General features: G+C 70.2%; 108 protein-coding genes and 3 pseudogenes (2 of these 111 cut by a window edge). 64 read left to right on the plus strand and 47 right to left on the minus strand.

Features of this window, described 5'->3' with window-relative positions; all coding sequences use genetic code 11:
* Positions 1-483: the 5' portion of an alpha/beta fold hydrolase gene (locus tag ACZ5WE_RS19540; RefSeq protein WP_467693869.1), read on the minus strand. 345 nt of this gene lie to the left of the window's left edge; the window shows 483 of its 828 coding nt (coding positions 1-483); it begins with the start codon at positions 481-483; its stop codon lies beyond the left edge, outside the window.
* A 78-nt stretch (positions 484-561) separates the two neighbouring features.
* Between ACZ5WE_RS19540 and ACZ5WE_RS19545 the strand changes: the two genes are divergently transcribed.
* A complete protein-coding gene (locus tag ACZ5WE_RS19545) occupies positions 562-1,176 on the plus strand; it encodes a sigma-70 family RNA polymerase sigma factor (protein ID WP_467693867.1) in 615 nt (204 codons plus the stop codon).
* A 22-nt stretch (positions 1,177-1,198) separates the two neighbouring features.
* On the opposite strand, the gene ACZ5WE_RS19550 is transcribed toward ACZ5WE_RS19545, so the two are convergent.
* Entirely contained in the window at positions 1,199-3,835 is a 2,637-nt protein-coding gene (locus ACZ5WE_RS19550; protein WP_467693866.1) for a tetratricopeptide repeat protein, read from the minus strand.
* Between the two features lie 600 nt (positions 3,836-4,435).
* On the opposite strand from ACZ5WE_RS19550, the gene ACZ5WE_RS19555 reads away from it, so the two are divergent.
* Positions 4,436-6,538, plus strand: a complete 2,103-nt coding sequence (locus ACZ5WE_RS19555; RefSeq protein ID WP_467693864.1) for an RICIN domain-containing protein — start codon at positions 4,436-4,438, stop codon at positions 6,536-6,538.
* 33 nt (positions 6,539-6,571) lie between these two features.
* Here ACZ5WE_RS19555 and ACZ5WE_RS19560 read toward each other — a convergent pair whose 3' ends face one another.
* Positions 6,572-7,273 carry a hypothetical protein gene (locus ACZ5WE_RS19560; RefSeq protein WP_467693863.1) on the minus strand — a complete coding sequence of 234 codons (702 nt, stop codon included), beginning with the start codon at positions 7,271-7,273 and terminating at the stop codon, positions 6,572-6,574.
* A gap of 359 nt (positions 7,274-7,632) precedes the next feature.
* On the opposite strand from ACZ5WE_RS19560, the gene ACZ5WE_RS19565 reads away from it, so the two are divergent.
* The 4 genes from ACZ5WE_RS19565 (at position 7,633) to ACZ5WE_RS19580 (ending at position 11,110) form a co-directional block, all read left to right on the plus strand.
* Entirely contained in the window at positions 7,633-8,160 is a 528-nt protein-coding gene (locus ACZ5WE_RS19565) for a GNAT family N-acetyltransferase (RefSeq protein WP_467693861.1), read from the plus strand.
* Positions 8,161-8,249: 89 nt separating this feature from the next.
* Positions 8,250-9,029, plus strand: coding sequence for an SDR family NAD(P)-dependent oxidoreductase (locus ACZ5WE_RS19570; RefSeq protein WP_467693859.1), 780 nt, complete (start codon positions 8,250-8,252; stop codon positions 9,027-9,029).
* A gap of 62 nt (positions 9,030-9,091) precedes the next feature.
* Positions 9,092-10,237 carry a galactonate dehydratase gene (gene dgoD, locus ACZ5WE_RS19575; protein WP_467693965.1) on the plus strand — a complete coding sequence of 382 codons (1,146 nt, stop codon included), beginning with the start codon at positions 9,092-9,094 and terminating at the stop codon, positions 10,235-10,237.
* 45 nt (positions 10,238-10,282) lie between these two features.
* On the plus strand, positions 10,283-11,110 hold the full coding sequence (locus tag ACZ5WE_RS19580; RefSeq protein ID WP_467693857.1) for a helix-turn-helix domain-containing protein: 828 nt from the start codon (positions 10,283-10,285) through the stop codon (positions 11,108-11,110).
* Between the two features lie 302 nt (positions 11,111-11,412).
* Here ACZ5WE_RS19580 and ACZ5WE_RS19585 read toward each other — a convergent pair whose 3' ends face one another.
* The gene (locus ACZ5WE_RS19585; RefSeq protein WP_467693855.1) at positions 11,413-11,865 is read right to left on the minus strand and encodes an Lrp/AsnC family transcriptional regulator; all 453 of its coding nucleotides are present in this window, start codon (positions 11,863-11,865) and stop codon (positions 11,413-11,415) included.
* Between the two features lie 111 nt (positions 11,866-11,976).
* Here ACZ5WE_RS19585 and ACZ5WE_RS19590 point away from each other — a divergent pair, with 111 nt between their 5' ends.
* Positions 11,977-12,597 carry a LysE family translocator gene (locus tag ACZ5WE_RS19590; protein WP_467693853.1) on the plus strand — a complete coding sequence of 207 codons (621 nt, stop codon included), beginning with the start codon at positions 11,977-11,979 and terminating at the stop codon, positions 12,595-12,597.
* A 33-nt stretch (positions 12,598-12,630) separates the two neighbouring features.
* On the opposite strand, the gene ACZ5WE_RS19595 is transcribed toward ACZ5WE_RS19590, so the two are convergent.
* Positions 12,631-13,188, minus strand: coding sequence for a GNAT family N-acetyltransferase (locus ACZ5WE_RS19595; protein ID WP_467693963.1), 558 nt, complete (start codon positions 13,186-13,188; stop codon positions 12,631-12,633).
* Positions 13,189-13,283: 95 nt separating this feature from the next.
* On the opposite strand from ACZ5WE_RS19595, the gene ACZ5WE_RS19600 reads away from it, so the two are divergent.
* Positions 13,284-13,889, plus strand: coding sequence for a TetR/AcrR family transcriptional regulator (locus ACZ5WE_RS19600; RefSeq protein WP_467693851.1), 606 nt, complete (start codon positions 13,284-13,286; stop codon positions 13,887-13,889).
* A 15-nt stretch (positions 13,890-13,904) separates the two neighbouring features.
* Here ACZ5WE_RS19600 and ACZ5WE_RS19605 read toward each other — a convergent pair whose 3' ends face one another.
* A complete protein-coding gene (locus tag ACZ5WE_RS19605) occupies positions 13,905-14,564 on the minus strand; it encodes a M15 family metallopeptidase (RefSeq protein ID WP_467693850.1) in 660 nt (219 codons plus the stop codon).
* A gap of 86 nt (positions 14,565-14,650) precedes the next feature.
* Here ACZ5WE_RS19605 and ACZ5WE_RS19610 point away from each other — a divergent pair, with 86 nt between their 5' ends.
* The 3 genes from ACZ5WE_RS19610 (at position 14,651) to ACZ5WE_RS19620 (ending at position 17,560) form a co-directional block, all read left to right on the plus strand.
* A complete protein-coding gene (locus ACZ5WE_RS19610) occupies positions 14,651-15,337 on the plus strand; it encodes a response regulator transcription factor (RefSeq protein WP_467693849.1) in 687 nt (228 codons plus the stop codon).
* Complete coding sequence (locus ACZ5WE_RS19615) at positions 15,330-16,454, plus strand: sensor histidine kinase (protein ID WP_467693848.1); 1,125 nt, start codon at positions 15,330-15,332, stop codon at positions 16,452-16,454. The genes ACZ5WE_RS19610 and ACZ5WE_RS19615 overlap by 8 nt, the downstream gene beginning before the upstream one ends.
* Before the next feature lie 119 nt (positions 16,455-16,573).
* A complete protein-coding gene (locus ACZ5WE_RS19620) occupies positions 16,574-17,560 on the plus strand; it encodes an endonuclease/exonuclease/phosphatase family protein (protein WP_467693962.1) in 987 nt (328 codons plus the stop codon).
* Positions 17,561-17,580: 20 nt separating this feature from the next.
* On the opposite strand, the gene ACZ5WE_RS19625 is transcribed toward ACZ5WE_RS19620, so the two are convergent.
* The 3 genes from ACZ5WE_RS19625 to ACZ5WE_RS19635 form a co-directional block, all read right to left on the minus strand.
* A complete protein-coding gene (locus ACZ5WE_RS19625) occupies positions 17,581-18,360 on the minus strand; it encodes an NAD(P)H-dependent oxidoreductase (protein ID WP_467693846.1) in 780 nt (259 codons plus the stop codon).
* 132 nt (positions 18,361-18,492) lie between these two features.
* Entirely contained in the window at positions 18,493-19,074 is a 582-nt protein-coding gene (locus ACZ5WE_RS19630; protein ID WP_467693844.1) for a DUF6817 domain-containing protein, read from the minus strand.
* A gap of 190 nt (positions 19,075-19,264) precedes the next feature.
* Positions 19,265-20,281, minus strand: coding sequence for a LacI family DNA-binding transcriptional regulator (locus ACZ5WE_RS19635; RefSeq protein WP_467693842.1), 1,017 nt, complete (start codon positions 20,279-20,281; stop codon positions 19,265-19,267).
* A 265-nt stretch (positions 20,282-20,546) separates the two neighbouring features.
* On the opposite strand from ACZ5WE_RS19635, the gene ACZ5WE_RS19640 reads away from it, so the two are divergent.
* From ACZ5WE_RS19640 to ACZ5WE_RS19670, 7 genes are all read left to right on the plus strand, one after another.
* Positions 20,547-21,920, plus strand: coding sequence for an extracellular solute-binding protein (locus tag ACZ5WE_RS19640; RefSeq protein ID WP_467693841.1), 1,374 nt, complete (start codon positions 20,547-20,549; stop codon positions 21,918-21,920).
* 125 nt (positions 21,921-22,045) lie between these two features.
* Positions 22,046-22,954: a carbohydrate ABC transporter permease gene (locus ACZ5WE_RS19645; protein ID WP_467693839.1), complete on the plus strand. Its 909-nt coding sequence runs from the start codon at positions 22,046-22,048 to the stop codon at positions 22,952-22,954.
* Positions 22,955-22,956: 2 nt separating this feature from the next.
* Positions 22,957-23,844: a carbohydrate ABC transporter permease gene (locus ACZ5WE_RS19650; protein WP_467693838.1), complete on the plus strand. Its 888-nt coding sequence runs from the start codon at positions 22,957-22,959 to the stop codon at positions 23,842-23,844.
* 48 nt (positions 23,845-23,892) lie between these two features.
* On the plus strand, positions 23,893-25,413 hold the full coding sequence (arfA, locus tag ACZ5WE_RS19655; RefSeq protein WP_467693836.1) for an arabinosylfuranosidase ArfA: 1,521 nt from the start codon (positions 23,893-23,895) through the stop codon (positions 25,411-25,413).
* 60 nt (positions 25,414-25,473) lie between these two features.
* Complete coding sequence (locus ACZ5WE_RS19660) at positions 25,474-26,673, plus strand: sialidase family protein (RefSeq protein ID WP_467693835.1); 1,200 nt, start codon at positions 25,474-25,476, stop codon at positions 26,671-26,673.
* Positions 26,674-26,769: 96 nt separating this feature from the next.
* Positions 26,770-27,201, plus strand: a complete 432-nt coding sequence (locus ACZ5WE_RS19665; protein WP_467693834.1) for a hypothetical protein — start codon at positions 26,770-26,772, stop codon at positions 27,199-27,201.
* Positions 27,202-27,275: 74 nt separating this feature from the next.
* Positions 27,276-27,614: a hypothetical protein gene (locus ACZ5WE_RS19670; RefSeq protein WP_467693832.1), complete on the plus strand. Its 339-nt coding sequence runs from the start codon at positions 27,276-27,278 to the stop codon at positions 27,612-27,614.
* A 97-nt stretch (positions 27,615-27,711) separates the two neighbouring features.
* On the opposite strand, the gene ACZ5WE_RS19675 is transcribed toward ACZ5WE_RS19670, so the two are convergent.
* The 4 genes from ACZ5WE_RS19675 to ACZ5WE_RS19690 form a co-directional block, all read right to left on the minus strand.
* Positions 27,712-28,596: a DUF2382 domain-containing protein gene (locus tag ACZ5WE_RS19675; protein ID WP_467693831.1), complete on the minus strand. Its 885-nt coding sequence runs from the start codon at positions 28,594-28,596 to the stop codon at positions 27,712-27,714.
* A 264-nt stretch (positions 28,597-28,860) separates the two neighbouring features.
* Entirely contained in the window at positions 28,861-29,292 is a 432-nt protein-coding gene (locus tag ACZ5WE_RS19680; RefSeq protein WP_467693830.1) for a hypothetical protein, read from the minus strand.
* Positions 29,293-29,530: 238 nt separating this feature from the next.
* Entirely contained in the window at positions 29,531-30,703 is a 1,173-nt protein-coding gene (locus ACZ5WE_RS19685; RefSeq protein ID WP_467693828.1) for a M20 family metallopeptidase, read from the minus strand.
* A gap of 23 nt (positions 30,704-30,726) precedes the next feature.
* Positions 30,727-32,115, minus strand: coding sequence for an MFS transporter (locus ACZ5WE_RS19690; protein WP_467693827.1), 1,389 nt, complete (start codon positions 32,113-32,115; stop codon positions 30,727-30,729).
* Positions 32,116-32,308: 193 nt separating this feature from the next.
* On the opposite strand from ACZ5WE_RS19690, the gene ACZ5WE_RS19695 reads away from it, so the two are divergent.
* Positions 32,309-33,388, plus strand: coding sequence for an Lrp/AsnC family transcriptional regulator (locus ACZ5WE_RS19695; RefSeq protein WP_467693826.1), 1,080 nt, complete (start codon positions 32,309-32,311; stop codon positions 33,386-33,388).
* Positions 33,389-33,397: 9 nt separating this feature from the next.
* Here the strand turns inward: ACZ5WE_RS19695 and ACZ5WE_RS19700 are convergent, their stop codons facing one another.
* Positions 33,398-34,339, minus strand: a complete 942-nt coding sequence (locus ACZ5WE_RS19700) for a YihY/virulence factor BrkB family protein (RefSeq protein WP_467693824.1) — start codon at positions 34,337-34,339, stop codon at positions 33,398-33,400.
* 296 nt (positions 34,340-34,635) lie between these two features.
* On the opposite strand from ACZ5WE_RS19700, the gene ACZ5WE_RS19705 reads away from it, so the two are divergent.
* From ACZ5WE_RS19705 to ACZ5WE_RS19725, 5 genes and pseudogenes are all read left to right on the plus strand, one after another.
* Entirely contained in the window at positions 34,636-35,241 is a 606-nt protein-coding gene (locus tag ACZ5WE_RS19705; protein WP_467693823.1) for a hypothetical protein, read from the plus strand.
* Positions 35,242-35,465: 224 nt separating this feature from the next.
* Positions 35,466-36,272 (plus strand): ABC transporter ATP-binding protein, encoded by an 807-nt coding sequence (locus ACZ5WE_RS19710; RefSeq protein WP_467693960.1) that lies wholly within the window; start codon positions 35,466-35,468, stop codon positions 36,270-36,272.
* Positions 36,269-37,249 (plus strand): ABC transporter substrate-binding protein, encoded by a 981-nt coding sequence (locus ACZ5WE_RS19715; protein WP_467693822.1) that lies wholly within the window; start codon positions 36,269-36,271, stop codon positions 37,247-37,249. Before ACZ5WE_RS19710 ends, ACZ5WE_RS19715 begins: the two co-directional genes overlap by 4 nt.
* Positions 37,250-37,255: 6 nt before the next feature.
* The gene (locus ACZ5WE_RS19720) at positions 37,256-39,322 is read left to right on the plus strand and encodes an iron ABC transporter permease (protein WP_467693821.1); all 2,067 of its coding nucleotides are present in this window, start codon (positions 37,256-37,258) and stop codon (positions 39,320-39,322) included.
* A gap of 140 nt (positions 39,323-39,462) precedes the next feature.
* Positions 39,463-39,582, plus strand: a pseudogene (locus ACZ5WE_RS19725) (2-hydroxycyclohexanecarboxyl-CoA dehydrogenase); the annotation flags it as partial.
* Positions 39,583-39,893: 311 nt separating this feature from the next.
* Here the strand turns inward: ACZ5WE_RS19725 and ACZ5WE_RS19730 are convergent.
* Together ACZ5WE_RS19730 and ACZ5WE_RS19735 are read right to left on the minus strand one after the other, a co-directional pair.
* Positions 39,894-41,435, minus strand: coding sequence for a SulP family inorganic anion transporter (locus ACZ5WE_RS19730; protein WP_467693820.1), 1,542 nt, complete (start codon positions 41,433-41,435; stop codon positions 39,894-39,896).
* Between the two features lie 54 nt (positions 41,436-41,489).
* Complete coding sequence (locus tag ACZ5WE_RS19735) at positions 41,490-42,167, minus strand: carbonic anhydrase (protein WP_467693818.1); 678 nt, start codon at positions 42,165-42,167, stop codon at positions 41,490-41,492.
* A gap of 379 nt (positions 42,168-42,546) precedes the next feature.
* Here ACZ5WE_RS19735 and ACZ5WE_RS19740 point away from each other — a divergent pair, with 379 nt between their 5' ends.
* Positions 42,547-43,119: a GNAT family N-acetyltransferase gene (locus tag ACZ5WE_RS19740; protein ID WP_467693817.1), complete on the plus strand. Its 573-nt coding sequence runs from the start codon at positions 42,547-42,549 to the stop codon at positions 43,117-43,119.
* Positions 43,120-43,148: 29 nt separating this feature from the next.
* Here ACZ5WE_RS19740 and ACZ5WE_RS19745 read toward each other — a convergent pair whose 3' ends face one another.
* Positions 43,149-43,628 (minus strand): DUF5709 domain-containing protein, encoded by a 480-nt coding sequence (locus ACZ5WE_RS19745; RefSeq protein WP_467693958.1) that lies wholly within the window; start codon positions 43,626-43,628, stop codon positions 43,149-43,151.
* Positions 43,629-43,739: 111 nt separating this feature from the next.
* On the minus strand, positions 43,740-44,984 hold the full coding sequence (locus ACZ5WE_RS19750; protein WP_467693815.1) for a PP2C family protein-serine/threonine phosphatase: 1,245 nt from the start codon (positions 44,982-44,984) through the stop codon (positions 43,740-43,742).
* A 265-nt stretch (positions 44,985-45,249) separates the two neighbouring features.
* Here ACZ5WE_RS19750 and ACZ5WE_RS19755 point away from each other — a divergent pair, with 265 nt between their 5' ends.
* Positions 45,250-45,432, plus strand: a complete 183-nt coding sequence (locus tag ACZ5WE_RS19755) for a hypothetical protein (protein ID WP_467693814.1) — start codon at positions 45,250-45,252, stop codon at positions 45,430-45,432.
* 111 nt (positions 45,433-45,543) lie between these two features.
* On the plus strand, positions 45,544-46,566 hold the full coding sequence (locus ACZ5WE_RS19760; RefSeq protein WP_467693812.1) for a PHP domain-containing protein: 1,023 nt from the start codon (positions 45,544-45,546) through the stop codon (positions 46,564-46,566).
* Between the two features lie 48 nt (positions 46,567-46,614).
* Here the strand turns inward: ACZ5WE_RS19760 and ACZ5WE_RS19765 are convergent, their stop codons facing one another.
* Genes ACZ5WE_RS19765 through ACZ5WE_RS19775 form a run of 3 tightly spaced genes read right to left on the minus strand, consistent with a single transcriptional unit; the run spans position 46,615 to position 50,257 of the window.
* Positions 46,615-48,711: a xanthine dehydrogenase family protein molybdopterin-binding subunit gene (locus ACZ5WE_RS19765; protein WP_467693810.1), complete on the minus strand. Its 2,097-nt coding sequence runs from the start codon at positions 48,709-48,711 to the stop codon at positions 46,615-46,617.
* Between the two features lie 32 nt (positions 48,712-48,743).
* Positions 48,744-49,727 carry an FAD binding domain-containing protein gene (locus ACZ5WE_RS19770; protein ID WP_467693808.1) on the minus strand — a complete coding sequence of 328 codons (984 nt, stop codon included), beginning with the start codon at positions 49,725-49,727 and terminating at the stop codon, positions 48,744-48,746.
* On the minus strand, positions 49,724-50,257 hold the full coding sequence (locus ACZ5WE_RS19775) for a 2Fe-2S iron-sulfur cluster-binding protein (RefSeq protein ID WP_467693806.1): 534 nt from the start codon (positions 50,255-50,257) through the stop codon (positions 49,724-49,726). The genes ACZ5WE_RS19770 and ACZ5WE_RS19775 overlap by 4 nt, the downstream gene beginning before the upstream one ends.
* A 171-nt stretch (positions 50,258-50,428) precedes the next feature.
* On the opposite strand from ACZ5WE_RS19775, the gene ACZ5WE_RS19780 reads away from it, so the two are divergent.
* The gene (locus ACZ5WE_RS19780; protein ID WP_467693805.1) at positions 50,429-50,566 is read left to right on the plus strand and encodes a hypothetical protein; all 138 of its coding nucleotides are present in this window, start codon (positions 50,429-50,431) and stop codon (positions 50,564-50,566) included.
* 90 nt (positions 50,567-50,656) lie between these two features.
* Here ACZ5WE_RS19780 and ACZ5WE_RS19785 read toward each other — a convergent pair whose 3' ends face one another.
* Positions 50,657-51,472: an SAM-dependent methyltransferase gene (locus ACZ5WE_RS19785; RefSeq protein ID WP_467693803.1), complete on the minus strand. Its 816-nt coding sequence runs from the start codon at positions 51,470-51,472 to the stop codon at positions 50,657-50,659.
* Between the two features lie 266 nt (positions 51,473-51,738).
* Between ACZ5WE_RS19785 and ACZ5WE_RS19790 the strand changes: the two genes are divergently transcribed.
* The 3 genes from ACZ5WE_RS19790 (at position 51,739) to ACZ5WE_RS19800 (ending at position 54,221) form a co-directional block, all read left to right on the plus strand.
* Complete coding sequence (locus ACZ5WE_RS19790) at positions 51,739-52,644, plus strand: glycoside hydrolase family 16 protein (protein ID WP_467693801.1); 906 nt, start codon at positions 51,739-51,741, stop codon at positions 52,642-52,644.
* A 70-nt stretch (positions 52,645-52,714) separates the two neighbouring features.
* Entirely contained in the window at positions 52,715-53,680 is a 966-nt protein-coding gene (locus tag ACZ5WE_RS19795) for an LLM class F420-dependent oxidoreductase (protein ID WP_467693799.1), read from the plus strand.
* A 118-nt stretch (positions 53,681-53,798) separates the two neighbouring features.
* Positions 53,799-54,221, plus strand: a complete 423-nt coding sequence (locus tag ACZ5WE_RS19800; protein WP_467693797.1) for a hypothetical protein — start codon at positions 53,799-53,801, stop codon at positions 54,219-54,221.
* 1 nt (position 54,222) lies between these two features.
* Here the strand turns inward: ACZ5WE_RS19800 and ACZ5WE_RS19805 are convergent, their stop codons facing one another.
* The 5 genes from ACZ5WE_RS19805 to ACZ5WE_RS19825 all read right to left on the minus strand — a co-directional run bounded on the left by ACZ5WE_RS19805 (position 54,223) and on the right by ACZ5WE_RS19825 (position 59,296).
* Positions 54,223-55,626 (minus strand): NADP-dependent succinic semialdehyde dehydrogenase, encoded by a 1,404-nt coding sequence (locus ACZ5WE_RS19805; protein ID WP_467693795.1) that lies wholly within the window; start codon positions 55,624-55,626, stop codon positions 54,223-54,225.
* Positions 55,627-55,646: 20 nt separating this feature from the next.
* Positions 55,647-55,835 carry a DUF6479 family protein gene (locus tag ACZ5WE_RS19810; protein ID WP_467693793.1) on the minus strand — a complete coding sequence of 63 codons (189 nt, stop codon included), beginning with the start codon at positions 55,833-55,835 and terminating at the stop codon, positions 55,647-55,649.
* A gap of 143 nt (positions 55,836-55,978) precedes the next feature.
* Complete coding sequence (locus ACZ5WE_RS19815) at positions 55,979-56,812, minus strand: aldo/keto reductase (protein WP_467693956.1); 834 nt, start codon at positions 56,810-56,812, stop codon at positions 55,979-55,981.
* Between the two features lie 82 nt (positions 56,813-56,894).
* Positions 56,895-57,467, minus strand: a complete 573-nt coding sequence (locus ACZ5WE_RS19820; RefSeq protein ID WP_467693791.1) for an HPP family protein — start codon at positions 57,465-57,467, stop codon at positions 56,895-56,897.
* A 230-nt stretch (positions 57,468-57,697) separates the two neighbouring features.
* On the minus strand, positions 57,698-59,296 hold the full coding sequence (locus ACZ5WE_RS19825) for an MFS transporter (RefSeq protein WP_467693790.1): 1,599 nt from the start codon (positions 59,294-59,296) through the stop codon (positions 57,698-57,700).
* Between the two features lie 115 nt (positions 59,297-59,411).
* Here ACZ5WE_RS19825 and ACZ5WE_RS19830 point away from each other — a divergent pair, with 115 nt between their 5' ends.
* Complete coding sequence (locus ACZ5WE_RS19830) at positions 59,412-60,314, plus strand: TetR/AcrR family transcriptional regulator (protein ID WP_467693788.1); 903 nt, start codon at positions 59,412-59,414, stop codon at positions 60,312-60,314.
* Between the two features lie 9 nt (positions 60,315-60,323).
* Here the strand turns inward: ACZ5WE_RS19830 and ACZ5WE_RS19835 are convergent, their stop codons facing one another.
* From ACZ5WE_RS19835 to ACZ5WE_RS19845, 3 genes are read right to left on the minus strand one after another with little or no spacing between them, the layout of a single operon-like run.
* Positions 60,324-61,655: an enolase C-terminal domain-like protein gene (locus ACZ5WE_RS19835; RefSeq protein ID WP_467693786.1), complete on the minus strand. Its 1,332-nt coding sequence runs from the start codon at positions 61,653-61,655 to the stop codon at positions 60,324-60,326.
* A gap of 57 nt (positions 61,656-61,712) precedes the next feature.
* Positions 61,713-63,050: a gluconate:H+ symporter gene (locus ACZ5WE_RS19840; RefSeq protein WP_467693785.1), complete on the minus strand. Its 1,338-nt coding sequence runs from the start codon at positions 63,048-63,050 to the stop codon at positions 61,713-61,715.
* 35 nt (positions 63,051-63,085) lie between these two features.
* A complete protein-coding gene (locus ACZ5WE_RS19845) occupies positions 63,086-64,078 on the minus strand; it encodes a 5-dehydro-4-deoxyglucarate dehydratase (protein WP_467693783.1) in 993 nt (330 codons plus the stop codon).
* A gap of 105 nt (positions 64,079-64,183) precedes the next feature.
* Here ACZ5WE_RS19845 and ACZ5WE_RS19850 point away from each other — a divergent pair, with 105 nt between their 5' ends.
* The 8 genes from ACZ5WE_RS19850 to ACZ5WE_RS19885 all read left to right on the plus strand — a co-directional run bounded on the left by ACZ5WE_RS19850 (position 64,184) and on the right by ACZ5WE_RS19885 (position 70,750).
* Entirely contained in the window at positions 64,184-65,014 is an 831-nt protein-coding gene (locus tag ACZ5WE_RS19850) for an IclR family transcriptional regulator (protein ID WP_467693781.1), read from the plus strand.
* 54 nt (positions 65,015-65,068) lie between these two features.
* Positions 65,069-65,353 carry an ArsR/SmtB family transcription factor gene (locus tag ACZ5WE_RS19855; RefSeq protein ID WP_467693779.1) on the plus strand — a complete coding sequence of 95 codons (285 nt, stop codon included), beginning with the start codon at positions 65,069-65,071 and terminating at the stop codon, positions 65,351-65,353.
* 5 nt (positions 65,354-65,358) lie between these two features.
* Positions 65,359-65,739, plus strand: coding sequence for a VOC family protein (locus ACZ5WE_RS19860; RefSeq protein ID WP_467693777.1), 381 nt, complete (start codon positions 65,359-65,361; stop codon positions 65,737-65,739).
* A 61-nt stretch (positions 65,740-65,800) separates the two neighbouring features.
* On the plus strand, positions 65,801-66,370 hold the full coding sequence (locus tag ACZ5WE_RS19865) for a DinB family protein (protein WP_467693775.1): 570 nt from the start codon (positions 65,801-65,803) through the stop codon (positions 66,368-66,370).
* 310 nt (positions 66,371-66,680) lie between these two features.
* Positions 66,681-67,952: a PP2C family protein-serine/threonine phosphatase gene (locus tag ACZ5WE_RS19870; RefSeq protein WP_467693773.1), complete on the plus strand. Its 1,272-nt coding sequence runs from the start codon at positions 66,681-66,683 to the stop codon at positions 67,950-67,952.
* A gap of 70 nt (positions 67,953-68,022) precedes the next feature.
* Positions 68,023-69,600, plus strand: coding sequence for a sensor histidine kinase (locus ACZ5WE_RS19875; RefSeq protein WP_467693955.1), 1,578 nt, complete (start codon positions 68,023-68,025; stop codon positions 69,598-69,600).
* A complete protein-coding gene (locus ACZ5WE_RS19880; protein WP_467693772.1) occupies positions 69,597-70,046 on the plus strand; it encodes a response regulator in 450 nt (149 codons plus the stop codon). The genes ACZ5WE_RS19875 and ACZ5WE_RS19880 overlap by 4 nt, the downstream gene beginning before the upstream one ends.
* A 65-nt stretch (positions 70,047-70,111) precedes the next feature.
* Positions 70,112-70,750: a class I SAM-dependent DNA methyltransferase gene (locus ACZ5WE_RS19885; RefSeq protein WP_467693771.1), complete on the plus strand. Its 639-nt coding sequence runs from the start codon at positions 70,112-70,114 to the stop codon at positions 70,748-70,750.
* A gap of 1 nt (position 70,751) precedes the next feature.
* On the opposite strand, the gene ACZ5WE_RS19890 is transcribed toward ACZ5WE_RS19885, so the two are convergent.
* Complete coding sequence (locus ACZ5WE_RS19890) at positions 70,752-71,369, minus strand: GNAT family N-acetyltransferase (protein ID WP_467693953.1); 618 nt, start codon at positions 71,367-71,369, stop codon at positions 70,752-70,754.
* 667 nt (positions 71,370-72,036) lie between these two features.
* Between ACZ5WE_RS19890 and ACZ5WE_RS19895 the strand changes: the two genes are divergently transcribed.
* On the plus strand, positions 72,037-72,522 hold the full coding sequence (locus ACZ5WE_RS19895) for a hypothetical protein (RefSeq protein WP_467693769.1): 486 nt from the start codon (positions 72,037-72,039) through the stop codon (positions 72,520-72,522).
* Between the two features lie 78 nt (positions 72,523-72,600).
* Positions 72,601-74,319: an ABC-F family ATP-binding cassette domain-containing protein gene (locus tag ACZ5WE_RS19900; RefSeq protein WP_467693767.1), complete on the plus strand. Its 1,719-nt coding sequence runs from the start codon at positions 72,601-72,603 to the stop codon at positions 74,317-74,319.
* Positions 74,320-74,337: 18 nt separating this feature from the next.
* Here ACZ5WE_RS19900 and ACZ5WE_RS19905 read toward each other — a convergent pair whose 3' ends face one another.
* Entirely contained in the window at positions 74,338-75,048 is a 711-nt protein-coding gene (locus ACZ5WE_RS19905; protein ID WP_467693765.1) for a heparin lyase I family protein, read from the minus strand.
* A gap of 307 nt (positions 75,049-75,355) precedes the next feature.
* Between ACZ5WE_RS19905 and ACZ5WE_RS19910 the strand changes: the two genes are divergently transcribed.
* Positions 75,356-77,107 (plus strand): alpha-L-fucosidase, encoded by a 1,752-nt coding sequence (locus ACZ5WE_RS19910; RefSeq protein ID WP_467693764.1) that lies wholly within the window; start codon positions 75,356-75,358, stop codon positions 77,105-77,107.
* 45 nt (positions 77,108-77,152) lie between these two features.
* On the opposite strand, the gene ACZ5WE_RS19915 is transcribed toward ACZ5WE_RS19910, so the two are convergent.
* Positions 77,153-77,809, minus strand: coding sequence for a maleylpyruvate isomerase N-terminal domain-containing protein (locus ACZ5WE_RS19915; RefSeq protein ID WP_467693762.1), 657 nt, complete (start codon positions 77,807-77,809; stop codon positions 77,153-77,155).
* 120 nt (positions 77,810-77,929) lie between these two features.
* Positions 77,930-78,583, minus strand: a complete 654-nt coding sequence (locus ACZ5WE_RS19920) for a YceI family protein (protein ID WP_467693760.1) — start codon at positions 78,581-78,583, stop codon at positions 77,930-77,932.
* 293 nt (positions 78,584-78,876) lie between these two features.
* Between ACZ5WE_RS19920 and ACZ5WE_RS19925 the strand changes: the two genes are divergently transcribed.
* Both ACZ5WE_RS19925 and ACZ5WE_RS19930 read left to right on the plus strand, forming a co-directional pair.
* Positions 78,877-79,032 carry a DUF6131 family protein gene (locus ACZ5WE_RS19925; RefSeq protein WP_367047933.1) on the plus strand — a complete coding sequence of 52 codons (156 nt, stop codon included), beginning with the start codon at positions 78,877-78,879 and terminating at the stop codon, positions 79,030-79,032.
* Positions 79,033-79,219: 187 nt separating this feature from the next.
* Positions 79,220-80,431, plus strand: coding sequence for an FUSC family protein (locus ACZ5WE_RS19930; RefSeq protein ID WP_467693759.1), 1,212 nt, complete (start codon positions 79,220-79,222; stop codon positions 80,429-80,431).
* 22 nt (positions 80,432-80,453) lie between these two features.
* Here ACZ5WE_RS19930 and ACZ5WE_RS19935 read toward each other — a convergent pair whose 3' ends face one another.
* On the minus strand, positions 80,454-80,582 hold the full coding sequence (locus ACZ5WE_RS19935) for an LPFR motif small protein (RefSeq protein ID WP_351165998.1): 129 nt from the start codon (positions 80,580-80,582) through the stop codon (positions 80,454-80,456).
* 216 nt (positions 80,583-80,798) lie between these two features.
* Here ACZ5WE_RS19935 and ACZ5WE_RS19940 point away from each other — a divergent pair, with 216 nt between their 5' ends.
* Both ACZ5WE_RS19940 and ACZ5WE_RS19945 read left to right on the plus strand, forming a co-directional pair.
* Positions 80,799-81,398, plus strand: coding sequence for a flavodoxin family protein (locus ACZ5WE_RS19940; RefSeq protein WP_467693758.1), 600 nt, complete (start codon positions 80,799-80,801; stop codon positions 81,396-81,398).
* Between the two features lie 86 nt (positions 81,399-81,484).
* Positions 81,485-82,738, plus strand: a complete 1,254-nt coding sequence (locus ACZ5WE_RS19945; RefSeq protein WP_467693756.1) for a cation:proton antiporter — start codon at positions 81,485-81,487, stop codon at positions 82,736-82,738.
* Here ACZ5WE_RS19945 and ACZ5WE_RS19950 read toward each other — a convergent pair.
* A complete protein-coding gene (locus ACZ5WE_RS19950) occupies positions 82,729-83,484 on the minus strand; it encodes a restriction endonuclease (RefSeq protein WP_467693754.1) in 756 nt (251 codons plus the stop codon). The two genes, ACZ5WE_RS19945 and ACZ5WE_RS19950, sit on opposite strands and share 10 nt — an antisense overlap.
* Positions 83,485-83,661: 177 nt before the next feature.
* Between ACZ5WE_RS19950 and ku the strand changes: the two genes are divergently transcribed.
* Positions 83,662-84,648, plus strand: coding sequence for a non-homologous end joining protein Ku (gene ku, locus ACZ5WE_RS19955; protein WP_467693753.1), 987 nt, complete (start codon positions 83,662-83,664; stop codon positions 84,646-84,648).
* Between the two features lie 92 nt (positions 84,649-84,740).
* Here the strand turns inward: ku and ACZ5WE_RS19960 are convergent, their stop codons facing one another.
* Positions 84,741-85,352, minus strand: a complete 612-nt coding sequence (locus tag ACZ5WE_RS19960; RefSeq protein ID WP_467693951.1) for a helix-turn-helix domain-containing protein — start codon at positions 85,350-85,352, stop codon at positions 84,741-84,743.
* A 166-nt stretch (positions 85,353-85,518) separates the two neighbouring features.
* Between ACZ5WE_RS19960 and ACZ5WE_RS19965 the strand changes: the two genes are divergently transcribed.
* Entirely contained in the window at positions 85,519-86,241 is a 723-nt protein-coding gene (locus ACZ5WE_RS19965; protein ID WP_467693751.1) for an SAM-dependent methyltransferase, read from the plus strand.
* A gap of 44 nt (positions 86,242-86,285) precedes the next feature.
* Positions 86,286-86,795 carry a DinB family protein gene (locus tag ACZ5WE_RS19970; protein ID WP_467693749.1) on the plus strand — a complete coding sequence of 170 codons (510 nt, stop codon included), beginning with the start codon at positions 86,286-86,288 and terminating at the stop codon, positions 86,793-86,795.
* Positions 86,796-86,918: 123 nt separating this feature from the next.
* Here ACZ5WE_RS19970 and ACZ5WE_RS19975 read toward each other — a convergent pair whose 3' ends face one another.
* The gene (locus ACZ5WE_RS19975; protein WP_467693949.1) at positions 86,919-88,205 is read right to left on the minus strand and encodes a phosphatase PAP2 family protein; all 1,287 of its coding nucleotides are present in this window, start codon (positions 88,203-88,205) and stop codon (positions 86,919-86,921) included.
* Between the two features lie 183 nt (positions 88,206-88,388).
* The gene (locus tag ACZ5WE_RS19980) at positions 88,389-89,039 is read right to left on the minus strand and encodes a TetR/AcrR family transcriptional regulator (protein ID WP_467693747.1); all 651 of its coding nucleotides are present in this window, start codon (positions 89,037-89,039) and stop codon (positions 88,389-88,391) included.
* Positions 89,040-89,176: 137 nt separating this feature from the next.
* Between ACZ5WE_RS19980 and ACZ5WE_RS19985 the strand changes: the two genes are divergently transcribed.
* The 6 genes from ACZ5WE_RS19985 to ACZ5WE_RS20010 all read left to right on the plus strand — a co-directional run bounded on the left by ACZ5WE_RS19985 (position 89,177) and on the right by ACZ5WE_RS20010 (position 96,109).
* Positions 89,177-90,328 (plus strand): FAD-dependent oxidoreductase, encoded by a 1,152-nt coding sequence (locus ACZ5WE_RS19985; protein WP_467693745.1) that lies wholly within the window; start codon positions 89,177-89,179, stop codon positions 90,326-90,328.
* Between the two features lie 193 nt (positions 90,329-90,521).
* Complete coding sequence (locus ACZ5WE_RS19990; RefSeq protein ID WP_467693744.1) at positions 90,522-91,658, plus strand: PQQ-dependent sugar dehydrogenase; 1,137 nt, start codon at positions 90,522-90,524, stop codon at positions 91,656-91,658.
* A 116-nt stretch (positions 91,659-91,774) separates the two neighbouring features.
* Positions 91,775-92,440 (plus strand): histidine phosphatase family protein, encoded by a 666-nt coding sequence (locus ACZ5WE_RS19995; RefSeq protein WP_467693742.1) that lies wholly within the window; start codon positions 91,775-91,777, stop codon positions 92,438-92,440.
* Positions 92,441-92,737: 297 nt separating this feature from the next.
* A complete protein-coding gene (locus tag ACZ5WE_RS20000) occupies positions 92,738-93,601 on the plus strand; it encodes a class I SAM-dependent methyltransferase (protein WP_467693740.1) in 864 nt (287 codons plus the stop codon).
* Complete coding sequence (locus ACZ5WE_RS20005) at positions 93,598-94,284, plus strand: GNAT family N-acetyltransferase (protein ID WP_467693738.1); 687 nt, start codon at positions 93,598-93,600, stop codon at positions 94,282-94,284. The genes ACZ5WE_RS20000 and ACZ5WE_RS20005 overlap by 4 nt, the downstream gene beginning before the upstream one ends.
* 172 nt (positions 94,285-94,456) lie before the next feature.
* The gene (locus tag ACZ5WE_RS20010; protein WP_467693736.1) at positions 94,457-96,109 is read left to right on the plus strand and encodes a PucR family transcriptional regulator; all 1,653 of its coding nucleotides are present in this window, start codon (positions 94,457-94,459) and stop codon (positions 96,107-96,109) included.
* Between the two features lie 33 nt (positions 96,110-96,142).
* Here the strand turns inward: ACZ5WE_RS20010 and ACZ5WE_RS20015 are convergent, their stop codons facing one another.
* The 4 genes from ACZ5WE_RS20015 to ACZ5WE_RS20030 are packed head-to-tail and all read right to left on the minus strand — an operon-like array spanning position 96,143 to position 99,709.
* Positions 96,143-96,604 (minus strand): VOC family protein, encoded by a 462-nt coding sequence (locus ACZ5WE_RS20015; protein ID WP_467693734.1) that lies wholly within the window; start codon positions 96,602-96,604, stop codon positions 96,143-96,145.
* A 42-nt stretch (positions 96,605-96,646) separates the two neighbouring features.
* Positions 96,647-97,747: an o-succinylbenzoate synthase gene (gene menC / locus ACZ5WE_RS20020; protein ID WP_467693733.1), complete on the minus strand. Its 1,101-nt coding sequence runs from the start codon at positions 97,745-97,747 to the stop codon at positions 96,647-96,649.
* Positions 97,748-97,802: 55 nt separating this feature from the next.
* Positions 97,803-98,621, minus strand: a complete 819-nt coding sequence (locus ACZ5WE_RS20025) for a GNAT family N-acetyltransferase (RefSeq protein ID WP_467693731.1) — start codon at positions 98,619-98,621, stop codon at positions 97,803-97,805.
* Positions 98,618-99,709: a M20 family metallopeptidase gene (locus tag ACZ5WE_RS20030; RefSeq protein ID WP_467693947.1), complete on the minus strand. Its 1,092-nt coding sequence runs from the start codon at positions 99,707-99,709 to the stop codon at positions 98,618-98,620. The genes ACZ5WE_RS20025 and ACZ5WE_RS20030 overlap by 4 nt, the downstream gene beginning before the upstream one ends.
* Before the next feature lie 277 nt (positions 99,710-99,986).
* Here ACZ5WE_RS20030 and ACZ5WE_RS20035 point away from each other — a divergent pair.
* Positions 99,987-100,412, plus strand: a pseudogene (locus ACZ5WE_RS20035) (hypothetical protein); the annotation flags it as partial.
* Here the strand turns inward: ACZ5WE_RS20035 and ACZ5WE_RS20040 are convergent.
* Together ACZ5WE_RS20040 and ACZ5WE_RS20045 are read right to left on the minus strand one after the other, a co-directional pair.
* Positions 100,400-101,362, minus strand: a complete 963-nt coding sequence (locus ACZ5WE_RS20040; protein ID WP_467693729.1) for a poly(ethylene terephthalate) hydrolase family protein — start codon at positions 101,360-101,362, stop codon at positions 100,400-100,402. The pseudogene ACZ5WE_RS20035 and the gene ACZ5WE_RS20040 sit on opposite strands and share 13 nt — an antisense overlap.
* Before the next feature lie 29 nt (positions 101,363-101,391).
* Positions 101,392-102,288: an SGNH/GDSL hydrolase family protein gene (locus ACZ5WE_RS20045; RefSeq protein ID WP_467693728.1), complete on the minus strand. Its 897-nt coding sequence runs from the start codon at positions 102,286-102,288 to the stop codon at positions 101,392-101,394.
* Between the two features lie 125 nt (positions 102,289-102,413).
* Here ACZ5WE_RS20045 and ACZ5WE_RS20050 point away from each other — a divergent pair, with 125 nt between their 5' ends.
* The 3 genes from ACZ5WE_RS20050 (at position 102,414) to ACZ5WE_RS20060 (ending at position 105,793) form a co-directional block, all read left to right on the plus strand.
* Positions 102,414-103,607 (plus strand): PucR family transcriptional regulator, encoded by a 1,194-nt coding sequence (locus ACZ5WE_RS20050; RefSeq protein ID WP_467693726.1) that lies wholly within the window; start codon positions 102,414-102,416, stop codon positions 103,605-103,607.
* 54 nt (positions 103,608-103,661) lie between these two features.
* Positions 103,662-104,825: a winged helix DNA-binding domain-containing protein gene (locus ACZ5WE_RS20055; RefSeq protein WP_467693725.1), complete on the plus strand. Its 1,164-nt coding sequence runs from the start codon at positions 103,662-103,664 to the stop codon at positions 104,823-104,825.
* 794 nt (positions 104,826-105,619) lie between these two features.
* On the plus strand, positions 105,620-105,793 hold the full coding sequence (locus tag ACZ5WE_RS20060; protein WP_467693723.1) for a hypothetical protein: 174 nt from the start codon (positions 105,620-105,622) through the stop codon (positions 105,791-105,793).
* 51 nt (positions 105,794-105,844) lie between these two features.
* Here ACZ5WE_RS20060 and ACZ5WE_RS20065 read toward each other — a convergent pair whose 3' ends face one another.
* On the minus strand, positions 105,845-106,243 hold the full coding sequence (locus tag ACZ5WE_RS20065) for a VOC family protein (RefSeq protein ID WP_467693721.1): 399 nt from the start codon (positions 106,241-106,243) through the stop codon (positions 105,845-105,847).
* Between the two features lie 140 nt (positions 106,244-106,383).
* Here ACZ5WE_RS20065 and ACZ5WE_RS20070 point away from each other — a divergent pair, with 140 nt between their 5' ends.
* The gene (locus tag ACZ5WE_RS20070) at positions 106,384-107,139 is read left to right on the plus strand and encodes a class I SAM-dependent methyltransferase (protein WP_467693720.1); all 756 of its coding nucleotides are present in this window, start codon (positions 106,384-106,386) and stop codon (positions 107,137-107,139) included.
* A gap of 134 nt (positions 107,140-107,273) precedes the next feature.
* Positions 107,274-108,386, plus strand: coding sequence for a hypothetical protein (locus tag ACZ5WE_RS20075; protein ID WP_467693718.1), 1,113 nt, complete (start codon positions 107,274-107,276; stop codon positions 108,384-108,386).
* 31 nt (positions 108,387-108,417) lie between these two features.
* Here ACZ5WE_RS20075 and ACZ5WE_RS20080 read toward each other — a convergent pair whose 3' ends face one another.
* Entirely contained in the window at positions 108,418-108,786 is a 369-nt protein-coding gene (locus tag ACZ5WE_RS20080; protein WP_467693716.1) for an STAS domain-containing protein, read from the minus strand.
* A 253-nt stretch (positions 108,787-109,039) separates the two neighbouring features.
* Between ACZ5WE_RS20080 and ACZ5WE_RS20085 the strand changes: the two are divergent.
* Positions 109,040-109,528 (plus strand): annotated as a pseudogene (locus tag ACZ5WE_RS20085) (alpha/beta hydrolase fold domain-containing protein); the annotation flags it as partial.
* A gap of 74 nt (positions 109,529-109,602) precedes the next feature.
* Positions 109,603-110,386, plus strand: partial view of an NAD(P)-binding domain-containing protein gene (locus tag ACZ5WE_RS20090; protein WP_467693714.1) — the 5' portion only. The gene runs 11 nt beyond the window's last position; only the first 784 of its 795 coding nucleotides appear in the window; its start codon is at positions 109,603-109,605; the stop codon falls past the right edge of the window.

The following is a 110,386-nucleotide window of genomic DNA, read 5'->3' on the forward strand; positions in this document are numbered from 1 at the left end:
CGTGCCCTTCGTGACCGCCTCCAGAGCGGCGAACGCCGCCGGGAACCACGGCTCGTCCTTGCGCGACAGCGCGAGCTCACGTCGCATCTCACCGGGAACGTCGATGCCGACGGCGCGGGTACCGGGGCCGATCAGGGCGATCCTGCTGACGTGGTCGGGGTACTGGGCCACGTAGCGCGCAGCGACGTTCGCACCGCCCGAGTGGCCGAGGAGGTCCATCCGGCGGAGCCCGAGGTGCTCGCGCAGGGCCTCGACGTCCTCGACGAGGCGGTCGCACCGGTAGGAGGAGGGGTCTTCGGGAATCGCGGACCGGCCGGTGCCGCGGGTGTCCAGGACGATGAGCTGCCGGTACGCGGACAGGCCACCGAGGTCGCCGAGACAGCGGGAGCCCGCGGGCCCGCCGGGGATGCAGACGACAGGGGATCCGTCTCCGTGTACGTCGAAGGCGAGCCGGGTTCCGTCAGGCGCGGAGTAGATAGGCATGAGACGGATCCTGGCAGTCATAACCGGGTTGTACAACCCGGTTATGACGGTGCGGGTGCCGAGCTGTATAACCGACCCATGGCAGGTAACGAGGACACTCACGAGGGCTCCGGGTCGCTGACCGGGGCGCTGACCGAAGGGCAGGCCGAGCGGATGCTCGCGGGCATGAACGAGGTCATTCGCGCGGGTGAGGAGATGCGGAAGCTGCGCGCGGAGATGATCAAGCTGTTCGTCGACCTCGGCTGGACGCAGGACAAGATCGCCGAACTCGCGGAGATGAGTCAGCCCGCCGTGTCCAAGCAGGTGACGAGGCACAGGACGGGCGACCGGCTGCCGCCGATGCGGCTCCACATCGCCCAGCGAGATCTCCACTGGCTCGAAGGCCGCCTGTGGGGGCTTGCCGAGGCGATCTCCGAGACCCTGGACGACAGTGCCCACTGCAGCCGCTACGTGCATGCCCTCGGCCGGGGAAGGAAGCGCTTCACGCCCCAGAACGTCGACGAACTCCGACGACTCCTCGAAGAGGACCTGAGAGAGCATCAGGCTCAACTGCCGGGCAGCTACCGGTCCGCGTACGACGAGATCAGCCGCGGCCTCGACACAGCCACGAACTCAGCCGTCACCGGATCGGCCTCCGCGCGTCGGACCCTGGCCCATGCGATCCAGCGCGATCAGCTACCGAACCAGACGTGAGCACGCCGCATCGTGATGTGGGTCAGGCATCCGTTTCCAGGGCGGCCCGGAGTCCGCTCAGGATCGGCGCCAGTCCGTCCTGGTCCACTGGCACGGCCCGCTGAAGGTCAGCCAGGTCGTCCAGGGCCTCCACGACCTGGTGCCGGGAAGGGGTGTGCGCGAGGAAAGTCCGCAGTTGCTCCTCGGCGCGTTCCCAGTCGGGCAGTGCGCACAACAGCACTAGGAGGTTGCTGCGCGCCAAGTCCGCGAAGCCGGGTTCTTCGCGCGAGTGCGCCTGGTAGATGTCCATCGCCCGCTGCCACCGGTCCGCCTCTCGGGGTGATCCGGTGAGTCTCATGACCAGAGCGCTCTGGTAGGGAAACCAGCCGCAGTCGGGGCGGAGTTCGATGGCGCGGTCCAAGTCGGCGAGAGCTTCCTCGTAGCGCCCCAGGGCGCGGTATGTCTCACCTCGCCAGCAGCGTGGCCAGGGAGCGTGCGGGTCCAGGGCGATGGCGTGGTCGAGATCGGAGAGGGCGGATTCATGGCGGCCCAGGGTGAGATGGACGTCCCCACGAGCGGCATACGCCCACGCGTACTCCGGATCGACCGCGACCGCGTCGGTGAAATCCGTGATGGCTTCCTCGTGTTGACGCAGGTGGTGGCGGAGCAGGCCGCGGAAGACCATGGCCCAGGCGTCATGGCGGTTGAGCTCCAGGGCATGGTCGAAGTCCCTGAGGGCCGCTTCGTACTGGCGCAGGTTGTAGTAGAGGGAACCGCGGTTGACGAGATGCCATGACGAACGCGGGTCGACCCGGATGGCGTGGCCGTAGTCCGCCAGAGCTTCCTCGTAGTGGCGCGTGGCTTGGAGGGTGCGACCTCGACCCGTAAGAGCCCGAGGGAGATCCGGGTTCAGGGTCAGTGCGGCCGTGTAGTCGGCCAGCGCCTGAGTGTGCAGGCCGTCAAGCCGGCGCAGGCGGCCGCGGAATGCGTGGGCCAGAGCCCGACCTGCTGAATCCAGCCCGGAAGTAGTGAGCAGGAACGTCAACGCCTCCATGTCGCCGGAGGTCCGCGCCTCCACGTCGCCGGAGCCCCGCCCAGCGCAGTCCAGCAGGCGCTGCCCGGTTCGTACGAGGTCACCGGTGTCGTCGCTGTCCCGCCCCGCCTGGACGAACAACTGGCCCCACCGGCGCAGGGACTCGGTGCTGTGACCGCACGCACGCACCGCGTCGTGCAGGGCTTCGGACAGCGCGACGCGGTCCTGCGCGCAGAGCCGGTGGTACGTCTCGTCGAGCCGATGATCCCGCCAGGCGGCGTCGTCCCAGTAGCCGTCGGGCGACAGCCTTCCCTCCTGCTCGCGGCGCCACGTGCCGAAGACCGAGGCGAGTTGGGTGTGACTCCGGCGCCATTGGACGGGGGAGCGGGAGCGCTGTACTCGCAGCATGGGGGCACGGATGACGTCGTGGTAGCGGTGTCGGCCCGCCTGGTCGGTGAGGAAGGGCAGTCCGCGCAGCCACCGGAACCCGTCGACGGCGGACGTGGTCGCGAGGGCGCGGTAGATGTCCTCGTCGACGCGGAGGGGGAGGGCGCAGGCGAGGATGATGTCGCGGCGGGCGGGGTCCGTCTCCCACTTGAGGAAGCGCTCGACGGCCGTGTCGGAGGGGTCGCCGACGGCATCCACCTGCTGGGGGCGGCTCCTGGCGAGAGCGTCCAGGAGCACCGGCAGCCGGCCGGACAGGCGCAGGATCACGTCCACCACGCGCGCGTCGGTCACAGCGCGGGCGGCGAGCAGCACACGGGCCTCCTCCTCGGAGAACGGCTCGAGCGCAATGTCGGTGACCAGGTCAAGACTGTCGCCCCAGCACGCGGCGTCCAGTGGCCCCTGGCCCGCCAGCACCGCCAGAACGTTGACCGGCACTGCCCCGTACGCCTCACTGACCAGCACGTCCCGCAGCCAGACATCCAGTAGCGGCGCCGTGCGCTCGTAGGTGTCGAAGAACAGGGCCGCCCATGGCCGACGTCCCGCGACGTCACTCAGATCGGCCAGGAACTGGGGTGTGAGCACCTTGAGCGGTGACAGCACCAGGTGTACGTCCTCGTGGCTGCGCAGCCGTGAACTGAGCGCCGAACGCGCCCGGTCGAGGCCGGAGGCCACCTGCTCCGGGCGTATCGCACCGTTCAACGGGCCGAGCCCCGGGACGAGGCCGAGTCCGGCCACCCCGACCTGCGCGGCGAATGTGCTGGAGGACGACGGGCCTGCCCGGTGTGAGGGGGTCGGTCCGTGGCCCGTCTCGCTCATCAGTTGCTCGGCGGAGGCGGCGTCGGCCTCGTGGCACTTCTGCCGGTAGGCGGACAGTTGCTTGTCGAACGACTTCAACGGGCAGCCCTGGCGTGCCAGTTGGTCACTGATCGCCGCCATGGCCTCGACCGCGCTGTGCACGTCGTCCCCGACGACGGCGGTGACCGCTCCTTCCTCCCGTGCGGTCTCCTCCCATCGGCGTATCAGTGTCGATTTGCCCACCCCGGCGAGACCGTGCACATGGAAGAGGAACTGATAGGTGTCGGCGCTGGTCCCTTGCGCGAGGTTTTCCCGGAACACCGCAAGCTCGCGCCGCCGTCCGACGAAACCGCCGCTGCGCCGCCGCCGGATCAGCTCCTGCCGTGACACCGGCCCCTGTGCCATCGCAGCCTCCTCCGCGCCCGGCTTCCAGCATGTCGGATCGTGCGCTGTCGCGTGCGCCAACGGCTGGGACGGGCCGGGCCGGGCCGGGACAGGGTCCGGGAAAGGGGAGGCGTCCGTGCTGGCCGACCGGTGGGCTTCCAGCCGCTTCGCGGGCGTGGCGGTCGCTCTCGTCGCGGGGCTCGACGAGGGCCTCACCGTATCCGCGCCGCTGGACGATTCGCCGTAGATTTCGAAAGCGGGTGCGAGTACCGCAGGTAACGCCAGCGTTCCTCTCTCTTCCCGAATGGAAGTCACTCGAACTTCTTGTTTCCCGTGAGTCGGCTGTGCCAAGGTGAGCTTCCTCGCGCTCAGGCAATGATCAGACCCGCCATTCTTGTTCGAGATTCGTGCCGCCGACCCAAAAGGTCTTCAGGCGGCCGTATCGGACGGTTCCGCGATTTGTTGATCCATTTTTCCGTCTCGGTGAGCCTTAGGTATGCACCAATCAGGCGCCCCTTTTCGGTGGGTGTTGTTTTCCGTGTGCCGTCTTTCGGCTTGGAAGGAAAAGGTTCTGTGCAATCCCCCCACCCCCCACGACCTACCCACCCTCCTCGTGCCGGCGTGAGCCCCGACGAATCCGACATGAGTCTCGCCGCCCGACTGCGAGGCCTGTCGGAGGGCGAGTCGGACCAGCCCGTCGCGCTCCTGCTCGCGCGGCACTGGCAAGCGACGTACGACTACTCGGCCATCTGTCTTGCCTCGTGGTCGAGTTCGGCCTCGATGGTCGCCACGGCGTCCTTCCATCGGGTGCTCGGGCACATGGTGAGCGGTGAGCCGGGTGGGGCCCTGCGTCCGTATCTCCTGGTGACCGTCAGGGAGACCGTCAGAGGATGGACGGTCGATGAGCGCATATCCGCGCTTATGCCGGAACTCCGCAAACCGACCGGTGGCCGCGGTATGCGGGCGGCAACCTCCATGACCCCCGAAAAGCGGCGACTCGCGGCGCGCTCCTTCTGGGCCCTTCCCGGAGTCGCCCAGTGTCTGCTGTGGCACACCGCGGTCGAGGCCGACGACATATCCATACCCGCTGGTTTGTCGGGCTTGAGTGCCGACCTCGCTGCCAACGCCCTCGAGCAGGCGCGTGAGCAATTCCGGGCAGGTATCCTGCGCGGGCACCGGGAACTCGCGCCGACCAAGGAATGCCCCCTCTACAACCGAATCCTCGACGTCACCCTTCGCCGCGGCGGCACCTTGCTGCCCGATGTGCAGCAGCATCTGTCATCGTGCAGGCACTGCTGTGATGTGGCCGACCAACTCAGCTATGTAGAAGGCGAGTTGGGCACACTGCTGGCCGAAGCGGTACTCGGCTGGGGTGCCCGCCGCTACCTGCAGTCGCGGCCGGGGCGCGGGGGCGCCGCGAAGCGTGGCGCGGCAGCTTCCGGGCAGGGCGGCAGGCACTCGGGCGGCGGCGGACGTCATCGTCCGCCGTCCCACATCCCCCTTCCGGGCGGCCCGCTCGCGTCGACGCGCACGCACTCCAGGGCGCTGCGCACCGGAGCGGCGGTGGGGTCCGCGGCCCTGCTCGCGACCGTGCTCGTCATCGCTCTGTCGTCGGGTGACGGCAGCGGCGACGGGGCTGTGCCGCCGACGGGGATGACCGGGATGACCGGAAGCCGTGACGCCCGTCCGAGCGCGGAGCCCGAGCCGCCGTCCGACGGCGCTTCGGCGCCCACGCCCGCGCCCACTTCCGCGGAGTACCCCGGCAGATCCGACCAGGGCAGGCTCCGCAACGCGGCGGCGGATCTCTGCCTCGACATCCGGGGCAAGGCGAAGCCCGGTGCCGAGGTGAAGCTGGCGAAGTGCTCGGCCGCGGCGAGCCAGCAGTGGTCGTACGACAAGAACGGGCTCCTGAGCAGCGATGCTCATCCTCAACTCTGCCTGGATTCCCACCGGGACGACGGTGTCCTCGTCCTCGGCCCCTGCGTGGCGCCTTCGGCCGCGCACGCCGACGAGGTGCGCTACGACCTCACCGTGCTGGGGGAGTTGCTGCCCCGCTGGCACGAGGGTCTCGCGGTTGCGCCCGCCTCGTCGCGCAAGGGTGCGGATGTCGTGGTCAAGGTCCGTGACGGATCTCCGGAGCAGCGATGGATGATCGACTCCTCGACGAGCAGCCCGAATTCCCGGTCGATCAAGGGAAGGGGCAAGCCCACCGTGAAGGGCGTCGAGGGCGTCGAGGGCGTCGAGGGTTTCAAGGGCGCCAAGGGAGCCAAGGGAGCCGATGGCGGCAAGGACGGCCGCCACGCCACTCCGCGAGGGGATGACCGCGTCTGCGCCACCCGCTCGACCTGCGAACCGCCCTCGCCCCGCGAGCGGAGGCGAGGGCCGGCGGAGGACGGGGGGAAGGGCAATGGGGAGAGGGGCAACGGCGCGAAGGGCAAGGGAGGGAAGGGCAGAGGAGGGGCGGGCGCGGGCCGGCAGTCCGCGCCCGACTCGACCCGGGGCGGGGATGGCGCACAGCGGTATGCCGAAGCCGGCTGCTGTGCCGATCCCAAGCCGTTCGGGCCGAAGCCCCCTGCCGAGCGGCACCTGCGTTCTCCCGCAGAACGAACGGGAGTTGTTGATGGAGGGCCATCGGCTGAGGGGCGGCGTGCTGAGCGCTCGGTCAGCGGGACAGCTGGGGTGATCGGTGTTCAAGTTCCTGTGCGCGGACATGATCGCTCGTGAGGCGTACGACCGATACCTGCTGTGTGTACGCCGTCATTCCTGCCCGGCGCCGTACAAGGTGCTGCCCACCTCCCGGGCGAGATGTGCGGTCCACCGGATGGTGTCGTCGCGATCGGCCGTGCCCGCGACTCCTGTGACCGAGACGATGACACCGCCGACGCGGGCGTGAGCGGCGTACTCGGTGCGGACGTCGCCTTCGTACTCGACTTCGTGGAGTTCCAAGTACGCCTCGTCACCGATCCCTTCCAGTGGTTCCACGGAGTATTTCTCGTCGGCCGTGCCCGCCTCCATGTCGGAGGAGAAGGACGGGCAGTGGCGCCTGATGTCCTGCTCGAGGCGCATGTAGCCGCGGGCCGAGGCCAGGGGCAGCGACGCGAGCCACTGCACGGCCACCGCCTCCCCCTCGTTGCCGATGACACGCTGCGTGTGGGCCGCCGCCTCCGTGCCGCGGTAGGTGGCTGCGCCGAGCCAGGCCGGGGCCTCGTCGCCGAGGAGGCAGTACTGCCAGCGTCCACGCCGCTCCTCGCGGGTGCTCTCGAAGGCCATCGTGAACTCGTCGCCGCGCGTCAGATGCCGGCCGAATGCGGAGTCGGGCAGGATCGCCGTCTTCAACTCCTCGCCGGAGAAGACCTGTTGGGGCCCCGCGGTGGCGTCGCGGCCGGGCGCGGTCGCAGGGCCGGTGGGCGGCAGGATCTCAGGGGTGGGGCTCTGCTGCGAAGGCGAAGGCGAAGGCAAGGGTGAGGGTGAGGGTGGGGAGGACTGGTGTGGGGGCGCGGATGGGGGTGTCTCGCTCTTCCCCGCCCGGGTCGTCTCCTCACCGCCGCAGCCCGTCAGCGCCGGGAACACCATCAGGGCTGCCGCCAGCATGGGAACCACTCGTCGTCCGTTCACCGCTTCCCCCCTCCCCGAGCCGGCTGATCATCGGCCGCGCAAACCTAGCCGAGAGCCAGGACGAGAGCCAGGACGAGAGCCAGGGATTTCTACTGGTCAGGCGCCTGGGGCTCGTGTTGTCGTTGCGCAGGAGGACGGGAGGGCGGCCCCTCGCTCGGAATTCGGCGTAGCGGCGAGCACTGCGCCGATGACAGACTGCACCGATGATCGACGTTCTTCCGGGTGGTCTGACGGCACGACATCTTGTCGAGGAAGACCATCCGCAGGTACTCGCGGTGCTGGACACGTGGTGGGGCGGCCTGAAAGGGCCCGCCGGGGCGTTGGAGCGCTCACTGCTCCTGCCCAGGCTGTACTTCCAGCACTTCACCACCACCAGCTTCCTGGTCGAACGCGACGGGGGACAGGTTGGCGGGGGACAGGTCGGCGGAGGGCATGTCGCGGCCTTCCTGGTCGGCTTCCTTTCGCAGACCGAACCCGACGCCGCTTACGTGCACTTCGTCGGTGTCGACCCGCAACTGCACGGCCAGGGCATCGGACGAGCCCTGTACCGAGCCTTCTTCGCTCTCGCCGGCTCACACGGCCGCCGCTACGTGCACTGCATCACCAGCCCGCAGAACACCGCGTCGCAGTCCTTCCACACGCGGCTCGGTTTCACGGCGTCGGCGGTGAAACCGGACTACGACGGCCCTGGACTCGACCGGGTGACCTTCACGATCGACCTTGCTCCATGAGTCATGGCTGGGTCGTCTGACGCCGTGTGCCGGTGCCGGTGCCGGTGCCGGTGCCGGTGCCAGTACCAGTGCGAGAGGCGGGAGTTGCCGTGAGTTCTGAGTCGTCGGGTCCGTTCGGTCGGCGGTTCGTCGACCGCTGCGTGGTCGTCAGTGGGGGAGCCCAGGGGATCGGCGCGGCGACGGCCCGGCGGCTCGCGGCCGAAGGGGCCGGGGTGGTGATCGCCGATGTGGACACCGAGGAGGGCGAGCGCACCACACGCTCCATCCGTGAGGGTGGCGGGCAAGCGGTCTTCGAGGCGTGTGACGTGGCGGAGGAAGAGTCCTGGGCGCGGGTGGTGGCGGCCGCCCGCGCCCGCTTCGGCCCGGTCTCCGGCCTGCTCAGCAATGCCTACACGGTGCGCGGCGGCGCCGCCGACGCGATCGAAACGGCGGACTGGAACCGCCAGTTGTCGGTGATGCTGACCGGTGCGTTCCTCGGCGTACGGGCCTGCCTGGACGACCTGCGCGCCACGCGAGGCGCGGTCGTCCTCGTCTCGTCGGTGCACGCCGTCATGGGGCTGCCCGGACGCCCCGCCTACGCGGCGGCGAAGGCGGGCCTGACCGGCCTGGCACGCCAGCTGGCGGTGGAGTACGCACCCGGCGTGCGGGTCAACGCGCTGCTGCCCGGGCCCATCCTGACCCGTGCCTGGGACGCGGTCGGCGCGGACGACCGGGCGCGCAGTATCGAGCAGACCCCCGCGGGCCGCCTCGGCCGCCCGGACGAGGTCGCGGCGAGCGCGGCGTTCCTGCTGAGCGACGAGGCGTCCTTCGTCACCGGTGCCAGTCTCGTGGTGGACGGTGGATGGAGCGTGTACAAGACCTCCGCCTGAGCCAGTCCATCGGCCGTCCCCCCCATTCGCCATCTGCCGTGCTGCCCATGGAGGTTCACCCCTTGAAGATCGCCCGGATCGAGACGTTCGCAGTCCCGCCCCGCTGGCTTCTGTGCCGCGTGGAGACCGACGAGGGAGTGGTCGGGTGGGGCGAGCCGGTGGTCGAGGGGCGCGCGGCAACGGTGCGTACGGCCGTCGGCGAGCTGGCCGAACTCCTCATCGGCAAGGACCCGTCGGGCATCGAGGACCACTGGCAGGTGATGACGAAAGGCTCCTTCTACCGGGGCGGCCCGGTCCTCTCCAGCGCGGTGGCCGGACTCGACCAGGCTCTGTGGGACATCGCGGGCAAGCGGCTAGGCGTGCCGGTGCACGTACTCCTCGGCGGCCCGGTCCGCGAGCGGGTGCGCGCGTACAGCTGGGTGGGGGGTGACAGCCCCGCCCACATCACGGAGCAGGTGACGGCCCAGGTCGAGGCGGGTTTCACCGCGGTGAAGATGAACGCGAGCGGCCGTATGAACCCGCTGGCCACCGTCGCCGACATCGACGAGATAGTCACCCGTGCCGCCGCGGCCCGCGAAGTCCTGGGCCCCGGAAGGGACTTCGCGCTGGACTTCCACGGCCGCTTCCACGCCGCGAACGCCCGCCAGTTGCTGCCCCACCTGGCCCCGCTCGCGCCCATGTTCGTCGAGGAACCGCTCCTGCCGGAGTACGGTCACCTGCTGCCCGCCCTGGTCGCCTCCTCAGCCGTGCCGATCGCCACCGGCGAGCGCCTGTACTCGCGGCAGGACGTACTGCCCGTCCTGCAGGCAGGCATCGCGGTCCTGCAGCCCGACCTGTCCCACGCGGGCGGCATCTCCGAAGTCCGCCGCATCGCCTCCCTGGCGGAGACCTTCGACACCCTCATCGCCCCGCACTGCCCGCTGGGCCCCGTGTCACTGGCCGCCAGCCTCCAGCTCGCCGTCAGTGTCCCCAACTTCCTCATCCAGGAACAGTCGATCGGCATCCACTACAACACCGGCGCCGACGTCCTGTCCTACCTGGCCGACACCGAAGTCTTCCGCTTCCATCAGGGGCATCTCCTGCGCCCTGCCGGGCCGGGACTCGGCATCGAGATCGATGAGGCGGCAGTGCGTGCGGCCGACGACAGCGAGGCCGACTGGCACAACCCGGTGTGGCGGCACGAGGACGGCTCGTTCGCCGAGTGGTGAGGGCGACGCGGGCGCGGCTGCGGGCTGGCCGGTAACTTTGGAGGCGTGGACTCGGTTCTGCACGAAGGCGACCGCCTGCGCGGGTGGGAGGTCGCGTACCCGCGCCGAGCGCCGCTCGACGGCGTGGTGGTGGCCGGATTCCGTGACAGGGCGGCGGCCGGCCTTGACATGCGGGTCATCCCTCAGCCGCTCGTGACGGTCGTCATCGAACTCGGCGATGACGCCCTGGCCGTCGAGAACACCGGCGGCAGCCGAGCGCTGAGGAGTCTCGCCGCCGGTCTTTCGCCGGGGGAGGCCCGCATCCGCGCGGAGCGCGTGGACTGCGTGGAGGTACGTATGTCCCCGGTGAGCGCCTACTCGCTCCTGGGCGTCTCACCCACCGACATGGACGGCGGCGTGTTCGGTCTGGAGGAGCTGTGGGGGCGCCATGAGCCCCGCCTCCGCGAGCAGTTGACCAGCGCCGGGGAGTGGGGTGACCGCTTCGCGCTGCTGGACGAGTTTCTGATGCGTCGCCTCGCGTCGGCTCCGTCGATGGATCCGGAGGTCGCCGGCAGCTGGCAGCGGATCGTCTCCCGCCGGGGTCAGGTGCGGGTCGGCGATCTGGCGGTGTCGTGCGGGTGGAGCCGCAAGCGGCTGTGGTCGAGGTTCACCGCACAGGTGGGCCTGACGCCCAAGCGCGCCGCGATGCTCGTACGTTTCGACCGAGCAGTCCGAGGCCTTTCGGCGGGCCGCCACCCCGCCGATGTCGCCGTGGCGTGCGGATACGCCGACCAGTCCCACCTGCATCGCGACGTCCTGGCCTTCGCCGGCTGTACACCGGGAGCGCTGGGACCGCCGCCGGACGTCTATGCCGCGGGCGGCAGCCACCCGTGACGGCGAGCGGCAGGGGCCGGCCGAGCAGCGGGGACCAGGCCGGACAGCGGGGATGAGCCGAGTAGCAGGGGAACATTCGTCCAAGACGTGATGCGTTGCCGCCGGTGAGGGTGGAGCCATGAGAAGCCATGTCGAACGCAGCTCGCCGAACGCGCCCTCCCTCATGCTGATTCACGGATATGCCGCCCCAACGGCCTGGTGGAACCCGCTGGTTCTGGTGCTGGCCAAGGCGGCCAAGCCCACCAAGCCCCCCAAGCACCCCAAGCCGCACGGCAACCTCGCTACGCAGCCGTTGTTGGCCTTTACAGGGGCAGGGCGCGTTCGTTCACCACGTGCTTCATGACGAGTGTGGAACTCAGGCGCTGCACGCCGGGCAGCGTGGCGAGCTTGTCGTCGTAGAGGCGCTGGAAGGCGGGCAGGTCCTTGGTGACGATGCGCACGAGATAGTCGGGGTCCCCGAAGAGGCGCTCGGCCTGCAGGATCTCGGGGATCTCGGTGAGGGCGTGCTCGAAGGCGGAGACGGTGTCGCGGTCCTCCTGGCGCATGGTGACGAAGACCAGGGCCTCGAAGCTCAGCCCCACGGCGCGCGCGTCGAGGATCGCGCGGTAGCCGCGGATGGCCCCGCTGCGTTCGAGTTCGCGCAGCCGGCGGTGGCACGGGGAAAGGCTCAGCCGCACGCGGGCCGCCAGTTCCGTGACCGTGAGACGGCCGTCCTCCTGGAGCTCGGCAAGAATCTTCCGGTCCACGTTGTCCATGGGGGAGATTCTTCCACCCCGGTCACCTCACCTGGCAATACTTGGAAACACCTTTGGGCTCTTCGGAACTAATCTCCTACTCAGAACCTGTTTGAGAGGGAGAAGTACGTCGTGGCCGTCAGTTCCATAACCGCCTTCTGGGCGGTCTCAGTCCTGCTCATCCTCGTACCGGGGGCGGACTGGGCCTACGCGATCAACGCCGGGCTCCGCGATCGGTCCGTGGTCCCGGCCGTCAGCGGCCTTCTGCTCGGCTACCTCGCGCTGACGGCCGTGGTGGCCGCCGGGGTGGCGGCGGTGGTGACGCGGACGCCGTCCGTCCTCACCGTCCTGACTGTCCTCGGCGCTCTCTACCTCGTGTGGCTCGGCGCCACGACGCTCGCCCGGCCCGCCGTCGCCGGGACGGAGCCACAGGAGGGAGACAGCGAGGCGGTGGGGGCCCGGGTCCTCAAGGGGGCGGGGATCAGCGGCCTCAACCCCAAGGCGCTCCTGCTCTTCCTGGCGCTGCTGCCGCAGTTCACCGCGCCGCACGGCAGCTGGCCACTGGCGGCCCAGATCGGCACGCTCGGCCTTGTCCACACGCTCAGCTGCGCCGCGATCTACCTGTGCGTGGGCGTACTGGCGCGCACCATCTTGCGGGCACGCCCGAAGGCCGCGCGCGCCGTCACCCGCGTCTCGGGCGCCGCGATGATCCTGATCGGCGTGCTCCTGCTCGCGGAACGCCTCGCGGCCTGAGGCGCGTATGTCACGGGTCCGGTGGCGCGTACGTCACGCGGCGTCCTGCTCACCCCGCCACTCGTGCGCGAGCAGGGACCAGATCTCCATGTCGTGGCGGACGCCCTTGTACAGCGCCTGCTCGCGCAGGGTGCCGTCCAGGTGCATGCCCGCGCGCTGGGCGACAGCTCGACTGCGGGTGTTCCCGGTGCTGTTCCACCACTCGATCCGGTGCATGCCGCGCTCGCCGAACGCGTACGCCATCAAGTGCCGTACCGAGGCGCTGATCAGACCGTGCCCCTCACCCGCGGGCTCGGCCCACACGCCGATCTCGCAGTTTCCCCTCGCGGCGTCGAAATGCACGAACATCACGCCACCGATCAGGACGCCGTCCCGCCAGATCCCGTAGATCCGCCCGGCGTCGGCGGCCTGCTTGTCCGCGAAGCTCTGCAGGGTGGCGCGGGCGGATTCCAGGTCGGTGGAGCGCGAGGCCCAGGGGATCCACGGGTCGGTGTTGGTGCGGGCCCGGTCGATGTGGGCCAGGAACTCGGCGTCCTGCCAGGGCTCCAGCATGCGGAGCTCGGCATTCTCGGTCAGCGATATGGCGTAAATGGCTGGTCCTATGCGGGTGTCCGGCTGGGCGCGCGCGGGTGTCCGGCGTCGCACACCAGGTACGTAACGAACGTTGGGTATGTACTCTAACGGCTATGACGCCGCCCGCCCGTACAGACCATGACGCCCGCAGGACCGAGGTTTCCCAGGCCGTGTGGCGGGTCCTTGCCGCCCATGGCTTCGGCGGCCTCACCTTGCGCGCGGTCGCCGCGGAGATGGGGGCCACCACGGGCCTGCTCACGCACTACTTCCCCAGCAAGCGCGCCCTCCTGAAACACGCCCTCGAGGTACTCGACCGGCACTCGGCCGACCGCCCCCGCCCGGCGGCGGAACGGGCAGGTGAGGCGTCCGGTCTGGTGATGCTGCGGGCGACGCTGCTCGACATCCTCCCGCTGGACGAGGAGAGCGCCGCGAGCAACCGCATCTGGGTGGCCTCCTGGGACGTGGCGCTCGCCGATCCGGAGCTGGCCCGGGAGCACGCCGAGCGCTACCGCCGTGCGCGCGAGCGGATGGCCGGGCACATCGCGCGGGCACAGGAGTTGGGCGAACTGCCGCTCGGCCCACGGACCGAGGACACCGCCGCGGCTGCCCAGAGCTTTGTGCTCGGCCTGGTCGTCCAGGCGCTGTTCGCGCCCCACGAGTTCCCTGCCGAGCGGCAGATCGCGCTGGTCGACGCGTACGTGGCGCGGCTGGGTTCGTAGTGCTGGGGGTGCTCGTCACCGCCGCATCCGCGGGTCCTTCGTGGGGTCGGCATACAGGGGCGGGCAGCCTTGCTCGACAGCTTCGGGGCGCAGTTCGTAGTGCCAGGATTCGTTGCGGTAGATCTGGCACAGTCCGTAGCCGGCACCGTGTTCGGACAGCCACGTCGTGGCATCGGAGTGCCCGATGTCGATGGCGTCCCCCGACACGTGCGGAGAGGTGTCCGCTGTGGCCACCCACCGGGCGGCTTCCTCTTTCGAGCCGTACTTGGAGATGGCCTCGCGAAGCAGCTCATCCTGGTACTCCGGTGAACGCCAGCCACTGTTGACGTAGAAGGTGACCTCGTCGTCCCCGGCGTCCTTCGCGGCCCGGCGGAGGGCATCGACCAGATCGGGATCGAGGTTGGTCACGGCCGGAGTGTTGTCATCGAAGACCGTCACACCGTCGGAGACGACGCCACCTGCCTCGCCCAGCGCACCAGGGTGGTTGCCCCGACGGCCGTCACCGGGCGAGGCGACCGGGGAGGATATCGAGGTCGACGGGGACGAGGATTCCGGTGACTGACAGCTGAGGACGCCCATCAGCGTCGCGCCGCCGACCACCAGGGCGGCGAGGACGGTCGATCGCGTACGGCGGGCCGTTGTCCGTGCCGTTCGTGCTGATTCGATGTAGGTCATGCCCGCAGTCAAGGCAGCGCGGTGTTGCCGGCCCGTATGCGGTTTTCGATATGCCGACGATATGCGCCGACTCGTAGCCTCGGAGCATGCGAGTGCTGATCGTCGAGGACGAGCCCTATATGGCAGAGGCCATCCGTGATGGCCTGCGCCTGGAAGCGATCGCGGCGGATATCGCGGGGGACGGCGACACCGCTCTGGAGCTGTTGAGCCTCAATGCCTACGACATCGCCGTCCTGGACCGGGACATTCCAGGGCCCACCGGGGACGACGTCGCCAGAAGCATTGTCGCCTCCGGCAGCGGAATGCCGATTCTCATGCTCACCGCCGCCGACCGTCTCGACGACAAGGCCACCGGGTTCGAACTCGGCGCGGACGACTACCTCACCAAGCCGTTCGAGCTGCAGGAACTCGTGCTCAGGCTCAGAGCACTCGACCGCAGGCGTGCGTACAACAGGCCGCCTGTGTGGGAGATCTCGGGGCTGCGGCTCGACCCCTTCCGCCGCGAGGTCTACCGCGAGGGCCTCTATGTCGCGCTGACCAGGAAGCAGTTCGCCGTGCTCGAAGTGCTGGTCGCAGCCGAGGGCGGTGTCGTCAGCGCCGAGGAGCTGTTGGAGCGGGCCTGGGATGAGAACGCGGACCCGTTCACCAACGCCGTACGGATCACGGTCTCGGCCCTGCGCAAGCGGCTGGGCGAACCCTGGGTGATCGCCACGGTGCCCGGGGCCGGATATCGCATCGAGACCGGAGGCAGGGAGGGAGGAGACCATGGATAGGGCGCCCGGGTTGAGCGTTCGCTTCAAGCTCACCCTCAGCTACGCCGGATTCCTCATGCTCGCCGGCGGCCTGCTGCTCGCGGCGGTGTGGGTGTTCCTCCTTCGGTACGTCCCCAATCGCGCGATGCTCTATGACCCCGACGACCGCCCACACGGCGTCTTCCCCGTCCGGTCCGCCCTCCTGGACGTCTTCGCTCCGAGGGCGGCCGCTGTCCTGGCGTTCTTGCTGGTGTTCGGCCTCGTGGGCGGGTGGATCCTCGCCGGCCGGATGCTCGCCCCGCTGACCCGCATCACGGACGCCACCGGCATGGCCACGAACGGATCACTCTCCCACCGGATCCGACTCCCCGGCCGCAGCGACGAGTTCCGCGAACTCGCCGACGCCTTCGACACGATGCTCGAACAACTCGAAGCGCACGTCGCCGAACAGCGGAGATTCGCGGCCAACGCCTCGCACGAACTGCGCACACCGCTGGCGATCTCGCAGGCGCTCCTCGACGTGGCCCGCAACGATCCGACACAGGACCTGGGTGAGATCATCGGCCGCCTGCACGCCGTCAATGCCCGGGCGATCGACCTCACCGAGGCGCTGCTCGTGCTCAGCCGCGCCGACCAGAAGTCCTTCACGCCGGAGCCGGTCGACCTGTCCCTGCTCGTGGAAGAGGCCACCGAGACACTGCTCCCGCTCGCCGAGAAGCGGGGCGTCACCATCGAGACCTCCGGTGACATCGCCCCGGCTTACGGCTCCGGTGCGCTCCTGCGGCAACTGACGACGAACCTCGTGCACAACGCGATCGTGCACAACCTGCCCGCGAAGGGCACGGTGCGGGTCGAGACCGGCGCCGGCCCCGAGGCCGTGGTGCTCACGGTCGAGAACAGCGGCGAGAAGCTCTCCGCGCAGTTGGTCTCGACTCTCACTGAGCCGTTCCAGCGCGGCACCGAACGCATTCGCGGCGACCACGCGGGTGTCGGCCTCGGCCTGGCCATCGTCAAGCGGATCACCGAGGTGCACGACGGATCCCTCACCCTCACCCCCCGTCCCGCGGGAGGACTGCGTATCGCCGTTCAACTGCCCGCACCACCAGCACATCTCACCCCTAGGACGTCTGACAAGTGAGCGAAGCGATACGAGAAGTCACGGACGCGCGGCAGCAGGTCGAGACCGAGGAGCCCGCCGTGACCTTCGGCACGGGGGACACCGGGTCGGATGCCCGGGGCTCGCGCCCGCGCCGGGCGATCCGCGCTCTGTCCCGGCCGGGGCCCTGGAAGCGCGGCCTGGTGCTCGCGGCGCTGGCCCTGCTGCTCGGTCTGCTCATGCTGCTGCACGCGCGGATCACGGACAGGGGCGGCCTCGGCAGCCTGGTGGAGACGTTCCTGCCGTGGTTCGGCCTGTTCGTCCCGGTGTTGCTCGCCGGGGCGCTGTGGCGGCGCTCCGCGGCGGCGGTGGTCGCGCTGTTGCTGCCTCTCGTGACGTGGCTGAGCCTCTTCGGCGGGCTGCTCCTCGGCACGTCCAAGGCGGGCGGCGACCTCACTGTGGTCAGCCACAACGTCAACGCCGAGAACTCCGACCCGGTCGGCACCGCGCGCGACCTGGCCGCTTCCGGAGCGGACCTGCTGGCCCTCGAGGAGATGACCCCGCAGGCAACGGTCACGTACGAGAAGGAGCTGGCGAAGGCGTACCCGCACCACACGGTGAAGGGCACGGTCGGGCTGTGGAGCAAGCTGCCGCTGTCGGGCACCCGGACGGTCAACGTCGTGCGGGGCGACGTCGGCCCGCTGGCGAGAACCCGGCCGACCGGTCATCCGGAGGACCCGCCCCGGGCGCTGCGCACCACGGTGGCCACGGACCGGGGGCCACTCGCGGTGTACGTGGTGCACCTGGGTTCCGTGCGGCTGCAGCCGAGAAACGGCTTCTGGACGGACTCGCGCGACTTCGGCGCGGACGCCCTCGCCGAGGCCGTCGCCGCCGAGCGGAACGAGCGGATGGTGGTGCTCGGCGACATGAACGGCACCACGGACGACCGTGCGTTCGACGGCTTCACCTCGCAGCTGAAATCGGCCCAGGAGACGGCCGGCGACGGCTTCGGCTTCACCTGGCCCGCGTCCTTCCCGATGGCGCGCATCGACCAGATCCTGGTCCGCGGCGTGCGACCGGAGAGCTCGTGGGTCCTGCCGGAGACCGGCAGCGATCACCTGCCGGTGGCGGCCGGAATCAGCTGGTGAACACCGCGAGGGCCGCCGCCTCAGCGCCCTGGTGTTCGTGAGCGGTGTGCCGCGACGCCGGTGAGGGTCGGTTCGATTTCCGGGTGCAGTACCAGTGCGTCGTCGTAGTCGCCGCGGTGTTCGTGGCGGTAGGGGAGCGGCTCGGTGACCGGCAGGCTGCGGAGCCGTTCGCGCAGTTCGGCCGCGCGGTCGTCGTAGCCGGCTTCGTCGAGGCGGTCGGCTCCGTAGACGACGTACGGCGGGAGGGCGTCCATCCCCGTGTACCAGAAGGTGCCGTGCAGCACAGGGAACAGCACCTCGTCCAGTTGCCCGTGGATCCCGCGCGGCCCGAAGCCGGACTCCCGCGCGCCGACCGAGGTGATGACCATGGCGCGCTTTCCTGCGAGGCCGCCGTCGCCGTAGCGCAAGGTACGCCCCGAATGGTCCTGGAGGCCGAAGGCGAAGCCCTGCACGAGTACCCGGTCGAACCACCCCTTGAGGATGGCGGGCGGACCGAACCACCACAGCGGGAACTGGAAAACCAGCGTGTCGGCCCAGGCGATCTTCTCCTGCTCGGCGGTGATGTCGTCCGTCAACTCGGCCGCGCTGTAGGCGTGTTCCTGCTCGGCTCCGACCAGGAGCCGGTCGGCCGTATCGCGGTGGAAGTCGCCGGAGTCCACCACCGGTTTCCAGTTCATCGCGTAGAGATCGGACTCGCGGACCTCGTGCCCGAGGTCGCGCAGATCCTGTATCCCGCCGTCCCGCAAGGAGCCGTTGAGGGATTGCGGTTCGGGGTGTGCGAATACCCAAAGAATCTTCATGCCATCGATCCTCCGCCGTGGCCCGGACGGGGGACGAGTGGCCAGATGGTCAGACAGTGCAAGGATCTGGCCAAGAGGGTGGGGCGTTGAAGCGGGGTGGTGCTGTTGGGCGCATCGAGTGACGGCTCACCCTCAGGTCGAGGGTGAGGGTGAGGGTGAGGGTGAGGGTGGTAAGACGGCCTCGCAGTCCCGCCAGGCCGCGGGGCTCAGCAGGGGGCGGAGGCTGGTGAAGAGGTTCAGCAGGCCGGCGCCCCGTCGGACTCGGAAGTCGCTGTCGACGCGCGCGATGTCGAGTTCATTGGCCGCGGTGAGTTCGGCGAGGTCTTCCGCGTCGCGGCGGGCGGGGGTGAAGGTTCGGCCGGTGAAGCGGTCCCGGAAGGACGGGGCCTGACCGGCCAGTGAGGGATAGGTGGCCTTCCGGTCGCAGCTTGCGTAGAAGTACACGAGGTACTCCGCTTCGGGCCCGATGGCGGCGGAGGCCCGCGCGCGCCCGTCGAGCGGCAGCAGTGCTGGGGCGAAGCCGTCGGTGCCGTACAGCGCGTGGCACAGTCCGGCCAGTTGCAGCGTCGGCCGCGCGTTCCAGTGGACGAGCTGTTGGCGTACGCGGTCGAGGTGGGCCAGGAGCGTGCCGCCGGGGTGGTCGAGGGTCTTGGCCCCAAGGTCGAGCAGGAGCTGCCGAGCGGCGCGGGTGGCGTCGATGGGGGCGTCGGGCATGGACTTGGATTCCTCTCCGGGCGGCGGCGGCTCGGGTCGGGGGCCCGCGAAGAGCGTCTCGGGGCCCGCGAAGAGCGTCCCGCCCGCCCGAGACTCAAGTCAATACTCGGGGTTCCTTGCATGCACCCAAGCGTCAGCTTTGATGTCGCGCGTCAGGTTCGATGTCGCGGGCGCGTGGCATCGGGCGGGTTCAGCCGGTCGCGCGTGTGCTCTCCCGCACCATCAGTTCGTATCCCGCGGTGAGCCGTGTGTGCGGGGCCATCGCTCCGGCGTCGATCCTGCGGAGCAGTGCGTCCACGGCCAGTTCCGCGATGCCCCGCTTGTCGGGAGCGATGGTGGTCAGACTCGGCACGCTGTAGCGGGATTCCTCCACGTCGTCGAAGCCGGCCACGGCCAGGTCGTCCGGGACCCGCAGCCCGTGTTCGTGCGCCGCCCGCAGCGCTCCGGAGGCCAGCATGTCGTTGAAGCAGAAGACGGCGTCCGGCGGGTCCGCAAGGCTCAGCAGCGCGCGCATCGCGGCGGCTCCCGCCGCGCGGGTGAACGCCCGTGTGTCCGGCGCGAGTTGAGGGTCGTGCGGGACGCCCGCCGCGTGCAGGGCTGTCAGATAGCCGTGCATGCGCTGGAGAGTCGTCGCGTGGGCGGGGCCCGAGGGCTGTCCGACGACGGCGACGCGGCGACGGCCGAGGGACAGGAGGTGGTCGGTGACCTCGCGCGCCGCCGCCGAGTTGTCGATCAGGACGTGGTCCGCGGGGATCTCGTACGACTGCTCGCCCAGGAGTACGAGCGGCACGCGGCCTTCGCGGGCGGCGAGTACCTGCTCGTCGAGGCGGAGCGGGCTGAGCAGGACGCCGTCGATGAGCGGATCGCTGAGTCCGCAGGCGATACGGAGCTCCTCGTCCGCGTTGCCCCCGGTGTCCTCGATGAGCACGGTGCAGCCGCGCTTCTTCGCGGCCGCGATGACCTGCGCGGCCAGTTCGGCGAAGTACGGTGCGACGAGTTCGGGCACGGCCAGGGCGATGATGCCGCTGCGTCCGGTGCGCAAGTGGCGTGCGGAGGCGTTGGGTTGGTAGTCGAGGTCGGCGATGGCACGCAGGACGCGCTCACGCGTCCGGTCGGCGACTCTGGTCTCGCCGCGGACGACGTTCGACACCGTCTTGATCGATACCCCGGCGCGTTCCGCGACGTCCTTCAGGCGAGTGCCTGCCACGGTGTTCCCCCTCCCCCTGACCTCCCCCGACAGCAGCAGCGTACGTCATGGTCCAACGTTGTAACCGGTTAGGGCGGATGTGGATCCGTCCCGTACGTGAACAGGTAATGCAGGCCCAGGTGTTGACGCCGTATGGCCAGCTGAGTACAACGTTGTAAACGCAGCAGGCGGCCACGAAGTGCGGTTGTCGCCGATGTGCATTCCAACGTTGCACCCCGTATCAGTCTTGTCCGCCTTGCCAGTCTTGTCCGCCGTGGAGGGACGCATGCCCATGCGGGACCGCATACCGACCCCGTCGCCGCCCGCCCCGTCCCGCCGCCGTGTACTGCGCGGAGGGCTCGCGCTCGGCGCGGCCGGCGCCGCCGGGCTCACCGTCGGCGGCTGCGGGAGCACCATCGCGCAGGGGTTCACCGGCGGGGCCCCCTCGTCGTCGCGACTGAACTTCTGGAACCCGTTCACCGGCGGCGACGGCGAGCGGATGCTGGCGATGCAGGACGCCTACCGGGCCGCGCACCGCTCGACCGAGCTGAAATCGGCGACGTTCTTGTGGGGCAACCCGTACTACACGAAGCTCACCCTCGCCACGCTCGGCGACCGCCCACCGCAAGTCGCGGTCGTCCACCTGTCGAAGTTGCCCACGCTCGCCGAGGCCGGCCTGCTCACCGAGCTGCACACCGATGATCTGGCCCGACACGGTCTCACCGAGGACAAGTTCGACGCGCGGCCCTGGCGGAAGTCCCAGTTCGACGGGGCTCCGCACGCCGTGCCGCTCGACACGCACCCCTTCGTGCTCTTCTTCCGCACGGACATCGCCGAGAGGGCCGGACTGCTCGACGGGCAGGGCCAGTTGGTGGACGTCGACGGGCCCGACGCCTTCATCGACGCCATGCGTGCGGCGAAGGAGGTGACCGGCGCCTGGGGCGGTTCGGTCGCCTCGGTGAAGGAGGCCTCGATGCAGTTCCGCCTGTTCTGGTCGCTGTACCGGCAGATCGGCGGCGGGGATCTCGTCGCCGACCAGGGCAAGCGGGTGGTCATCGACACCGCCGCCGCGGCCGAGGCGCTCGCGTACGTCCGGCGCCTCAGCCAGGAGAAGGTGATCCCGGCGAACACCGATGGAAAGGGCGCCATCACGCTGCTGACCACCGGCAAGGCCGGATTCCTGATGGACGGCGTCTGGCAGGCCCTCGCGGTCCAGTCGGCGAAGGTGAAGTTCGACATGCGGCCCCTGCCGCGCGTCTTCAAGGACGCGCCCTACGCCTGCGCCGCCGACTCGCACGCCCTGGTGCTGCCGAAGGCCCCCACCGAGACGGCCGGGCGCCTCGATCTCTCCCTGGGGTTCATCGCCTCGATGCTGCACTCCAGCAAGTTGTGGGCGCAGGGCGGCCATGTGCCGGCCTGGCTGCCGACGCAGCGTTCACGCGCGTACCAGGAACTGGTTCCGCAATCGCACTACGCCACGGCCGCCGACGGAGCGGTCTACGATCCGGCCGCCTGGTACGGCGGCGCGGGAAGCACCCTGCAGAACGTGGTGGGCGACGCCGTGGGCTCCGTCTTCACCGGCGACACCAGCCCCACGGCGGGCGCCGCGCGGCTGCGCCGCGAGCTGCGCGACCTGGCGTCGCGCCCCGCTCCCGTATGACCCGGCCCGTCTCCGGGCCCTTCCCGGTCCGCAGCCCAGCTCCCCTTGAGTCGACTCCGCTTGAGCCAACAGCCCTTGCGCCACCTGCCCCTGGATCCCGTACGCCTTGACCGAAAGGCCGAACCGTGGCCACGACGACCGTCCCCTCCCCGACGTCCAGCAGAGGCGACCGCTGGGCAGGACCGGGGATGCTGCTGCCCTTCGCCCTCTTCTACCTGGTGTTCCTGGTGGGGCCGCTCATCTACACCGTGGTCGCCGGATTCTTCGAGACGAGCCTGCTCAAGAGCGGCCTCGGTGACTTCGCGGGCCTGACGAACTACAAGGAGGTGCTCGGCGACGCGGAGTTCTGGCGGACCCTGCGCAACACACTGTGGTTCACGGTCCTGACGACCGTGCCGCTGGTGCTGCTCAGCCTGGCCCTCGCGGTGCTCGCCGACCGGTTCGTGCGCGGTCGCTGGTTCTTCCGGTTCGCGTTCTTCGCGCCGTTCGTGCTGCCCTCCGCGGTCATCTCACTGCTCTTCATGTTCATCTACGCCGACCAACTCGGCCTGGCCCAGGAGGCGGTGAAGTGGGTCGGCGTCGAGACCCCGCCGTCCTGGCTCGGCGACCCGGACTGGGCGATGATCTCCATCGCGGCGGCCACGGTGTGGTGGACGATCGGCTTCAACTTCGTGCTCTACCTGGCAGGGCTGCAGGACGTGCCGCGCGAGGTGCACGAGGCGGCCGCCATCGACGGCGCCGGGCCCTGGCAGCGCATCCGGCACGTGGTGGTGCCGATGCTGGGCCGTACGACGACGCTGGTGACGGTGTTGCAGATCATCGCCTCGCTCAAGGTCTTCGACCAGATCTACATGATGACCAGCGGCGGCCCCGACGGCAGCACCCGCCCTTCGCTGCAGCTCATCTACGACACCGGGTTCGTCGAGGGCCGCGTGGGCTACGCCTCGACCGTGTCGCTGCTGCTGTTCCTGGTGATCCTGTTCGTCTCCCTCGTCTGGTTCGCCCTCGTACGCCGTGCCGAGAAGGAGAGCTGACCATGACCGCGATCGCCACGCGCCCCGAGACGGAACAGCGCGGTGCCACCGTGCCACCGGCCCGCCACCGCGACTCGGAGCGCCTGTTCAACCGGGTGGCGCTCGGCACGCTCATCGCCCTCGCGCTGCTGTGGCTCGTGCCGCTCGCGTGGGCGCTGGCCACCTCGGTGCGCCCCGCGCAGGAGGTCGTCACCCACCCCACCGGGTGGTTCACCGCGCATCCGACCCTGGACGCGTACGGGGAGATCTTCGACGCGGGCAAGCTGCCCTACTGGTACGCCAACAGCTTCATCACCTCGACCCTCACCACGGTCCTCACGGTGATCATGGCGTCCCTGGCCGCGTTCGCCCTCTCGCAGACCCGTTTCCGGCTGCGTCGGGCCGCGTTCGTGATGCTGCTCGCCGGGATCATGATCCCGGGCCAGGTCCTGATGATCCCGCAGTTCCTCGCGCTCCAGTCGGCGGGCCTGCTGAACACCTACTGGGGTGTCGTGCTGCCCCAAGTACCCAATGTCGTGGCCGTGTTCGTCTTCAAGCAGTTCTTCGACGGGATACCGCGGGAGCTGATCGACGCGGCGCGCGCGGACGGGGCGGGCTGGCTGCGCACCTACTGGCAGATCGTGATGCCGATCTCCCGCCCGGCCGTCTCCGCGGTCACGATCTTCGTGTTCGTCGGCGTCTGGAACAACTTCCTGTGGCCGCTGCTCGTGGTGACCGACCCCGAGATGATGACGCTGCCCGTCGGACTCACCTCTGTCCAGGACGTGTTCGGCGTCCCCTACGCCCAGCTCATGGCGTCCGCCGTGCTCGGCGCGATCCCGCTGCTCGCCGTCTTCGCGCTGTTCCAGCGCCGCATCGTCGAGGGCATCGCAGGCACCGGCCTCAAGTAACCCCCGCCCCCTCGTACATCAACCCACGCAGAAGAGAGGCACCAGAACATGCCGCACACCGCTCGGTTCGTCATCGACCCGGAGTTCAGCGTCGGAGACGTCGACCCGCGCCTGTACGGAACCTTCGTCGAGCACATGGGACGCTGCGTCTACACCGGAATCCACGACCCCGAGCACCCCACCGCCGACGCCGACGGATTCCGTGGCGACGTCGCCGAGCTGGTCCGCGGACTGGGGACAGGTCTCGTGCGCTACCCCGGCGGCAACTTCGTCTCCGGCTACCACTGGGAGGACGGCGTCGGCCCGGTCTCCGAACGCCCCCGCCGCCTTGACCTGGCCTGGCGCTCCATCGAGACCAACCGCGTCGGCACCAACGAGTTCCTCGGCTGGGCCCGCCGGTTGGGCCTCGACCCGATGATGGCCGTGAACCTCGGAACCCGCGGCATCGACGCCGCCCGCGCCCTGGTCGAGTACTGCAACCACCCGAGCGGCACCGCCTGGTCGGACCTGCGCATCAAGCACGGCGTGAGCGAACCGCACGGCGTGAAGCTGTGGTGCCTGGGCAACGAGATGGACGGGCCCTGGCAGACCGGCCACAAGTCGGCCACCGAGTACGGGCGGCTGGCCGCCGAGGCCGGCAAGGCGATGCGCCAGGTCGACCCGTCCATCGAGCTCGTCGCGTGCGGCAGCTCCAACTCGCGGATGCCGACCTTCGGCACGTGGGAGCGCGAGGTACTGGAGCAGACCTACGACGAGGTCGACTACCTCTCCCTGCACGCCTACTACGAGGAGTTCGACGGCGACCGCGCCAGCTTCCTCGCCTCGGGCGCGCACATGGACCAGTACATCCGCGATGTGGTGTCGACCGCCGACCACGTCCGTGCGGTGCGGGGCGCCAAGAAGCACATCAAGCTCTCCTTCGACGAGTGGAACGTCTGGTACGCCGCCCGCTTCCCCGGCGAGCGCAACCTGGAGACCGCCGAGACACCCCGGCTCATCGAGGACACGTACAGCGTGACGGACGCCGCCGTGGTCGGCTCGCTGCTCATCACGCTGCTGCGCAACGCCGACCGGGTGGCCGTGGCCTGCCTCGCGCAGCTGGTCAACGTCATCGCACCCATCCGCACCGAGCCCGGCGGTGCCAGCTGGCGCCAGACCATCTTCCACCCCTTCGCCCAGGCGGCCCGGTTCGCCACCGGACGTGTGCTGCGCACCGACGCCACCGGGCCCCGCATCGACACACCTCAGTACGGTGACGTATCCGCCCTCGACACGGTGGTGACGCACGACGAGGAGACCGGAGCCCTCACGGTCCTCGCCGTCAACCGCGACCAGGAGCAGTCGCTGCGCCTCGAAGCCGCGCTGCGCGGGGTTGCCGCCGGATATCGCGTAGTGGAGCACCTGGTCCTGGCCGACCACGACCCGGACGCGGTCAACACCGAGGCGGAGCCGGACCGGGTGGTGCCGCGCCGCGCACCCGAAACGCACATCGCCACCGGGGGCGCGCTGGCGGCCGAACTGCCGCCGATCTCCTGGAACGTCATCCGGCTCGCCCCCCAACACGACTGACAGCGCACCCGGTCCACCGCTCCACCCAGCCCCCAACCACCGCAGAGTCAGGAGAGGCCCATGTCAGCGCCCGACCCCGCACGACCACGTCTCCTCCGCCCCACCCTCCTGTTCCCGCTGCTGCTCGCCCTCCTGGCAGCGCTGCTCGTCACGCAGTCCGGGGCGTCGGCCGACGCCGCGACCGGCACCTTGCTGCGCGACGGCACCGGCCTCTACCCACGCGCCGTCAGACTCGCCCACAACGGCGACGCGAACGGCCGGATCCTGGCCTCCGTTGTCACGTTCAACGGGAACGACGGGCTCGGCGCCATCCACGAGAGCACGGACGGGGGCGCGTCGTTCCGCGAAGTCGGTACGGTGCGCGACCCCGAGGCAGCGGGTGGACAGGGACTGTGCTGCTCGACGCTGTACGAACTTCCGCAACGCATCGGAGACATGCCCGCGGGGACGCTGCTGTGGGCGGCGTCGATCGGGCAGGACGAGCCGAATCGGCGCATGGCCCTGCGCGTCTTCAAGAGCCGTGACGTGGGCCGCAGCTGGAGCTATCTGTCCACGATCGCCACAGCGTCGAACGACAAGGGGCTGTGGGAGCCTGAGTTCTCCGTCGACGCATCGGGGCAACTCGTGGCGCACTACTCCGACGAGACCGACGCCGCCCACAGCCAGAGGCTGGTGGCCGCCCGCACCGCGAACGGGGTGTCCTGGACCGGCCACCACGACACGGTCGCCAGCACGCTCGCCTCGGACCGACCGGGTATGGCTGTGGTGCGCAAGATGGGCGACGGGACCTACTTCATGTCGTACGAGATCTGCGCGGCCGCTGGGCAGTTCGTGTGCGTCGTGCATTACCGGACCTCGTCCGACGGCTGGAACTGGGGCGCCACCGACTACCTGGGCATCCGCCCGGAGACCGCCGACGGCAAGTACTTCAAGCACGCGCCGAACCTGGCGTGGGCGCCCGAGGCGGGCAACCCGAAGGGCAGGCTCTTCCTCGTCGGGCAGGTCATGTACCACCGCGACGGCAGCCGGGCCGCCGGGAGCGGACGCACCGTCTGGGTCAACAGCGCGGGTGGTGCGGGGAGTTGGCGGGAGATCTCCGCGCCGGTCGCCGTCGAGTCGACGACCGTCGACTACTGCCCCAACTACAGCTCCAGCCTGCTGCCGTCCGCCGACGGCAACAGTCTCCTCGAGATCGCCACGGACTGGTCCGGCTCGGTCTGCAAGCCGTACTTCGCGACCGGGGCGGTGCCCGCCGCCTGAGCGCGTAGGCGTTCGGCAGGGTGATAGTGCAGCCACACGGGGGAGCCCGCAGCGAGCCTTCAACGCCCTGACCTCGGCAGCCGCTACCGAGAGATCATGACCTACGACCCGCTCGACGAGATGTTCCGCCGGATCGACCTGACGCAGGCCATGGAAGAGCAGTTCGGGATCAGTCGGGACTGGCCGCTGCGCCTGCGTGCCGCGCATGCCCAGCTCGAGCAGTTGCGCAGACTGCTCGGCGACGCCCACTACGAGACCTTTACCGTGAGCGCCGTCGAAGCCGTCCGCCGTCGTGCGGAAAGCCAGGGCCCCAGGGACCTGCACAGTCAGTACCTCGGCCGAGAGCTCCACGAGCAGGAACAGATCCTCGGTGAGGACGCCGCGCACGTCGCCTGGGGAATCGCGTGCGGGCTCACGGTCCTGCTCGACGATGAGCTGTACGAGAAGGTCATCGCGACCGCGGCGGCGGCGTGCAGGGCCGGGGCCGGTGCGGGGGCCGCTGCCGGGCCGGCCCAGACCGGTGCCTGACCAAGAGGGATCGGGTGAGTGGTTTCGTGCACTCCTGCCGCCCGTGGCGCGAGACTCGGCGGGACAATGAGCGCATGACCACCCAGGCACAGGCACAGGCACTGCACCCCGGCTCGTGCCGCTGCCGGTGCGGAGCCCACCCCGAGTTCCCCGAATCGTGCACCGGTCACGCCGAACCGGACCTCACCGGTGTCCTCAACTCGCCCCTGTGCCGCAACTGCCACGACATCAACATGGGCCTGGCTCCCCAGCGTGACTCCGACCTGGAAGGGGTCACCGCCACCTGCGCCTGTCACTGCCGGGCCAACCACCCCAGCAGCCCCGGCATTTGCGAGGCCGCCTCCGAGGACGGGGTGACGGTCGACGGCAGGCCTGCCTGCCGCGAGTGCCAGGAAGCGAGCCGCGGCAGCTGACGGTGCCGGCAAGTTGACCAAGAGGAAGGGAGCACCCGGCACGGGTGCTCCCTTCCTCCGCCGTCAGTTGCCCTCGGTCAGGGCGCCCTGAGGGGCGTCAGTGCCGCGGGCCCTGCTTCTTGTCACGCCAGTTCTCGCCCTTCGCGCGGCGCTCGCCCTTGGCGTCGTCGAACTCGATCTGCTCCTTGCGCACGGTGTCGGAGACCTCCTGGGTCTCGGTGACCTTCTCGGTCTCCAGACGGACGCGCTCGACCGGCACGGACTCCTTGCTGACCACCGCCTTCTCGGCGTGCAGGGTCACCTCGGTCTGCTCCTCGCCGATGTTGGCGCCGCGGGTGCGGTCACCCTCGCGGATGGGCTCGCGCACGACGCGAACTTCCTCGTGAGAGATGGGGACGGACGTCTTCACGTTCTCGTCGACGACCACCTTGCGCAGGCGGGCGTGCCCGACCTCCTGCTCTTCCGTTCCGACGCGGAGTCGCTCCTCCGAGCGGATCATCTCGTCCGTCTTGCCCTCGTCGCCCGCGCCGGAGCGCGTCGCGAACTCACGCGCGCCCGCGTTGCGGCCCTCGCCCATGCCCATACCGGCGCCCGCTCCGGCTCCCGCCATGCCCGCGGTACCGGCGCGACCACCTGCCGACGGGGCAGGCGTGCCGCTGGGGCGCGTGAGGCCGTAGTGCGTGTAGAGGTCCTGCTCCTCGCCCGGCTCGAGGTGCTGGTCGGCGTCCACGCGCGGAGCGTCCTTGACGGCCTCCTTCGTGGCCGTCACGTGCAGCTCGTCCTGCTGACGGCGGGCTCCGGCGAGCGGCACGAAGCTCTGCTTCATGCCGAAGAGACCGGTCTTGACGGTCACCCACTCGGGACGCCCAGTTCGGTCGTCGAGATACACCTGCTCGACGCTGCCGATCTTCTCGCCGGTCCGGTCGTAGGCCGTAAGGCCCGCGAGCCCGTCGGCGCTGGTGAAGGCCTCGCCCTGAGTCATGGGTGATCACTCCCTCGCAGCGCGCGACGGGCAGAAATCGAATCTCGCCACGGACGCCGCACGCGTCCCCTCCATCCCGCGCCGGAGCGGGGTGCGACGCAACCAGGAGAGTCACTGAGCGTGCTCGGACGGCTCGGCAGAGGTCCTTCGGCGGGCTGTTTGCAGCGATCGGGGTGACTTGGCGCACTACCACCTCGACTAGCCCGTTCGAGTGACGCGCCCGCACGTCGCCCGTACGTGCCGCGAGGACGGCGGCGGATTCGGCTAGGGCATGGCTGCCCGCACCAGGACCTGTTCCGTCTCTGACGGGAAGAAGCCGGTGATCCCCTGCATCAGGCGCAGCGCCGTGGTCACGCGCCGGGGGAGGGGCCGCGGCAGTCCGGCCGGAGCGAGGACCGCCACGCACGGCTGGGTCCTGGCCCGGTCCAGTTCGTGCTGGGCGCGCTGGTCCTCACCGTTGCGGATGTGGACGAGAGCGCGCCGGACACTGCCCGACGCCTGTTCCGAGACGCTCAGGAGCGCGGTGATGCCGGACGCGGTCGGGTCGGACCCGGTGGTGGGGTCGGCGGTCGGCCGGGCGATGGGCGTCGCGGCTTCGGCGAGCGTGCAGTCGCGGGCGGCCAGCCGGAGGTGGGTGCTTGCCTGGTCCAGGATTTTGACGATCGCGTACAACCGTCCCGTGTCGAACGAGGCCATGGGGTGACTCCTCATCGATACCGCGTGAGCGAACACGCGCACGAGTAGTTCGTCCTTCAGGCGTATCACCGCTGCATGCCGCGCCCGAACCCCTGCGGGGGGAGCGCACGCGGCGCGCAGGGAAGGGCGAACGCGGGCGCACGGTCCGGGATTTCCGCCCGGGGGCGCACGACTCGGGCCTGCCCCGGCCGCTCTCCTCCTGAGTCCTGTTCACAGGTCCCCTCCTCCTCGGCCCCGTTCAGAGATCCCGTCGAGCGACTCCGTCGAGCAGCCTGCGGCGTTGCTCGGCCGAGGTCGCGAGGTCGGTGCCCACGAGAGCCAGAGCCGCCGCGCCGTCCAGTACCGCGCGATCCGCGCCGAAGCTCTTGCCATGGGCCGTGAACTCGGGGGTGTGCTGGTGGGCGCCCCCGGTGTCGTATCCGATGGTCGGGTGGATGGTGGGCACGAGCCGGGAGACGTTGCCCATGTCCGTCGATGCCAGGGCCTGGCCCTGGCGTGACGTGACCGCGCGGCCGAGGCTGCGAGCCGCCCTGACGTACGCCTCGGTCAGGTACTGATCCTGCCGAAGTTCCGCGAAGTCCCGTCCGTGGACGTGTAGTTCCAGCGCTGCCCCGGTAGCGAGGGCGCCCGCCTCGAAACAGGATCGCACCCGGCCGCGTACCTCGCAGAGCAGTTCCAGGGAGGGCGCCCTGATCTCGTAACGTGCGGCGCTGCGGGCGGGGATGACGTTCACGGCCTGGCCGCCGTCCGTGACGATGCCGTGGACCAGCGCGCCGGGCGGCAGTTGCTGGCGCAGCAGTCCGATCGCGGTGTGCGCGAGGGCCATCGCGTCGAGGGCGTTGACGCCTTCCCATGGGGCGATGGCCGCGTGGGAAGGCGTACCCGTGTATGTGACGTCCCAGGCGCCGATGGCCAGCGAGGACGCACCGACGGTGTCGTCGGGGGCAGCGTGCACCATCATCGCCGCGGCGACATCGTCGAAGATCCCGGCCTCCAGGAGCAGCACCTTGCCGCCGATGTCCTCCTCGGCCGGGGTGCCGATCAGCTTGACGGTCAGGCCGAGTTCGTCCGCGGCCGTGGCCAGGCCGATGGCGGCGCCGACCGCGGCCGCGCCGTTGACGTTGTGCCCGCAGGCGTGACCGATGCCGGGCAGGGCGTCGTACTCGGCGCAGAACCCGAGCACCAGTTCTCCGCTGCCGCAGGTGGCGACCAGCGCGGTGGGCAGGTCGCCCACGCCCTGGGCCACCTCGAACCCGGCCTCCGTGAGCAGGCCCGTGATTTTCGCGGCCGAGCGGTGTTCCCGGAGGGCGGTTTCGGGCTCGTCGTGCAGGCTGTGGCTCAGGCCGACGAGTCGGTCGCTCCAGGCGCGCACGGCGGAAGTCACCGCCTCCTGTGCATCGTTGCTGCTCATCACCCGGGTATCAGTCACGCCTGTCATGCCAGTCCTTCTTTCTCCGCCACGCGTTCGGACGGTCGTACGGCTCGGCTGCCCGCCGTCCCCGGCGGGCGATAGCGCAGGGCGAGGGCCGAGCCGGCGACGGCGACGGCCGCACACGCACCCCAGCCCCACAGGTAGCCACCGATCCCGATGTGCCCGGTGCCGCGCGCCACATGCGCGGTGAAGAACGCGCCGATCACGGCGGCGCCGATGGCCGCGCCCAGCGACAGGGCCAGTTCGTTGAGGCCGACGGCGAGTGCGGTCTCGTGGTCCGCGACGACCTCGGCGGACAGCGTGCGCGTGATCGATTCGAAGAGCCCGGTGGCGAACCCGACGACGAGCGCGGCGGCCAGGTACTGCGCGAGGGTGTCGTGGAAGAGCACCATCCCCACGAAGCCGAGCGCGATGAGGCCGCCCCCGGCGGCGAGTACCGCACGGTCGCCCACACGGCGCGCGAGCCGTGGCGTCAGCGTGGACCCCGCGAATCCGGCGATGACCATCGCCAGGGAGACGGTGGCGATGGTCCGCGGGCCCATGTCCATGCCGTAGCCCGTCTCGGCGGGGGAAGCGCCCAGGAAGAGGGCGTTGGCGCCGAGGAAGCCGATCGTGCCGAAGGCGGCGCAGAAGGTGTGGCCGCTGACCACCGCGAGCCGCGGATTGCGCAGCATCCGCACGCTCACCAGCGGATGGGCGGACCGCCGCTCGACGGCCACCCAGGCCGCGAGCAGGAGGAAGGCCGCCGCCGTGAGGCCGAGCGTCAGCGGTGCGGCCCACCCCCAGGAGCTGCCCTGCGCGAGGACCAGGACGAGAGCGACGAGCCCGCCGGTCAGCAGGGCAGCCGCCCCGTAGTGGAAGCGGCCGCCGCGCGGCACGTCGCTGTCGGGCAACGCGGCCCCGGCGAGCAGCGCCAGCGCCGCGACGGGCACTGCCGTCCAGAGCCCGGCCGCCGGGTGCCGCTCACTGAGCGCGCCCGCGACCAGGCCGCCCACCCCGATGGAGATCAGCAGCACGCCGACGAGGAGGGAGATACCGGTGCGGTTCCGCTCCGGGGCCCGGGAGCGCAGGATCCCGACGAGCAGGGGGAAGAAGCCGACCAGCGCGCCCTGCAGCACCACCCCGACGGCGAGCGTGACCGCCGTCGGCCACGCGGCCATCAGCAGGGATCCGCCCGCGACCATGGCGAGCGCGACGCGGAGCATCCGGCGGTGGCCGTAGAGGTCGCCCAGGCGGGACAGCAGGGGGGTCAGTACGGCGAAGGCCAGCTGGGAGAGGAGGTAGATGTTGTTCTGGCCCACACCGCCGATGTGCAGCCGGCGGCCGAGCTCGGGCAGCAGGGGCGTGAGGTAGCCCTGCACGATGCCGCTGAACAGCACGACGACGGCCATGGCCGGGAGCAATCCCGGGCCTGAACCCGCTGGTCGTAGCCGCAGTCCCGATGTACGCGTGGACAAAGACTCACCTCATCTGGTGGCCGGGAACCGGAAGTGGTGGCTACTGTGCGGCCGGAGGCGCGGGTGCCCGCGCAGATCGAAGGATTCGTACGTACGAAGCGCGTTCGATGCGAGAAACGGTCATGTGGTGGAGCGAAACGCGGTGCGGCGAAACGCGGTGCGGCAGGATGTGACGGGGCAGGACGGGATGCGGCAGGAAACGACGGCCAGCGAGCTCGACCTCGCGCTCGTGAACGCCCTCCAGCTGCGTCCGCGTGCCTCCTGGTCCGAGCTGGCTCCCCTCCTGGGTGTCACGGCGAGCACCCTGGCACGCCGCTGGGAGCGGCTCCGCGGTGCCGGACTCGCCTGGGTGTACGCGGTGCCGGGCCGGGAGTTCACCCGCAGCCGCTGTACCGCCTTCGTGCTGCTGCGGTGCGCCCCGGGCACGCGGTCGCGGCTGATCGCCGAGCTCAGAGCGTTCCCGGAGGCCGTCACGATCGAGGTGACCGCGCCCGGGAGCGCCGACCTGTTCCTCGACGTGCTCGCCCCGGACCTCGCCTCGCTCGGCCGCTTCGTGACCGAGACGCTGGACGCTCTGGCGGGCATCACCTCGGTCCGCTGCCTGTTCGCCACATCGCTGTATGTCGAGGGGAGCCGTTGGCGGCTGCGTTCCCTGGACCCCGCCCAGCTCTCAGCACTGGGCAACTCCGCCCCCAGGGCGGCCGAGCAGATCCGTACGCTCGAACTCGATGCCGTCGACCGGGTCCTGCTCGACGCGCTGGTCCGCGACGGCCGTCTCGCGCTGGCCGAGCTCGCCGACCGCACCGCCACCAGCCCCGCCACCGTCCGCCGCAGGCTGCGCCGTCTGACGGACGCGGGCGTGCTGGGCTTCCGCTGCGACCTCGCCGCCCCGCTGGCCGGGCACCCGGTGCCGGTGACCCTGCTCGCCCAGGTCCCGGCGCGGGACATGGGCGCCGTCCACCGCACGCTCGCCGCGCTGCCCGAATGCCGCCTGGTCGCGGGCGTCACGGGCCCCGCCAATGTCCTCGCCACCCTCTGGGTCCACGACATCGCGGACATCCAGCGCCGCGAGACGGCCCTCTGCGCGCGCCTGCCCTCGCTGACCGTCACCGACCGCATCGTCGGCCTGCGTACGGTCAAGCGGATGGGCCATCTCCTGGATGACGGGGGCCGCCGCACGGGGATGGAACCGATCGCGCCCTGGTAGAGCGGTGCCTCAGGACTCGGGCACGGTCTCCGGTGTGCGGGCCATTTCCACCGTGAACTGGGCTCCGGCCAGCAGCGCCAGATTGGACACCCAGAGCCACACCAGGAAGACGACCACTCCGGCCAGTGAGCCGTAGAGCTTGCCGTAAGTGGCGAACCCCGTGGCGTACAGGGTGAACAGGCCCGAGGACAGGAGCCACAGCAGCGCGGCCAGCAGTCCGCCCGGCAGGCTGCGGCGCCAACCGCGCTCCGAGGGCGGCGCGTTACGGAAGAGGACGAGAACGAGCAGGACCACGAGACAGACCAGGGCGGGCCACTTCATGACGTTCCATACGGTCTGGCCCGCGTCGCCGACCCCGACGCGCCGCCCGACGGTCTGGACGAGTGAGCCGCTCAGCACGAGCAGGAGCGCGCTGGCAGCCAGCAGCGCGAGCAGCGCGGCGGCCGTCATCAGCACGCGGTGCGCCTTGCGCCACATGGGCCGGGTGTCCTTCACACCGTGCATCGCGTGCAGCGCCCGCCGGAAGACGGCCGCGTAACTGGAGGCGGACCACAGGGCGCTGACCCCACCGGCGATCACCACCGTGACCGCGGCGGACCGCGCGCGGGCCATCTCGGTGAGCGCCTCGTTCAAGGCGCTGCCCGACTGCGCGGGCGCCCAGTCGGTGACCTCGGCTATGAGCGACTGCGTGGTGTGGGGGCTGACCAGGCTGATCAGGCTGACCGTGACCAGGAGCGCGGGCAGCAGAGCGAGAATCGCGTAGTACGTCAGTGCCGCGGCCCAGTCGGACACGTCGTCGTTCCACATGGCCACCGGGGTGCGGCGCAGCGCGGCGCCCCGACGCGTCCACGGTGAAGGGCCCTCGGCAGGACCGGCGGGAGCGGAGAGCGCGCCCGACCCGCCCGAGACGCCGGCGTGCCCCGCACCCTCAGGCGTCGCGGAACTGGTCATGGGCTACTCCTCGGTGTTTCTGCGGACGGCGCACTGTGCCGTTTTCCCGGCTCGCCCCCTGGGACACGTGCCGCCCGGGTCCGTCATGCGGAAGCGTGCGGAAGGCAATCCTCCCCTTCCCGCCACCCGTGGGTTGAAGCGGGTCCGCGCACGTCGACCGGTAGCGGAAGTAGCCATTCGGTGACATCGCGGACAGGGCTGTGACGGGGGAGGGGGCAACGGGCGCGGGGTGTCGCGGGTCGTATGGGGCGTGGGGGCAGGCAAGCTGACCCTCCGAGAACGGGGAGTTGACGAAGATGAGCGTTCGCACGAGCCGAGGACTGTGTGCACTGGGGGCCGCGGTGGCCGTGGCGGGTGTGGTGGCCGGCACGAGCCCGGCGGCCGCCGCCGGCTCGCCCCGGTTCCTGGCGCCTGCCGAACTGCCGCCGCACGCGTCGTCGGCGTGGATCGCGGGACCGGTGACCGCCGGGCAGCCCGACCCGCTGCCGATGTGCGTGGGGGAGGCCCTGCCGTCGATCTCCGTGCACCGTGCCTACCGCACGGACTACGACACCAGCGCCCTCCAGGTGACGGTGGTCGAGCGCAGCGAGCAGCGTGCCAAGGACTTCGCGGCCCTGCTGCGCAAGAACCTCGACGGCTGCTCGAAGAAGCTGATGCAGGAGAACCCCGACGTCACCGCGACCCAGAAGTACTACGGGAAGCTGAACGTCGAGGAGGGCGCCCACGTCTACGGCGTCCACACCGAGGCCACGACAGGCTCGTCCGACATCAACATGCTGTCGGTCGGCCGGGACGGCACCACGGTGACGCTCGTCAAGTGGGGGCAGATGGGCAACTTCGCCCACGCGCAGGTGGCCGACTTCAAGACCACGACCGTCAAGGCCGTCAACAAGCTGTACTGACGGAACGAGAACGAACCCGGAGCCAGTGCCACCGGTGCCGCCCATCAGCTCGACCGATGGGCGGCACCGGTGCGTAACGGGGTTGCTGTGGAGGCTGCTTGTGTCCGGATAGAACCCTCTACTTCCGGCCAGACTAAGGTTAGGCTAACCTTCACGCCGTGAGATCAGGTGAACGCGCAGGTAGCGCCACACGTCCGCGCGGTCACGAACTGTCCGCCGAGCACATGACTGTGTCGTACGACGGCGTCGACGTCGTCCACGACGCCGCCATCCAGCTCAGGCCCGGCGAAGTGACCGCTCTCGTCGGCCCGAACGGGAGCGGCAAGTCGACGCTGTTGCGCACCATCGCCCGCTTGCAGGGCGCCCGGCGCGGCACCCTGACCCTCGACTCCGGTACGGCCGACGCCGCTGACGGCTTCGACCTCACCGCCCGCCAGTTCGCCCGGCGCGTCGCTCTCCTGACCCAAGGGCGCCCCACGCCCGGAGGGTTGACCGTCCGTGACGTCGTGGACTTCGGGCGCTACCCCTACCGGGGCCGCTGGGGTCAGGCCGATCCCGGGGGCGCCGCCGTGGTGGAGCGCGTGCTCACCATGACCGGCGTCGACGGCCTCGCCGACCGCGCCGTCGACCAGCTCTCCGGCGGACAGCTGCAGCGGGTGTGGCTCGCCGGCTGCCTTGCCCAGGAGACCGGCGTACTGCTCCTCGACGAGCCGACCACCTACCTCGACCTGCGCTACCAGATCGAACTCCTCGACCTGATGCGCGACCTCGCGGACGACGGCGGCATCGCCGTCGGCGTCGTCCTGCACGACCTCGACCAGGCCGCCGCCGTCGCCGACCGGATCGCCCTCCTCGACGCCGGGCGCATCGTCGCCGACGGCGCCCCAGAAGACGTACTGCGGCCGGAGCGCCTTTCCGAGACGTACGGCATCCGCATCGAGGTCGACACAGACCCCCTCACCGGCCGGCTGCGCACCCGCGCGATAGGCCGCCACCACAGCAGAAGTGAAAGGCTCCACACCTCCTCATGAGACGCTCCCTGATCGCCGCGACGGCCGCCACCGCCGCGGCCCTCATCCTGTCCGGTTGCGGCACCTCCGAGCCCGCCGAGGCCAGTTCGGACAAGAAGTCCGAGCCGATCACCCTCACCGACGCCGATGGCAGGACGGTGAAGCTGGACGGTCCGGCCAAGAAGGTCGTCGGAACCGAGTGGAACGTCGTCGAGTCCATGGTCACGCTCGGCGTCGACCCCGTCGGTGTCGCCGACGTCAAGGGCTACAAGGCGTGGGACTCTGCGGTTCCGCTGAAGAACGACCCCAAGGACATCGGCACCCGCGGCGAGCCGAGCATGGACACCCTCGCCGGTCTCACCCCGGACCTCATCGTCACCACGACCGACATGTCGGCCTCCGCGGTGAAGCAGATGAAGAGGGTCGCCCCCGTACTCCAGGTCAAGGCCGCCGACGGCTCCGACCAGGTCGGGCAGATGATGGACACCCTCGACGTCATCGCCAAGGCCACCGGCACGACCAGCGAGGCCAAGAAGGCCAAGGAGTCGTACGAGGCCAAGGTCGCCGAAGGCAGGAAGGCGCTGAAGGAAGCCGGGCTCGACGGCTCGAAGATCGCCATGGCCGACGGTTACGCCGCCTCCAACCAGGTGTCCCTGCGCGGCTACACCAGCACCTCCCTCCTCGGCGCCGTCAACGAGGACCTCGGCCTCAAGAGCGCCTGGAAGCTCAAGGGCGACAAGGACTACGGGCTCGCCACCACCGACGTCGAGGGCCTCACCGCGCTCGACGACGACGCGAAGCTCGTCTACATCGGCAACAAGGGCGACGACAGCTCCGACGTGTTCACCGACGAACTCGCGGACAACTCCGTCTGGAAGTCCCTGCCGCTCGTCAAGGACGACGAGGTGCACCGTCTGCCCGACGGCATCTGGATGTTCGGCGGCCCCGAGGCGATGGAGGCGTACATCGACGCCCTCATCGACAGCCTGAAGAAGTAGGAGACCGTGGCCGTCACCGCAACGCCCTCAGCCACGCCCGAACGCACGGCCGCATCCCCATCGGGCGTGGTCGCGGTGACGGCCGGTCTCGTTCTTCTGGTCGCCGTTCTCGCCGTCGTCGACATCACGCAAGGCACCGCGTCCGTCGGCCCCGGCCAGGTGTGGAAGGCCCTCACCGGGCAGGCCGAGCAGGGCGACTCCTCCGTCGTCATCGCCTCACGCATGCCCCGCATGGTCGCCGGGATACTCGTCGGCGTCGCGCTCGGCGCGGCCGGCGCCACCCTGCAGGCCGTCACCCGCAACGTGCTCGCCGCTCCGGACACCCTCGCCGTCAACACCGGTGCCTACCTCGCGGTGACGATCCTGGTCGCCAGCGGTGCCACGGCTCCGCTGCTCGCCTCGTCCGGAGTGGCGTTCCTCGGCGGTCTTGCGGCGGCCGCCGTCGTTCTCGCGGTGTCGGGACGAGGCGCCGGAACGGTTCGCCTCGTCCTCGCGGGCAGCGCGCTCGCCCTTGGACTCAACGCCGTCACCGAGGCGCTGCTCCTGCTCTTCCCCGAACGGACCGAGGGCCTCTACCAGTGGGGCCAGGGGAGCATCAGCCAGAACGGCTTCGACGGCGTGGTCCAGATGGCGCCCGTCATCGGGGCCGCACTCGTCGGTCTCCTGCTGATCGCCCGTCGAATCGACGCCCTGGCCCTCGGCGACGACGCGGCGCACGGGCTCGGCATCCCGGTCCGCGGGACGCGCGTCGCGTCCGTCGTTCTCGCGTCGATGCTCGCCGCCGCGACGGTGACGCTCGCGGGGCCGATCGCCTTCGTGGGGCTGTGCGCCCCGGCTCTCGTGCGGCCGCTCGCCGGTCGCTTCCGCGCCCTCGTACGCCACCGCACCCGCATCCCCGTCGCGGGCCTCGTGGGCGCCGCCCTCGTACTGGGCTCCGACGTGCTGCTGCGCGCCGTGACGTCCTCCCAGACCGCGGTCACCGTGCCCACGGGCGTCATCACCAGCGTCGTGGGCGCCGTGTTCCTCGTCGTCATGGCGATGCGCACCCGTGACGGCGCCGGGGCCGCCGTGCCGGACCGGCTGCGCATCCCGAGCCGGACCGCGTACGTCGTCACCGTGGTGCTCCTGGTGGGCGCGCTGGTCGGCGTCGCGATCGCCGCGGTGCTCGTCGGCGACAGCACGTTCCTGCTCGGCGACGTGGTCAACTGGGTCCGGGGGCAGTCGGGCCAAGCCATCACCTTCGTCCTCGACACCCGGGTGCCACGGGTGTTCGCCGCGCTCCTCGCGGGAGCCGCCCTCGCGCTGTCCGGCACGCTCGTACAGTCCGTGACCCGCAATCCGCTCGCGGAACCCGGTGTCCTCGGCGTCTCGGGTGGAGCGGCGCTCGGCGCCATCATCCTTGTCACCTCGGCGCCGGGCGCCGGATCGTGGAGCGTCGCGGGCGCGGCGTTCGCCGGCGCCGCGGTCAGCGCCGTCGTCGTCTTCGGGCTCGCGGCGAAGGGCGGCTTCCAGAACAGCCGACTCGTCCTGGTCGGCATGGGTGTGTCCACGGGAACGATGGCGCTCATCAGCCTGCTGATCGTGCTCACCGACCGGTTCAGCGCGACCAAGGCGCTGATCTGGCTCTCGGGCTCCACCTACGGACGGACCGGCCCCGACATCCTGCCGGTCGGGGCCGTGCTCGTGGCGGCGACGGCCGTGGCCATCGCCCGCCGCAAGGAGCTCGACCTCGTCTCGCTCGACGAGGACACCCCCCGGCTCCTGGGCCTCGACCTGGCGCGCGGACGCCTCGGGTTCCTCATCATGAGCGTGCTGCTCAGCGCCACCGCGGTGGCCGCGGCCGGCACGATCGGCTTCGTGGGTCTCGTGGCGCCGCACGCGGCACGCGCGCTGGTGGGCCGACGCCACATCCGGGTCGTCCCGGTGGCGATGCTGCTCGGCGCGTCCCTCGTCTGCCTCGCCGACCTGCTGGGCCGCACCGTGATCGCCCCGGCACAACTGGGCGCGGGACTCATGACGGCGGTCGTGGGGACGCCGTACTTCGTGTACCTGCTGGTACGTAGCCGGCGGTAGCGGGACCGGCTCCGCGGCGGGCCCGGGCACCTGGCGCCGCCCTGTCGAAATCCGGTGGGTTGCTCCGACGTCTCACGGAAGTCGGTTGATTCCGGAAGCTTCCGTGTCGGAAATATCGGAAGGGCGTGGTGGAGGTGCTGATGGAGAACAAGGTCGCTGTCGTGTACGGGGCCGGCGGGACGATCGGCGGGGCGGCGGCCCGTGCCTTCGCCGAGGAGGGGGCCCGGGTGTTCGTCGCCGGGCGCACCCGGGCCACACTGCCACGTAGCCGCCTTCGTGGCCTCGGACCGGGTCCGCACGCTGACGTCGACGGACGTGAACATCTCCTGCGGTGCCCTTGTCGACTAGTCGGCCGGCGGCGTGCGTGACGGCTGGTGGCGACACGGCGGCCCCGCCGCGACGGGGGGACGCGGCGGGGCCAAGTAGGCGAGTGCCCCGCCAAGTGAGCCTCACGCCTGATTCGGGCATCGATTTCGGGCCCTCATGGGGCAGCCGGGCCGAAGAGCGCCGCGCCGCCCGCCACCGGGGCGGGTGGCGGGCGGCGCGGCGGGTCCTGTGGGGGCGGGCAGCGTCAGCGGCGCATCGGTGCCTCCGCGGGTTCCCCGGACTCGGAGTCGGGGAACGTCTTCATCCGCACCGCTTCCGTACCGCTGTCGTTGTGCCGCAGCGCCCAGTTCTCCAGCGTCGTGCGGCAGGCATGGTCCAGATGGCGCACGGCGGTCAGATCCAGCTCGATGGGCCGGTCCTTGGGCAGGGCCTCCAGCGTCTCCAGGATGCGGGGCAGCCGCAGGAACGTCGCGTTGCCGGTGAGGGTGACGACCATCCGGCCGCCGGTCAACTCCCGCACGTCCAGGTGTACGTGCGAGGTGTCCCAGGCGGACTTGACCACCGCGAGTACCAGGCCGAGTACCACACCCTCGAACATGTTGGTCACCACGATGGCGATCGCGGTGGTGGCGAGCACCAGGGCCTCGCCCCGGTGCTCGCGGGCGAGCGGGACGATCGCCTTGGCAGGGATCAGCTTGCAGCCCGCGTGGACCAGGACGCCGGCGAGCGCCGCCAGCGGGATGACGCCGAGCGCGGCCGGGAACAGCACGGCGAACAGCAGCAGCCACGCACCGTGCAGGACACGGGAGAGCGGAGTGCGGGCGCCGGCCTCGACGTTGGCCGAGCTGCGGACGATGACCGCCGTCATCGGCAGCGCGCCAAGGACGCCGCACGTCGCGTTGCCGATGCCCTGGGCGACCAGCTCCTTGTCGTACTGCGTGCGCGGACCGTCGTGCATGCGGTCCACCGCGGCGGCGCTGAACAGCGATTCGGCCGAGGCGATGAGGGTGAACGCGAGGACCGTGCCGAGCACGGCGACACTGCCCAGGGCCGCCAGGTCGCCGAGTCCCGGCGGCTGAATGGCATCAACCAGGCCGCGCACCGTCACATTGGCCACGTCCAGACGCAGCCCCGCGGCCACCGCGGTGGCCAGCGCGACGGCGGCCAGTGGGGCGGGCACCACGCGCACGGCCGCGGGCAGCTTCGGCCACAGCACGAGCACGGTGATGGTGCCAAGGCCCAGGGCCGCGGCGGTCAGTGAGGTGGTGTCAGCCAGCACGTCGGCAAGCAGGCCGGGCAGCCCGGCTATCTTGTCGAGCCCGGAGCGCGGCTGTTCAGCCCCGGCCATGGTGTAGAGCTGGCCGAGGATCAGTACGAGTCCGATGCCCGCCAGCATGCCCTGGACGACGGACACGGAGATGGCGCGGAACCACCGGCCGCAGCGCAGCAGGCCGAGGGCGATCTGCAGGGCGCCGGTGAGCAGCACGATGGCGCCGAGCATGCCGAGCCCGAACTCCTGAACCGCCTCGAAGACGAGCACGGTCAGTCCGGCGGCGGGCCCGCTCACCTGCAGGGCGCTGCCGGGCAGGAAGCCGACGACCAGGCCGCCGACGATGCCGGTGACAAGGCCCAGTTCGGCGGGCACGCCGGAGGCGACAGCCACGCCGACGCACAGCGGCAGGGCGACGAGGAAGACGACGAGTGAGGCGAGGAAGTCCTGGCGCCGGACGCCTGGTTCACGCAGCGGGCGGAAGGGGGAGCGGAGAGAGGAGATGAAGGAGGACATGAGGGTGGGGGGTCCTGTCGTGGGAGCGGGCCGGGCGGCGGAGCGTGGCGGCTCTCACAGCGGACCGAACGTCTGCGGGTCGTCGGGCGACGGGCGATGGGCGGTGACGGCGCCTGTGTGCACCTCGTAGTACCAGGCGTGCAGGGTCAGCGAGCCTTCGTCGATCCGCTCTCTCACGCAGGGGTACGCGCGCAGCCTCTCCACCTGCGCGAGCACGTGTGTCCGTACGGCTTCGGCCACGTCCGCGGAGGCCGGGGCGAGGGAGCGTACGGCGGCGTCCGGGGCGACGGAGTGGTCGAGCCAGTCGCGCACGGCCGGGACGGCCGAGAGGTCTTCGCCCCGCACCAGGGCGCCCACCGCGCCGCAGTGGGAGTGTCCGCAGACGACGATGTCGCGGACTCCGAGCACGCACACCGCGTACTCGATGGTGGCCGCCTCGCTCATGGGGTGGCTGTCCCGGCTGACGCCGTCGCGGGAATCGCGGGAATCGCGGGAGTCATGGGCGTCACGGGAGGGGTAGGGCGGTACGACGTTGCCCGCTGTACGGAGTTCGAAGAGTTCGCCGGGGCGTGCTCCGGTGATCAGGGTCGGTACGACGCGTGAGTCGGAGCACGTGACGAACAGGGCTTCGGGCGACTGCCCGGCCTCGAGGGCCTGGAAGGCCGCGGCGTTGTGAGGGGCCGCGACGTGTGTCGCGGCGAAGGAACGGGCGTTGTCGATCAGGGACTTCATGATGGCCTGCCTCCTGCGTCACTCCGGCGGAGCCGGGACGCGGTGTGGTCGGGTCGATGGTGACAGTGGGGCGGCGCGGGCCGCTGCATGACAGCGGCCACCACGTCGCCCCGGACACAGCCTGCACGTCAGCTGTGTCTCTCACTTTGCCATCGTATTAACCTCTGATGACAGAGCAAAAACCTGCCAAAGATTGAGTAATAAACGCCCCTGAGCTGGGAGTTGATCCAAACCTCAACCGTTGGTCAAGGGTTCACGTGAAGATCATGTGGAGCACATGTGACGGTTCCGTTTCGGCAGGTGGCTGCGGCTTTGCGCGGGTGGTTGCTGAACCCGCTGCCTCCGCGGCCCGCGCCGCCGCCCGTGCCACTGTGGTGTCATGCCCATTGACGTGCGCCCAGCCTCGGTCTTCGAGGACGTTCGTGCCGTGGTCGGTCCGAAGTCGCCCGGTGCCAATGTCTGCTGGTGCCTGAGCTATCGGATCCCGTCCAAGCTCAACAACGAGCTCCGTGGGCCGCAGCGCGGTGAGTACGTCGCCGGGTTGTGCCGTGCGGACCCCCCTCCGGGGGTGCTCGCCTACGACGGGGACGAGCCGGTCGGCTGGGCCGCCGTGGCGCCGCGCTCGGACACGTCCTTCGCGCGGAACCGGAAGATTCCGTATGTCGACGATCTGCCCGTCTGGTCCCTGTGGTGCGTTCGGGTACGCCCCGGTCACCGGAAGCAGGGGATCTCGCACGCCCTCATCGCCGGTGCGGTCGAGTTCGCCCGCGACCACGGGGCACCGGTGGTCGAGGCGTACCCGCTCGACAACGGCGACGCCAAGGTCGACCTGACGATGGCGTACGCGGGACTCCGCAAGAACTTCGAGCGTGCCGGATTCACCCACGCGGCCGACACGACGTCCGTGCTCGCCGGTCACCCCCGGATCCTGATGCGGCTCGACCTGCGCTGACCTTCGCTGACGTGCCTTGAGCGACGAGGTCAGTTCGCGGCGTCCGGGTCGATGACATGCACCGCGGCCTCCTCGGCGGATGCCGCCCCGCCGTCGATGCCCATGTCCTCGCCGACCATGTCCTGCGCGGCGTCGGTTTCCGGATCCCCGCTTGCCCCCTCGTCCGGGGCGAAAAGGCGGCCTGCGCGGGCGTCACCCACCTCCGCCTCGTCGATCGGCTCGCCGTCGGTGTCGGTGGTGTCCCCGATGCCGTCGTCGCCCTCGGCAGGATCAGGAACGTCGAGCGCGGGGTCGGGCCGCTCCTCGGAGAGGCGCTCGTCCAGGCTCTCGCCCTCCTGCTGCTCCTGAGCGGTGGTGCCGGTGTGGGCGACTCCGAGGGGCCGCTCGGGGGGCGACCAGCCCTCGTCGTACGGATCCGCCCCGCGGTCGTTGAGCGTGTCCTCCGGATCGAGGATGCCCTCGTCCTCGCGGACCTCCTCCGCTGCGGGCTGGTAGACCTCGTCGCCCATGACCTCGTCGTCTCCCACGGTGCTCGTCCTCCTTCATGCGCGACTGATGCTGGTGTTCTGTCGTGTATCCACCCTGATCCAGAACACACGTTCCGGCATGCGGGGGAGGGATCACCGGGTTCCCGGCGGGCGCCACTCCAGGAGCAACAGCGTCGCGTCGTCGCGCAGTTGGTTGTCCTGCCGGTCGAGGATGGAGTGGATGAGCTGACGCAGCGCCTCCGGCGCCGGTTCGCCCGCCGCGGTCGCGCGGATGATGCTGTCCGTGAACCGGTCAAGACCGAACTGAGCACCACCCCCGGTCCGCAGCTCGGTGACGCCGTCCGTGTACATCAGCACCCGGTCACCCGGCTCGAGCGCCTCCTCGTGGACCTCCCACGCCACGTCGGCCAGCACGGCGGGCGTCCCCATGGGCGGCTGGGGCGGCCGCTCGAGCGCACGGTCGAGCACGCGGTGGTCCCGGATCAGCAGGGGCGGCGGATGGCCGCAGTTGCACCAGCGCAGCAGGCCATCGGCCAGGTCGAGCTGGGCGAGGATCCCCGTGCAGAACTGCTCGGGCAACCACTCGGCCAGCGCGTGCTGCACGGTCTCGACGAGCTCGGGCAGCTCGGCCTCGGCACGCCGGGCGTTGCGGCAGCCGGCCATGGCGACGGCGGTCGTCAGGCCCGAGGCGAGGTTGTGACCCATGGCGTCCAGGATCGCCACGTGCAGGGTCGACGGGGTCAGCGAGTGGTCGAAGGCGTCGCCGCCGATCTCGTACGCCGGTTCGAGGACGGCCGTAGAGATCACATGGGAGTTGCCGATCGTCCTGGGTGGCAGGAAGGCCCGGAGCATCTCGGCGGGAAGCTGCATGGTCTCGGACCGTGTCCGGCGCGCGAAGCTGTCGCTCGACGCCCGCTTCGAGGTGATCGTCATGGCGAGGACGGAGGCCAGCATGCGGCAGCGGCGCAGCAGCGCGACATCGATGACCGACGCCGTGGCACCGATCACGCCGAGGCGCTCGGCGCCGTCGATCAGCGGCAGCCAGGCGACGATCCTGCCCTGCGGCAGCTCCTCGACCCGCAGCGCGTGCGCCCGATAGGCCGAACCGGCGACGGAGTCGTCCACATCGAGGGATGGCAGCCCCTCTGCCAGCGACACCAGACACCGCTGCTGGAGGTCCACGAGATACACGTCGACCCGGTCGAGCCCGACGGCGTCGGCGAAGCGCTGCGCCAGGACCGGCAGCTCCATCGGCGCCGCCGCGTGCGCCGAGGCGAGCAGCTGCTCGAACAGCTGCTCCCCGGGACCGGGCTGCCGGGGGCCTTGCTTCCCGGGAGCCGGGCCCCCGGGATCAGGCTCCCTGGGATGGCTCGACATCTGTGATCACCGCCTCATCAGCAGTCTCACACCAGGCCCGGGATCCCGCCCGGCTTCGGACGGCAGAGGCCCCCATTCCACGTACACCCGCCGTGTTTCGGGCCTTGCCGGGCTCACCCCGGTCCCCCGGACCGCCCGTCTCAGTGATCGACCCCGGTCCGCAGAGGCCCGCACCCGCAGCGTAAGGTCGCGGACCGGCCGCATGCGGCCGGACTGAACCAATACAGTCACCCGAACACAGTCACCGAACAAGGAGCTGCTGGTCATGCCGGCCAATGACGCCGCTGAGGCGCCGATCTACGAAACCCTCGTCCAGGAGCACGGCGACGTCCTCGCGACAGCCCGCAAGGCCGCCGAGGAGACCCAGCAGAGAGCCGAGGCCGTGCTCGACTTCCGGGGGCCGGTCGCGGTCGTGCCCGACGCCCCCTCCGCCGAGCCCGCGGCGTAGGCATCACCCCGGGTCGGGGAAGGCTCCCGCCCTCACATGCCACGGCGCCCTTTGTGGGCGACGCTGGAAGCACGCGTACGCCGTCGCAGTCCCCGACGGCCGGAGGTGCTGATGGATCCCGTCGAGGCGCTGGAACGGATCGCCTTCCTGCTGGAGCGCGGCCGCGCCCCGACCTACCGGGTGCGGGCCTTTCGTACCGCGGCCGAGGTGGTGGGCGGTCTCGCCGACGGTGAGGCCGCGCGGCGCGTCGCCGACGGGTCCCTGGAGTCGCTCAAGGGGATCGGCCCCAAGACCGCCGGTGTGATCCGCGAGGCGCTGTCCGGCGACGTGCCGGGGTATCTGGAGCGGCTCGAGGACGAGGCCGACGCCCCGCTCGCCGGGGGCGGCTCCCGGCTGCGGGCGCTGCTACGCGGCGACTGCCACCTGCACTCCGACTGGTCCGACGGCGGCAGCCCGATCGAGGAGATGGGCCGCGCGGCACAAGCGCTCGGCCATGAGTGGGCCGTGCTCACCGATCACTCGCCACGGCTCACCGTCGCGCGCGGCCTGTCGCCGGAGCGGCTGCGCGAGCAGCTGGCGGTGGTGGCGGACCTCAACGAGCGCTGGGCACCCTTCCGGCTGCTCACGGGCATCGAGTGCGACATCCTCGACGACGGTTCGCTCGACCAGGAGCCGGAACTGCTCGACCAGCTCGACGTGGTGGTCGTCTCCGTCCACTCCAAGCTGCGCATGGACGCCGCGGCGATGACGCGCCGCATGGTCGCGGCCGTCAGCAATCCACGAGCCGACGTGCTCGGCCACTGCACCGGACGGCTCGTCACCGGGCGTGGCAGGCCGGAGTCGCAGTTCGACGCGGACGAGGTGTTCGCCGCGTGCGCGGCCGCCGGTACGGCCGTCGAGATCAACAGCAGGCCCGAGCGCCTGGACCCACCGCGCCGGCTGCTGCGCAGGGCCGTGGACGCCGGTGTGCTGTTCTCCGTGGACACCGACGCGCACGCGCCCGGTCAGCTGGACTGGCAGGTGATCGGGTGCGAGCGTGCCGAGGAGTGCGGGGTGCCCGCCGAGCGCGTGGTGACGACCTGGACGGCGGAGGAACTGCTGGCCTGGACGCGGGAGAAGCGGGCGGCGGCCTGAGCAGGGCACGCCGGCCCGGGGCCACAGCTTCAGCTGTGGCCGATGCCTTCAGAGCCCGCCCGCAAGGACCCGGTCCGGCGTGAGGGGCAGTTCGCGCAGCCGCACGCCGGTCGCATGGTGCACCGCGTTGCCGATGGCCGCCGCCGTGCCGACGATGCCGATCTCCCCGATCCCCTTGCTGCCCATGGGGTTGAGGTGGGCGTCGTCCTCGTCGATCCAGTGCGCCTCGATCTCGGGAACGTCCGCGTTGGCCGGTACGTGGTAGGCGGCGAGGTCGGCCTCCGTGAAGTCGCCGAAGGCCGCGTCCATGGTGCTGCCCTCGGTCAGCGCCATCCCCAGGCCCATCGTCATCGCCCCGATGAACTGCGAACGCGCCGTACGGGAGTTGAGGATGTGCCCGGCCGCGTAGACCCCGAGCAGTCGGCGCACCCGTACCTCGCCGGACACCGTGTCGACGCCGACCTCGGCGAAGTGGGCACCGAAGGCGTGGCGGGCGTAGTCGCTGTCCGCGTCGGCGTCACCCTTGGTGTCGGCGGTGGCGCCGACACCCTCCGGTGGCAGCTGCTGGCCCTGCTGTCCTGCCAGGCGCTCGGCCAGTCGCGTGCAGGCCTTGTGGACGGCCCAGCCCCAGGAGGCGGTCCCGGAGGAACCGCCCGCCAGCGACGCGTCCGGAAGGTCGCTGCTGCCGATCTCGGCACGTACGGAGTCGAGCGGAACGCCGAGTGCTTCGGCTGCGACCTGGGCGAGCACCGTGCGGGCGCCCGTGCCGATGTCGGTGGCGTTGACGCGGACCACGAAGCTGCCGTCCGGGTAGGCGTGGGCGCTCGCCCGTGACGGCGCGACGACCACCGGATACGTGGCCGCTGCGACCCCGCTGCCCACCAGGAGGGGCCCTTCGGCGCGCGAGCGGGGGCGCGGGTCGCGCTCCGACCAGCCGAAGCGCCGGGCGCCCTCGCGCAGACATTCGGCGAGGTGACGGCTGCTGAAGGGCTTGGAGGTGTCGGGCTCCGTCCGGGTGTCGTTGCGCAGCCGCAGCTCGACGGGGTCGATGCCGAGGGTCACGGCGAGTTCGTCCATCGCCGACTCCAGTGCGTACATGCCGGGTGCCTCGCCGGGGGCACGCATCCAGGAGGGGCTCGGCACGTCGAGCGGCACCACGCGATGAGTGGTGCGGGCGTGCGGCGAGGGATACATGACGCGGGTTGCGGCGGCGGCCGTCTCGACGAACTCCTTGATACGAGAGGTGTGCGCGGTCACCTCATGGATCACGGAGGTCAGCCTGCCGTCCCTCTCCGCCCCCAGTCGCACCCGGTGCAGTGTTGGCGAGCGGTGGCCCACCACAGCGGGCAACTGGCGCCGCGGCAGGGCGAGTTTGACGGGCCTCTCGGTCATACGGGCGGCCATGGAAGCCAGCACCACGTGCGGACGCGGCGTGCCCTTGGATCCGAAGCCGCCGCCGACGTGCTCGGAGACGACCGTGATCTGCTCCTTGGGCAGCGCGAACAGGCCCGCCAGGACGTCGCGGACGGTGGTGGCCCCCTGGCTGCTGTCGTGCACGGTCAGCCGTCCGTCCCGCCAGTGGGCGGTGGCCGCGTGCGGCTCCATGGGGTGGTTGTGCAGCGGCGGCACCCGGTAGGTGACATCGACGCGGGAGGGCGCGTCCGCGAACGCGCCCTCCGCGTCGCCGCGGACGTGCTCTCCGGAGGTGCCGTCCTCGTCCTGTGGCACGTAGGCCTCGGGGTGATCGGCCTTCAGGGTGACGTCGTGCGGTTCCTCGGCGTAGGTGACCTGGACGGCAGCGGCGCCTTCGCGTGCCGCCTCCAGACTGTCGGCGACGACGAGCGCGACGTACCAGCCCCGGTGCGGAACACGCGCGTCCTGCAGCACGGCGAGCGTCGCGTCGTCCGGCTTCTCCAGGCGCGGCGCGTTCAGGTGGGTGAGGACCTCGACGACTCCCGGGAGCTCCCGGGCCGCTGTGTCGTCGACCGCGGTGACCGAGCCGCGCGCCACCGTGGCGGGCACCGGCCAGGCGTAGGCGCACCCCTCGGGGGTGTGCTCGGCGGCATAGCGGGCGGCCCCGGCCACCTTCTGGGGGCCCTCCCTGCGCTCGGCGGGGGACCCGAGGGCGCTGGCGGTGTCCGGCATGGGGGTTCTCCCTGGAGGCGGAGGCAGTCGGGTCACGAAGAGGTGAGTCGGCGCAGGACGTCACACGCGAGATTGCGGGCGAGGCGCACCTTGAACGCGTTGTCCCGCAGCGGCTCGGCCGCGGAGAGCTCGGCGTCCACGGCGCTCAGGAAGGCCTCGTCGTCCGGCGGACCGCCAAGGAGCGCCTCCTCGGCACGCCGGGCACGCCAGGGCCGGTGGGCCAGGCCGCCGAACGCGATCCGCGCCTGGCGTACGACGGAGTCCTCGACGTCCAGGACCACGGCCACCGAGGCGAGCGCGAAGGCGTACGAGGCGCGGTCGCGGGCCTTGCGATAGGCGGAGGGCAGCCCCGCGGCCTCGGGCGGGATCCGCACACCGGTGATCAGCTCGCCGGGTTCGATCTCGGTGTCCTGGTCCGGACGGTCGCCGGGCAGACGATGGAACTCGGCAACGGGCAGGGTGCGTCGGCCCCGCACACCCTGGAGCTCCACCTGGGCGTCGAGCGCCGCGAGCGCGACCGCCATGTCGGAGGGGTGCGTGGCGATGCACTGCGGAGAGTGGCCGAGGACCGCGTGGTCGCGGTGGACGCCGTCGCGTGCGCCGCAGCCGGTGCCGGGCTCACGCTTGTTGCACGGTTTGCCCAGGTCCTGGAAGTAGGGGCAGCGGGTGCGCTGGAGCAGGTTGCCGCCGGTCGTGGCCACGTTGCGCAGCTGGCCCGACGCTCCCGAGAGCAGCGCCTGGGCAAGGACGGGGTAGCGGTCACGCACCAGCGGGTGGGCGGCGAGGTCGCTGTTGCGCACCGTACCGCCGGCGCGGACGGACCCGTCGGGCAGCTCCTCCACGGCATCCAGCGGCAGCCTGCTGACGTCGACCAGCGTCCCGGGGCGTTCGACGCCCAGCTTCATCAGGTCGACGAGGTTGGTGCCGCCGCCCAGGTAACGGGAGGTCGGGCGGCCCGCGTGGGCGGCTGCCGCCTCTTCCGCGCTGTAGGCGCGCACGTACCGGAAGGGCTTCACCGTGTCACGTCCTCGACGGCCTCGACGATGTGCGGATAGGCGCCGCAGCGGCACAGGTTGCCGCTGAGCCGCTCACGGATCTCGTCCCTGGTCAGCTCCACGGGGGCGCCGGTGTCCGCGTCCGGAGCCGTTACGTGGGAGGCACGTCCCGCCGCGGCCTCCGCCAGGGCGCCGACGGTCGAACAGATCTGGCCCGGGGTGCAGTAGCCGCACTGGAAGGCATCGCGCTCCAGGAAGGCACGCTGCACGGGATGCAGGCCTTCACCCTCCCCGGGGCGCAGCCCTTCGACGGTGGTGATGTCGCACCCCTCGTGGGCGACGGCCAGCAGCAGACAGCTGTTGGCGCGGCGTCCGTCGACGAGGACGGTGCAGGCACCGCACTGGCCGTGGTCGCAGCCCTTCTTGGCGCCGATAAGGCCCATCTGTTCGCGCAGGACGTCCAGCAGCGTCGAACGGTGGTCGACGGTGAGGCGGCAGGGCGTGCCGTTCACCGTCAGGGGCACTTCCGAGCGGAACACTTCGGTCCCCATGGCGCTCTGCTCCCTCGTCGAAGCGGGTCTGCGGTGTGACCGCGTAACCAGCCTGGGCCAGGACACACATTCCGGCATGCCGGGCGCGTGCAGGCGAGGGGCGGCCGCGGAGCTGATGGGTCATCTACCGTCGCCTTCTCCGACGGGCAGATGATCTCGACCGTCGAAGACGTGAACACTTTCCTGTCCGACCTGCTGGCCGGTGAGCTGCTGCCACCCGCCCAGCAGCGCCAGCTGCTCGACGCGGTGCGGGCAGTCGGGGCGAGGTGCCCGGCACTCGCGTGCCGCGCAGGCCGAGCGGCCGGATGACGAGACGCTCGACCGCCTGCGGAGTAGTCCCACTTGCCTGGCCTGCCCGGCCTGCTGCCCTGCTCCGGGGGGACACGCCCCAGGGTCACGTCACGGCTTGCGCGCGAGGCCGCCGTGTTCGCCGATGGGCTCCGGGGTGGGGGAGCCGGGGGCCGGGCGCCACAAGGGGACCGAGACCACGCCGGGGTCCAGGAGCTCCAGGCCTTCGAAGAACGCCGCGATCCGGTCGACGGGTCGCAGGAAGTAGGGGACCGCGCCGGTTTCGTTGTAGGCGTCCTGGGCCTGCTCGTAGTCGGCGTCGGTGCCGCGGGAGCCGTCGTTGATGGAGAGGTGGCTGCCGGACGGCAGGCCTTGCATCAGCCGGGTGACGATGGCCCGCGCCTGGTCGTAGTCACCGATGTGGCCCAGGATGTTGCTGAGGATCAGGGCGGTGGGGCGGGAGAGGTCGAGCGTCTCGGCCGCGGCCGCGAGGATGCGGTCGGGGTCGGACAGGTCGGCGTCGACGTAGGCGGTCGCTCCCTCGGGCGTGGAGGTGAGCAGGGCGCGGGCGTGCGCGAGGACCATCGGGTCGTGGTCGACGTACACGATCCTCGTCCTGGGATCGAGCCGCTGGGCCACCTCATGGGTGTTGTCCACGGTCGGCAGTCCGGTCCCGATGTCCAGGAACTGCCCGATGCCCGCCTCGGAGACCAGATAGGTGATGTTGCGGCGCAGGAAGGCGCGGCTGCTGCGGGCGACGGTGACGATGCCGGGGAAGACGGCGCTGTAGGCGTCGCCGGCCTCCTCGTCGACGGGATAGTTGTCCTTCCCGCCCAGCCAGTAGTTCCAGATCCGGGCCGAGTGCGGCACCGAGGTGTCGATCTTCTGCTGCGCCGCAGATCCGGGCGTCGATGCGTGGTCGGTCATGGGTAGCGTCCGTCTTTCCACCGAGGCGTGAACCGTTCAACGCACAACCTACGTCCCAACCGTCTGGGCACGTACACCAGTTCACGTACTCGGCGCGTTCGTCGGCTCGACCGGACCGGTGGGCGCCACTGCCACGGGCCGGAGCCGAGCGACAGGTCGCGTCAACGCTATGGCGGGCCCTCCCGGCCTCCGCGAGGATGGCCCCTTCGCGGGCGGGGTTCGCCGCGTTCTGTGGGGCGGGTGCGGCCGGGAGGAAGGGCATCGCGATGGGATCACACGCGGCGGCGAGCCGGCGCAGGCCGATCGTGCTCGCGGCGCTCGGCACCACACTGCTCGCCGCCCTCCTGTCCATCCCGAGCGCCGGGGGAGCGCCGCGGTCGGCCGACGCCTGCGGCAGTGTCGGCACCGACATGCCGCGCGGCGACTGCGGCCCGTTCTGGCAGGTCGTCGCCGAGGACTTCAACGGTGACCGGGTGCCGCTGGGCGCGTTCAGCGGCTGCGATCACCACGCCGACACCTCCGCCGCGTACTGCGACGGCCTCGAAGGCTCCTACCGCGACAACTGGTGGGCCTACCCGACCGGTTGGCGCGACACCTCCAACGACAGGGGCCGAGATGTCGTCGGTGTCTACCACCCGGAGGACACCGTGAGCGTGGGGCCCGCGGAGAACGGCGACGGTCGTATGCGCATCCGGATGTGGCGGCCCACCGACGGAGGTCCTGTCCATGCCGCGGCGGTCGTACCGCGTGCCGTCATGCAGATGAAGTACGGCAAGTACAGCGCCCGCATCAAGGTGACCAAGCCGGCCCCCGGCTACAAGTCGGCCTGGCTGCACTACGGCGGCGGCTGCGAGATGGACCACCCCGAGGGCAACTGGGCCGGATCCCTCACCGCCTTCCACCATCCGTGCGGAGGCGGCGAGCAGGGCTCGTTCCGCGGCGCGGACGAGTGGACCGAATGGCACACGGTGTCGACCGAATGGACCCCGGGGAACGTGCGCTTCTTCGTGGACGGACGGCAGACCGGACACGACACCCGGGGCGTGCCGGCCCACCCGCTGTCCTGGGTCCTGCAGAACGAGAGCGCCCTGGAAGGCCCGGGAGCGGCGCCCGGCAGCAGCGCGCAGCTGGAGATCACCTGGGTAGCCGCGTACGCGTACGACTGGAAGTAGGGCCGGAGGGCACCCGAGTACCTGCGGACGGTGAGGTTTCAGCGGGAGCAGTTCGGCAAAGCGTACAAATATGGTGCAAATCGGCTACACGATGATGACCGAGCAGGCGGGCCCCCGTGCCCTCGTCGACGACCTGGTCGCGGCGGAGCGGGCCGGGTTCGACTTCTCCGTCACTTCTGATCACTACTTCCCCTGGCTCGACTCGCAGGGGCACGCGCCCTACGCGTGGAGCGTGCTCGGCGCGGCGGCGCAGGCGACCTCGCGGATCCCGCTCATGACGTACGTGACCTGCCCGACGGTCCGCTATCACCCGGCTGTGGTGGCGCAGAAGGCCGCGACGATGCAGCTGCTCTCCGAGGGCCGCTTCCGGCTCGGGCTCGGCTCGGGCGAGAACCTCAACGAGCACGTGGTCGGTGCGGGCTGGCCGTCCCCGCAGGTCCGCCTGGAGATGCTCGAAGAGGCGGTGGACATCATCCGGGCGCTGTTCACCGGCGACAACGTCAACCATCAGGGCACTCACTTCGACGTGGCGAACGCCCGCCTGTGGGATGTGCCCGACGAGCTGCCGCCCATTGGAGTGGCGGTTTCCGGCGGACGGTCCTGCGCGCTGGCCGGTCGCCTCGCCGACCTGGTCATCGCGACCGAACCCAAGGCCGACCTGCTCGCATCCTTCGACCGGCACGGCGGCAGCGGCAAGCCGCGCGTCGGCCAGCTGCCCGTCTGCTACGACACCGACAAGGACGCGGCGATCGCCCGCGCGCACGACCAGTTCCGCTGGTCGGTCGGCGGCTGGCCCGTCAACGCCGAACTGCCGGGCCCTTCCGGCTTCGCGGGCGCCACGCAGTACGTCACCCGCGAGGACATCGCGCAGCAGATCCCGTGCGGCGACGATGTCGACACCTTCGTGGACGCCGTGCGCCCCTTCGTCGACGCGGGCTTCACCGAAGTCGCCCTCGTCCAGGTGGGCGGCGACCAGCAACGCCCCTTCATCGACTGGGCGGAGAAGAAGCTGCTTCCCGCGCTGCGCGACCTCTGAGCAGCTCGGGAACCGTGGCCGGCCGCCGTGCAGGACAGCGGCCGCCACATGAGATACCTGCCCGCACATCGGGTACCCGTGATCACACATCAGGCCCCGCGACCCCATGGAGCACAGCGTGAACGACACACCCGACCCGGCATCCCCCACCGCGCAGTCCGACTCCCCGGACCTGGTGCAGGTGGTACTCGGCGAGTGCTCCGCGGCCGACGCGGACGCCGTCTTCGGGGTGCTGCGGACCCACTTCCCCTCCGACCGGGGCGAGGACGCGCCCCACCGGACGGAGCAGCCCCGCCCTGCCGTCTGGACCGGCGGCTTCCTCGCGGCCGACAGCCCGGGTCCCGTCCGGGGCGTGCTCCTCGCGGGGCCGGTCACCGCCGACCTGCAAGGCAGTCCGGTGGCGGTGGACCGACTGCGCGCCACGCTCGAATCGGCGTTCGTCGTCTCGGCCAACGGCACCGCGTCAGGCGACCAGGAAGTACAGGTGCAGCTGCGCCTGACGGGCGCCGAACACGGCGAGCCGCCGCTCCCGGACCACTGAACTAGGCCGGATCGGTCGGCCCGTACCAGACCGTCGTGGCGTTGCAGAACTCGCGGATGCCGTGGCCCGCGAGCTCGCGTCCGTACCCCGAGCGCTTGATGCCGCCGAAGGGCAGGCCGGGGTGGGACGCGGTCATGCCGTTGAAGAAGACGCCGCCCGCCTGAAGGTCCTGTACGCAGCGTTCGATGTCGGCGTCGTCGCGCGTCCACACATTCGAGCTGAGCCCGAACGGCGAGTCGTTGGCCAGGGTCACGGCCTCGTCCAGGTTCGCCACGCGGTAGAGCGTGGCCACCGGGCCGAACGCCTCCTCCCGGTGGATGCGCATCTGCTCGGTCACGTCGGCGAGGACGGTGGGGGAGTAGTACCAGCCCCGCTCCTGCTCCTTGGGGCGCTGGCCGCCGCACAGCGCGGTGGCGCCGTGAGCGAGCGCGTCGTCGACGAGCTCCTCCAGATCGCTGCGGCCCTGCTCGGTGGAGAGCGGACCCACGTCGGTGTCCTCGCTCGCGGGGTCGCCGACGGTCAGCTCCCGCATGCCGGCGACGAACCGGTCGCGGAAGGCGTCATAGACGTCGGCGTGCACGATGAAGCGCTTGGCGGCGATGCAGGACTGACCGTTGTTCTGCACCCGCGCGGTCACCGCGGTCGCCGCGGCGCGCTCGACGTCGGCGCTCGGCAGCACGAGGTAGGGGTCGCTGCCGCCCAGTTCCAGGACGGTCTTCTTGATCTCGTCGCCGGCGGTGGACGCCACCGAGCGGCCGGCCGGTTCGCTGCCGGTGAGAGTCGCCGCGACGACCCGGTCGTCGCGCAGGATGCCCTCGACGGCGTCCGAGCCGACCAGGAGCGTCTGGAAGCAGCCCTCCGGGAACCCGGCGCGGCGGAAGAGGTCATCGAGGTAGAGAGCGGTCTGCGGCACGTTCGACGCGTGCTTGAGCAGACCGACGTTGCCCGCCATCAGGGCGGGGGCCGCGAACCGTACGACCTGCCAGAGCGGGAAGTTCCACGGCATCACGGCGAGTACGACGCCCAGCGGCCGGTAGCGGACGATCGCCCGGCTCGCGCCGGAGTCCTCCACGTCGGCCTGCGCGGGGTGCTCGTCCGCGAGCAGCCCCTCGGCCCGCTCGGCGTACCAGCGCATGGCCTTGACGCACTTGGCCGCTTCGGCCCTGGCCGCCTTGATGGGCTTGCCCATCTCGGTGGTCATCGTCCGGGCGATGAACGCGTTGTCCTCTTCCAGCAGGTCGGCCGCCCGGTTCAGGAACCGGGCACGCTCGGCGAAGGTGCTGGTGCGGTACTGGCCGAACGCGGTGTGCGCCGCCGCCACACGGCGCTTGACCTCCGCGTCCTCAAGCGGCTCGAAGGTCTCGAGCGTCTCACCGGTGGCGGGATTGACCGTGGCGATGGGCATGCCGTTCCTCCTCGGGACGCCTAGCGCGACCGCGGAGGGCCGTCGTGGGGCTCCTCCCAGGAATTCGCGCGCGGCTGGGGCTGCTGCGGTGGGTCGGGGCGTCGCGTGACCTGTCGCCGTCCGAAGAAGAAGAGGGCGAGCAGTACGGCGACGATCACCACGCCGATGATCAGCATCAGCGACGAGGTTCCGCTTGCGGCGAGGGGCATGTACGGCCTCCAGTAAGGCTCGGAGTCAGTGGCTCCGGACGTAGCGGGCCCCGCGGTTCACCCTAGAGCGACATACGCGGGGAAGCATGCTCAGGGACCTAGCGGGTGCCCGGACATCCGGAACGCACACCTCGTCAGAGGATCTAGAGGATCTCCAGCGGCTCCTTGCGGACCGGCGCGGGGAACGCGGCATCCAGCGTCCTGAGGTCCTCGTCGGTGAGGCCGACTTCGAGGGCGGCGTGGTTCTCCTCCACGTGCGCCGCGGTGGAGGCCTTGGGAATGGCGATGACGTCGTCGTGCCGCAGCACCCAGGCGAGCGCCACCTGAAGCGGTGTGCATCCGTGCGCCGACGCCACGGACTCCAGGGCCTGATCGCCGAGGAGCCGGCCCTGCTCCAGCGGGGAGTAGGCCATCAGAGGCACCGAGCGCTCGCGGCACCAGGGGAAGAGGTCGTACTCGGGGCCGCGGCGGGTGAGGTTGTAGAGCACCTGGTCCGTCTGCGGGCGGGCGTCCTCGGGGAGCTCCGCCAGGTCGTCGACATCGAGGTTGCTCACGCCCCATGCGCCGATGCTGCCGCGGCTCACCAGGCCTTCGAGCGCCTCGACGGTCTCGGAGAGCGGCACTCCGCCCCGCCAGTGCAGCAGATACAGGTCGATCCGGTCGGTGCCCAGGCGGCGCAGACTCGCGTGGCAGGCATCGACGGTGCCGCGGGCGTCGGCGTTGGACGGCAGGACCTTGCTCACCAGGAACACGTCGTCGCGCCGCCCGCGAATCGCCTCGCCGACCAGCTCCTCCGACGCGCCGCTCCCGTACATCTCGGCCGTGTCGATCAGCGTCATGCCCAGGTCCAGGCCCCTGCGCAGGGCGGCAATCTCCTCGGCGCGGCGCGCGGGATCGTCGCCCATGCGCCAGGTGCCCTGGCCCAGGGCGGGCACGCTCGCACCGGAGGGGAATGTCACCGTCTTTGCCGCAGCCATCGCGTATCCCTTCTCGCATCCCTGCGTGTGCAGGCTCGTCACGCCGAGAACTTCACACGGCCCGGCGTCGTCGCACAACCGATCACCACCAGTACGCGGGATAGCGCTGCGCGCTGGGGCGGGCACACGAGGCGGCCCACCCCGCAAGGACCACCACGACGACCGCCCCTGCCAACAGGGGCACGAAGGTCGCGGGCCGGGGGTGGTGCAGGACGATGACGACGGCGGTGGCGCAGGCCGGCGAGTGCGGGGTGCGCGCCACGGTCATCACGGCAAGGCCGATGCCCGCGGCCAGCGCCGCGGCCCACGGGGCGCTGCCCAGCGCGGCGAGGATCGCGTAACCGACGCCGGCGCACAGCAGATGGCCCGCGATCACGCTGCGCGGCTGCGCAAGCGGCAGCCGGGGGACGCTGTGCACGATCGCCGCGGATGCCGCGAGCGGGGGTATGAGCACCGGCTCGTGAACGACGGAACCGACCGCGACCAGGGCCAGCAGCACGGCCGTGACGGCACTGATGTTGTGCAGGGCGGTACCGGCCGGCGGCGGGGCGGGGGCGCGGCCCACGAGGCGGGGCAGGACGCGGGGACGGACGCGGGGACGCGGGCGCGGCCGGGCAGGCGCGGGCGGCGCCTCGATGATTTCGTCGGTGCTCAAGAGAAGGACGTTCCGGACTTCAGCCGGCGGGAAACCCGGACGGCAGGTGACAGAGGGTTGGAGTCGCCACGGCCGCCCATGCGGTCGGCAGGGGGCGCGGGCAGCATCGGCGGCCCGGGGTCGGGGCGTCCGCGTACTCACCCGAGATCCTACGAAGCCCGGTCGCGCGGCCTGCGGCCAGGGCCGGTGATCACTGTGCTGACCAGGCCCAACACAGTGATCACGGGGGTTCACGCCCTGCTTGCGTGCTCGTGGCGGGGTGGCTGTCCGGCGTCGGTCCGAGGGCCGGCGCCGCCTGTCAGGGGCTCGCTCGGCGGCTCGGCCCTGCCCGCGCCTCGTAGCAGGACCAGGGAGAAGACGCCCGCCGCGGCCATGACGGTGGCCGCACCGATCGCGGCGAAGCCCATGCCGTGGGTGAAGGCATCGCGCGCCGCCGTCAGCACGCTCTCCGCGGTTCTGGCCGGGAGGTGCGCGGCCACGGTTGTCGCCCCGCCCAGGGTTTCGCGCACCGCGTCGGCCTGCGGAACCCCGGCCGGTAGAGCGTCGGTCATGTCACGGCTGTAGACGGCCGAACCGATGGAGCCGAGGATCGCCATGCCGAGCGCGCCGCCCAGCTCCTGGCCGGACTCGAGGACGGCCGCGGCCGAGCCCGCGCGCTCCGGCGGGGCGGCGCCCAGGGCGAGTTCATTGGCGAGCGTCATGGCGGCGACCAGACCGCCCGCGTAGACCGAGGCGGCGGTCAGCGGGACCCAGAGGGCCGTGTCGGTGCGCACCTGGGTCAGCCAGAGGAAGCCGCAGGCGGAGAGGAGAAACCCGCCAGCCATGACGTAGGCCCGGTCGACACGTTGCGCGAACGCCGCCGCGGTCGGAGCCGTGACGGCCATGCCCGCCGCCGGCAGCATGCTCCACAGCGCGGCCTCGAACGGCCCCATGCCGAGGACGGACTGCAGATACTGCGTGAGGAAGACGGCCATGCCCACCGTGGCGAACATGGCGAGGAGATTGGCGACCACCGGGCCGCCGAAGGCGCGACGGCCCAGCAGCCCGAGGTCGATCATCGGGTTCGCCACACGCCGCTGGCGGCGTACGAAGGCGTAGCCGAGAGCCAGTCCCGAGGTGATTCCGAGGGCGGGCAGCGGCTCGTAGCCGTGCTGGGCCAGTTCCTTGATGCCGTAGATGACCGGGAGCAGGGCGGCGAGTGAGAGTGCCGCGCTCAGCAGATCGAAGCGGCCCTGTTGCGACACCTTGAACTCCGGCACGAGGAAAGGGACCAGGACGAGCAGCAGCACCATCGCGGGCAGATTGATCAGGAAGACCGAACCCCACCAGAAGTGTTCCAGGAGCAGTCCGCTGACCACCGGGCCGAGAGAGATACCGGCGGCCATGACACCCGTCCACACGGTCACCGCCTTGCGCCGCTGCTTCTCGTCGCGGAAGAGGTTGCGGATCAGGGCGAGCGTCGAGGGCATCAGGGCGGCGCCGCCGAGTCCCAGCAACGCCCGTACACCGATGAGCAGTTCGGCCGAGTGCGCGTACGCGGCGGCGATCGATGCCGCACCGAAGACGGTGGCGCCCGCGAGCACCAGGGTGCGTCGGCCGATCCGGTCGCCGAGGGCGCCCATGGTGATGAGCAGGCCGGCGAGGACGAAGCCGTACATGTCGAGGATCCACAGCTGCTGTGTGGCGGTGGGCTCCAGATCCTGGCTGATGTAGGGAATCGCGAAGTAGAGGACCGAGACGTCCATCGAGACCAGCAGCAGGGGCAGCATCAGGACGCCGAGGGCGGACCATTCCTTGCGGCCCGCACGGGGGTTGGGTGTGTTCTCCATGTCCGACACGGAATCGGGTCGGCGCGTACGCCGCAAACAACGACCTAGTGCGCTGCCCCAATAAACGCTCCTGTACTGGGGGATCGGAGAACCAGCGCACTAGTACAGTGCAACCATGGTCACCGATCCGCCCTACCTCCGCATCGCGCGCGACATCCGCCGACGGATCGACTCCGGCGATCTCGCTCCGGGCGACCGTGTCCCCTCCACCCGGCGCATCACCCGCGAGTGGGGTGTCGCGATGGCGACGGCCACGAAGGCGCTCGCCGCACTGAACCAGGAGGGACTGGTGCGCGCCGTGCCGGGTGTCGGCACGGTGGTGGCGGAGCCGGTGCGGGAACGCGGTGCGGCTTCCGGTCAGGGCCTGACTCGCGAGCGCATCATCCGCACCGCGATCGCGTTCGCCGACTCGGAGGGCCTCGCGGCACTCTCGATGCGTCGCGTCGCGGCGGAGTTCGGGGCCTCCACCATGGCGCTGTACCGGCATGTCCCGAGCAAGGGTGAACTCGTACGGCTGATGTCGGAGGCGGTGTTCAGCGAGGAACCGTCAGGTCCTCGGCCGCCCGGCTGGCGTGCGCAACTGGCGCAGGAGGCACGGTGGTTGTGGGCCCTGTATGAGCGTCACCCCTGGCTGGGGCGGGCCATGGCCGGACTCACACGGCCGATGGCCTCGCCCCACGCGATGCGGTACACGGAGCGGGTCCTGGCCGCTCTGAGCGGGCTCGGCCTCACGCCGTACCAGATGATCCATGTCCACCTCGCGCTCCTCGGGTACGCCCAGGGAGTCACGCTGGCCATCGAGCTGGAGTCCCATGCGCGGCAGGACACCGGCATGACCCCGGAGGAGTGGATGGCGTCGAACGAGGCCCGGATGGAGGCGATCCAGACCTCCGGGTCCTATCCGGTCCTCTCCACGCTGTTCGGCGACGACGACTTCGACCTCGAGCTCGGCACGCTTTTCGAGTTCGGGCTCCAGCGGTTCCTGGACGGGGTCGAGGCACTCATCGCGAAGCCCTGAACAGCGCCGTCAACGCACCAGGCAGGGACGCTTGTTGTCGAACTGCCAGTCCGGGATGAGGTAGCGCATGCCGGTGGCGTCGTCGCGTGCGCCGAGAGCCTTGCGCCGGTAGAGGTCGTGGGCCGCCAGGAGCCGGTCCATGTCCAGCTCGACGCCCAGACCGGGGGCGTCGGGTACGGAGATCTCCCCGTCGACGATGCGGGGCGGGGCGGTGGTGAGGCGCTCCAGGCCCTCCTGCCAGATCCAGTGGGTGTCCAGGGCGTTGTAGTCGCCGGGAGCCGCGGCTCCGCAGTGGGTGACCATGGCCAGGGAGATGTCGAAGTGGTTGTTGGAGTGGCATCCCCAGGTGAGCCCCATCGCGTTGCACAGCTGCGCGACGCGTACGGAGCCCTGCATGGTCCAGAAGTGCGGGTCGGCCAGGGGTATGGAGACCGACTGCAGGGCCAGCGCGTGGGTCAGTTGCCGCCAGTCGGTGGCGACCATGTTGGTGGCGGTCGCCAGGCCTGTGGCGCGGCGGAACTCGGCAAGGACCTCGCGGCCCGAGTAGCCGCCCTCGGCGCCGCAGGGGTCCTCGGCGTAGGCGAGCGTGTCGGTCAGGGGCGTGCACAGGTCGATCGCCTCGCGCAGGGACCAGGCGCCGTTGGGGTCGAGGGTGATGCGGGCCTGGGGGAAGCGGGCCTTCAGGGCGCGTACGGCGGCGACCTCTTCCGCGCCTTCCAGGACGCCACCCTTGAGCTTGAAGTCCCGGAACCCATAGCGGTCGTAGGCGGCTTCGGCCTGCTGGACGATCGCCTCGGGGGTGAGGGCCTGCTCGTGGCGGATGCGGTGCCAGTCGACGGGGGCGTCGGGTTCGCGGACGTAGTCGAGATCGGTGCGGTCGGGGTCGCCGACGTAGAAGAGGTAGCCGAGGACACGGACGGAGTCGCGCTGCTGTCCGTCGCCGAGCAGCGCCGCGACGGGTACCTCCAGGTGTTTGCCGAGCAGGTCGAGCAGTGCGGACTCGACGGCGGTGACCGCGTGGACGGCGGTGCGCAGGTCGAAGGTCTGGGCGCCCCGGCCGCCGGCGTCGCGGCCGGCGAAACGGTCGCCGATCTCGCGCAGGACGCGCTTGTAGTCCCCGACGCGGGCGCCGACGACGAGCGACTCGGCGTCGCGCAGGGTCTGGGTGATCTTCTCGCCGCCCGGCACTTCGCCCAGGCCGGTGCGGCCGTCGGAGTCCTTGAGGATCACGATGTTGCGGGTGAAGTAGGGGCCGTGGGCGCCGGAGAGGTTGAGCTCCATGCAGTCCCGTCCTGCGACGGGACAGACGCTGAACGCGGTGACGGTCGGCTGCCTGTTCATGATCAGGAATTCCTCGGGTGTGAGAGAGAAGGGAAGCGGGAGCGGTGGCCGGGTGACTCAGAGGCTGAGGACGTCCAGGGCCCACTCCGCCGCGAGGACGCCGCCGAGGCCGAGGATCGCGAGCACCGTCGTATAGGTGGTGCGAACCTTGATCGCCTCGATGACCGAGAGGTTGAAGTACTCCTTGAACAACCAGAATCCGGGGTCGTTGACGTGGGAGAAGGCGATCGATCCGCACGAGACGGCGAGCACCAGGATCTCGGGGTGGACGCCGCTGCCCGCCAGGAGCGGCAGCACCACGCCGGAGGCGGTGACGACGGCGACCGTGGCGGAGCCGAGTGCGATGCGCAGGATCACCGCGATCAGCCACGCGAGGATGAGCGGTGAGACGGACCAGCTGTCGGTGGTGTCCTTGATGTGGTCGGAGATGCCCCCTTCGACCAGGACGTTCTTGAAGGCGCCGCCCGCTCCGATCACCAGGAGGATCATGGCCATGGCCTGGGCCGCCGACGTACAGGAAGCGCTGACGTCGGACAGGCTGCGGCCGATGCGCGGCCCGAACGCCCAGATCGCCAGGAGGAGGGTCAGGAGCAGGGCGATCGGTGCCGAGCCGATGAAGGTGACGAAGTGCAGGAACGGGCTCGCGCCGGAGGTGGCCATTTCGGTGACCGAGGCACCGGCGATCAGTACGACGGGGAAGAGGGCCACGGCCAGCGACCAGCCGATGCCGGGCATCTCCTCGTCGGTGAACTCGCGTTCGCTGACCAGGCCGTTGGGGATGGAGGGGTTCATCGCCCGGATGAACGGAAGCCGCGGCCACACGAGCGCGACCAGCGCGCCGGCGGGTATCGCGATGAACAGGCCGTAGACCAGCGTCAGACCGACGGAGGCGTGGAACGTCGCGGCCACCGCGGTGGGGCCCGGATGCGGTGGCAGGAAGCTGTGCATCGTGGAGAGCGTGATGGACATCGGAAGGCCGATCCACAGCAACTTCGCCCCCGTGACGCGTACGAGGGTGAACGCGATGGGCACGATGATGATGAAGGCGACTTCGTAGAACATGGTGACGCCGATGAGCATGGACGTGACCACCATGGCCACTTGGACCCAGCGCGGTCCGAACGCGTCCAGCATCTTGTTGGCGATGCGCTGGGCGGCGCCGGAATCCCCCATGACGCGCCCGACCATGGCGCCGAGCCCGATGACCAGCATCGTGTCGCCGATCTGACCGCCGATGCCCTCCGAGAGGACGTCCGGGATCGTGGCCACCGGAATTCCCTGCACCAGCGCGACGCCGACGGCCACGAGGAGGAGGGCGGCGAAGCCGTTCAGTTTCAGGCGGGTCATGAGGAACAGCAGGATCAGGACGCTGACCCCGACTACGACGAGCGGCATTTCAGTTCCCCTTTGAACTGTGGATGCGGAGGGGTTCAGGCTGTGTGCCGCGTGGCCCGGACCAGATCGAGGCCGGCGTTCAGCACCTTCTCCAGGTCGGCGATGTCGTCCGGGCCGGGATCGGTGAGCGGCGCGCGCACCGGGCCGACCGGGCGGCCGCGCATCCGGGCGGCGGCCTTGACCAGCGAGACGGCGTATCCCGGCGCCCGGTCGCGCAGTTCGACCAGCGGGACGTAGAACTCCCTCAGGAGCCGGTCCACCGCCGCGTCGTCCCGCCCCCGCAGCGCGGTGAAGAAGGCGTCTGCGATCTCGGGGGCGAAGGCGTGGACGGCGGATGAGTAGGCGGGGACGCCGACGGTGGCGTAGGCGCGGGCCTGGATCTCCGCGGTGGCCGCGCCGTTGAAGAAGAGGAAGTCGTCGGGGGCGGCGAGCGTCAGGCGCTGCAGCCGGTCGAGGTCGCTGTGCCCGTCCTTGAGGCCGATGACGGTGGGGATGTCGGCGATGCGGCGCAGGGCGTCGGCACTGAAGGTGACCTGGCCGCGCTGGTAGGCGATGAGGGGCAGCGGGCTGCCGGCCGAGATGTGGCGCAGCTGCGCCACCAGGCCCTCTTGCGAGGCCTCGACCAGGTAATGGGGCATCACCAGCAGGGCGTCGGCGCCCTCCTGCTCGGCGATCCGGGCGAACCGCAGCGACTGGGCCCACCCGTATCCGGTGCCCGCCACCACCGGCAGACGGCCGTCGGCGACTTCGACCGTGACCCTGATGACCGCGCGGTACTCCTCCTCGTCGAGTGAGAAGAACTCGCCGGTTCCGCAGGCGGGGAACACCGCGCCCGGCTCCGTCGCCAACTGGGCCGTCAGGTACGCCCGGTAGGCCTCCACGTCGAGGCTGCCGTCACTCCCCATGCTCGTGAGCGGGAAGGACAGCACGCCGCGCGCCATGCCTTCTCGCAGTCGCCGGGCTACATCCTCGGGCCTCGTACTGAGCTTGTTCGTGCGGGGCTCGCGGGGCTCGCTGGGCTCGTTCACGAATCTCATCTCTATATGCAGATGACGTCCACGTATGAGAATGGAGGCTAGAGTCATGAACGAGCAGGGGTCAATGGCCGGGCGCCGCGGATCTACGATGGGCGCATGTCGGAGAGCGGAACGGACCGCGGGGCGGGCGCGGGGGTCCGCGAGACGGGCTCGGGAGTCCGCGGGGTGAAGTCGGCGCTGCGCACCGTGGCGCTCCTCGAACTGCTCGCCGAGCGCGCCGACCGGCCCGCCCGTCTTGAGGAGCTCGCCGAGGAGTTGGACGTGCCGCGCAGCAGCATGTACCAGCTGCTGCGGACCCTGACCGACTGCGGCTGGGTGCGCACAAACACCACCGGATCCCTCTATGGCATCGGGATCCGCACGCTGCTCACAGGCACGAGTTACCTGGACGGCGACGTGCGGGTGCGCGCCATCCGTCCCTGTCTGGACGAGGCCTCGGACGCCCTGGGCGAGACGATCCACCTGGCACGCCTCGACGGCCCGCACGTCGTGTACCTCGCCACCCGCGAGTCGCACGAGTACCTGCGCACCATCAGCCGGGTCGGCCGCCGTGTCCCCGCGCATGCCGGAGCCCTGGGCAAGGCGCTGCTCGCCGAGCGTCCGGACGGTGAACTGCCGCTCGTGGAAGGCTCGTTGACCGCATACACGCAGAGCACGCACACCGACCGTTCCGCCCTCCTTGCCGACCTCCAGCGGGTGCGTGAGCGCGGTTACGCCATCGACCGCGAGGAGACGGTGACCGGCATCGCGGGCTTCGGCTTCGCCCTGCGGTACGACGTTCCGGCCGTCGACGCCATCAGTTGCTCGGTTCCTGTCGCTCGGCTCACGGGCGAACACCAGAGCCGCGTCGTGTCCGTCATGCGGGAGATCCAGACGAAGATCGAGGGTCTCCTGTCAGCCGTCGCGGGCGCTCCCGACTGGCGCTGACCGGGTCCGGTGGCCGCCTTGATAGGTAAGCCGTCACTTGCCTATGGTGGGGTCATGTCGGAGGATGTTTTCAAGGCGCTGGCCGACCCCACCCGTCGGCGCATCCTTGATGAGCTGGTGGAACGGGACGGTCAGACCCTGTTCGAGATATGCGCCAGGCTCCTGAACAAGCACGGTCTCGGGCTGTCCCGCCAGGCCGTCAGTCAGCATCTGGCCGTACTGGAAACCGCGGGCCTCGTCCATTCGCGACGCGAGGGCCGCTACAAGTTCCACGACCTGAACACCGAACCGCTCGAGATCATCGTGACCCGATGGCTCAGGCCCGAAGAGCCGGAGTGAACGCCATGAGAATCCACCTGACCAGTGTCTTCGTCGATGACCAGGAGAAGGCCCTGCGCTTCTACACCGACGTGCTCGGCTTCGTGAAGAAGCACGACGTCCCCGTCGGCGAAGACCGGTGGCTGACCGTGGTCTCGCCGGAAGACCCCGAAGGCACCGAACTGCTCCTCGAGCCCTCCGGTCATCCCGCGGTGCAGCCGTACAAGACCGCGCTCGTCGAGGACGGCATCCCGGTGACCTCCTTCGCCGTGGAGGACGTGGCCGCGGAGTTCGACCGACTGCGTGGGCTCGGGGTGAAGTTCACCCAGGAGCCGGTGGAGATGGGTCCGGTCACCACCGCGGTGCTTGACGACACCTGCGGCAACCTCATCCAGATCCAGCACTGAGCCGAACCCAGGTGAGCCGGCCCGGAAAAGTCGGTAGCGCACCGGGCCCTCACGCACGACCATGGCCCGCATGAGCGACCAACCCGAACGATGGAGCCGGGCAACCACCTACCCGGACATGTGGGCTGACCCGGACGACGACCCCCGCAACAGCGACGGAGTCAGCCCGGACGGTGAGCTGGCGACGCTGCAGGACTTCCTGACGAGCTACCGCTTGACCCTGAAGATGAAGTGCGAGGGCCTGGACGCCGAGCAACTGGCCCGCCGGTCGGTTCCGCCGTCGACGATGTCACTGCTCGGCCTGCTCCGGCACCTCGCCGAGGTGGAACGGGACTGGCGCAACTGGATCAGGGACGGCGAGCCACTGCCGAAGCTGTACGGCGAGCGCGACGCGGACTTCAACGGGGCTGCCGGCGACCAGGCACTGGTCGATGCCGCATACGCCGACCTGGCGCGCGAGCAGGCGGCGTTGGATGCCGAACTGGCCGAACACCCGGACCTCGGCGAGCGTGTGGGGAAGGAAGGGTTCGCCATTCGGGAGCTGATGGTCCACAGGATCGAGGAGTACGCCCGTCACTGCGGGCAGGCCGACCTGTTGCGCGAGTGCATTGACGGCAGGGTGGGTCAGTGACGAGATCGGCTGACGGTGTGATGGGGTGACGGTGTGACGGCATGACGGAGCGGATCCGCTCGTAAACCCATTCGATAGGCGCCCCTTGCGGGTGTTCCTGCCCGCGACTTTCGCTCGGCAGCGGCCTGTCGCCTCGACGACCGGCTACCGAGCGGTGTGTGCGTTGTGCGAAGATCCGGAGACCGTTCGGCGGTCGCCGCGGCAGACTCGCCGTGGAGGTCGACCGTCGGTAACGGCCGTACGGCCGGGCGGGCTTACCGGGTGGGAAGGCGGGAACATAGCGGTGGCGTCACAGCCATGGACTTCCGGCGTGCGTTCAGTCGGCGAGAGCGACACCGCGGCCGCCCGGCAGTTGACGCAGCCGTTGGTACTGCTGATCGAGGACGATCCCGGCGACGCGCTCCTGGTCGAGGAACTCGTCGCGGACAGCGCTCTGAAGATGCGTCTGCAGTGGGTGCGTTCCATGGCCGAGGCACGTGAGGCACTGGCCTTCGAGGTGCCGGACTGCGTGCTGCTGGATCTTCATCTGCCGGACGCCCAAGGGCTGGAAGCCGTGTCCATGGTCCGGTCCCATACCGATCAGGTCGCGGTCGTCGTGCTCACGGGCCTCGCGGAGGAGGAGACCGGGTCCGCCGCCGTGGCCGCGGGGGCCCAGGACTACCTCGTCAAGGGACGCGTCGAACCGGACCTGTTCGGCAGGGCCGTGCGCTACGCGATCCAGCGCAAGCAGGCCGAGCAGGCGGCCGTCGCCCTGCAGGCCGGCCAGATGCAGGCCCAGGAGAACACCCGGCTGGAGCGGGGACTGCTGCCGAGGCCGCTCCTGAACAGTGCGGGCGTGGACGTCGTGGCCCGCTACCGGCCCGGCCGCGCCCAGGCTCTGCTGGGGGGCGACTTCTACGACATCGTCCAGAGCCCGGACGGCACCGTGCACGCGCTCATAGGGGACGTCTCCGGCCATGGACCGGATGAGGCGGCCCTCGGCGTGGCACTGCGCATCGCCTGGCGCACGCTGGTGCTCAGCGGCATCACCGGCCCCGAACAAGTGGGCCGACTCGAGGAGATCATGCTCGCGGAGCGGGTGAAGCCGTACGTCTTCGCCACGCTGACCAGCCTCTCCGTACCGGCCGGGGCACGGTGCGCGCGCCTGACGCGCGCGGGTCACCCCGGGATGCTGCTGCGCACCGCGGAGGGCGGGGTCGAGTGGGTGGAGGTGGCCGGCGGGCCGGCCCTCGGTGTCGCGCCCGGTGTTCCGCTCTGGCCGGTCGAGGAGGTGCCCCTGCCCGCGGGGGCGGCGCTGGTGCTGTTCACCGACGGCCTGTTCGAAGGACACATCGGCAAGGGTCGAGAGCGTCTGGGTGAGGAGAGGCTGCTGGGCATCGCCCGAGAGCTGGGCGGGCTGACACCGGCGGCATTCGTCGACACGCTGATCCAGCGGGCCGAGAACCTCGCCGAGGAGCAGGGCGGCCTGGCCGACGACGTGGCAGTGGTGCATCTGCACTGGCACGGTGACGGCGTAGAGCCGACGAGAGCCGTGGCCGAGGGCCGCTACAAAAGCAGTATCGGAGAACAACGCCGTGGTTGAGACGACGAGCAGAGCATGGATCGGCCGTCGGCTGACCGTGCAGGGCTGGTTCCAGCTGGTCCTTGTCTTGATGGTGCTCCTGGTGGTGGCGGGCACCGTGATCGGCGCCCGTCTGCTGGGCACGACCGCGGACGTGACCGACCAACTGGTCGACCGCCTGGAGCCGGCCCGCACGCAGACCTACCGTCTGCAGGCTGCTCTGGTGAACCAGGAGACCGGCGTCCGCGGTTACGTCATCACGGCCGACCGTCAGTTCCTGGACCCCTACGTCAAGGGCAAGCGGGACGAGGCCCGCGCCGCCGCACAGCTGCGCGAGCTCATCGGAGGCCAGCCCCGGCTGATGGCGGACCTCGAGGCGGTCCAGCGCCAGGCGGCGGACTGGCGGCGTGCGTACGCCGAACCGCTGGTGGCCGAGGTCACGCCAGGTGAGCCACGCGACGTCGCCGAGACGAACGCCGAGCGAGGCAAGGAGGTCTTCGACCAGATCCGCACCGTGTGGGCCGTGCAGAACGCCGACCTGGCGCGGGCCGTCGAGGACGGCAAGGGCGAGCTGGACAGTTCCCGCACGATGCGTACCGTGATCCTCGGCGCCATGGTGGCGGCCTTCCTGCTGGCCGGGATCGCGCTGGCCTTCCTGGTGCGCGCGCTGGTGGCCCGGCCCCTGGAAGCTCTGCGTGGCTCCTCCCGCCAAGTGGCGCGCGGCGATTTCGACCATGTCATCACCATCGACGGTCCCGCCGACCTCAGGGCGGTGGCAGCGGACGTGGAGGGCATGCGGCAGCAGATCGTGGAGGAACTGGGAGCCTCACGTCGCCAGCGGGACGCGCTGACCCAGCAGGCGGCCGAACTGGACGCCCAGGCCGTGGAACTCCGCCGCTCCAACGCCGAACTGGAGCAGTTCGCCTACGTGGCCTCCCACGATCTGCAGGAGCCCCTGCGCAAGGTCGCCTCCTTCTGCCAGCTCCTCGAGAAGCGGTACGGAGACACACTCGACGACCGTGCCAAGCAGTACATCGACTTCGCGGTCGACGGAGCCAAGCGCATGCAGGTCCTCATCAACGACCTGCTCACCTTCTCCCGCGTCGGGCGCCTCAACGACGCCCGGGTGCCCGTCGACCTCGACCAGGCCCTCACCAAGGCGCTGGCCAACCTGGACACGTCCGTCCGGGACACCGACGCGCTCATCGAACGCCCCGAGAACCTCCCCGAGATCGTCGGCGACCCGACGCTCCTGACGATGCTCTGGCAGAATCTCGTCGGCAACGCGGTCAAGTTCCACCATCCCGAACGTGCCCCGCGGATCCGGATCACCTGCGAGAAGGACGAGAGCTCCGGCGACTGGAACCTCTGCGTCACCGACAACGGCATCGGAATCCCCGAGGAGTTCGCGGAGAAGGTCTTCGTCATCTTCCAGCGACTGCACGGCCGCGATGCCTACGGCGGCACCGGCATCGGCCTCGCCCTGTGCAAGAAGATCGTCGAACACCACGGCGGTCACATCTGGATCGACAGCGGCCATGCCGAGGGAACCCGTCTCTGCTTCACCCTGCCGTCCGACACCGACACCGAAACCAACACCGAGACCAACTCCGACACCGACACCGCGGAGAACACCGCTCCCCGCACCGAGGAAGAAGCCCTGACATGACCACCCCTTCTGTCTCGCCGGTCGACGTGCTCCTCGTGGAGGACGACCCGGGCGACGAGCTGATGACGCGCGAGGCGTTCGAGGACAACAAGATCCGCAACAAGCTGCACGTGGTCCGGGACGGTGAGGAAGCCCTCGACTTCCTCTACCAGCGCGGTGAGCACACAGGAGTGCCGCGTCCCGATCTCATCCTGCTCGACCTCAACCTCCCCAAGTACGACGGGCGTCAGGTCCTGGAGAAGATCAAGTCGGACCCGGACCTGCAGGACATCCCGGTGGTGGTACTGACCACGTCGGCAGCGGAGGAGGACATCCTGCGCAGCTACAAACTGCATGCGAACGCCTACGTCACCAAGCCGGTCGACCTGGACCAGTTCATCGCCGCGGTACGCCAGATCGACGACTTCTTCGTGCAGGTCGTACGTCTGCCGAGGCGTCAGGGCTGAGCCGGCGCAAGGGGGGAGGGGGGCGTCGTTCCCGGCGCGAGGGACACCCACTAGATTCCTCGGCTGTGACTGAGACTTCCTCCTACCTCAAGACAACAGCCGATGCCTACGGGGCTGTCGCCCTCCTCTACGACGAGTTGGCACGCACCGCGTTCGACGCCTTCCCGCTGGATCGCGCGGTGATCGCCGCGTTCGCCGAACTCGTGGCGGCCGGCGGCGGCCCGGTCGCGGAACTGGGATGCGGCACCGGGAGGACGACGGCACGCCTGCGGGACCTCGGTCTCGACGTCTTCGGCATCGACCTGTCGCCGGGGATGATCGACCTCGCCCGCGAGAACCACCCGGACCTGAGGTTCGAGGTCGGCTCCATGGACGCCCTGGACTTGGCCGACGGCACGCTGGACGGCATCGTGTCCTGGTACTCGGTCATCCACACCCCGCCTCAGGACCTGCCTCCGTACTTCGCCGAGTTCCGGCGGGTGATCGCACCCGGCGGCCACCTCCTGCTGGGGTTCTTCGAGTCCGAGGGTGAGCCGGTCACGCCGTTCGACCACAAGGTGACGACGGCCTACCGCTGGCCGATCGAGGGCCTCGCGGATCTCGTCCGCGAGGCCGGGTTCGTGGAGATCGGCCGGATGCTGCGCGAACCGATCGAGGGCGAGCGGTTCCGCCGCGGTCATCTCCTGATGCGCGCGGCGGAGTGACTCAGGCGGCTGCCGGGCCGCGCGGCTCGCGGCGCATGGACCACAAGGTCGGTCCGCCGCCCGGCAGTTGCACCTCGCCGAGCACCGTGAACCCGAAGTGCTCGTAGACGGGGAGGTTTGAGGGCTTGGAGGATTCCAGGTAGACGGGCAGGCCGTCCGCGTCGGCCTTGGCGAGGCCCGAGCGCAGGAGGGCGGCTCCGTGGCCCTGGCCCTGGGCGGCGGGGTCCGCCCCGACCACGGCCAGGTACCAGTGCGGCTCCTGGGGGCCGTGCTCGGCGGCCGTCGCCGCGGCCTCCTGGAACAGCGAAGCCCGGTCGCCGAGAATCTCCACGAGCTCCTTGATCGTCTCCGCGTCGGGCACGGCCTTGTCCTGCGCGCCCGGCGGCACCCAGTAGGCGGCAGCGGCCGCGGTGTGCTCGCAGACGCCGTGGTGGACGTACTGCCGGGTGAAGAGCGTGGCGAAGTAGCGGCCGAGTCCCGCCTCGCGCGTGGCGTCGTCGGGGAAGAACCAGCGCATCATCGGGTCGTCGTCGAAGGCGCGGGCCAGCGTGCGGCCGATCTGCGAAGCATCGTCGATCGTGGCCGTCTTGGGAGTGTTCGTTATCGACATACGGGTCATTCTGCCCCGGATGATCTTCGACGGCCGGGCCGGGCCCCCTTCGGGCGCGCGGGTCAATGAGACGTTCTGGGCGGGCAGTTCGGGGAGCGGGCGAGCGGGTGCCTTACGCGTCAGGTTCGCTGCCGATCCCGGCCTCGCCAGGCTTGCCGGCGACCACGGCACGGCCTCGCCGAACGCGGCGGCCGGCGCCCGCGCGATCAGGTCCGGCAGCACGAAGTGCCCGTCGTCCGTGGCTGCCCGCAGTGCCTTACCCACCCAGATCCCACCCAGATCCCACCCAGACGTCCGCCGCCATGACGCAGGGCGCGGTCGAGACGACGAGCACGACCTCGGCCGCCGAGCTCGGTTCTCGCGGAACGAACCATGCGAGCAGTGGCCTGTTCCTCGGGCCGTGTCCCTGACTCCGACGTCACTGACCGGGCATACCGTCCGTGGCGATAATGAACTCGCCCCCGGCCCGGCGCTGTCCTTATCCTCGGCGGAGCGGGATCGCGCGGTCCCGCAGGTTGCGGACCCGTGGCAGAGCGGCCCATTGCGATCGGCGTGGGAGAAGCCCCTCCCGCGCCGACTGACGGGATCCGGGCGGGCCCTGCCCTTCCCCGTCCGCGGGTTCGAATCCCGCCGGTGCCGCAGCCGACCCGTACGAGAGCTGCTGACTGGAGTCCGTATGAGCACGCCCGCCCCCGCCGCTCCGGTGTTCGTCGGGCCGGAACAGACCGCGGCCGTCGGGCGAGGGCAGATCAGCGTCCTGTGGTCGCTCGGCGACCGTACGAGGGATCTGGACGCCGGTGTCGTCCGGCTGGCCCCGGGGGCGAGCACCGGAGAGCACACGGAGGACGAGTTCGGGGTCCTGTTCACCGTGCTGACCGGCACCGGTGAACTCCGCACCCCGGACGCGGCCTGGCAGCTCGCCCCAGGCGCCCTCGCCTGGCTTCCGGCGGGCACTGACCGCTGCGTGGACGCGGGGGAGGAGGGGCTCGTCTACACGACCGCTCACCGCCGCCGTCCGGCCCTCGGCACCGGGCCGGCCGACGGAGCCGATGCGGGCGAGCCGGTCTGCCTGCTCGGCCGCGTCTGCCCCGATTGCGGCAGGCCGGCCGCCGAACGCGACGCCCGCTACTGCGTCCGCTGCGGAACGCCGCTGCCCGACTGACGGGTACGGGCCCTCACCCGACCGTGGCAATGGCTCGCGGCTTTCCAGCAGTCCGGTGCCAGACAGGAGCTCATCACGATGTCCGACCCGACGGCGGCTCACTCCGGAGCGCAGGACGTCCTGTCCGGTGACCACCGCTTTGCGCACCTCCTCGCCGAGAACGTGCACTGCGTGCTCGGGGACAGGATGGTGCTGCGCGACGTCTCGCTGAAGGTGTCCCGGGGCGAGCGGGTGGGCCTGATCGGCGAGAACGGCCGGGGCAAGTCGACGCTGCTGCGCGCCCTCATCGGTGAACTGCCGCTGCAGCGGGGTCAGGTCGTACGGGCGGTCGCGGGCCAAGTGGGCTTCCTGCCGCAGCAGCCCGGCTTCCCGGCCGGCGCTACCATCGAGACCGTGATCGCGCGGGCGACCGCCGAGTTCGCCGACATGGCCGAACGGATGCGGGACGCCGAGGAGTTGATGTCGTCGGGCAAGGACGAGTCGTCGGGCAAGGACGACCTGAGCGAGGTGCTCAGTGAGTACGGCAGGCTCCAGGACGAGTTCGCCCGACGTGGCGGCTGGGAGATCGACGCCCGGGTCGGCGAGGTGCTCGACGTCTTCGGCCTCGGCGGCCTGGACCGGCGCCGGCCCACCGGAACGCTCTCGGGAGGCGAGCGCTCCCGCCTGGCGCTCGCCGAGCTGGTCCTCACCGAACCCGCAGGGCTGCTCCTCGACGAGCCGACGAACCACCTCGACGACCGCGCGGTGGACTGGCTGGTCCAGTGGCTCGCCGCGTACCAGGGGCCGTGTCTGATCGCCTCGCACGACCGGACTCTGCTCGACACGGCCGTCACCGCCATCGTCGACCTTGACGGCCCCCGCGGCTCCACCGTCCGCTACGGCGGCGGCTACCGCGACTACCTCGACGAACGCGCCGCGTCCCGAGCGCGGTGGTGGCAGCAGTACCGCGACTGGCGACAGGAACTGGCTCAGGCGCGGCGGCGGCTCGACAGAGCCGGTAGGTCCGGGCGCACCTTCGGCGCGATGCGGGACGGCGACAAGCTGTCCTACAACCTCGCCGGAGGCGGCGCCCAGGCCGCCGCGTCCCGCGCCGTCCGCGCGGCCCGGCAGCAACTGGCGAGGCTCCTCGACGAAGAAGTGCAGCGCCCGCCCGAGCCACTGGCCTTCCAGCCGCCGTTCCGGACGTCGCAGAGTGCGGAGCCGCCGGGCGAGGTGCTGCTCCGGGCCGAGGGCCTGGTCGTGGGCGATGCGGTGCGTGGCGTGGACCTGGAGCTCGTCCCCGGTTCGCTGCACGTCATCACCGGAGCGAACGGCGCGGGCAAGACCACGCTCCTGTCGGCCCTGGCCGGCCTGCGGGTGCCCGACGCGGGGGTGGTGGTGCGTGAGCCGGGGTTGCGCGTGGGCTACTTGCCGCAGGAGAGTCACTTCTCCCAGGAGCGGCGCGGCGTGCTGGCCACCTTCGCCGCGCACCGCGCGGCCTACCTGGACGACGCCGCGAAGGAGCTGACCAGGTTCGGCCTGTTCGGGCCCGCGGACTTCGATGTGCCGGTGAACCGTCTTTCCGTGGGCCAGCTGCGACGCCTCGAACTCGCGCTGCTGTTCTCCCGGCGCCCCCACCTGCTGCTGCTCGACGAGCCCAGCAACCACCTCAGTCTTGCGCTGGTCGAGCAACTGCAGGACGCGGTCGAGCAGTTCACCGGCCCGGTCGTGATGGTCAGCCACGACCGGACCCTGCGCGAACGCCATCGTGACAGGCTGTGGGAGCTCTCGGAGGGGCGGCTTGTCCAGGGGGCCTGAGGGTGGTCGGCCGCCGGGTCAGTTGTCCACATCTCCGTACGTCGTGCCGACCTTGAGCCCGTCGATCCAGTTGATGACGCGCTTGTCCTTGACCTCGGAGCCGTAGCTCCCGAAGCGGGTGTCGTTGCCGAGGTCGTCCCAGGTGCGGCCGGAGAACTCGGCGACCTTGGCGCCGTTGTGGAAGGCCGACACCCATCCGGCTGAGGCGTCGGACGAGGTGTGGATGCCGAGCACGATGCGCTTGTACGTACTGGTCGTGACGGGCGTGGACCACTTCAGGGTCCACTTCTCGCCGACCTCGATGTGGAACAGCTTGAGGGCGCCGCCCTCGACCTTCATCAACACCGGGTAGTTCTGCTGGTGTTGGTCGTTGGTGCCGTACGACTTCCACTGGAAGATCGTGCCCGCGTCCGGGGTGTTGGTGGAGGTGTCCCAGCCGATCCAGTACGTCGAGTTGTTCTTGAAGGTGTACCGCGAACCGCCGACGCTGATCCCGTGTGCCTCGCAACGCTCGAGGCCGAGCGGCTTGTTGAACTTGAAGACCTGGCCGCGGCCGTCGGTGTTGTCCTGTGCGGAGACGCTGCCGGGTGAGTCGCACAGCGTCGAGGAGAACACTCCGGTCCCGCCCGAGGCGTCCCCGTCCCAGATGACGGAGGCGTCGGCGGGTGCGGCGGTCAACAGGACAAGGGAGGAAGCGGCGGCCGTGAGCGTGCCGGTTCGCTTGCGCATGAGGGGGCTCCTTGCGAATGGGGGGAGGGGGCTCGGGCAGCTGTGTGCCACCCTTGCGACGCGTGGAGGGTAAGCGGTTTCTAGCATGCTCATGGTTGAACGCTCAAGGGGGAGGCGCTAGTTGGGCACCTCGACATAGAAACCGGTATCTCTCGCAAGCCGGTTCGTCGGGGGTGGTGACGCCACGCCAGTGCACCTCTAACATCCGATGTACCCGCCTGCATGCGTCCCTCGTGACCCGTGGAGCGCCCATGTGGGCGCGTAACGTCGGATGAATCAGCATGGGCAGCCGTAGAGGAGATTCGTGATGCGCAAGGTGATCGGCGTCCTGCTCGCACTTCTGCTCGCCGTCGTCGCCGACATCGGAGCAGCAGCGGCGAGATCTCCCGCAGCCGTCGCCACGCAGGCGGACCGGACCGGCGGCCCCCGCCCGCACGGCATCCCCGGCGAGATCGAGCCGAGCCGCGACAAGGATCTCGCGGCCTGGCAGCGGCTCCAGTACGGGATGTTCATCCACTGGGGCCTGTTCTCCGAACTGGGCGGCGTGTGGAAGGGCAAGCCGGTCACCAAGGGCTACAGCGAACAGATCCAGATGTGGGCCGACATCTCGGAGAAGGAGTACCTCGAAGTGGCCGAGCGCTTTCGGCCCGACCGGTTCGACCCCGCGGAGATCTGCTCCCTGGCGAAGGAAGCGGGGATGCGCTACGTGGTCATCACCAGCAAGCACCATGACGGCTTCTCCATGTTCGACACCGACACCACCGGCTACGACGTCGTCGACGCGACCCCGTACGGCAAGGACCCGTTGAAGGCGCTCGCGGACGAATGCCGAAGCCAGGGGCTGAAGTTCGGCTTCTACTTCTCACTCGTCGACTGGCACCAGGGCCACGACTTCGACGGCGACAACAACAATCCGATCCCCGCCTCGATGGAATCCGTCATCGAGGGGCAGCTCCGTGAGTTGATGACCCGGTACGGGGACATCGCCGAGGTGTGGTTCGACATGTCATCACCCACCGCGGCCCAGAGCGATAAATTCGCCGGAATCGTCCGCGAACTCCAACCGAAGGCCGCGGTCAACAGCCGGGTGTGGAACAACAAGGGCGACTTCCGCACGCTCGGCGACAACGAGATTCCCGCGGTGGCGCTCGACGGTGCCTGGCAGACGCCCGCCTCGATCTACCACGAGACCTGGGGCTACCGCAGCTGGCAGAAGCGGGAGGATCTGCCCGGCAAGATCAGGGACTTGGTCGGCGGGCTGACGGGCGTGCGCGCCCGCGGCGGCAACTACCTCCTCAACATCGGCCCGCGCGGGGACGGTTCGGTCGTGGAGTTCGAGGCCGACGTACTGCGCGGCATGGGTGCCTGGCTGAAGCGCCACCCCGACGCCGTGCTCGGCGCATCCGCCACACGCTTCGGCGGCCGGCCGTGGGGCGAGGTCACCGTCAACGGCCGCGACCTGTTCCTGCACGTGACCCGGTGGCCGGAGTCCGGTGAGCTCCGGCTGCCGGGCCTGGCCACCTCCGTACGCGATGTCCGCGAGGACGGCTCGAAGGACCGGCTCGACTGGCGCCGGGAGGGGAACGACCTTGTCGTGACGCTGCCCGACCGCCCGCGCGACGCCGTGCTCCCCGTCGTCAGGGTCGGACTCGGCGGCGAACTCCGGATCATCCCTGAGCGCACGGTCGCCCTCGGCCAGGACGAGACCGCAGTCCTGGAGCCCGACGACATCGAGCACGGCTACAGCTACGCCGACAACGGCAGCTACTACAGCACCCGCCGGACCACAGTGCGGCACACCGCTTACCTGACGGCCGATCGTGCAGAAAGGCTGTCGGTGGTGGTCCGCGGAGAAGCGCGACCCGAGGCGCTCTACCGGATCCAGGTCGGCAAGCACTCCCGGCTGGTGAAGGGCGCGGAGCTGACCCGCCGTGCGGTGGGCCCCTTCTCCGTACCCGGCGGGAAGGTGGCCCCCGTGACCATCACCCTGGCGGCGCCGGAGCATACGGGGGAGGACCTCGGCCTGCGCCTCGACACGTTGGTGGTCAAGCCCGCGTAAGCGGCCAACTGGAGCCGCGGAGGCCCCCGTTCGGTCGGGCGACGATCAGCCGAGGACGAGCGGGAGTTTCGAGGCGAGGGCGGCCAGTTCGGTCTTCTCCGCGTCGGTCGGGGCACGTCGCCCGGTGCCGACCAGCAGGGCGTCCGTGTCGGAGAACGACGCGGGGAAGGCGGCGCCGGCGATCTTCTCCAGCATCTCGCGGCTCCGGGCGAGGCCCTGCGCGGGCGGTCCGGCCACGTCCGGGAGGTGCGCGATCAGGTCGAGGTGGTGGAGCGTCCATTCCATGACGTACGTGGTGAGGAAGTCGCCCGTGGTGAGGACCTCGTCGCGGGTGCTCACGCGGGCACCGGGGTCGGCGAGCCCGGCGGCCCGGCCCGCGGCCGAACCGACGTCGTCGAGGTGGAACCTGAGCAGCCAGGACTCCTCGTACGCGGCGGCGAGCCGCACGGTCAGCGCGTCGAGCGGGTCCTCGCCGGACGGCGGCGTCGCGGTGACGTCCCAATAGGTCAACGCGTCTCGGGTCGGCTCCGCTTCCGCGGGGGTCGCGAGGGTGATCAGGACATCCTGGGCGTCGATGACCAGATGGCACACGAGGTCCCGCACGAGCCAGCCGGCGCAGCCGGACGGCTGCGCGAAGGCCTCGTCGGGGAGTTCGGCGACCGTCGTGCGCAGGGCTGTCCAAGAGTGCGAGAAGAGATCCACGGCGCCAAGGTAGTGCGGTGCGGCGAACGGGGACAAGCGCTCCTGGTGCGCGGTCCCCGGCACTTCCTCAGCGCCGGCGCCGCGTCCAGCAGGGCCGCGGGTGCGGCCGGCGTCGGAGCGCTAGGTCAGCGGCGTGGCTCGGATGGCGGAGATGTCGAACTGCAGCCGGACCTTCTCGCTCACCATGGCGCCGCCCGTCTCCAGACGCTGGTTGTAGACGAGGCCCCAGTCAGTGCGGTCGATGGTGGTGGTGCCGTCGAAGCCGGCCCGCTCGAAGCCGAACGGGTCCACGACCGAGCCGAGGTAGTCGAGCTGCAGGTCCACGGGCCTGGTGACGCCGCGGATCGTCAGTTCCCCGGCCATGCGGAAGGTCTCCCCGCCCTCATGGACCGTGGACGTGCTGCGGAACGACATCTCCGGGTGGCGGCGCGCGTCGAAGAAGTCGCCGCCGACGAGGTGCGCGTCCCGTTGCTCCACGCCCGTGTCGACGCTGTCCACCCGGATGACGATTTCGGCCCGCGACTCCGAGGGCCGGGCGCCGTCGAAGTACAACGTGCTGTCGTAGTCCGCGAAGGCACCTCGCACCGTCGTGACCATCGCGTGCCGCACGGAGAAGCCGATCCGGCTGTGCGGGCGGTCGATGGTCCACTCGCCGGTCAGCGCGCGAAGTGCCGGGTCGAGTGCCGCACCGGCGGCTGCCGAGAAGGGCGTGCTCGGGCCGACCGCCGGTATCGGCTCGAGGGTCGGGGTCTGGCGACGGCTGAAGATACCCATGATGTCGCGTCGTCTCCTTCGGGTTTGATCACTCCGTGTTATCACGCCGACGACAGACGACCCTCAGCAAGATGGGAGGTCTCGTCCGGGTTCGACGCCGCGGACTGCAAAGATGCACAGGATCGGCACGGATGTGGATGCACGGTTGGGTGGCCTTGCGTCACGCACCGTCACACGACCCGGACAACGCGCCGGTCAAGGTTTACTCGGCCGCTCAATGGGGGCCGTCCTCGGGGCTGTCATTGGCATTCAGAAGGTGCATACTTGAAATAATTCTGAGGGTCGGAGGCGTAATGATCGCACTCGGAATCATCCTGCTCATCATCGGCCTATTGGCCGGTATCTCCATCCTGTGGACCATCGGCGTCATCCTCGTCGTCGTCGGTGTGATCCTGTGGGTTCTCGGATCCGTGGGCCACGCGGTGGGCGGGCGAAAGCATTATTGGTAGGCGCGGCGCAGCCGCATGACCTCGCAGGCGCACCAGGCCTGACGTTTCGCAACAGGCCCGGCGTTTGCGTCGGTAACGGCTTTCGCGACGTGCTCTGCGGGCCCTTCGGCCCGAAGTCCGCATGCGGACGGCTCCTCCGGGTAGCAGGCTGAACTCGATCAGCTGCTGGACGGAATGGAGTCGGTGCATGGCCGGCAAGGGCGGAGGGCAGCGGACGGAATCCGCGGCCCAGGGGTGGTTCGACCGTGTGCGCCAATGGTGGCGGCGTGCCTGGGACACCGCGGGCTACGAGCGCCACACCTTGCTCTTGGTCCTCAAGAGCACGTTGGCCGCGACCCTGGCCTGGGTCGTCTCGTATTACCTGCTCGACGCGCCGTCACCGGCGTTCGCACCGTTCTCCGCGGTGCTGATCATGCAGGTGACGGTGTACCAGTCCCTGCTGCAGTCACTGCGCTACCTGGGGGCGGTGGCGGTCGGCGTCGCCATGGTGGCGGGCCTCGGGTTCCTGGGCGGCCCCGACCTGCTCACGTTCGTTCTGGTGGCGCTGGTGGCCCTGTCCATCGGACGGTGGCCCGCGCTGGGCGCCCAGGGGTCACAGGTGGCCACCGCCGCGTTCTTCGCCTTCTCCACCTATGCGGCGGCCACGACCGCCACCGAGAAGATCACGCAGCTCGGGCAGATCATTCTGCTCGTCCTCATCGGCTGCGCCATCGGCGTCGTCGTCAACGTCACGGTGGCCCCACCGATGCGCTACCGCAGCGCCGAGTACGGGATCCGCTCCCTGTCCACCGCTCTGGCCGACCTGGTGAGCGACATGTACCCGGTGCTGCGCGAGGGTGAGTTGGACGAGGAGCGCTGCAGCCAGTGGCGGCGGCGGGCCGAGCAGACCGGAGGCCTGATCACGCAGGCGCGGGAAGGTTTCCGCACGGCGGAGGAGAGCCTCTACTTCAACCCTCGCCGCCTGCTGCGCAGGCATCGGGGCCGGACCTCGTTCGAGGGATACGGCGCGGTCCTCGGAGCCCTCGAACGCTCGCTGTACCAAGTGGCGTCCCTGACGCGCAGCCTGCACCAGTGGCAGGAAGAGGAAGGGGGGCGGCACGACGACCGGGCCTTCCTCGACAACTACGCCGACTTCCTCGAATCCCTCGCGAAGATCGGCGAGGTCCTCGGCGAGCTGGACGAGGACACCCTCACCGAGCAGGCACGACAGCTGTGTCAGCTCGCCGAAAGCGCCCAGAGGTGCTGTCAGAAGGTGACCGACGGAGCGAGTCGGGCCGGCCTTCCGCTGGCCGACCCGACTCGTCCGTACGGAGTCCTTGTCGTGGAGTCCACCCGGCTCATGGAGGAATTCCAGCACGCCTGCGATGTGCTCCAACGGCACGTCGATCAAGAGCTGTGACAGGACCCCACGAGCCCTGCGATCAGTGGTGGCCGTGGGCGCTGGAGGAGGCTCCGCCGAACAGCCGCGCGACGGCGCGGAAGGGGAGCGTGACCACCGTGGCAATGGCTCCACCGATGGCTCGGAGTACATCTGCAATGGCCTTCAGCATGAGGGACCTCCATAGAACGTCTTTACTTGCGCGTCGTCAGTTCGTTAACTGCTGCACAGCTTCTTGACTACCGGTTGCCCTGTGTACGACGACGAAAACATGGAGCGCTTACCTGCGATTTCGTTTCCCGGGTGCTTGATTAGGGTTGATCCAATCGGGAACGCCTCCCAGGGATACAAGCCGTTACACCCCCGTCGCTGACGAATGGAGCTCCGCATGCGCGCACTGTCCCTGGTATGCACGCTGAATTCTTCGCCCACCTCATCCAGCAGCCACACACTGTCCGATCAGGTGATGGCGGAATTCGACAAGCTCGGGGTCGAGGTCGAGACGGTGCGGGTCGCCGACCACGACGTCCACCCCGGTGTCGCCGTCGACCTGGGCAACGGCGACGCCTGGCCGGCCCTGCGCGAGAAGGTCCTTGCCGCCGACATCCTGCTGCTGGCCACACCGATCTGGCTGGGCCACCCGTCGAGCGTCTGCCAGCGGGTCCTGGAGCGCCTGAACGCGGACATGTCGGAGACCGACGACACGGGCCGGCCCCTGATGTACGGGAAGGTCGCGGCGCTGGCCGTGGTCGGCAACGAGGACGGCGCCCACAACGTGAGCGCGGACGTCTTCCAGGCCTGCAACGACCTCGGCTTCTCGCTGGCGCCGCACGCGGTCACCTACTGGGTGGGCGAGGCGAAACAGGGCACCGACTACCAGGATCTGGACGAGACCCCCGAGGCCGTCGCCTCCGCCACACACGCCCTCGCGGTCAACGCCCACCACCTGGCCGAGCTGCTCGGCCGACAGCCCTACCCGGCGCCCTGACGACCTCGTCGGACGGCAGACGACCAGGCCGAAACGCGGCAGGCTTCGGAGGGACCGGAGACGACCACGAGGACGGGGGCCGGTAGATGGACGTGAGCGCCGCGGACGTCGGCTACGCCTGCATGGGGATCGGCGCTCTGCTCGCCGCGGTGCTGCCCAGGCTGGTGGCGCGACAGCCCATGTCCATGCCGATGGTCTTCCTGGCCGTCGGATTCCTCGTCTACCTGCTGCCGACCGGACTTCCCGACCTCGACCCCTATCAGCACAGGGCCTGGTTGGAGCACCTCACCGAGGTGTGCGTCATCGTGGCTCTGATGGGCGCGGGCCTTGCGATCAACCGGCCGTTCGGCCGACGGTCCTGGTCCACCGCATGGCGCCTGCTGGGCATCACGATGCCCCTGACCGTCGTGGCCACCGCGCTGGTCGCCTGGGGCCTGGTGGACTGGCCGCCGGCCGTCGCCCTGCTCCTGGGCGCCGTGCTCGCCCCCACCGACCCCGTACTCGCGGCGGAAGTACGGGTCGGTGAGCCGACCGACGCCGAGAACGACGAGGACGAGGTGCGTTTCGCCCTCACCGGGGAAGCGGGCCTCAACGACGGTCTCGCCTTTCCGCTGGTCCTGGCCGCCCTCGCCATGTTCGCCGCCTCGGAGACGGGCTGGTCCGGCGAGTGGGTGGGCCACTGGCTGTGGAGCGACGTGATCGTACGCGTCACGGTCGGCGTGGTGGTCGGCCTGCTGGTCGGCCGACTGCTCGGGTGGATGTTCTTCCGGGCCGGATGGGAAGCGCTCCGGCTTTCCGAGCACAGGGAGGGGTTCGTCGCGCTCGCGGCGACCTTCCTCTCGTACGGCCTCACAGAAGTGCTGCACGGCTACGGCTTCCTCGCCGTGTTCACGACCGCCTGCGCGATCCGGGCCGCCGAACGCGCCCACGGATACCAGCTGGTGATGCACACCTTCATGGAACAGGTGGAGAGGCTTCTCACGGCCGGTGTGCTGCTCCTCATCGGAGGGTTCATCGCCTGCGGTGGGCTTTCCGCGCTCTCCTGGAGCAGCGCGGTGACGGCCGTCCTCGTGCTGCTCGTGATCCGTCCGCTGACCGGCTGGATCGCCCAGCTGCGGGGGCGGACGACCCCGGGGGAACGCGCGGTGACCTCCTTCTTCGGCATCCGGGGGATCGGGTCCGTCTTCTACCTCGCGTACGCCTTGGGGGAAGGGGATTTCCAGGCGTACCAGGAGGAGTTGTGGGCGGTGGTGACGTTCATCGTCCTGCTGTCGGTGATGCTGCACGGGGCCGCGGCCTCGCCTGTGCTCAGACGCCTGGACAGAGTCGGCTACCGCTGACGCCGTGGGCCGACGCCTGCTCCCTCCCAAGGCCGTGGACCGGTGCCGTCGAGCCAGGCGTGCAGGTCTTCGCCGTTCACGCACACGATGCCGCAGTGCTGCGCGTACTCGAGGGCGGGCGCGGTGAAGTCGCTCGTCGTGACGAGCGCCGCGACATCGGCGTCGTGGACGGTGAAACACGTCCCGCCGAAGCGCTGCAGATCCTGCGAGCCGACCTTGTTGTCGTCACCGTAACGCTTGCACTGGATGACGACGCGCAGTCCGTCGGAGGTGACCGCTATGACATCCGCGCCCAAGTCGCAGGCGCCTCCCACCACTTCCACCTCCCGGCAGTCGTCGCGGTCGCACAGCTCGGCTATGGCGTGCTCGAAACCGTCGGGATCGAGTTCGGCGTAGTCATCCGGAGGGTCGAGGACGACGGTGGCCTCCTCGCCGTCCGACACCTGCACCTGCGCCGCAGAGGCCCGTTCGGCCGCCTCCTCCAGCGCCTCGGCGGCACGGCGCGCGTATCTCGCGGCGGAGAAGCGACGCCATCTGGACCGGCCAAGGTGCGCGGCCGCGATGCCCACCAGGATGATCGAGCCGGCCCACAGCGGGCGGATTTCGACGATTCTTGCCGCAATGCGGACCACGAACACCAGGACGCACAAGAGGATCGCAAGGAGCGCGAAGAACAAGGCGGTCGCGCGCAGATTGAAGCGCCGCTCACGGTCCATGTTTCGAACCGGGCGCGAGGGTACGGTCATTGCTCTCCCTTACGGAGGACGACAACGAAGATCACTTGTCTCCGTGTGCCCAAGATCAACGACCTCAAGATCTTTTGCGGTGATGACCGGAGAACGGCCTGAGCTCGAGCGCTCCACATGCCGACCGCGACGGTCGCTCCTAGTCTGGTGTTCTCGGGGCTGTCACGGAGGTACCGCATGCCCCGACCCGTCTGGTCCGGCGCGATCTCGTTCGGCCTGGTCACGATCCCGATCAAGGTTCTGCCGGCCACCGAGAACCACAGCATCAGCTTCCACCAGTACCACCTGGAGGACATGGGCCGGGTCCGCACGCGGAAGATCTGCGATCTCGACGGCAAGCAGCTCACGAACGCCGAGATCGGCAAGGGTTTCGAGGTCAGCAAGGACACGATCGTCGCGGTCACCGACGACGAGCTCGACGAGATGCCGCTGCCGACCGCGAAGGCCATCGAGATCGCCGGTTTCGTGCCCTACGAATCGATCGATCCGATCCGGATCGGTGAGGGGTACTACCTGCAGGCCGACGGGCAGGTGGCGAACAAGCCCTACACGCTCCTTCGCAAGGCCCTGGAGCGGAACAGCAAGGCCGCCGTCGCCAAGTTCGCGTGGCACGGGCGTGAGCGGCTGGGCCTGCTGCGGGTGCAGGAGGACGTCATCCTGCTGCACGCCATGAAGTGGGACGACGAGGTCCGCGACCCCGAGGAGCTGGCCCCCAAGGCGATGGACCTGGACGACGACGAGATCGACAGGGCCATCCTGCTCATCGACTCCATGACCACTGACGGGATCGCCGGCCAGGACTGGGCCACCGACCGCTACACCGAAGCCCTGGAGCAGGTCATCGAGGCGAAGGCCGAGGGGAAGCAGCCGCCCAAGCCGGACGAGGAGGAAGCGCCGGCCGGACAGGTTCTCGATCTGATGGACGCGCTGCAGGAGTCCGTGCAGAAGGCCAAGTCGGCCCGAGGCGAGACCGGCAAGGACGCCACCGTCCACGAGATGCCGAAGAAGAAGACGGCGACGGCCAGGAAAGCCGCGAAGAAGACGACGGCCAAGACCGCCACGGCGAAGAAGACCGTCGGCAAGGAGACGGCCGGCACGAAGACCACGGCGAAGAAGGCGCCCGAGAAGAAGACGGCCGCGAGAAAGCCGCGGCGCACAGCCTGAGCCGTCACCCCCCCCAGGCGGGGCGGAGGCTTGCGCTGTCGCGCAAGGCAGTTCACTGATGGCAGACGGTCATCGCCCGAGGGCGCGGGCTGTCAGTGGCCTGCCGGTGTCAGATGGGCGCGCTCTCCCTGCACGCCGAACAGGGCGAGCAACTCCGCGGGCCGGCTGTCGGCGCTCCCGATCCAGTGCGGTACGCGGGTGTCGAACTCCGCGGCCTCGCCCGCGCCGAGCTGGAACTCCTGCTCGCCGAGCACGAACCTGACGCGTCCGTCGAGGACGTAGAACCACTCGTATCCCTCGTGGGTCTGCAGGTTCAAGGTGGGCGCTCGGCCGGCTGGCGGGTAGATCACCTTGTAGGCCTGGATGCCACCGGCCCGCCTGGTCAGCGGCACCATCACGAGTCCGGATCGCCGCACTGGCCGCAGGTGGACGCGTGGATCGCCGGTCGGTGGCGCCGCGACGAGATCATCCAGCGGGACGCCGTGCGCCCGGGCCAGGGGCAGCAGCTGCTCGAGCGTGGGGCGGAGCTTGCCGTTCTCGAGGCGGGACAGGGTGCTCGCTGTGAGGCCGGTTTCGTCCGCGAGCGCCGCCAGCGTGGCGCCGCGCGCCCGGCGCAGGGCGCGCAGACGCGGCCCGACCCCGGACAGGACGTCTCCTGCGGGGTTGTCCATGCTGCTCGTGCTGTCCATGCCCCGGCTGCTCATGCCGTCCGCACCCCGGTTGCTCATGCTGTCCATCACCCGATGATGCGGATCCGCAACTTTCCTTGCAAGGGGGAAATGGCGGTGCCGATGCTGTCGGTACATCACCGGCGTCGAGGGCACGCATCGAATCGCGCTCGGCACGTCGGCCGACGAAGGGGCAGTTCCGATGGATTCCAACCGCAGCCGACGACCCGCGGCAGATGCCGCCGACACCGCCGCCGAGGGCGGCCGGGGCGGGGCGGACGAGAACGCCGAGCTGTTCTGGGAGCGGCACTACCGCTCCCGGCGCCCCGGGGCCGCACGCGCCAACCCGCTGCTCGCCGAAACCGTCTCACCGCTGCGACCCGGCGCCGCTCTCGATCTGGGCTGCGGCGCGGGCGGCGACACCATCTGGCTCGCCCAGCAGGGCTGGCAGGTCACCGCCGTGGACATCTCCACCACGGCCATCGAACGGGTGCGGGAACGCGCCCGCGAACTCGGCGTCGCGGACCGGGTCGCCACCGAGCAGCACGACCTGGCCGACAGCTTCCCGGCCGGGCAGTTCGATCTCGTATCCGCCCAGTACTTCCACACTCCGCGCCGACTGTCCCGCGGCCGAGTCCTGCGCACCGCCGCGGGGGCCCTGCGGCCCGGTGGTCGCCTGCTGATCGTCGACCACGGCTCCACCGCGCCCTGGTCCTGGAACCAGGACCCCGCAACCCACTACGCCACACCCGCCGAGATCGCCGCGGAACTCGATCTCGATCCGGGGCGCTGGTCCGTCCTGCGCGCCGACATGCCCGAACGCCGGGCCACCGGGCCCGCCGGTGAGTCCGCCACCGTCATCGACAACGTCCTGCTCATCCAGCTGAACGCCGGGACCGCAGGGACCGCCGGGACCTCAGGATGACCGCCGAACCCCGCGAACACACGGCAGAAGAACGGAGTGACTCCATGCCAGGGACCCGTACTCAGCGACCCCGGACCCGCACGAAGGACAGCGGACCTCCACGCACCGGCGCCGACGAGAAGGCCACGCTGCGGGGCTTCCTCGACTATCTGCGCGCCTCGGTCGCGGACAAGGCCGTGGGCGTGCCGGAACCGCAGGTCCGGACGGGCCAAGTGCCCTCGGGGACCAGTCTGCTCGGGCTGCTCATGCATCTGACGTGTGTCGAACGGTTCTACTTCCTCGGGGAGGACGTCGGCGACTGGCCCGCGACCATGAGACCGTCCGCAGAGGACTCCGTCGGCGGCGTGCTCGCCGACTACCAAGAGACGGTCGAGCGAGCGAACCAGGTCATCGACGCCTGCCCGGATCTGGCCCTTCCCGCCCCGCGACCCCCGCGCCGAGGGGCTGGGCCCTCGATGCGTTGGGTCCTGGCGCACATGATTGAAGAGACCGGTCGGCACGCCGGCCATGCCGACATCCTCCGCGAACAGATCGACGGATCCACCGGCCGCTGACTCTCGCCCGGCCGCAGCCGCCGGACGACGAGCACGGCAGACGACGAGCGCGGCGGGCGCCCGGGGTTCCGCTTCCCGGGCCCACCCGGGAAGCGATCAGCCCACCACCTCGCGCCACATGGCTCAGACCAGCTCGGGTTGGGGTTCCGGTTGCGGAGTCGGCGCGGTCTTCGGCTCCCACAGTTTGGTGGTCCGCACATAGCCCTGGACCACTGAGACCATCGCCAAAACGAGAAGTGGTCCGAATATCCACGGGTGTTCGGCCATCTGCATCGGCAGAAAGCGATACGACACAAGGAGCAGCGCGAAGACCGTTGTCCCGTAAACGACCAGCTGGATTCCCGCCCGGTCCCAGCCGCGGTCGAGTGAGCGCAGCGCCGCGTCGATGGTGAACGCGAACACCACGCCGGCGATGATGTCCACGCCGTAGTGATAGCCGAATCCCAGCGTCGCGCCGAGTGTGGCGATCAGCCAGAAGACGCCCGCGTATCGCAGAATCCGTGGGCCCTTGCGGGAATGAATGAAGATCGTGGTGGCCCACGCCGTATGCAGACTGGGCATGCAGTTGCGCGGAGTGATCTCGTCGAACGGCATCGACTGCGGGGCGCTGATCGGCGGCACCGTGTGCGGCCACAGGTTCGCCAGCGCCCACTGCTCGCCACCGGTACCGAAGGCGCCGTCCCCGTAGGTGAAGATCGGCCCGACCACCGGGAAGATCATGTAGATGGCCGGCCCCAGCAGGCCGATGACCAGAAACGTACGCACCAGGTGATGGCCGGGGAAGCGGCGCTCGACCGCCACATTGCGCAACTGGTACAGCGCGACGATGACCGCGGCCACCGCGAGCTGGATGTAGACGTAGTCGAGAACATGCTCGCCGACCGGGCCGGTCGCCGAGACCATCCTCCCCACCAGCCACGAGGGGTTGCCCAGGGCGTGATCAGCGGTGGCCACGTACTGGTCGAGCACCGCGGGGCGGGTCTTGGACGTGATGAGCAGCCAGGTGTCACCCGTCTTGCGGCCGGCCACGAGCAGCAGACTCAGCCCGACGCCCTTGAGCAGCAGGACCCGTTCCTGGCCGGTGCGGCGCGTGATCGCGATGACCGCACAGCCGAGGATCACCCACAACGCGCCGTTGCCGAACATCATTTCGGCGCCGAGAGCCCACCGCACCAAGAAGAAGACGACGTCGATGCCGACCGCGACACCTGTCGCGATGAACCGTTGCCGCCAGGTGAAGACCACCATCATGAGCGCCATGCCGGCGTACAGCAGCGGCCCGGACTTGGGGGCGAAGATCACCTCTCGCGCCTGGTTGGTGATCGGCCCCGCCACGTCGTAGTGGCGCGCGGCGATCTCCAGCGCGACGAGGAAGCCGAGGGCGATCACAGCCGCCGCGGTCCACAGCATCGCCCGCGGCCTGCGCCACGCCGCGAGCACTGTTCGATAGTTTATTCGCGAAGAATTTCGCGATGCTATAGGTATCAATTGTTTGGCCGATTTGTTAGTTGTGGTTAATGGCTCACTCTTCGTGCTAGATGGCGTGGTTCTGTGGCGATGTATGGGCGATCAGGGCACTCGTCGTGAGTTCGATCATGTTAGCGGAGCATTGCGGGTGGGTTTCGCCCCTTGGAACACCGGGAGTTCAGCGTCCCACCCGTACTCCAGCAACTCGAAGGCGCGGATGACGGCCTGGCGGGGATTCTCGTGCCCGCGGGCGGCGCGGGGCGCTTCGAGGGCGAAGTGGGCCAGGGCGGTGCAGGCCGGGTCGTCCGCCGGTCGGCCGCTTTCCTCGGCGATGGCCCGGGCCAGGGCGGAGGTGTGGCGCAACCACATGTTCTGGACGTAGTCACGCAGGGCCGGGGTGCTGTCGACCAGGTCGAAGAAGGCGGTGAAGCGGGCATCGCTGTCCGCGGCCGCCATGCGGTGGGTCAGCGCGTGCTCGCACAACGCCGTGGGGAGGGACTGGCCCGGCCTTCGCTCGCGCACGGCGGCGAGCAGGAGAGCTTCTTGGGCGGCGTCCTCGTCGAAGACGAGTGCTTCCTTGACCGGGAAGTGCTTGAACAGCGTGGTGGTGGAGACGTCCGCGGCGTCCGCGATTTCGCGGATGCCGACATCGTCGTACCCGCGCTCCAGGAAGAGCCGCAGCGCCGCATCCGCGATGGCCTGGCGGGTGGCGGCCTTCTTGCGCTCGCGGCGCCCCGTGGGCGCCCCGGGTGGGGTGCCGGTCTCGGTCTCGGTCATGCCCCGGACTCTACCGCGCAGGTTGCCCTGCTGCAAAAGTGTAGTTGTTGCACTTAGTGAGTTGATGTGCTCTTCTGTCATGGAGGCCGCGAGGCGCAGCCCGGCCCTCTCGCTCACGACATGAACGGAACCCCACCATGACCAGCACATCCGCACCCCGCATCGCCATCATCGGCGCCGGTCCCGGCGGCCTGACCTGCGCTCGCATCCTGCAGGAGCACGGCATCACCGCCACCCTCCATGACGGGGACACCTCCCCTGCCGCCCGCGACCAGGGCGGCACCCTCGACATGCATCCCGGGTCCGGCCAGCACGCCCTGCGGGTAGCCGGATTGCTGGACGACTTCCTGGCCGAGGCCCGCCCCGAAGGCCAGCAGATGCGACTGATAGGCCGCGACGGCCGGATCCTGTTCGACGCACCCCCGCCCGTGGGCGACCCCACCGAGGGCAATCCCGAGATCGACCGCGGCCGGCTGCGCGACCTCCTCCTCGCCTCCCTCAAGCCGGACGCGGTGCGCTGGGGGCACAAGCTCACGCGCGTCGACCCCCTCGGTGACGGTGTCCACCGCCTGCACTTCGCCGACGGAACGATCGACGAAGCCGACCTCGTCATCGGAGCCGACGGCGCCTGGTCAAAGGTGCGTCGCCTGCTGTCCGACGCGGCCCCCGTCTACACCGGTGTCACCTTCGTCGAGACCGGCCTCGACGATGCCGACCGCCGACACCCCGACCTCGCCGAACTCACCGGCGAAGGCACGATGATGGCCCTCGACAACAACCAGGGCTTCGTCGCCCAGCGCAACAGCGGCGGACACATCCGCGTCTACGTCGGCATGCGCACCGACGAGAACTGGCACCAGAAGGCCGGACTCGACCTCACCGACACCGGGGCCATGCGCCAAGCCCTCCTCGACGAGTTCACCGGTTGGAGCCCCGACCTGCTCGCCTTCATCACCGGCACCGACACCGGCTACACCAACCGTCCTCTGTACGCCCTGCCCGTCCCGCACACCTGGCCCCACACGCCCGGCGTCACTCTCCTCGGCGACGCCGCGCACCTGATGTCCCCCATCTCCGGGATGGGCGCAAACCTCGCCATGCTCGATGGCGCCGACCTCGCCCGGGCCCTCATCGACAGCCCCACCATCGACCTGGCGATCGCCGCGTACGAGAAGACCCTCCTGCCGCGCTCCATCGAAGCCGCCGAAGGAGCGGCGGAGGGCATCGACGGCGCCTTCGCCCCCGACAGCGCCGCGCAGACCCTCGCTCACATGACGCAGCGCCACTGAGGGAGTCCACGACCAACGCAGGCAGATGGACGGCGTCTTGGTCTATACCAGCAACCGCTGTCCCAGTATCCTCATGCGTGGCCAGTAGCACACCACCCCCCACCCAGGTTGCGTGCTGGCGCGGGCTGCACCCACCGATCTCTGCCCTCAGCAGCCGGGTGACCTCCCCTTCGCCGCCTCCAGGAGGATCACGGTGAAAGTACGCACCAGAAGCTCGGCGATCATCGGCACCATCTGCCTGGTCGCTTCCCTCGCCCTGACCACCGCGTCCGCCGAGGAGCCCGCCTCCCCGCGGCAGGCCCCGGCGGTGGCGCTCGAGAAGGTGACCACGGCCACGAATCCGACCGCCGGCACCGCCGGTCCCGGCGGCACGGTCTGGATAGCCGAACGCGCAGGCACCGTACGGGCCTTGGACCGCAACGGGCTCGGCAAGCCCGTACTCGACATATCCAAAGAGACCACCACCGACGGCGAACGCGGGCTCCTCGGCATCGCGTTCGACAAGAAGTTCGCGCGCTTCTACATCTCGTTCACGAACCTCGAAGGCACCAGCACCGTGGACGAGTTCGCCGTGCGGCACGGCAAGATCCGGCCCGACACCCGGCGCACCGTCCTCACACAGACGCAGCCCTATCCGAACCACAACGGCGGCGACATCAAGGTCGGCCCCGACGGCTACCTCTACATCGCGTTCGGCGACGGCGGCGCGGGCGGGGACCCGCACGGCAACGGACAGAACCTCGACACCCTGCTGGGCAAGCTGCTGCGGATCGACCCGAGCGGGGGCAAGCCGTACGCGATCCCGCAGGACAACCCGTTCGTGGACGACCCGAAGGCGAGGGACGAGATCTGGGCGTACGGGCTGCGCAACCCGTGGCGGTTCTCCTTCGACGCGGGCACCGGCGACCTGCTGATCGGTGACGTCGGTCAGAGCGCGTGGGAGGAGATCGACTGGGCCCCTGCGAACAGCAAGGGCGGCGAGAACTACGGCTGGTCCCAGATGGAGGGCACCCACCCCTTCCGGGAGGGCACGGAGCCCGCGAACCACGTGCCGCCGATCCACGAGTACGCCCGCGACGGTCTGGGCTGCTCGGTGACCGGCGGATACGTCTACCGCGGCAAGGCGATCCCGGCCCTCAAGGGCCAGTACGTGTTCAGCGACTACTGCGACGGCACGGTCCGCGCTCTGCAGATGGAGAACGGCAAGGTGACGGGCGTAGCCGACCTCGGAGTCAACGCCGGGGAAGTCGTCTCGTTCGTGCAGGGCGGCAACGGCGAGCTGTACGTGCTCGACATAGGCGGCAGCGTCTACCGCATCATCCCGGCATAACGCCTGGTGGTAGGGGCCGCGTGCGGGGGCGACGGGCTCCGGTGCGGAGAAGGAGCGCTCTGGTGGCAGAGTGGAAGAGCTGTTCCGTCTTCGCCCAGGGAAGGTAGTCCCCCCGCATGCGCCTGCTGCTCATACGCCATGGTCAGACCCCGTCCAACCTCAAGCACCTCTTGGACACCGGGGCGCCGGGCCCGGGGCTGACGCCGCTGGGGCAGGACCAGGCGGCCGCGGTGCCGGAGGCGCTGGCGGCGGAGAAGATCGATGCCCTGTACGTCTCCACGCTGCTGCGCACCCAGTTGACCGCCGCGCCCCTCGCGGCCGCGACGGGGCTTGAGGTCCAGATCCGGGACGGGATCCGGGAGCTGTTCGCCGGGGACCTGGAGATGCGGGGCGACGACGAGGCCGCCGCCGTCTACATGGCCACCGCCTTCGCCTGGTCCGGCGGGGACACCGAGCGCAGGATGCCCGGTGGCGAGAACGGCGTGGAGGCCTTGGGACGCTTCGACGCCGTCGTCGCCGAGGCCGCCGCGACGGGGGCGGAGACGGTGGCGATGGTCAGCCACGGCGCCGTGATCCGCACGTGGGTGGCGGCCCGGGCGGGCAACGTCGACGTGGCGTACGCGTCCGGTCACCCGCTGCGCAACACGGGCGTGGTGATCCTGGAGGGCTCGCCCGGCGAGGGCTGGCAGGCCCTGGTGTGGGAGGGACGCCCGCTGGGCCCCGAAGGGGAGTCGCCCGAGGACAGCGGCCCGACGGGAGAGGTCACCGCCCCGGTGGCGTGAAACGCCCAGCGCCCCCCGGACGAGCAGATGCCTGCACGGCAGGCGCAGCCGCGCGGCTGCTCGTACGGTGGCCGCATGCGTTCCCGAGGACGCTGTGGGTGGGCCCGTTTCCGTTCGCACGTGACGGGCCCACCTTTCTCGTGTGCGGTGTGCACCACTCCTTTTGCGGCAGGAATCAAAGGTTCGAGTGTTCGGCGCGTGGCGGGTTGTGGGAAATCCCAACTGAAGGAGTGATCTATGCGCTCGCAGGAGTGACGCTCCTTGCTGGGGCGGCGACAGTGTTGTGACCATCGCCGGATGAACGGACAGAAGCGGAAGGCCGAGTTGGATGGCGTCGCCGAGACGACGCTATGGACGTTGCACCACCGCGCTCTGGCCGCGAAGGACCCCGGCTCGGCACTGAGGGACCCGAAAGCGATCGAGGTGATCGACGCCGTCGACTACCCCTTCGAGGGGCGGTTCGGCACCGGCAACTGGGGTTACGCCCAAGGGATGGCGGTACGGGCGCGCTGTTATGACCGCGAGGTGCGACGTTTCCTCAGGGAACACCCGGACGGCATGGTCGTCTCGCTCGGGGAGGGTCTGGAGACGCAGTTCTGGCGGGTGGACAACGGCACCGTGCGCTGGCTCGGGGTCGACCTGCCCGAGGTTGCGGCGCTGCGCAGGCGGCTGCTGCCGGACGAGCCACGGCACCGTACGCTGCCCTGTTCGGCCACCGACACACGGTGGATGGACGAAGTCGACGTCTCGCGCGGGGTGTTGATCCTCGCCCAGGGGATGCTGATGTATCTCCCGCGGGATGTGGTTCACCGGCTCATCGAGGCGTGCGCCGCCCGATTCCCCGGAGCGGAGCTGGTGTTCGACACCCCGCCCGCCTGGATGGCCGCCCGCACCGAACGTGGCCGGTGGAAGTACCCCGCCGGGTACCGTCCGCCGCCGATGCTCTGGGGAATGACACCGGCGGAACAGCGGAAGCTGCGCGCGGTGCACTCGAATATTTCCGCCGTGCGCGCAGTCCGCGAACCGCGGGGCCGGGGTTTCCTCTGCGGGTGGGTCCTGCCGCTGGCCAACTTCCTTCCTGCGATCCGCGCGCGGAAACCACTCTGGGTCACGCGCGTGTCGTTCGGCCCGACGAAACCTCACCAAGGAGTCAACAGATGACGGATCGCCTGGAAGCCGAGCGGCAGCAGGTCCACCTATGGCCTCCGCGGGAATCGCCCCTGGCGCGGATCGATGAACGGCCGCCCCCGGTGTCGGAGCAGCGTGCGGTTCTCATCGAAGGCACCACGCTGCGACTGCGGGAGTTCCTGCCCAGCGATGTCGACGGAGTACTCGGCATCTTCGGCGACCCCCGTACGACCCGGGAGTTCGGAATGCCGCCCTTCCGGCGCCCTGACGCCGCGGCACTGGTCGAGCAGGCCAGGGCAGGCGCCCGGCGGACCCCTCGCTCGCACTACCGCCTGGGCGTCAGCGAGATCGCGACGGGCGAGCTGATCGGCTCGGCGAAGCTGATCGTCGAGGACCAGTCGGGCGAGGGCGGGATGGTCCGCGTCGGCTACCGCAGCGCGGAAGTGGGGCTGGCCCTGCGCGCCGACCGGGTCAGCGTGGGCCACAGCGTCGAAATCGGTTTCCTGCTGGGCGTCCTCGGGTTCGACCGGCTCGGCCTGCACCGCGTCTGGTCGGGATTCATGCCGTCGAACGTTGCCGCGCAGCGAGCCATCGAGAAGGCCGGCATGGTGCGGGAGGGGCGGCTGCGGCACTACGGCCATGTGGACGGGGTGTGGCACGACATCGTCCAGTACTCGATTCTCGAGGACGACTGGAAGGCTCTGCGCGGCCGCTGAGCGCGCGGCGTCGACCGGCTCCTGATGGGGGAGGCGTGGGCGCTCTGCCGCACGGCGACGCACGACGACGCACGATATGACGCCGGCCCGTTGGTACGCGGCGACGATTTCCCTTCGCCGACTTGTTCCCCCACACGAACGTCAGTGACAGTCGCCCTCATAGCCTGAGGTGGTGATCCGTGACGTGCCGAGGAACCTTCGCACCAGTCTTGTCCGAGTTCTTGAGGACTTCAGTCCTGCCCTGCTCGACCTTGTCCATGGAAGCCCCGAGCTTGTCGACGAGGTGGGCGGGGTGGTCATCCACGACCCGGGGGACGTGGTCGCGTACCCGCCGAGCGCCATCGTGCTGGGCGTCGGCGTCTACGGGGCAGAGGGGATCGCCCGGCTCCTGCACGAGCTGGGCGAGCACGGCGTCGCGGCCTTGGTGGTGCGCGGCCCGGTGGAGCGCGACGAGGCACTTGCCGCTGCGTCGGCGGCCTCGGGGGTGGTCCTGGTCAGTTTGACGCAGGGCGCTTCGTGGTCGCAGCTGACGGAGCTCCTGCGGACGCTGCTGACCGAGGGGGATGTCGGTGACGCGGGGGCGGAGTCGCTCGGAGGGGTCCCTTCCGGTGATCTGTTCGCGCTGGCCAATGCCGTCGCGACGCTGCTGGACGCGCCGATCACGATCGAGGATCGCCGCCAGCGCATCCTGGCCTTCTCGGGCCGTCAGGACGAGGCGGACCAGTCGCGCGTCGCCACCATCCTGGCCCGCCGGGTGCCGGACGGATATCTGCGGATCCTGGAGAGCCGCGGCGTCTTCAGTGAGCTGTACCGCAGCGACCGCCCCGTGCACATCGCCCCGGCCACGGTCGAGGAGGGGGAGACGGCCATCCCGCGGGTGGCCGTCGCGGTACGCGCCGGTGACGAGTTCCTGGGTTCGGTGTGGGCCGCGGTCGAGGAGCCGTTGACCCCTGATCGTGAGCAGGCGTTTCAGGACGCGGCGAAACTCGTCGCGCTGCACCTGCTGCGCCACCGGGCGGGCGCCGACGCGCAGAACCGGCTGCGGGCCGACCTTGTGAGCACGGTGCTTGAAGGCGGCACGGGCGCGGTGGACGCCCTGGACCGTCTCGGCCTGGTGAAGGAGCCCACGGTGGTGATGGCCATGGGCCTCGCCGGGGAGAAGGGTGATCACGCTCAGCTGGCGGCGGAACGCCAGCGGTTGACCAGCGCTCTGGGTATCCATCTGAACGCGGTGCAGCCACGGTCGGCTCTCGCACTGCTGGGCGATGTCGCGTACGCCGTGGTTCCGGTGCCCGCGGACCCCGTGGCCGGCCGGGAGCGGGCGGTGCAGATCGCGGACAATTTCCTGGAGCGTGCCGGGAAGCGGGCGCAGGTGGCGATCGGCATCGGGTCGGTGGCGAGCGACCCGTCGGCGCTGGGCCGGTCACGCACCAGGGCGGACCGGGCGCTGCGGGTGCTGATGAGTGACCTGGGCAGCAGGCGGGTGGCCACCATCGGCGACGTGCACATCGATGCTCTGCTCCTTGATCTGCGGGACCTGGCCGCGGTGCAGGGGGACGAACTGCTCGGCCCGGTGGCCCGGTTGGTGGACTACGACACCAAGCACCGCTCTCACCTGGTCGAGACGCTGCGCGCGTGGCTTGACGCCTTCGGTGACGTCATCGGCGCGTCGGCGAGCGTGTTCGTCCACCCCAACACCTTCCGCTACCGCGTCCGCCGGGTCTCCGAGGTGGCGCAGATCGATCTACGGGACCCCTCGGTGCGTTTCGCTCTCATGCTGCAGCTGCGGTTGATGCGTCCCGCGGGCACGGACACGCGGGAGTGAGACGGCGGCGGGTGGCGATCCCTGGGAGTCGCCTCAAGCTCCGCTTCCGGACGGCTCGTCGATGACGGGCATCGGCTCCCCAACTGGATGCCACCGGCTGAGGAAAGCGGCCTGCCTGCTCACGTCGACGAGTTCGATCCGCGCACCGATGCTGTCCATCTGGTGATAGGCGAACGGCCGGCCAAAGGGGCAGCCGGAGAAGCCCAGGGGCATGCCCTCTTCCTCCAGCCGCCGGGAGCCTTGCCGCACATCGCTGGTCCAGAAGCCGATGTGATCGAACCTGGCTCCCTCGGACGAGTCCCAGGGGCTGCCCGAAGGCCCTTCGATGAGCTCGATGAAGGGCGGCCCGCCCGTGGTGAAGACGATGCGGTAGTCCCACTCACCGAGCCGGTCGGACACGGGGTCACTCCACTCGACCCCGGCCGAACGCCGAAAGTCCCGCATCGCCCGCTCGATGTCCGGGACTGCGAAGCACACATGGTAAAAGGCGGTCATCCCTCCATGATCCCGCAGAGCCGCTACGAGCCCGCCGAGCCGCTACAACTGGATCCACTCCTTCGCCGTGGTCACCTGCTCAAGGATCTCGTCGACCGGTTCGACACCGAGCCCCGGTCCGGTGGGGACGTCGAGTTGGCCGTCTGCGAGTTCGAAGGGCGCGGTGACGTCCGTGGCGAAGTAGCGGCTCGAACCCGAAGTGTCGCCGGGCAGGGTGAAGCCAGGCAACGCGGCCAGCGCGACGTTGGCGGCGCGACCGATCCCGGTCTCCAGCATGCCGCCGCACCACACGGGGACGCCGTGGGCCACGCACAGGTCGTGAATGGCCTTGGCCTCCAGATAGCCGCCGACCCGGCCCGGCTTGATGTTGATGATCGAGGCGGCGCCCAGCGTGATGGCCGCGGCGGCGTCCTCGGCGGACTCGATGGACTCGTCCAGGCACACCGGCGTACGCAACTGCTTGGCGAGCGCGGCGTGCTGGACCAGGTCGTCGTCGGCCAGTGGCTGCTCGATGAGCAGGAGGTCGAAGGCGTCGAGCTTGGCGAGCTGACGGGCGTCGGCCAGGGTGTAAGCGGCGTTGGCGTCCACCTGGAGCAGCAGGTCGTCGCCGAAGCGCTCCCGCACCGCGCGGACCGGAGCCAGGTCCCAGCCGGGCTCGATCTTGAGCTTGATGCGTACGTAGCCCTCGTCGATGAAACCGCCCACGGCGTCGAGGAGTTCGGGGATCGAGTCCATGATGCCGACCGAGACACCGCACGGTACGCGCTCGCGCTCGGCGCCGAGGAACGCTCCGAAGGACTGGCCCGTGGCGCGCAGTTGGGCGTCGAGTACGGCAGTCTCCAGTGCCGCCTTGGCCATCTTGTGGCCCTTGAACGGCTTCATGGCGCGCTTGACCGCGTGCGCGTCCGCCACGGCGGGCAGCGCCGGGATCAGGAAGCGGCGCAGCACATCGGCCGCCCCGTCGACGTACTCGGAGCAGTAGCGCGGTTCGGACATGGCGACGCACTCTCCCCAGCCCTCGGCGTCGGGCGTGACCACGCGGACGAGCAGGACGTCGCGGGCGGTCTCGACACCGAAGGAGGTGCGGAACGGAGCCCGCAGGGGCATCGCGATACGGCGCAGTTCAATTCCGTTGATCTTCATGCTGCTTGGCTCCTGAGGGAGGGGTGAGGGTGGGGCGAAGGAGAGGGGGCGGGGGTCACGCGGTGGTGTCGCGCGTGATGACGTAGGAGGTCCGGTTGTGGAAGCCGGTGACGCGGGCGCCGTCGGCGAGGAGGCCGCCGAGTACTTCGCGCATCGCGAGGCGCCACTCCTTCGCAGCGCCGGGGTCGGTGCGGCGAAGCCCCTCGATGTCCGGCGGGACCTCGACCAGCAGCGTCGCGGCGTCCCCGGGGTGGACAGCGGGCAGGCCGTCGCGCACGGACAGCGCGGTCGCGGCATCGGCGGGTACCGCCACGGGCACGGGGCGCGATGCCGAGGCGGCGATGGCGGCGTCCTCGTTCAACTCCCAGGCGATGAGGGCCCGATCGGTGTCGTCGCCGCCGTTGATCACGTCGTCCATCGCCCCGTAGAAGCTGGTGAGGTACTCCACCGGCCGGCCGCCCAGCTTGGCCAGGTTGAAGTGGGCGTTGCGCCGCACCAGCGGGTCGTAGGTCCACGTGATCCGTCGCAGCCCGCGGGCCAAGGCCCACCGGCGCTGGTGGAGTTTGAGGGCCAGGCCCGCTCGACGGCCGGGGAGCGCACCGGTGACGTGCGAGTGCAGCGCCTCTCCGGCCGGGGCCGCGAAGAAGGCCACGGACGCGCCGACGAGCCGGCCGTCGTCAAAGGCTCCCGCGACGTAGTTGCCCGCGTGGGACAGCGCCCGCATCTGCTCGACTCCCATGGGCGAACTGCCGGGCGAACTGCCCCAGATCGTCTCGAACAGTGCGTTGGCGCCTTCCAGTTCGTGCAGTTCGTGCAGCTCCTTGACGACGAGACCGTGCGGTGCGGCCGGTTCCTGTACGTCGACGATGCTCACCGGGCGACCTCCTCGACGAGGGCGGCGAGCAGCCGGGCGCGGGGGACCATCTCGGCGACGACCAGGTGCTCGTGGTCGGCGTGCGCACCGCCGCCGACAGCGCCCAGGCCGTCGAGAGTGGGGCAGCCGAGCCCCGCGGTGAAGTTCCCGTCGGACGCTCCGCCGACCGCCGCCGAGGAGATCGGGCCCAGGCCCAGCCGCCCTGCGAGACGCTGGGCCCGCTCGAACAGGTCGGCGGACGAAGCCGCCTCCAGCGGTGGCCGGTTGGGCCCGCCGCGTACGACGAGGCCCGCTCCGGGAACGGTGGTCTTCAGCGCGCGCATCGCCACGTCCACCCGCTCCTGTGCGCTGAGGGTCGGGACGCGGACGTCCACCGAGACGCGTGCCTCCGCGGGCACCGTGTTGGTCGTCGTGCCCGCCCCGACCACCGTGGGGACCACGGTGGTTCGCCAGTCCCGCGGGGCGTCGATGTTGATCTCCTCGGCCAGCCCGTCAAGGGCGAGGGTCAGATGCGCGGCCTCCACCGCCGCGTTGATGCCCTTCTCCGGCTCGAGGCCGGAGTGGGCCGCCTTGCCGTGCACCACCAACTCGTAGGCGGAGGTGCCCTTGCGGGCCGTCTTCAGGGCGCCGCCGTCCGCCGACGCTTCCAGGACGAAGGTCGCCGCACACCGCCCGGCCACTTCCTCGATCAGCGCCCGCGACGCGTCCGAACCGACCTCCTCGTCGCCGGTCACCAGGACACAGATCCCCTCCAAGGAGGGCAGCGAGGCCAGGGCGTGGAACATCTGCACAAGCCCGGCCTTCATGTCGAAGATCCCCGGGCCGCGCGCGATGCCGTCGTTCACCGACCATGGGTGAGTGGTCAGCGAGCCCATCGGCCAGACCGTGTCGTGGTGTCCGAGCAGCAGCACCCGGGGTGTGCCGAAGGACCACCGCAGGTGAGTGACGCCGTCGACGACGAGGCGTTCGGGCGGGACGCCCAGATGACGGGCCCCCTGCGCGGCCACGACGTCCGCGCTGCGCGCCACCGCATCCAGGTCGCAGGAGAAGGACTCGCACTCCACCAGTTCCTCGAGGTCCGCGAGCATCGCGGGAAGGTGAAGCGCCGGCTGCCCCGGCAGAGCGCCGCTCACCGGGTGCGTGTCGGCGACGACCATTCGGCTGTTCAGATCTTCGGTCACCTGCGACTCCTCCTCGGATACATGTCTGCGACGCTATGCGAGCCGGAAGGGGCACAGTTCGTCGAGACGAACCAACATGGATGAAGCCCTCCGTATCACCGGACGACTCGTTCACAGCAGCAGAGCCGCGGCGAGCTCCCGGGGCCGGGCGGCGAACGGGCTGTGACTGCCCGGGAGGGTGTCGCTGATCGTGGCGTCCGGCGTGGAGGAGCCCACCGTCGTCGACGGGCTGCGCGCCCTGCTGGGCAAGGACTCCCCGGCTCTCTCCGGCGCGACCGTCGCGAGTGACATCCACAGGATCATCGGCCTCGCCGCCTGTGGTGTGGGGGTAGGTCTGGGGCCCTCCCGCGTGCTGTCGGCGCCGCGCCGGGGCACGTGGTTCTGCGAGGTGACCCCGCGCGCGCCGCTGCCCGATCTGGTCCTGTCCTTCGTCGCCGGGCAGCGCTCCTCGGTGCTGAACTCCTTCCTCGACGTCATCCGCGAGAACTGCCCCGACGCCGCTGCCGCCCTCGATCACTGGCTGGGCCCGCGCGACGAGGACACAACGCCCTCGTGCCCCGCCGATTCACCCGCCCCGCGTGGGCCCCGGGCCAGCCGTCAGCCCTCGTAGCCGACTGCCTTGGCATTGCGCCGGAAGTCCGACCAGACGGGTGAGGAGCACGCGCCGCAGCCGTCGAAGAACTCGGCGCGCGCTTCCTGATCACCCATCAGGAAGTAGCGGAACCACGCGGTGATCGGGCCCCGGAACCCACCTCCGTCTCCTGCGGGGGTGACATGCGACGCTCCTGCCAACTCCCCGTAGACGGCAGGGACATGACCGGCGCTCTTGTAGCGGGGAATCACCAGGAGTTCGGGGATCACCACGAGGTCGCGCTCGCCGCCGAGGATGAACATGGGGCCCTTGAGTTCGCCGATCCTGCCCTGGGGGCCCGGCTCGACGGGGACCGTCACATCGACGCGCGGATCGGCTCCGGCGTTGATCGCTCCGCCGCCGCCCTGCGAGTGCCCCGACGCACCGACCTTGTCCAGATCGACCTTGCCGTAATACGGACTTCCGGGGTCCGCGTCGGCCTTCTTCACCACATCCAGGCCGTTGAGCATGGCGGTGCCGGAGCCCGCCTGTGTGGTGTTCGCGGCGACCACGATGAAACCGTGTGAAGCGAGGTGCTTCAGGAGTCCGTCGTAGATGACCGGGGTCACGAACGAGCCGTTGCCCCAGATGATCACCGGGTGCTTCGCGCATCCCCTGCTGGCGAGTTCGGTGGGGCGCAGGATGGTGTGACCCGGCCCGGCGCGCTCCTTGGTCACGGCGAAGGGGCCGTCGTCGGCCCAGCGGCCGCCGACCGGCGGGCAACTGTCGGCCGTGCGGGCGGCTGTTGCCGGGCCGGTGGGCGGCTGCGCGACGCCTTGGCCCGTCAGCGCGGCCGACAGCGCGAGCGACGCGGCCAGCGCGGTGGCGGACCGCCGCACTCTGTGCGTGGTCGATACGGCAGCGGACCGCCGCACTCTGGACGTGGTCGATACGGCAGCGGACCGCCGCATCCTCTGCTGCTTCGGCATGGGGATCTCCTGTCCTGGGGTGCGGGCCGTCACGGACGCGCCGCGGCCCGGGCGACGGCTGTCCCGAAAGCGGCCATCCCGCGGGCGTTGGGATGCAGGGGCGCCGCGACGCTGGTGGGCACCAGGCCCTCGATGTAACGCTCGGACGGCGCGGCGCAGGTGTCGTGTCCGACGCTGACGGCGGCGGTGTCGACGTACGTGGCGTCGTGGGCCCGGCTCTGCTCGGCGAGCACGCCGTTGAGCTGGTTCACGCGTGCCTGGAGGTAGTTGGCGTCCTTGTCCCAGAGGGGCTGGGTGGGCCAGCAGCCGTCCTTGCGGATGTAGGTGGCGTAGCCCGCGACGACGATCCGGGCGTTCGGCGCACGCCGGTGCACCTCGTCAAGGGCCTTGCCGAAGGTGGCGCTCCAGGCGTCGATGGCCTTCGCGGTGGGGTCTCCCTTGGCCGCGGCGGTGTCCGCGCAGGAGACGCCCGTCGGCTTCGGCAGGAGATTGACGCAGCCGAGTGCCTTGCTGACGAGGCTGACGTCGTTGCCGCCGATGGTCAGGGTCACCAGGTCGGTGCTCGGCTTGAGGGCCTCGTACTGGGGCGGCAGCAGGCCGAACTGGCGGCCGGAGAAGTCGCCGACCTGCGCGCCCGAGCAGCTGACGTCGGTGAGCCGCGCGTCCAACGCTTCCGCGACGACGGCCGGGTAGTTCCGCCCGGAGCGCAGACAGGACCACTGGCTCTGGTCGGGGATGAGAGGGCCCGCCGCGAACGAGTCACCGATGGCGACGTACTCCAGAGGCTCCTCGGCCTGCGAAGACACCTGCGAAGACACCTGCGAAGACACCTGCGAAGACACCGCGCCGGCCGGCGGCGCTCCGAGGACGCAGGCGGACAGGGCGGCGGCCATGACCGCGGTGGTGCGGGCGCGTGTGGGGCGCACGGGCTCTCCTGTGTGGGGTGTACCGGGGGTAACGGACGCCCTTATGATCCGGGCCATCGCCGCCTTGTTGTTCTGGGCGCGCAACCAGACTTTTCAGGGGATCAGTTGTGCCCGGTGACAAAAGCGTGAGCCGTTTCCTGATTGCCGACGTGCCGACGCTGGCCGCGACCGTCACCCGGCGCATCGCGGACGACCTGCCGGTCTACGGGAGGCTGCCCGCCGAGGAACTGCACGGGGACGTCCGGGCCATCGTCGGCATGACGATCCGCGCCTTCGCCGAGGTGCTGCGTACGGAACGCATGCCGCCCCCGGAGTTCCTGGAGGCGGTGCGCCGCTCGGCGGCCAGGCGCGCGGAGGAACGCCTCCCCGTGGATGCGGTCGTCAGTGCCTACCACTACGGGGCCCGCATCTGCGTGGAAGAGGTGGCGGCGACGGTCGAACCGCACGATCTGATCGAGGCCCACCGGCTGCTGCTCGACTGCCTGCGGGAGATCACGGCCGCCGTCACCTCCGGCTATGTGGAGGAGAGCCAGTCGCTGATAGGGGAGCGCGACGCGGCCCGCCACACCGCCCTGTCCGCCCTGCTGGACGGCAGGGGCGCCCAACTCGACTCCGCCCACCTGGGGATACGCCTCCCGCCGTGCTATCTGGTGCTCGCCTTCACCATCGGACGCCACCCCGACGAGGACCGCGAGGACGTCGACGCCACCGTGGCATCCCGCCGCAAGATCAGACGCCTGCGTACGGAGCTGGACCGCGCCCTCGGCCACCCCGTCCTCTCCCGCCTGTCCGCCGACGAGGGCCTCGCGCTCATCCCGTCCGACGCAGCGCCGGACCGAGCGGCCGACACCGACCGGCCCCGCCTCGAGAGGCTGACGGCATCCCTCATCACGGTCAGCGGAGTTCCCCTGATCGCGGGTGTCGCCGCGAGCACCCCGGCCCAAGTCCCGCACGCCGTCCGCCTCGCCACCGAGCTGCGCGACACCGCGGCGGGCACGGGTCGACCGCCGGGCGTCTACCCCCTGACCGCGCTGCTCCTCGACTACCAGCTCACCCGCGCAAGCCCCGCCCGCGCCCACCTGGCCGCGCTGTTGACCCCCTTGGCGGACGGGCCGGACCTGCCGGCGACCCTGCGGACGTACTTCGCCTCGAACCTGGACCGACGCGAGACGGCCGCACGCCTGCACGTGCACCCCAACACCGTCGACTACCGCCTGCGCCGCATCGCCACTCTGACGGGACTCGACCTCGCCGCACACACCGATCTTCTGACGCTGCGGGCTGCCCTGAGCGCGTACGACGCGGCGGGGTCCGCCTGAGGGATCCGGCTGACGGGCGGACGTTCAGGTACGGGAAGGGCAGAATCCTGAACCGTGACGATCACCGCGCGCGAACTGAACCGAGCGACCCTCAGCCGCCAACTGCTGCTGGCACGTGAGCCACTGAGCGTCCAGGAAGGCATGCGGCGCGTGGTCGCGCTCCAGGCGCAGCAGCCGGTCTCGCCCTACCTCGCCCTGTGGAACCGGCTCACCGGTTTCACCGCGGCCGACCTCGACACCGCGTTCACCGAGGGTTCGCTGGTCAAGGCCACCCTGATGCGGATCACCCTGCACGTCGTGCACGCCGAGGACTATCCCGCCTTCCGTACGGCGATGCAGCCGACGCTGTACGCCTCCCGGCTCGGCTCGCGCTTCGCCGCCTCGGGGCTGACTCCGGCGGACGCCGATGAGCTGGTGCAGGAGCTGCTCGACTTCGCCGACCGTCCGCGGACCTCGGCACAGATGCAGGCGTGGGTCCAGGAACGGCTCGGCGCAGCGCAGAAGGAGGGGGCGTGGTGGGGGCTGAAGGCGTACGCGCCGTTGCACCATGCCCCGACGGACGCGCCCTGGTCCTACGGCATCCGGCCGTCCTTCGTGGCAGCCCGAAACGGACCCGTGCCGAGGGGCCGGGAAGTGGACCCACAGGCATTGCGGGCCTTGATCCTGCGCTACCTGGCAGGTTTCGGACCCGCGTCGGTCGCGGACGTGGCCCAGTTCGCCATGGTGCAGAGGGCGCCCGTCCGGGCGGCGCTCCTTGCGCTGGGCGACACGGTCGAGCGGCTCCAGGGGCCGGACGGTGAGACGCTGTTCGACCTTCCCGGTGCCTCCCGGCCGCCCGCCGAAACCCCCGCACCTGCCCGGCTCATGGCCATGTGGGACAGCATTCTGCTGGCGTACGCCGACCGCGGCCGGGTGATACCACCGGCCTACCGGCCCTGGGTGATCCGACGCAACGGCGACGTACTGCCCACCTTGCTGGTGGACGGTCATGTGGCCGGAGTGTGGCGCCCGCTGAAGGACGGCATCGAGGCCACGGCCTTCCACCCCCTGTCCTCCGCCACTTGGGACGAACTCACCAAGGAGGCCCAGTCCCTGAAAGCCCTCATCGGCGACCGCGAGGCGGCGGTCTACGGCCGATACCACCACTGGTGGGCGAAGCTCCCCGTGACCGTGACCGAGACCGAGACCGAGACCGAGACCGAGGTGCGGATGCTGTAGCCGGCCGCGAGCTCGTTCTCCTGGCGGAGGGCGTCGCAGCGTGCCCGCACAGCCAGGCGTATCCGCCCCCTTGTGTCACAGATCGTCGACAGCGCCAACCGGGCAGCCACCGGACAGACGGTTCTCCTCTCTTGCACGGCGGACCGACACACCCCACCCGTCGTGCTCAGCCACTGCCGAGGAGATTTCCACCGTGCCCGGGACATCCACTTCCACGAGCCGACGTCTTCGCGCCCGCGCGACAGGCATCACCGTGGCCGGTACGGCTTTTGCTCTCGCCGTTGCCGGTCCGGTCCCGACCCCGGCGACTGCCGCGTCGGGCCAGGCCCGCGCCGCATCGGCCGACCCCGTCTCCGTGCTGAAGTACACGGCCCAGGAACGCCGGGAGGCCCTCGCCTACTGGACGCCGGCTCGTATGAAGGCCGTCGGAAAGTCCGTGGCCCTCGGCCCGACGGGGCCGAGGGCCAAGCCGTGGCGGCGGGACACCACGCTGAAGACGGTCGGGCGGCTGTTCTTCGTCAACGCGGACGGCGCCGACACCTGGTGCACGGCCACCGCCGCGCGGAGCGGCAACCGCTCGGCCGTGATGACCGCGGCGCACTGCGTGCGCGGGGCTCCTCTCCCTACAACACCAACATCTCGATGGTGTTCGTCCCCGCCTACAGCAAGGGCAAGGCGCCGTACGGCGCGTTCGCGGTGCGCTCCGCCGCGACCCCGCGCAGCTGGGCGAGGAGCTCCTGCGCTGCGTCGGTACGGCGAAGAAGGAGAACGGCACGCAGGCCATCCCCTGTGACATGAGCGGCGGCTCCAGCTGCGGCCCATGGCTGGCCGACTTCAACGCCACCACCGGCAAGGGCACCCTGGTCTCGGTCAACAGTTCGCTGGACTCCCTGGAGCCGACCAGGATGTACGGAGAGGTATGGGGGGCCACGGCCAAGAAGGTGTACGACCGGGCCCAGCAAGGCTGACACGGACGGGATCCGGGGGTGCGTGAGCTGCGTGAGCCTGCCGTTCGGCCGTCAGGGGCGCGGTCGGCTGCTGCCGCTGGGGGCACGGCTCAGGTCGACCACGCAGAAGAGGTTGCCGTCCGGATCGGCGAGAACGACGAAGTCGGGGTCGGGCGGATACAGGTCCCATTCGACGGCTCGCGCCCCCAGTGAGATCAGCCGCCGGACCTCTGTCCGTTGTTCCTCGCTGGTCTCGGTGAACAGGTCCAGGTGGAGACGCGGCCGGGGCTCCGCCGGTGACGCGCTGCGGAGCAGGCCGAGAGCTCGGCCTGAGCCGTCGGCGTGGTTGAGCGTCCGCCATTCCTCGCTCTTCCACTCCTCGGTGGCAACCAGGTCCAGCGCCTGCGTCCAGAAGGCGACCGCGCGGGGCATGTCGGCGACGCCGATGACGGTGATTCCGAGCTTCAGCATGCGCAGGAGCCTAGGTCCATATGGCGGATGCCGTCGTGCGTGGGGTCGGGGCGCAGGTGAGGCTGCTTGGTGGCACCGAGTCGTCGATGCCCTCGTGCATACCGCCTTGACCTGCATGAACGACGTGTGGACACGGTGACATGACCCTGCAGCCCGATGACCTCGCCGCCCACTACGAGCGGCTCGCCGACGACTTCGAAGAGAGCTGGGCCCACAGCCCGGCGTTCGTCTCGTGGATGGACCGCTGCATCGGTGCCAGGCTCGGTCTCCAGCCCCGGGAACGGGCAGCGGACATCGGGTGCGGCAGCGGTCTGTACGCGCGATCCATGGCTGAGCATGCGCTCTCTGTCGTGTGCGTCGACCCTTCGGCGAAGATGCTGGCAAAGCTGCCGACGACGCCTTCCTTCGTACCGGTGCGGGCGTGCATCGAGGATCTGGCCACCGGGGCTGTGCGGCTCCCCCACGCGGGTCGACTCGACGCGGTGCTTGCCAAGGACGTCATTCATCACGCTCGCGATGTGCCGATGGCATTGCGCGCGCTGGCGACCCTGCTCGCTCCAGGAGGCAGGCTGGTCATCGTGACCTGGCCGTTGCGCATCGACTATCCGCTGTTCGACAAGGCGGTGAAGCGGCATGAGCAGGCTTACGTCGACCCCGCGGACATGGCGGAGGTGCTCACCGGCTGCGGTCTGAGCGTCGAGGTGACGTGCGAGAGATATCGGATGTCGATCGCCAAGGAGCAGTGGCTGGCGTGGGTGGCCAACCGCTTCATGTCGCTTCTCTGCACGTTCGACGACGATGAACTGCACGAGGGCCTGCGCGAGATCGACACCCGCTACCCCGGACCTGCGATCGAATTTGAAGGCCGGTTCGTCTTCACCCACGCACGCGGCTGAATCTGCACCCGCGCACGCGGCTGGGTCTTGTCACATGAGTGGCTAGACCGCCGCGCCGCCCGGGCGCACGGTGGTCCCTCCTACTCGCGCGGAGGGAATCAGCAATGGATTCAGCAATGAAACGAAGACGATTTGTGGCAGGGACCATCGGCGCCCTCTCGGGGATCACGCTCGCTTCGGGCCCGGCCCGGGCCGACGCGCCGAGACCCCGTGCACAAGGCTGGCAGCCGGTACCGGCCCCCGGCAGCACCCCGGCCGCACAGCTGCGCCGCATCGCCGCCGCCGGGCCCCAACTGGCTTGGGCCGTCGGCGAGGAGGGGCTCGCCGGACCATCGCGAGGGCGGGCGCTGGCCATGGTCTGGAACGGCAGCGCCTGGTCGAAGACCGACCTGTCGCATCTGGATTACGCGGGCAGGCTGAGCGACGTGGCAGGGACCTGCTCCAGCGTGGCCTGGAGCGTCGGGCTGCCCGCCGGGGACGCGAGCCCGCTGCTGCGCTGGGACGGAACCACTTGGCGCGAGGCGGCGTTCCCGGGCAGGGGCGAGCCGGGCGTCCGGCTCGAATCGGTGGCGGTCGGGCCCGATGGGCGGGTGTGGATCTGTGGCAGCAGGGACGGCGCGGCCCGCCTGCTGCTCGGTGACGGGCAGCGGTGGGGATGGTCGGAACCACTGCCTGTCGCGAGTGCCAACCTGTACCGGATCGTGCTGCGTTCGCCGGAGGAGGTCTGGGTGAGCGGCGACCAGGCCTCGGGCGGTGGATGGTCGGGACTTGTGGCCCGCTGGAACGGGTCGTGGACGGTGCTGCCCCCGATCGCGGGCGCCCGCCTGAGCATCGGCGACGTGCACGCCGCCGCTCCGGACGACGTGTGGGCGGTGGGTACCGATGCCGGTGTCGGCGGCCCGCCGGGACGTCCCGGCAACCCCGCCCTGGCCCACTGGGACGGTACGGCCTGGACACGGATCCAACCGGGCTTCACCGTCGGGTCGTTGAGCGGAATCGCGGCCGACGCACAGGGCCGCGCCGCATGGATCTCTGGCTGGAACTACCAGGACCAGAGCCGCAGCACATACCTGCGCAGGGACGGCAGCACCTGGTCCGTCGTCCGAGGTCCGGCGGACGCGGCGCCGGCCCCGTACCTGAACGACGTGACACCCATCCCCGGCACCGCCGGATTCTGGTCGGCCGGCATGACGAGCCCCACCCCGGCTCCTCCGACCGCGGCCCACACGGAACGCTTCGTCGCCTGACACCGAACGGCATCACCTGGTAAAGGAGGGGCTAGGGCATGCCCGGGGAGCTGTCTCCCGGGTCATGCTTCTCTTCCGTCCTGTGCTGGGCCGCCAGCAGCCCGTACACGCCGAGAAGTTGGAGGATCTGCCGCACGGCCCTGGACTGGTGGAGCACGACGAGTCGGCCGCCCGCCGCCCGGCACCTTTCGTGATGCGACAGCAGTACGTTGACGCCGGAGGAGTCGATGAAGGTGACGTTGGCGAGATCCATCTCGATCCTCTTGGCCAGCAAGGGTTCCAGGACGGTTCTCAGCGAGGGCGCGCTGTCCATGTCCAGGTCCCCGCACACACGCATCAGTACGGGGTCGAGTCCCAATACCGTGTCCACATGCAGCGGCTGGGGTGTGGCGGGAGCCATGGTTCGTGGTCTCCTCGGGTGCGCGGATCGGTGCGGGGCCGGTTGCTCGTTCGTCGCGCATGAATATGCCCCGAAATGCTGCGCCGCACGCACGGCACAAGTGGAACGCTGCTCGAAGGAACACCCCGGGCGGAATCGCTGCCGCGCTGGGGTGGGCAGACCGCCGGATCAGAGGGCATGTCTGCGCGGGCCCCGCCTGGAGTGCTCCCTCCTCGAGAGGCGAGGCCCGCTCCTCGGCCAAGTGCCCAGGAGCCGAGAACCGGTCTTCGGCGAGAGCTGCGGCGCCTTGATCAGTGCACTGGCGGCGATCCGGGCCAGGGAGGCCGGCCTGTCGCTCAAGGCGCAGGTGCTGGTCAACCCCGCAGTCGACGTGTCCGAGACGATGTTCGACTACGCCTCGATCGCCGAGTACGGCCACAGCCCGACCCGCGCCGAGCCGCAACTGCGCTTCTTCCAGCAGCTCGCCGTTCCGCCGGGAACCGACGTTCGTGCGCTCTCGCCGTTGTACGCCGACAACCTGAGCGGCCTCGCCCCGGCGCTCGTAGTGGTGCCGACCCAGGACGCGGTGGCCGATCACGGCCGCAACTACGCCGAACGACTGCAGGCAGCCGGGACATCGGCACGGCTCACCGAATACCCCGGATCGCGGCACGCGTTCCTCACCCTGCCAGGCGTGGACCCACAGGCCGTGGCCGCGCGGACGGAGATCCTCGCATTCCTCCGGACCGCCCTCGCGACCTGACCCGGAAGGAAATTCACGGAGTCGGCCAACTCCCCGGCCCACACCACGATGATGGGCCACGACCGCCAAGGATCATGGAGGAAGACAGAGTGAAGCGCATCGGCAGCAAGCGCATCGGCATCATCGGAGTGGGCGAGATCGGCCGGGCCGTCGTGATGGGCCTGTGCGACGGGGCCGACGAGTCGCCGGAAGTGTTCCTCTCCCCGCGGGGAGCCGGCACGGCAGCGGAGCTGTCCGCGCGCTACGAGGGCGTAGAGGTGTGCGCCGACAACCAGGAGGTGGTGGACCGCGCCGAGGTGGTGATCATCGCCGTACGCGCGAAGGACCGGCACGCAGCACTGGCCGGCCTGAGGGTGGACGACGGCAAGACGGTGATCAACGTCATGTCCGGTGTCGCCAACGATGACCTGCGCCAGGTACTCGCGACCGAGGCCGCGTTGGTGCGGGCCATCCCCCTGCCCGCCGTACGCGAACGCCGCTCCGTGACGGTGACGTTCCCGTCCCACCCGGTGGCGGACGAGCTCTTCGAACGGCTGGGCGGGGCGCAGCCGGTCGCGGACGAGGATGCCTTCAACGTCTTCTCCGCGCTGACGGGGACGCTGACCACCCACTACTCGTACCTGGCCACGCTCACGTCGTGGGCCGTCGGCCATGGCATCGCCTCCGACGACGCCGACCGCTACGTCCGCGGACTCTTTCAGGCCGTCGGCCGGGCCCTGAGCGACGAGACCCGCTCCCTGCACCAACTCGCAGCCGACCACGAAACCCCGAACGGTAACAACGAACGAATCCGCACGACGTGGTTCGGCCCGGACAACTCCCAGGCCCTCAACAAGGCCTTGGACGGCCTCCTCACCG

The sequence above is a fragment of the Streptomyces sp. NPDC033180 genome (genome assembly GCF_055577645.1).

Excerpts from the sequence above, each read along its gene's own strand:
- ACZ5WE_RS19545 (WP_467693867.1), top strand. The coding sequence starts at position 562 with ATGGCAGGTAACGAGGACACTCACGAGGGCTCCGGGTCGCTGACCGGG.
- ACZ5WE_RS19550 (WP_467693866.1), bottom strand. The coding sequence starts at position 3,835 with ATGGCACAGGGGCCGGTGTCACGGCAGGAGCTGATCCGGCGGCGGCGC.
- ACZ5WE_RS19565 (WP_467693861.1), top strand. The coding sequence starts at position 7,633 with ATGATCGACGTTCTTCCGGGTGGTCTGACGGCACGACATCTTGTCGAG.
- ACZ5WE_RS19585 (WP_467693855.1), bottom strand. The coding sequence starts at position 11,865 with ATGGACAACGTGGACCGGAAGATTCTTGCCGAGCTCCAGGAGGACGGC.
- ACZ5WE_RS19600 (WP_467693851.1), top strand. The coding sequence starts at position 13,284 with ATGACGCCGCCCGCCCGTACAGACCATGACGCCCGCAGGACCGAGGTT.
- ACZ5WE_RS19605 (WP_467693850.1), bottom strand. The coding sequence starts at position 14,564 with ATGACCTACATCGAATCAGCACGAACGGCACGGACAACGGCCCGCCGT.
- ACZ5WE_RS19610 (WP_467693849.1), top strand. The coding sequence starts at position 14,651 with ATGCGAGTGCTGATCGTCGAGGACGAGCCCTATATGGCAGAGGCCATC.
- ACZ5WE_RS19615 (WP_467693848.1), top strand. The coding sequence starts at position 15,330 with ATGGATAGGGCGCCCGGGTTGAGCGTTCGCTTCAAGCTCACCCTCAGC.
- ACZ5WE_RS19625 (WP_467693846.1), bottom strand. The coding sequence starts at position 18,360 with ATGAAGATTCTTTGGGTATTCGCACACCCCGAACCGCAATCCCTCAAC.
- ACZ5WE_RS19630 (WP_467693844.1), bottom strand. The coding sequence starts at position 19,074 with ATGCCCGACGCCCCCATCGACGCCACCCGCGCCGCTCGGCAGCTCCTG.
- ACZ5WE_RS19640 (WP_467693841.1), top strand. The coding sequence starts at position 20,547 with ATGCCCATGCGGGACCGCATACCGACCCCGTCGCCGCCCGCCCCGTCC.
- ACZ5WE_RS19650 (WP_467693838.1), top strand. The coding sequence starts at position 22,957 with ATGACCGCGATCGCCACGCGCCCCGAGACGGAACAGCGCGGTGCCACC.
- arfA (WP_467693836.1), top strand. The coding sequence starts at position 23,893 with ATGCCGCACACCGCTCGGTTCGTCATCGACCCGGAGTTCAGCGTCGGA.
- ACZ5WE_RS19660 (WP_467693835.1), top strand. The coding sequence starts at position 25,474 with ATGTCAGCGCCCGACCCCGCACGACCACGTCTCCTCCGCCCCACCCTC.
- ACZ5WE_RS19665 (WP_467693834.1), top strand. The coding sequence starts at position 26,770 with ATGACCTACGACCCGCTCGACGAGATGTTCCGCCGGATCGACCTGACG.
- ACZ5WE_RS19670 (WP_467693832.1), top strand. The coding sequence starts at position 27,276 with ATGACCACCCAGGCACAGGCACAGGCACTGCACCCCGGCTCGTGCCGC.
- ACZ5WE_RS19675 (WP_467693831.1), bottom strand. The coding sequence starts at position 28,596 with ATGACTCAGGGCGAGGCCTTCACCAGCGCCGACGGGCTCGCGGGCCTT.
- ACZ5WE_RS19680 (WP_467693830.1), bottom strand. The coding sequence starts at position 29,292 with ATGGCCTCGTTCGACACGGGACGGTTGTACGCGATCGTCAAAATCCTG.
- ACZ5WE_RS19685 (WP_467693828.1), bottom strand. The coding sequence starts at position 30,703 with ATGAGCAGCAACGATGCACAGGAGGCGGTGACTTCCGCCGTGCGCGCC.
- ACZ5WE_RS19690 (WP_467693827.1), bottom strand. The coding sequence starts at position 32,115 with ATGGCCGTCGTCGTGCTGTTCAGCGGCATCGTGCAGGGCTACCTCACG.
- ACZ5WE_RS19700 (WP_467693824.1), bottom strand. The coding sequence starts at position 34,339 with ATGACCAGTTCCGCGACGCCTGAGGGTGCGGGGCACGCCGGCGTCTCG.
- ACZ5WE_RS19705 (WP_467693823.1), top strand. The coding sequence starts at position 34,636 with ATGAGCGTTCGCACGAGCCGAGGACTGTGTGCACTGGGGGCCGCGGTG.
- ACZ5WE_RS19710 (WP_467693960.1), top strand. The coding sequence starts at position 35,466 with ATGACTGTGTCGTACGACGGCGTCGACGTCGTCCACGACGCCGCCATC.
- ACZ5WE_RS19715 (WP_467693822.1), top strand. The coding sequence starts at position 36,269 with ATGAGACGCTCCCTGATCGCCGCGACGGCCGCCACCGCCGCGGCCCTC.
- ACZ5WE_RS19730 (WP_467693820.1), bottom strand. The coding sequence starts at position 41,435 with ATGTCCTCCTTCATCTCCTCTCTCCGCTCCCCCTTCCGCCCGCTGCGT.
- ACZ5WE_RS19735 (WP_467693818.1), bottom strand. The coding sequence starts at position 42,167 with ATGAAGTCCCTGATCGACAACGCCCGTTCCTTCGCCGCGACACACGTC.
- ACZ5WE_RS19740 (WP_467693817.1), top strand. The coding sequence starts at position 42,547 with ATGCCCATTGACGTGCGCCCAGCCTCGGTCTTCGAGGACGTTCGTGCC.
- ACZ5WE_RS19745 (WP_467693958.1), bottom strand. The coding sequence starts at position 43,628 with ATGGGCGACGAGGTCTACCAGCCCGCAGCGGAGGAGGTCCGCGAGGAC.
- ACZ5WE_RS19750 (WP_467693815.1), bottom strand. The coding sequence starts at position 44,984 with ATGTCGAGCCATCCCAGGGAGCCTGATCCCGGGGGCCCGGCTCCCGGG.
- ACZ5WE_RS19755 (WP_467693814.1), top strand. The coding sequence starts at position 45,250 with ATGCCGGCCAATGACGCCGCTGAGGCGCCGATCTACGAAACCCTCGTC.
- ACZ5WE_RS19760 (WP_467693812.1), top strand. The coding sequence starts at position 45,544 with ATGGATCCCGTCGAGGCGCTGGAACGGATCGCCTTCCTGCTGGAGCGC.
- ACZ5WE_RS19765 (WP_467693810.1), bottom strand. The coding sequence starts at position 48,711 with ATGCCGGACACCGCCAGCGCCCTCGGGTCCCCCGCCGAGCGCAGGGAG.
- ACZ5WE_RS19775 (WP_467693806.1), bottom strand. The coding sequence starts at position 50,257 with ATGGGGACCGAAGTGTTCCGCTCGGAAGTGCCCCTGACGGTGAACGGC.
- ACZ5WE_RS19785 (WP_467693803.1), bottom strand. The coding sequence starts at position 51,472 with ATGACCGACCACGCATCGACGCCCGGATCTGCGGCGCAGCAGAAGATC.
- ACZ5WE_RS19790 (WP_467693801.1), top strand. The coding sequence starts at position 51,739 with ATGGGATCACACGCGGCGGCGAGCCGGCGCAGGCCGATCGTGCTCGCG.
- ACZ5WE_RS19795 (WP_467693799.1), top strand. The coding sequence starts at position 52,715 with ATGGTGCAAATCGGCTACACGATGATGACCGAGCAGGCGGGCCCCCGT.
- ACZ5WE_RS19805 (WP_467693795.1), bottom strand. The coding sequence starts at position 55,626 with ATGCCCATCGCCACGGTCAATCCCGCCACCGGTGAGACGCTCGAGACC.
- ACZ5WE_RS19810 (WP_467693793.1), bottom strand. The coding sequence starts at position 55,835 with ATGCCCCTCGCCGCAAGCGGAACCTCGTCGCTGATGCTGATCATCGGC.
- ACZ5WE_RS19815 (WP_467693956.1), bottom strand. The coding sequence starts at position 56,812 with ATGGCTGCGGCAAAGACGGTGACATTCCCCTCCGGTGCGAGCGTGCCC.
- ACZ5WE_RS19825 (WP_467693790.1), bottom strand. The coding sequence starts at position 59,296 with ATGGAGAACACACCCAACCCCCGTGCGGGCCGCAAGGAATGGTCCGCC.
- ACZ5WE_RS19830 (WP_467693788.1), top strand. The coding sequence starts at position 59,412 with ATGGTCACCGATCCGCCCTACCTCCGCATCGCGCGCGACATCCGCCGA.
- ACZ5WE_RS19835 (WP_467693786.1), bottom strand. The coding sequence starts at position 61,655 with ATGAACAGGCAGCCGACCGTCACCGCGTTCAGCGTCTGTCCCGTCGCA.
- ACZ5WE_RS19840 (WP_467693785.1), bottom strand. The coding sequence starts at position 63,050 with ATGCCGCTCGTCGTAGTCGGGGTCAGCGTCCTGATCCTGCTGTTCCTC.
- ACZ5WE_RS19850 (WP_467693781.1), top strand. The coding sequence starts at position 64,184 with ATGTCGGAGAGCGGAACGGACCGCGGGGCGGGCGCGGGGGTCCGCGAG.
- ACZ5WE_RS19855 (WP_467693779.1), top strand. The coding sequence starts at position 65,069 with ATGTCGGAGGATGTTTTCAAGGCGCTGGCCGACCCCACCCGTCGGCGC.
- ACZ5WE_RS19860 (WP_467693777.1), top strand. The coding sequence starts at position 65,359 with ATGAGAATCCACCTGACCAGTGTCTTCGTCGATGACCAGGAGAAGGCC.
- ACZ5WE_RS19865 (WP_467693775.1), top strand. The coding sequence starts at position 65,801 with ATGGCCCGCATGAGCGACCAACCCGAACGATGGAGCCGGGCAACCACC.
- ACZ5WE_RS19875 (WP_467693955.1), top strand. The coding sequence starts at position 68,023 with ATGGTGCTCCTGGTGGTGGCGGGCACCGTGATCGGCGCCCGTCTGCTG.
- ACZ5WE_RS19880 (WP_467693772.1), top strand. The coding sequence starts at position 69,597 with ATGACCACCCCTTCTGTCTCGCCGGTCGACGTGCTCCTCGTGGAGGAC.
- ACZ5WE_RS19890 (WP_467693953.1), bottom strand. The coding sequence starts at position 71,369 with ATGACCCGTATGTCGATAACGAACACTCCCAAGACGGCCACGATCGAC.
- ACZ5WE_RS19895 (WP_467693769.1), top strand. The coding sequence starts at position 72,037 with ATGAGCACGCCCGCCCCCGCCGCTCCGGTGTTCGTCGGGCCGGAACAG.
- ACZ5WE_RS19900 (WP_467693767.1), top strand. The coding sequence starts at position 72,601 with ATGTCCGACCCGACGGCGGCTCACTCCGGAGCGCAGGACGTCCTGTCC.
- ACZ5WE_RS19905 (WP_467693765.1), bottom strand. The coding sequence starts at position 75,048 with ATGCGCAAGCGAACCGGCACGCTCACGGCCGCCGCTTCCTCCCTTGTC.
- ACZ5WE_RS19910 (WP_467693764.1), top strand. The coding sequence starts at position 75,356 with ATGCGCAAGGTGATCGGCGTCCTGCTCGCACTTCTGCTCGCCGTCGTC.
- ACZ5WE_RS19920 (WP_467693760.1), bottom strand. The coding sequence starts at position 78,583 with ATGGGTATCTTCAGCCGTCGCCAGACCCCGACCCTCGAGCCGATACCG.
- ACZ5WE_RS19925 (WP_367047933.1), top strand. The coding sequence starts at position 78,877 with ATGATCGCACTCGGAATCATCCTGCTCATCATCGGCCTATTGGCCGGT.
- ACZ5WE_RS19930 (WP_467693759.1), top strand. The coding sequence starts at position 79,220 with ATGGCCGGCAAGGGCGGAGGGCAGCGGACGGAATCCGCGGCCCAGGGG.
- ACZ5WE_RS19935 (WP_351165998.1), bottom strand. The coding sequence starts at position 80,582 with ATGCTGAAGGCCATTGCAGATGTACTCCGAGCCATCGGTGGAGCCATT.
- ACZ5WE_RS19940 (WP_467693758.1), top strand. The coding sequence starts at position 80,799 with ATGCGCGCACTGTCCCTGGTATGCACGCTGAATTCTTCGCCCACCTCA.
- ACZ5WE_RS19945 (WP_467693756.1), top strand. The coding sequence starts at position 81,485 with ATGGACGTGAGCGCCGCGGACGTCGGCTACGCCTGCATGGGGATCGGC.
- ACZ5WE_RS19950 (WP_467693754.1), bottom strand. The coding sequence starts at position 83,484 with ATGACCGTACCCTCGCGCCCGGTTCGAAACATGGACCGTGAGCGGCGC.
- ku (WP_467693753.1), top strand. The coding sequence starts at position 83,662 with ATGCCCCGACCCGTCTGGTCCGGCGCGATCTCGTTCGGCCTGGTCACG.
- ACZ5WE_RS19960 (WP_467693951.1), bottom strand. The coding sequence starts at position 85,352 with ATGAGCAGCCGGGGCATGGACAGCACGAGCAGCATGGACAACCCCGCA.
- ACZ5WE_RS19965 (WP_467693751.1), top strand. The coding sequence starts at position 85,519 with ATGGATTCCAACCGCAGCCGACGACCCGCGGCAGATGCCGCCGACACC.
- ACZ5WE_RS19970 (WP_467693749.1), top strand. The coding sequence starts at position 86,286 with ATGCCAGGGACCCGTACTCAGCGACCCCGGACCCGCACGAAGGACAGC.
- ACZ5WE_RS19975 (WP_467693949.1), bottom strand. The coding sequence starts at position 88,205 with ATGCTGTGGACCGCGGCGGCTGTGATCGCCCTCGGCTTCCTCGTCGCG.
- ACZ5WE_RS19980 (WP_467693747.1), bottom strand. The coding sequence starts at position 89,039 with ATGACCGAGACCGAGACCGGCACCCCACCCGGGGCGCCCACGGGGCGC.
- ACZ5WE_RS19985 (WP_467693745.1), top strand. The coding sequence starts at position 89,177 with ATGACCAGCACATCCGCACCCCGCATCGCCATCATCGGCGCCGGTCCC.
- ACZ5WE_RS19995 (WP_467693742.1), top strand. The coding sequence starts at position 91,775 with ATGCGCCTGCTGCTCATACGCCATGGTCAGACCCCGTCCAACCTCAAG.
- ACZ5WE_RS20000 (WP_467693740.1), top strand. The coding sequence starts at position 92,738 with ATGAACGGACAGAAGCGGAAGGCCGAGTTGGATGGCGTCGCCGAGACG.
- ACZ5WE_RS20005 (WP_467693738.1), top strand. The coding sequence starts at position 93,598 with ATGACGGATCGCCTGGAAGCCGAGCGGCAGCAGGTCCACCTATGGCCT.
- ACZ5WE_RS20015 (WP_467693734.1), bottom strand. The coding sequence starts at position 96,604 with ATGACCGCCTTTTACCATGTGTGCTTCGCAGTCCCGGACATCGAGCGG.
- menC (WP_467693733.1), bottom strand. The coding sequence starts at position 97,747 with ATGAAGATCAACGGAATTGAACTGCGCCGTATCGCGATGCCCCTGCGG.
- ACZ5WE_RS20030 (WP_467693947.1), bottom strand. The coding sequence starts at position 99,709 with ATGCTCGCGGACCTCGAGGAACTGGTGGAGTGCGAGTCCTTCTCCTGC.
- ACZ5WE_RS20040 (WP_467693729.1), bottom strand. The coding sequence starts at position 101,362 with ATGCCGAAGCAGCAGAGGATGCGGCGGTCCGCTGCCGTATCGACCACG.
- ACZ5WE_RS20060 (WP_467693723.1), top strand. The coding sequence starts at position 105,620 with ATGAGCGGCGGCTCCAGCTGCGGCCCATGGCTGGCCGACTTCAACGCC.
- ACZ5WE_RS20065 (WP_467693721.1), bottom strand. The coding sequence starts at position 106,243 with ATGCTGAAGCTCGGAATCACCGTCATCGGCGTCGCCGACATGCCCCGC.
- ACZ5WE_RS20070 (WP_467693720.1), top strand. The coding sequence starts at position 106,384 with ATGACCCTGCAGCCCGATGACCTCGCCGCCCACTACGAGCGGCTCGCC.
- ACZ5WE_RS20080 (WP_467693716.1), bottom strand. The coding sequence starts at position 108,786 with ATGGCTCCCGCCACACCCCAGCCGCTGCATGTGGACACGGTATTGGGA.